The following is a 113495-nucleotide window of genomic DNA, read 5'->3' on the forward strand; positions in this document are numbered from 1 at the left end:
TCTTAAAGAAGGCTATCTCGGCAAAGCCGGGAATGCTCTCGAAGCTGCTTTGAAAGATTCATATAAACAATATCAGCTTCACCAGTAAAAGCCACCACAGGTGGCTTTTTTCTTTCCTTCTTTAAAACCAAAATGCATCCCGGAAGGCGGAGCCTGAGGAAGCTTACCATATGGGAGGTTCGACTAAGATCGCCACGTCATGTGGCAACGTCGAACGACCCTGCATCCTGCAGGGCCGGAAAGCGAAATCATCCCCTGAAGGACTTTCCTCTCAACCTAAGTATCTCGAAATCAAGTCTTCAAGTAATTGGAGCTTTTCTGTAATAAAAAAAGGATATTTACCAGAACAAAAAATAATCCATAAAGAGGAAAAATGTAGTAATCTAATAGTAAGATATAGTAAAGAGAAAGGGGATAAAGATGTATAAAGGACCCATTTGGCGCAAGATCTCAAGAGCCGCAAGCCTGATTATGAACAACCAGAAAGAAATTTATTTCATACTGGTTACCCTCGGCATTATCGGTTCAATAGCTTATGGAGCATTCTTCTATTATGAAATCTCAGCCAGTGCCTACGCAGAAAGCCCAAAAACCTTTATCGATTACCTCATCCGACCTTCCCTCCTGGCCCTTTTTGTAGTTGCTATTTTAATTATGTTTACCGTTTTCTTTGCCCGAGTCTTATCCTTATCCGCTTTGAAGAGTTTAACCGTATTTAAGTTAGGTGTAGAATTTGGGGAATGGGAAGAAAAAGAACGAGCAATCGCCAGTAACTTCCGTTTCACTTCTTCTGTCTTAAAAAACCATGAAGATACGCTCATCAAGTTAGTCAGGGAAAAGAGAACGGCCCTTCCAGATATTGTTGAGTATTTGGTGGCTGAATTTAACAAATTGATTAAAGCGACCAAGAATGACATTAAGATGGAAATTGATATCGTCTCTTACTCTCAGTTGGAGAATTTTGAACAGAATGTCTATGAAGAAATTGTCTCTGATCCCTACAGCACGACAAGGTATTACAACTCCGTTTTTGGGCCATACAACCTTTTACTCGGTGTAGTTGAAAGACCGACCGAAGAAGATACGGTTATTGTGAGAATGAGAAAAGAGAGTGCATTCGTGATGGATGAATATGACCGTGAAACACTGGAGAGTCTGCTTGCGTATGCTGTTAACTTGAAAGAAACCTTAGAACTAAGAAAAACAGCATACCTAAAAGGTGTAATGAATCCAAGCGGGGCCGAGGTTCCTGCTGGGCCCTGGGTATTGACGAATTCCAACTCACTCCCGGAGAAATTAACAAGCTCTGTTAGTAAAGATCACTCCATGCCTGAGGAACATTACGCCTCTCCTGAGTTCGATGATTATGAGAAGACGCCGATGTCCATTATGGATCTTTACCACAAAAGAAACTGCTGAATTCAATATATTTCCTATTTAAAAGAGACCAGTGGCAGGCACTGGTCTCTTCTTTTTAACTCACTTTAACTTGTTCCAACTCTGGAATCCGCTCAGCAATCTCTTTCCCAATTTCAAAAGAAGCGGTTGCCGCAGGTGAGGGGGCATTACACACATGAACAGAACGCTTACCCGTAATGATATGAAAATCATCGACGAGACGTCCATCCTTCAACATGGCCTGAGCCCGGACGCCAGCATCTGTTGGAATTACATCTTCTTCTTGAATATCCGGTACCAGGCGTTGAAGGCTCTTCACAAAACTCTCTTTATGAAAAGAGCGCACCATTTCCTTCATGCCTTCTTTCATATTGAGTCTTGCCATTTTCCAAAACCCAGGGAATGATAAAACATCCAACGCATCTTTCCAGTGAAAATCGGTCTTACGATACCCTTCACGCTTAAAGCTTAGTACAGCGTTTGGTCCTGCATGGATGCCACCGTCCATCATCTTCGTCAAATGAACGCCGAGAAAAGGGAAAGCAGGATTCGGAATCGGATAAATCAGACCTTTTACCAAATGGCTCTTCTCCTCGGTTAATTTAAAATATTCTCCTCTGAACGGGACAATCTGCAGATCCGTATGAATTCCAGCCATCCGGACAAGCCGGTCGCTGTGAAGACCTGCGCAGTTTATGAGATAGCGCGATTTCAGTGTGCGCTCGCTCGTTTCTATCGTAACCTCGCTGGTCCCCTCGTCAATTGTCTCGACGGCGGATCCAAATGAAAACTCGACACCGGCCTGCCTGAGCAATTCTGCGATTTTTACACTGACCTTCTTATAATTCACAATGCCTGTTGAAGGAACGCGGAGTCCTTCAATCCCATTGGCGTACGGTTCAATTTCCTGCAATTCCTTACGCCCAATCCTCGTTACATTTAATCCATTTTCCTGAACGCGATCGTACAGGGCTTCTAAACGAGGAATTTCCTCTTGTTCGGTTGCAACCAGCACTTTTCCGCACACTTCATGAGGAACGTCATGAGTCTCACAGAATTCTACCATTGAGTTCCTGCCTTGCATGGCCATCCGCGCTTTTAAGCTGCCAGGCTTGTAATAGACACCTGAGTGGATGACGCCACTATTTCTTCCAGTCTGATGGGCAGAAAGTTCCTGTTCCTTTTCAACAACCATAATGGATGCGCCGGGGTTCTTCTGAATGATGGCGAAGGCTGTGGACAGACCCACAATCCCCCCGCCGATAATCACATAATCATACATTCTTCCGCCTCCTACTACTGTACAAAATGTCCTCGCTGACGAAGTAATTCTCTATGCAAATCAGGATTTTTTTCAAACCCTGCCCTGCCGTGAAGCCAGAAGCGATTATTCAGCATGACTAAATCCCCTACTGGAAGTTCCAGTTCAATGACTCCTTTTGAGTTTTCCATAGACTGAGACAGTTCTTTCAGATACTGAGCCTGAGCAATCGTTTCCGGGAACACAAACTGATCTATAAAACAAATGCATGGGCGATTATTCCATTCATAGAATGGTTTCCGCTGTACATCTTCTGATACGTTTTTACTGGCCGGAGCTTTGTAGGTAAAAGGATAGGAAGCAAGTGGTTGATTGTAAAAATAATCAAACTCTTCCCATTCATCAAGGTGGAGCAATCGGGAGCTTCCACCAACTGCATTTTCTTCTTCCATCTTCATCATGAGCAGCCAGTCCGTCGGCTCATCCACATAGGTTCCATCCGTATGAAGCGTAAAGCGACGGTATGCCTGACGAAGATATGAATCACTGTCATCCGTATGCTTCACAGAGAAGCGTGCGTAGTATTTTTTTGACATGGCATCAAAGTTTGGAATGCCCGCGAGGTGCGATAAGGCCGTGGAGAATTTCACATAATCCTGAGCCTCCTCCGTGCGCCCTTGAAGTCCCACTGTAAATCCTCCGGAATTTCGGTCATGAAGAATCGTTCGGATTGTGTCTCCAAAGTCCTCATCCACTAAGTTCAGTAGTATATTTGCTGTGATAAACCGCTGGTAAGGAATATACTCCAACTGCTCATCACTAATCTCTTGAACCTCTTTCAAAAACTGGTCAATCACCTGTGCTTCAAATTCTATATGATATAACCGATTATGCTTTGGATGCGGATTTATAGAATATCCTTGTCCTGTTATTGACGGAAGACTCTCTTTCTTCATTTCTACTGCACACATGTTTATTTCCCTCCATAATAGTTGTAGTGGTACATCTTTATGGGCCCATAAAAATCAAAAAAAGCCAGTCCTCTTCCGATTAAGGAAGAAAACTGGCTTTAAACTGCGAGTTAATCTCTGGCGTTGTAGAGATTAGACAGTTTTAACAGTTACGTTATCTGCTTATTGTACTACCGTTGCAGCCGGACAATGAAAGGGGCTTCCTTTCTATGGGACTGCTTTCTAATTTCTATCCTATCGATGTTTTAATATTCTGTCAATAGAGAAAGATAAACTGGTGAGTAGCGGGGTTATCTCAGGCAAAAGAGAAAACCTGCTGCGCTTCATAACCCTCTCATCTGTTATCATTAAACTAGTAAAATTAATGTCTCAGGAGGAAACAATGGAACTTACTGATCAATTAGGCCGTGAAATCATAAACCGATTATCTAAATATATCAATGTACCCATTAATTTAATGAACCCCCAGGGAAAAATAGTCGCCAGTACTGATCCTGCCCGTGTCGGTCAAAGTCATGGCGGGGCGATAGCGGTTATCGAAACTACTGAACCACAGTTTATTACGGACGAGGAAGTGACTCATTATGCTAACGTAAAACCGGGTGCGAATCTTCCTATTTTTCACCGTGACAAGCTCGCAGGTGTAGTTGGTTTAACGGGACCTCCCGATCAGGTGACACAGGCAGCTGGAATGACACAAGGTTCTGTTGAAATTGCCTTAGAACAAATTTACATACAAAGACAGGCTTTTTATCAGGAAAGGCAATGGAACCATTGGCTCCAGCAGCTGCTGAACGAAGAGATGGATCGTGATGAACTGATAAGAGAAGCCTCCTATACGTTAAGAATAGATGTGAATCGAACATGGCAGGTAGTGGTCTTTCAAGCGGAGGAACCTTTTGAATTAGCCGAATCCCTGAAGGCTATGTTTCATCATAAAGAATATCTATTTATTCTTCCCTATCAGGATAACATGGTGATTGTAACTATCCTTTTTCCTGAAGCCTCCATCCTTTATCCGGATAATATCCACTTAAGCATCGGAGTGGGCGAGCCTGGTTTTTCAATAGATGGAATAAGACAGTCTTATAAACAAGCCTGTGAAGCCATGGAACTAAGTGATAGAAAGGGTGAACCTATATACAGTCGTGATCTGCAAATGGAGAGACTTCTGCATAATGTAGATCCACGTACTTTTCTTGAGGTGACGAAAGTTTATCAAAACCGCCTGCAGCATTTGGAACAGATTTACCACACCACCCTTACACATTTTTTCAATCAGGATATGAAAATGAACCGGACAGCTGAAGTTCTTCATATTCACCGCAATACCCTGATCTACCGTCTGGATCAATTAACAAGAAAAGTAGGGCTGGATCCCAGGCACTTTAAAGATGCAATTATATTACAAACGATACTCTTACATAATTGATTTGTGCATTTGCATAAGAATACGCTTTCATTTTTCTGAATGTTTGTGTAAATCATCAATTGTTTTCTGCCCTGAATTTCGTTTCAATAGAAACAGGCTTATGAATAGGAGGTAGCTAGTATGAAAGTAGTCTTCGCCCCTGATTCTTTTAAAGGAAGTCTGACTTCCGTACAAGTATCGGAAATAATGAAACAAGCTTTTCTCGCCGTTAATCCTGAAACAGAAACCATTCTGAAACCTATGGCTGATGGCGGAGAAGGAACGCTCGACGCTTTGTCCAAAGCCTCGGATCCTCAAAAAGTGAGCCTGACATGCACAGGTCCTCTTGGTGAAAAGGTGGAAAGCTCCTACATCGAATTTGAGGATCAGCGAGCTGTCATTGAAGGAGCTGCTATTGCGGGATTGCCCCTTGTCCCCGAGGAAAAGAGAAATCCTGATTACACCACTACTTATGGGATCGGGGAAGCAATCCTCCATGCATTGAACCGCGGACACCGGGAGCTAATGATCGCCATTGGAGGAAGTTCCACTAATGATGGAGGACTCGGGATGCTCCAAGCTCTCGGAATGAAGACGTTTAACAACCAGGGCAAGGAAACTGGAGGATTTGGAAAAGATCTTTTCCATATTAAAAGCATTGATTTTTCATCAATCGATGCCCGGTTAAAAAACACAACCATCAGGGTTGCCTCTGATGTTGATAATCCTCTTACAGGTCCTAAAGGCGCGAGCCATATCTACGGACCTCAGAAAGGTGCCTCTGAAAAACAGGTCACAGATTATGACCAGGCTTTGGCTAAATACGGAACGCTTGTAGAAAAAGCAAGTGGTAGAGCGGTTATGAATTCTCCTGGAGCCGGAGCTGCAGGCGGACTGGGCTTTGCTTTTTTATCCATTGGAGCCTCACTGGAATCGGGAGCCAGACTCATCTCAGAAGCTATTCATCTGCCGGAAGAGATCCAAGGAGCTGACCTCGTTGTAACCGGTGAAGGACAAAGTGATAAACAGACGATGTACGGAAAAGCTCCAGGTTATGTGGCAGAAGTGGCCAAGCAGTATAATAAACCTGCCCTTCTCCTATCAGGGAGTTTAGATGGAGATTACGAGGAGTTAAATCAAGTTTTTACAGGATGCTTTTCAGTCGTTCCAGGCCCTAGAGATCTAACAGAATGTATGGACCATGCGGAAGAGTACTTGTACAAAGCAACAATACAACTCGCACGTCTTGTCTCGGAATTCAAAAAATAAAAGGAGTGTACAGTTCGTATGGATGGAATCGGATTAATTCTAATTATTATTGCAGGTGTCTTATTTGTAATTGCGGCTACGGCCAAGTTCAACCTTCACCCTTTCCTCTCGCTATTAATTGCGGCTTTCGCCATTGGGATTTCGTCAGGGATGCCGCTCCCCGATGTAGTTGAAGCTGTGAATGGCGGCTTTGGCGGTTTGATGGGCGGTATAGGGTTAGTCATTGTATTCGGTACAATCATCGGAGTGATATTGGAAAAATCCGGTGCCGCGCTTCGAATGGCTGAAGTTGTACTTCGTATCGTGGGCGAAAAGCGTCCTCAGCTGGCTATGAGTGCCATTGGCAGTATCGTAAGTATCCCCGTCTTCTGTGATTCTGGATACGTTATATTATCTTCATTAAAGAAAGCGCTTGCAAATAAAACCAAGGTAACCGTTGCCTCTATGGCAATTGCCTTATCCACTGGTCTATTCGCTACACATACCCTGGTCCCGCCGACTCCCGGACCGATTGCTGCAGCCGGGAACATCGGAGCGGAAAACTATTTAGGTACCGTCATCCTGTTCGGAATTATTGTTGCCATCCCTGCCATTCTTGCTGGTTACCTTTGGGCAGTTAAAGCAGGAACAAAAATCCACATCGAATCGGATGAAGACGAATCTATGTACAATTACGATGAAGTAGTGAGCAGTTTTGGTGACATGCCTTCTGCTATAAAATCCTTCGCGCCTATCCTTGTACCGATTCTACTGATCGGATTCAGTTCCGTAATTACCTTCGCAGGCTGGACAGGAAGTATTTTCTCCTTCTTCTTATTCTTAGGATCCCCTGTTGTAGCCTTGCTTGTCGGAGTGCTGTTCGCTTTTGCCCTGCTGCCGAAATTTGATGAAGAAACTTTAACGGAATGGATTGGCGTGGGCATTAAAGAAGCCGCTCCTATTCTATTAATAACAGGCGCAGGTGGAGCGTTCGGATCCGTTATCAGCTCGACAAGTATAGCGGATTTAATTAAGGGTATAGCAGGTAACGATTTGGCTGTCGGTGCTCTATTTATCTTTATACCTTTTGTAATTGCAGCAGCCTTAAAGAGTGCGCAGGGCTCCTCTACAGCAGCTATCGTAATCACCTCTACTTTAATTGCTCCATTACTCACTCAACTGGGTATTGAAGGGGCTGTACCGCTTGCTCTTGTAGTCATGTCCGTGGGAGCGGGGGCGATGGTCGTATCTCACGTCAACGATAGTTATTTCTGGGTTGTTAAAGAATTTAGTGGAATGTCGATAACACAGGCTTATAAAGCTCAGACGATGGGTACGCTTATTCAGGGCGGCACTGCAATTGTAGTTACTTCTATCCTCTGGTTTTTACTAGTATAAATTAAAAGTAAGCTGACTGATCAGTCAGCTTACTTTTTTTAATAGAATTAATTTGCACCTCGAAAATGCTAAATATAATAGAATTCATATGGTTTAATAGCATGATTACTTACCATTAATTTTCTACAAATTCGTACTATAATTGTCAACGTACTTTCCACTATAATAGTCTTTTTATACCACAATCTATTATTTTCAGAAAATAAAGATAGTTAAAAATACTCTGTATATTATTACCTCCATTTCCTATAATTGGTTATATTACGCCTAGGAGGTATTTTATGAAGAAAAAACACGTGATACCAGTAGCTGTGCTATCCTCTGCTTTATTGATGGGGACCGTTTCACCAGCGCAAACACTCGCTGTAAGTCCAAATGCCAATACAGAGGTTGTCCAGAAGAAAGTACATAGTGAAGGTAAAGGAAAGCCTTTCTTCGTCAAACAGATGCAGTCAGAAAAACAAAAATCAGCAGATGGAAAAAATGCGAAAGAATTTTTAAATAAAAATAAAGCGAAGTTCAAAATGGATAAACCTGAAGAGAGTCTGGAATCCACTAAAGTCACAAAAGATGAGCTCGGTATGACTCACGTCAAACTTCAGCAGAAGAAAAACAATATTCCTGTCGAAGGGAACGAGGTTACCGTGCATTACAGCAGTGATAATCGCGTTCAATCGGTTAGTGGACAATTCAACGAAGCGATCGAAAAAGAAGGGCTTCCTTCCAAAGCTTCCCTATCAGCCTCAGAAAGTATAAAACTCGCTAAAAAAGCCGTTGAGGCTCCGGACCAGCTGGTAGAATCACCCGATTCAGAGCTCGTTTATTACTCGTTTCAAGGTGAAAATCATTTAGCTTACAAAGTAAATGTGAATTTCCTCGGTGACAGTCCAGGGAACTGGTCTGTTTATGTCGATGCGAATTCCGGTGAAGTGATCGATCAATACAACAAAATTATGCACGCACAGGATTATAAATCCTCCAAAGGATCTGGAATTGGCGTGTTAGGGGATCAGCTTCAGCTTCACATCACACATAAAAACGATAAATCCGTTCGACCGGGAACAAACTTTTACCTGTTTGATAATTCCCATGAGGATCTTGAAGGGATTTACACCTATGATATGAAAAATCAATGGGGAGAGAGTGATCTCCAATTCCCTGGAGTTCTATTCAGCTCACCAAATGCATCATTTAAAGATTCTTATGATCGTCCTGCTGTGGATGCACACTATAATTCTGAAGAAGTTTACGACTATTACCTGGAAGAACATGATCGTAACTCTATTGATGGAGAAGGTATGGCTATCAAATCTTCGGTTCATTTTGGAGAGGATTATAACAATGCCTTCTGGAACGGGGAGCAGATGACCTACGGAGACGGCGATGGCGAATTCTTTGTACCTCTATCCGCCGGTCTGGACGTAGCTGCGCACGAAATGACCCACGGGGTTACCACTTACTCCGCTGGCTTGAAATATCGCTTCCAATCCGGAGCACTTAATGAAGCCTTCTCGGATATCTTCGGAGCTCTTGTAGATGAAGAGGACTGGGAAATCGGGGAAGACATTATGGCAGAAGATGCTAGAGAATCAGGCCGCACCTCCCTTCGCAGTCTGAGCAACCCTAGTAAGTATGCGGTGGGTTCCAAATATACGGAATATGGCGATGGAAACGGGAAGTATCCATCCCACATGGACGAGTACTATGATCTTCCAAAAGATTTGGATAATGGCGGTGTTCATATTAACTCTTCCATTATCAACCACGCAGCCTATCTCACAGGAGAACAGATTGGCAAGGATAAACTAGGGCAAATCTATTACCGTGCACTGACGGTTTATTTGACTCCAGACTCTGACTTCAGTCATGCGAGAGAATCCTTGATTCAATCTGCTGTTGATCTGTACGGCGAAAACAGTGCAGAAGCTCAGGCCACCGAAGATGGGTTGAATCAGGTAGGAATTACCGAATAGAAATGGAATGAAAAATGAAGAAAGGCAGAGGTTTATAGAACCTCTGCCTTCTTTTTGTGCATCAAGCTTATGAAGTTGTCACCTTACGTTTCTCTCGAATTACAGCATTGATCGCTTTACGATTTCTCCAGACAAACTTCCCTGCTTCTTCCCGCTTCAGCACAAGCTCGCCTTCGTCGCAATAATCGATACCCCGGCCGTGCGCCGTAATCAGACCATCACGATAAACCATCAGTGTCCAGTCTCCGCTCCGTTCCTTGTCCGAAAACACTAGATAGTGCTTGGCACCCTTCTCATCATACTGCGCGAAATCACAAAAAGACGACAACAACTCTTCAATATCCCGTTTAGTTTTAATAGTCATCTTACTCCATCCCTTATTTTTCGTTTCTTCTATTATATCATATGACATTTTCATTTCACTTCTATCTACAAAACACTTTAATAAGCTACAGAATTAGACGAAAATTATCTAAGGTCATAATCCCGTAGTTTAAAAGTATTCCCCTGTCTGCACCTTCTACATTTACTTTAATCATATAGCTTAAAACACCTAATCTATTAAGATGAATTCAGCATAAAGGGCCAGTATAAAAGTTTAACGTTTATGATCTATAATTACCGGATAATGTTTATTATTATATCAATATATTGAATGTACAGGAGGGTAAAATGAAACAGCAAGTTCTGGGATCAATCTGTCTGGCTTTAGCCGCTAGTATATGGGGCGGGATGTTTGTAGCCAGCAAATATGTGTTGGAATTCATCCCTCCATTTACATTGATGTGTATCCGGTATTCGATTGGCTCTCTCTTACTTTTTTCTATTATGAAAGTAAGGAAAAAAACTTCTGCTTCCAAAACAAAAAGGGATTGGATGTTGCTGATTTGGATTGGTTTCATTGGCTATTTAGTCACGATATCATTCCAATTCATAGGTGTGGAACTATCTAATGCTCATACCGGGGCGTTAATCACAGCTACCACCCCCGTATTCATTGTAGTTTTTGCCAGAATTATTTTAAAAGAAGAAATTACTTATCGGAAGGCAGCCTCTCTTGTCCTCGCCTCAGTTGGAGTGTTTACTGTAATTGAATGGAACACTCAAATGAATAGTTACCTCCTAGGCAGCTTTATTCTTTTCATGGCAGCGGTCTGTTGGGCTTTACTATCTATTTATGTAAAGAAAGCGTCTTCTAAATTTACATCTTTGGAGATCACAGCGAATGGCATCCTTATAGGATTGATGATGACCATACCTTTTATGATAGGAGAGCTTCAATATAACTCTTTCTCTATTCCTAATTTGAACGTTATTTTCGGTATAATCTATTTGGGAATCGTATCAACGGCTGGAGGTTTTTATTTCTGGAACAAAGGAATGGAACTGATGGAAGCCGGCGTCGGATCTTTATTTTATTTTTTTCAGCCTCTTACCGGCGCTTTATTAGGCTGGCTATTATTGGATGAATCTTTGTCGGCGCAATTCTTTATAGGCTTCTTTCTAATTATGTGCGGGATTTTTATTGTTACCTGGAAGCCTAAACGAAAGCGTACCCTGACTTCTTCTCAATATATGAACAAAGTGAGATAGTGAAATGGAAAGATATAAGAAAGAGAGTCCTCTATTAATCTGTTAGATAATGGAGGACTCTCTTTTGAAATCAAATAAGATGTATATAGATAACGAAATACAAAAAATCCCCCCACCTCTAGAGGCAGGGGATTTACATAAATCTATTAGGATGACTTCACCCAATAAGCTGCTTCATTTTCAGATGGAGAAGGCGGGAACTGATCGCCTTCATTCAAGCTAATTTCAGTATTGTCACTGGATTTATTGTTTCCATTTACAAGTTTGTCTACTTTATAGTTACCGGATTCTGGTGCTTTTTCACCTGTTTTATACTGTTTGTTTGCCATGATAATATCCCTCCGTTATAATAATAATTCAAAATTAAATAAAGTTCCCAGCTTTATTTGATCAGTGGCTGCAGCTCTTAGTTATTCCTAGAACCATTACCTGAGCTGCGGCCGCCTTTTTGTCCGATTTCTTCATAAAATTCCTGATCATGTTCTTCAGCGGTTGTTTCTCCGCCTTTCTTACCTATTTCTTCAAAGTGTTCCTGATTATACTCTTCGCTGGTGGTCTCTCCGCCTTTTTGACCGATATCTTCAAAGTGCTTTTGGCTGTACTCCTGGCTTGTTTTTTCGCCGCCTTTTTGACCAATATTCTCAAAATGCTCTTGATCATATTTACGGCTTGTCTTCTCTCCGCCCTTACGACCAGCTTTTTCTCGACTCATCGTTTGGTTTTGATTTTGATTATGGTTCTTAGCCATTTAGTTTCGCCTCCTTTGAATAAGATATAAATCCTTACCACCAATCACATGGAACTTAAACCCAAATATTTACTTGTAATATTTTCTTAATATAGTAAATTGAGTTTAAATTTTTTTCCTTACTAATGTTTCTTCTTTTAATTGTTGCTTCAACCTTTAGACGTTTCACTCATGATGTTTCAGCTATTTCATCGGATCCCTGTTTTCCTATATCTCCTACACTTACTACACCACTAATGGTATCTTGATCCACAACCAGCAAGCGGCGAATCTGATGATTTTGCATTAAACGAGCAGCTTCAGCTATTTCCATGTCTGAAGAACCTGTAATGATTTTTTCGGTCATAATATCAGAAACTTTTACATTATCAGGCGACCCTTTAGCAAGGCCTTTTACTACGATATCGCGGTCAGTAACGACGCCTGCATATTTCCCATTTTCGACAATAGGTACAAACCCAACATCTTCTTCTCTCATACATTTTGCCACTTCTGACAAGTTATCGGAGGCTTCGCAGGTCATAAGATTCGTATTCATATACTCTTTTACTGCTGTCATCATTCATCCACCCTCTCTAGTTAATTTTGATTACATTTGTTCATTTTACTTTTAATGGTAATTCTAAACGATGTTCGTTACATTTCCTCCATTTGTCTTACGAGGCAATGGAGACATTATTACTTTAGTCAGATTTTAATCTTATATAGAAAAATATGGTTTACTTCTTTATTTAAAAGGAAAAGTATTACATTATACAAAAATAATGAAAGGAGAGTCAGAAGATGACCACCGCACTAGGATATGGTTTCTTATTCACCTTTGTTGCTATCGTTCGTTTCTTCTTATGTAACAGCCAAACTAGAAATCGGTAAAGCTGTAAATTCCGGTGAATAAAAAACAATGCTTCCACCCTTATTTGCGGAAGCATTGCCCTTTTATTTCTCCCATATAACTTCATCCACTTGCTCCCCTAAATGCCGGCCAGGCTTATCCTTAATCCCGAGAAGGCGGTGCCCAGCTTCCAGACTGAGTAAAGGAAGTTCCCCTTTCTCCTCTTCCATCACATATACACTCGAAGACTTTTGCAGCGTAGCCGAAATCATCCCCTCTTCCGTCTGACATTCAACCCTTAGAAACGGGCGCTTTTCGACCTTCACGCGTCCAAGAGGTAGTTCCCGGTCCTCTTTTCCAGATAAGACCAGACTTTCTCCAGGGTTCAGTTCATGTAAATAAGAGGTTTTTCCCTCTTGATATAAGTATTGATGGAATGCGCCGCAGTTAATTCGAAAAGGACGCGGTGGATAACCGTCCGACTCGCGGTTCTCGGAAAGCACCTTCACGTACCCGTGTCCTGTATTGCCTATATAAAGCCCGTCCTCGGGATTAAGAACGTCGATAAAATCCAGACATACCCTCATGCCTTCACCAATTTCCTCAACCTTCGTTACTTCTATATATTCGTTTTTGCTCGTCATCGATTGATTGGACCTCCTTTTTCTTAATAAATCAAGTATATCAGACCCTATGCCCGTCTCGAATATAGAATATTCGAATAAATAGTTGTCCTCTGGGGTACGGATGTGTCATGGTTAAAAAAAACAGTAGAGGTGATTGGATGACAACGTTGTTGGAACAAGCTCAAACCATGCAGACTGATTTAACCCAGTGGCGCCAGTATTTACATCAAAACCCGGAGACAGGGTATGAAGAATATAATACATCACGATTTGTGCAGGAAAAACTGAGAGAATTCGGTTATGACCCTTCCGTGATCGCAAAAACCGGGGTCGTCGCGTTGCTCGACTCCGGGAACCCTGGACCCACAGTTGGGTTAAGAGCCGACATGGATGCTCTTCCCATCCAGGATGAAAAAACGGCAAGTTATGCTTCAAATACGCCAGGCAAAGCCCATTTATGCGGACATGATGGGCACACCACCATGCTGCTCGGGGCAGCGAAGCTATTAAAAAATAATCCCCCTGTACAAGGCAGGATTAAGCTTGTATTTCAGCCGGCGGAAGAAGCGCTCTTTGGCGCTCGAACGATGATTGAGGATGGCGTTCTTGAAAATCCTGAGATCGACGTTATGGCTGGTCTGCACGTTAATCCGGATTATCCTGTTGGGCAAGTAACCTGCGCTCAAAAAGAAGCCTGTGCAGCCGCTGATTTCTTTGACCTTGAGGTTATTGGAAAAGGCGGTCACGCGGCCCAGCCTCACAAAGCAGCAGATCCGATCAGTGTAGCTGCCGAAGTCATCAGTTCCCTGCAGCAGGTTGTCAGCCGCCAGGTGAATCCTTTGTCTCCCACAGTACTTACCGTCGGCCAGATTCACGGCGGTTCTGCGAACAATGCGATCGCCCCAAGAGTTTCGATAGGCGGCACCGTCCGAACTCTGGACCCAGAAGTGCGCGACTCCATCGAAGCGAAAATGGAAAGCATCATTAAAGGAATTACCCAGGGCTTCGGAATGGATTATCGTTTCCACTACCAATATTTTTATCCGCCGCTTGTGAATGATGAAGATCTGCTCCCTTCAGTGGAACAGGCCGTAAACGATGTATTCGGTCCTGAAAGGTTCTCTGTTATTCCACCTTCAATGGGCGGAGAAGACTTTTCCTTTTATGCCGAAAAGATTCCCGCGATTTTTTTCCGGCTTGGAGTTAGGAATGAAGAGAAAGAAGCCGTTTATCCTCTTCATCATCCGCAGTTTGATCTTGATGAGGACGCACTTCCTTATGGGTCTGCGACTTTGACACAGTGGGCGCTTTCGATGACGAAAGATTTAAAGAGATATAAATAATCATGAGGAAAAGCTTGTAGAGATGAGTTCTCTGCAAGCTTTTCTATTTTGTTAGGGTAGCACCGGGGTTCGTGTTTAGGGGACTTGCTTTTGATTGGGCCATGTGCTACCTCGATTGGGTCGTGCTCTTCCTCAATTGGGTGAAGGAGGGTATCGAGTTGAAAGGTTTTCCGCTTGCAGAGAGACGAAGATCTTCAAATATATGAAATGAAGTTTTGGGTAGGAAGGCAAGAAAATAATCCAAAGCAAGTTCACCGCGGTACCCCGCCCACCTTTTATGGATCGAATGTTTTATATCTCTTCTTTAAATATAAATCTATCTCTATTAAATCCATCTATCCTCTGTTTGGCATCAAAAAAGCGCACCCTCGTGGATGCGCTTTTCGCTCATTAAAATTCTTCATACTCTGCCGGATCCTGGTCATTCAGTCGACCGTCCGGGCGGGTTAACTCTGCAATCATTCCCATCTCTTCATCACTGAGTGAGAAATCGAATATGGACAGATTCTCCAGCTGGCGCTCAGGGGAAGCGGATTTGGGAATCGGGATCGCTCCCAGCTGATGGTGCCAGCGTAAGACAACCTGCGAGGTTGTCTTCTGATGCGCGTCTGCTATTTTCTGCAGCGTTTCATTATGAATAATCTCACTTGCTTTGGCGAGTGGACTCCAGGATTCTGTTTTAATTTCATGTTCATCGTTAAAGATCCGCTGCTCTTCCTGATTGAAAAATGGATGCAGTTCGACTTGGTTGATGCTCGGTTTCACGCCCGTCTCATTTTCCAGGCGTTCCAAATGTTCAGGCAGGAAGTTGCATACGCCGATAGAACGAACCAGTCCCCACTTTTTCGCATCAATTAATGCTTGCCAGGCCTCTACGTAGTTATCCTGTTTAGGATTAGGCCAGTGGATCAAATACAGATCGTAGTAATCCAGATCAGCCCGGTACAGAGACTCCTGAATTGCTGTAACAGCTTTATCATAGGTCTGGTAACGACCTGGAAGCTTAGAGGTGATCATCAGCTCTTCCCTCGGAATGGAACTGCGGCGGATGGCTTCCCCAACGGTTCCTTCATTCTCATAGTTATAAGCGGTATCAATTAGTCGATACCCGGTATCAATGGCACTTGTGATGGCTTGAACACCAGCATTTCCGTTCAATGCGTAAGTTCCAAAGCCTATCGCTGGTAAGGTCAAACCGTCATGAAGTGTAATGTTTGGAATACTCATAATCGACTCCTTCCTTAAGATGTTCTCAGCGTACCATTTCAATGAATAATTTTCCAAATATTCGATCTTATTTTGATCTTTGATAAGCGATAATGTAAATATCTTTGAAACAAGGTTCTCGTTTATACCTAATACTGTTAAAATGATGGGATAGAAGGAAAGTAGGTGACTCCAATGAAAGAGACAGAAATTCAGGTTTTGAAGATTATTGAGAAGAATGCAAATTTAGGCGTAGCTAAAATCGCCAAGATGATGGGAAAAAGTGAACAGGAAATCCAGCAAGTCATTGATGATCTCGAAGACAAAAAAGCGATTCTTGGCTATTCCACTTTAATTGACTGGGCTAAGGTCGTAGAGCATGAGGAAGTCACAGCTATGGTGGATGTGAAAGTGACACCGGCTCGCGGGGTCGGTTTTGATAAAGTGGCCGAGCGTATTTATCGTTTTCCTGAGGTGAAAGCGGTGTATTTAATGTCCGGGGCTTATGATTTATCCGTTACGGTTAATGGAAAGACAATGATGGATATCGGTAAGTTCATTTCCGAGAAGCTCTCGGCACTTGATTCCGTACTATCCACCACTACTCATTTCGTCCTGAAAAGATACAAACACGACGGCTTTATTCTGGAAGACGATGATGAAGATGATAAAAGAATCGTGGTATCTCCATGAGTAAAAAGTCGTTCGTTTCAAAGCATGTGGAGGATCTGAAACCGTCGGGGATTCGCCGTTTTTTTGATGTTGCCGCTCAAATGGAGGATGTCATTTCCCTGGGAGTCGGCGAGCCGGACTTCGTGACCCCGTGGAATTTTATCGAGCAAAGCTTCCATTCGCTTGAGCAAGGGTACACATCATATACGGAAAATGCAGGGATGATCGAACTGCGGAAAGAAATCAGCACATACCTAAATGGGAATTTCCAGTTGGACTATGATCCTGCCGAACAAGTAATTGTTACGGTAGGGGCAAGTCAAGCCATTGATCTTGCTTTGAGGGCGGTGGTCGAGCCTAGTGATGAAGTCATCGTTGTCGAACCAAGCTTTGTGGCTTATGTTCCTACCGTCAGTCTTGCTGGAGGGACGCCTGTCACAATCCAGGCAGAAGCAGATAATGAATTTAAACTCACCGCAGAAGCTATTGAAGAAGCGGTTACCCCAAGAACAAAAGCGATCATGCTCTGCAACCCGAACAATCCAACCGGCACCTTTTTAACGAAAGAGGAACTGGAACCGATTGCTGAGGTAATTGAGAAGCACGATTTAGTAGCGCTGTCAGATGAAATATACGCGGAACTCACGTATGACGCTTCCTATACGAGTTTCCCTTCGCTTGCCGGCATGAAAGAGCGGACCATTCTGATCAGCGGCTTTTCAAAAGCATTCGCCATGACTGGCTGGCGCCTCGGTTATGCAGCAGGTCCACCTGATTTAATTGCGGCCATGGTAAAGATTCATCAATATACCATGATGTGCGCACCGACAATGGCTCAGCACGCGGCACTGGAAGCGATGAAAAACGGACGCCCGAGCGTGCGGGATATGTTTGAAAGCTACAAGCAGCGACGAAACTTTATCGTAACGAGTTTAAATGAAATGGGACTCGACTGTCCGAACCCAGGCGGCGCTTTCTATGCTTTTCCTTCCATTAAAGCCACCGGATTATCCTCCGCAGAATTCGCCGAGCAATTGCTTCACGAAGAACAGGTTGCTGTCGTTCCTGGGGATGTATTCGGTGAAAGTGGAGAAGGCTATATCCGCTGCTCCTATGCCACTTCCCTGAAACAGCTGGATAAGGCAATGGACCGCATGAAACGATTCGTGGAAAGCCGAACCCCTAAAACCGTAAGTTAAGTCAGACATAATTAACGATGACAAAAACCACCTCCCCGTCTCTTAGGGAGGTGGTTTTGTTTTAGTTCGCTGGATCTTCCGGGTTTACTGGTGGATCTTCTGGATCTTCAGGAGGATTCTCTGGATCTTCCGGCTCTTCAGGTTCCGGGACATCATCGTAATTCTCCTTAGTTACACGTTTCGCACCTACGTATTTCGGTCCCCAGAAGCTGCTCGTCACTAAGTTTGTCACGGTGACTCCTTTTGATACTGTCACATGAACGATTTGATTATTGCCGACATAAATCGTCGGATTTATATAATTCGCTTCCAGGAAGACAATATCTCCGGGCTGCAAGTCTTCCCGAGCCACATCCTCTCCTATTTCCATTTGGTCGTATCCATCGTCTGGAAGCTCAATACCTTCTGCTTCCATAAATACATATTGAACAAATTCAGCCGCTCCGAATCCCTCTGGCGTTGTACCGCCTGCTTGATAAGGAGATTCACCTATGTATTTCGTTGCTTCTGATACGACCGGGTCTTCTTCCGGGATTCGTAAATTCTCGAAGCGTTTAACTCCGGTAAATTTCTTCTGCCAATAGGAAGAACTCAACGAAGCAATGCTGATGCCGTAGGTTCTCGAAGCGTGAATGATTTTCCCGTTTCCTACATAAATCCCATTATGCGAAATTCCTTCCCGGTATGTATTACTGAAAAATACAACATCCCCTACTTGAATATCTTCAAGAGCGACATCCTGTCCTACTTCCCACTGCCGATCCGTAGACCGGGGAAGATATAAACCTTTCGCATCTTCATAGACACGTCTCGTAAAAGCGGAGCAGTCAAATCCTTCTGTCGTTTCGCCGCCGAATAAATAGGGAATACCGAGATAAGGCAGGGCCGCAGCTACATAATCATTTTCAAGTGCGATGTCTTTTGGATAGATTAATTCATAGTTGACGCGGTCTTCATACGTTTCCCCTTTATAAGTGAAGGTTCTCGTATTTTCCCCTTCTTCCAGAGGCTGGTCCAGATGAATGACAGCTGTTTCTTCATTGTTAAAAGTGGCAGAGATCTGATAGGCACTGATCGCCACCGCTTCTTCAAGCTCAAGGAACAAATCACCATATCCAAATTCGGTGTTATAGGATAGCAAGGCGAAATCACCACGGATCATAGGCTCATTCGGCTCAAACGTAGTTGCAGAGGTACCTGAAATCAGTCCATGTGAATATAAGACACGAAGGTAGTCCGTATACCAGGCCTGGTTATTTACATCTTCAAAAGGTAAAGCATTCCCTTCCTGCATTTCCAGGTTGTATCCCTCTACGATAATTTTGGATAACTCTGCCCGGGTAATATCCTCATTGGTTCCAAATAAACCATCGCCGTTTCCTACAATAATTCCTGCATTGTATAAAGCGTTGACTGCTCCTGAATACCATTCTCCCTGCTTCACATCCGTAAACGGAGCAGGAGGAGCATTTTCTGTGTCTAAGTTTAATAGCCGGGTAATCATAAGGGCCGCTTCCGCACGGGTGATTTCGGATCGATATTTAAATTCTCCATCCGAATAGCCCTGAACTATTTCTTTATCTGCGAGCGCATGAATCGGTTCATAATAAATCGTGCCTTCATCAACATCAGAAAACTGTTTGGATCCTGCATCCACTGTATGAAGCGGGATAAGAAGAGCAATGGGCAAAACAATCGAGGCGATCGCCCGTTTTACATATGTACGTCTGGTCATAAGAATCTCATTCCTCCTAAGTTTATTGAAACGTCGATATTTGTCTCTAAAAGCTATATCGACTCGAATTGTAAAGTCTTCAATAAACGGAGGTTAATTTTATGAAAATCATGGAATGAAGGTACAATTACCTAGTCTAATAGATTGAAAAAAATGACTGTCCCGATCGAGACAGTCTCCAAGATTCCTTACCAGTATTGATGCTCCCTTCCTCTGCTCAGCACTCACTCATAAAATTTCTTCCTACCTTATGCTTGATCTTTTTCCTGTACCTTTTCACCGTCGATACACTGACCGATCGATCCGCCGATATCTCTTCGACTGTATAACCTTGCAGCGTTAAATGAAGAATTTCACTCTCGAGGCAGCTCAGTCGACTGCAGTAAAATACATCATAATAGTGATTAAATTCGGAAGTCGGATCAGGAAAGTATCCATTCTCTTTCGGATACAAAATCGAGATTCGGTTCAAGTAGTGCTGCTCTTTTTGAAGAATAGTTCGAAAGTGGTAATGTAACTGCCAGGCGAAATAAGTAGAAAATTTAGAGAGTGAAGCGTCGTAGCGCTGAATGCACTGGTCATAAACAAAGTAAGCATCCTGTATGTAATCCTCATAGGGCAGGGGCATACCTAACTGATGCAGTACATGATGCACGAGGGGATGGTAATCTTCAAATGGACAATGGAAATGGTTCATCGTTTCTCTTTTCTATTGAATATTCAATCAAGTAATACGCGCTTCCTTATTATTACCTATAATGGATAAAAATGATAGACTGATTTTGTAAATTTTAGTCCTTTTACACTATAAATATTTTAATCTCCCGTAATTATTTAACAGGTACCTCTTGCCAATTCAGAAAATTGTGGTAAGATATGGACTAACATAACAGAGACCTAATAGGCGTCATATTTTTTTAAGCAAAAACGAAAGCGCTTTCGCAATTGTATCCACTTACGTTTCGCTTATTTTTTTGCTCGTTAACGAAACCGGTTTCTGTTACCTGTCGATGGTTGGTGGGAGTTTGCCCACTTCATCATATATAATCCTTAGAGGAGGAATACATGTTGAAAAAATGGTTGTTCATTTGTATGTTGCTGGTGATGGTGTTTGCTTCAGCAGCTTCCCCTGTTTTAGCCAAGTCAAAGAAAGGAGCTGCGAATGAATGGAGTGAGCAGGAGATCTTTTCAGGCTTGGAAAAAAGCTTAAAAAATCCTAATGCTGCATTATCGAAAGGGGAATTCGCTTCCCTGGTGAATCGAGTGTTTGGTTACGAAGACAACGAGGCTGACTATTGGGAAATTGTCTTTGAGGACGAAGCTTCCAAAAATTCAGTGATTAAACAAGAAGATGCTGTCGAGATGATGACCTATCTCATGCCCGAAGAAGAAAAGTTAACCTCCAATGAACTAAGCGTGAAAGCTGAAAAGCCCCTCAAAGTTTCCAAAGCGATGGAGATTTTTGATACGCTGATCGAGCAGACATACACCGAACCGGGTACATATGAGGATGAAACAATTGAAGGTACAGCGGTGATCAGTGCAAAGGATGTTACCCTGAAAAACACAACGATCACCGGTGATCTATACATTACCCAGGGGACTAAAGAAGGCTGGACGAAGTTAGAAAACGTCACGGTAGAAGGAACAACTTACGTGCACAAGCAGGTGCAGAATCACGTACGTCTAATCGATTCCGATGTGAATCAAGTAAAAATCTACGAACCCGGTCAAAAAGAAACGGATTGGTCGCTCGTATGGTCCGATGAGTTTATGACAGCCGAGATTGATGACTCCAAATGGACCTACGACATCGGCAACTGGATCGTCGATGAAAATGGTGAAGGAATCGCTCAGGGCTGGGGTAACAACGAGCAGGAATATTACACCGATTCTCCTGAGAATTCGTATATTGAGGACGGAAAACTGGTTATTAAAGCTCAAAAAGAAGAAGAGCCGATTACCGATCAATTTGGTTCATACGATTATACTTCTGCCAAGCTGAAAACGAAGGGATTATTCAGCAAGAAGTACGGTAAATTCGAAGCCCGAATGAAACTTCCGGAAGGCCAAGGGTTCTGGCCTGCCTTTTGGATGATGCCGGAAGACAGTGTCTATGGGGAATGGGCTGCCTCAGGGGAAATTGACATTATGGAAGCAGCCGGAAGAGACACGAGCAGTATTGGTGGAACGATTCATTATGGTTCACAAAACCCAAATAATACGTACCGCGGCACGGAATATCATTTTCCAGAAGGAACCGATTACACGGACTATCACACCTACTCTGTGGAATGGGAGCCGGGAGAAATCCGCTGGTATGTAGACGGAGAACTCTATCAGACACTGAATAACTGGTTCAGTAAAGGGGAAGACGAAGCCGCAAACTATACCTACCCTGCACCTTTTGACCAGGAATTCTATCTTATTATGAATCTCGCTGTTGGCGGATGGTACGGCGGAAATGCAGATGAAACGACGCCTTTCCCGGGTATCATGGAAGTGGACTACGTCCGTGTCTATGAATTAACCGGACGCGATTATAAAGAACCTGTGAAACCTGAAATCGAGGATGAAGAGCTTCCTGAAGACGCTAAACAGCCACTGGAAGACGGAAACCTCATTTATGATAACCAATACACTAAAGAATTCAATCGAGTAGACGATGGAAACGACTCCTACGAGCCAGTGTATTGGAACTTCCTTCAGCTTCCAGATTTTGAAGGCGCTGGTTCCATCTCAACAGCTGACGTCGATGGAGAGACGTTTGCCAAAACCGAAATTAGTAATCCTGGAAACGCCTTGTGGTCGCTTCAGCTGATCCAAAATGCAGCGATCGTTGAAGGGCATACGTATAAGGTCAGTTTTGATGCTAAATCCAATACGTCCAGAAACATGATGACCAAAGTTTCAGGCGGTGCGGAAAGAGGATATGCCAACTACTCCGGCGAGCAGTCGATCGCCCTGTCGGATCAGGTACAATCGTTTGAGTACACCTTCACCCTTAACCAGGACACGGATCTTGCAGCCAGACTCGAATTCAATATGGGCGCAAATGGAACAGCCCCTGTCTGGATTGGAAATGTCCGCATGGAAGATATCACGGGAACAGAAGAAACAAGTGATCAAAAGACTCCTCTTCCAGATGGAAACCATGTGTACAATGGAACATTTGACCAGGGAGATCAGTCCCGCATGATTTATTGGAACGTGAATACCTCAGATGATGCGGTCGCAGAAGCAAGCGTTGACTCCGAAACACGCGAACTGCACCTGGATATTTCGGAAGGCGGAGACTCCCCTGAAGCTGTCCAGCTGAGTCAAACAGGACTTCAATTTCTGAAAGGAAATACGTACGCTCTTACGTTTGAAGGACGTGCTGAGGAAAATCAATCCATTGAAGTGGCTTTCCTGAGTAAAGACGGCACGGTTCGTTATGCAGAGCAGGATGTTCAGTTAACGAAAGATATGAATACGCACGAAGTTACGTTTGAAATGCCGCAGGATATCACGGATCGTGAAGGACAGCTTGTTTTTAATACAGGCGGAAAGTCAGCCAGTATATACTTGGACAACGTCGTCCTGCTTCAAACATCCAGTTTTATTGATTACAGTAACGTAGACCTTTATCCTTTGACCAATGGAGACTTTACAGCTGGACTGGACGAGTGGTCTACTTATATTCACTTTGATGCCGGCGCTGAAATTACAGCTGACAATGGAGAACTTCAGGCTCATATTACCAATCCAGGTAATGAAATGTGGAGTGTACTCCTAGAACAGCCAGGACTTAAGCTTTCCAAAGGTGTTACGTACGAACTATCCTTTGACGCACGTTCCACTGTGGAAAGAGACATCGAACTTACGATAGAGAATGCTTCTTACCAGAGGTATTTCAGTGAAAAGATAGCACTTGGCACAGAGACTCAAACCTTCGACTATGAATGGAACATGACCGCGGACGACACGGTTTCCCTGAAGTTTTTAATGGGACAATTTGCTGAGGCTCATGACGTTTATATCGACAATGTCGTTTTACAAGTAAAGAATGCAAGTGAATACGAATAATCCATGATGAAAAAGGAAGCTGATGAAGCAGCTTCCTTTTTCAAACTTTAAGGTTTTTATGTTGGTTTTTCAGTCTTGCAATAAATACGGCTCGATATTATAATACATATATGCCAACAATCGAAAGCGCTTTCGATACGGGAGGAGATGGAATAAAACCATGGTAACTATATACGATATCGCTAAAAAAACAGGATACTCAGTTACAACCGTATCCAAAGCACTTAACAACTATGCGGATGTCAGTCAGAAAGCAAGAAAAACCATTTTAGATGCGGTGGAAGAGATGGGGTATTTACCTAATTCTCATGCCCGCACCCTGACGACAAAAAAATCATGGACAATCGGTGTTATTTTCATCGAATCATTAGGGATTGGGATGAAGCATCCTTTTTTCAGTTCCGTTATTGAAAGCTTCCGCAAAAATGTAGAAATACTCGGCTATGATCTGCTATTTGCTTCCCGCATGATCAATAACCAGAAGAAAAGTTACCTCGAGCAGTTCAAATACCGCGGAGTCGACGGAGTAGTAATCGTCAGCTCGTTATTTAACGATAAGCAGGTTAAGGAACTCATGGAATCGACTATTCCTACGGTGGTCATTGATTTACATAGCAGCGAATCCGCTGTCGTGAAATCAGATAACTTCGACGGAAGCTATAAGGCTGTTGATTACCTGTATTCCCTGGGGCACCGTAACATGGCTCATATCGCAGGACACGCCACCACGTTTGCTGGACAGGAAAGACTGAATGGTTTCTTAACGTCGACGAAATCATTAGGACTCGATGTACCAGATGAATATATCGTAAACGGAGATTACTTTTCCCGGGAGGGTGGCTATGAAGCTATGAAAAAACTTCTGGCCCTTCCCCATCTCCCTACCGCTGTCTATGCAGCTGGTGATGAATTAGCGATTGGAGCTATGCAGGCTATCAAAGATGCTGGTTACAGCGTTCCGGAGGATTTTTCTATTATCGGGTTTGATGATATTGATATCGCCCAGTTCGTGAATCCGCCTTTGACGACCATCCGGCAGAATACGGATGTACTCGGTAAAGAAGCTGCGGAATTACTACTCCAGCAAATCAACAGCCGTCAGAAAGTGAACGACAGTATTGTCGTACCGGTTGAGCTCGTCATTCGTGACAGCTGTAAAGCTCTCGTCCAGACAGAAAGCTCTCCATCCTAATATAAGCTGTATCCTTCAAGGTTCGTCCTGGAGGATACAGTTTTTTTGTGCGCCGACCAAACTATGAGTAAAGGATAGGGACTACAATGACGACTATGGTGTTCCACAGTCCATGAGCAATCATAGGTGCGGTTAATCGCTTCGTATATAAATAAAGAATCGTATAAGCTGTACTAGGTACAAGAAGATCCACCCATTCTACTAAATCTGCAGGTAAATGACCGGCTGCAAAGAACAAAATGGAGAAAGCAGAAGCTATAAGCAGTACAATTTTAGAGTCTTTAAAAATGCCTGCTAGCGCGCCAATAAAAAATCCACGGTTGTATAACTCTTCAACAATCCCTCCACCTAAGATACCCAAAGGTAAATACCACAAAATATTCACCCAATTAGAATCAATCATCATGAGAACCTCAGAGATATCTTCACGGGAAGCCCCGCCTGTATGGGGAATGATCCAAATAAATTGCACTATGGCCCATCCAATCGCTGCAGCTGCCCCCAGCAGACTATCCTTTTTCCAATTCTCAGTGGTTACGCCTATGCTTCTAAAGTTCATCTTTAGAGATCGTAACCCAATGTACAATAAAGGGATGACAGTGACGGCTTGCAACAATCCAACAAGAGTTAAACCTGCACCCTTATATCCACCAAACGTCCCCATTTGAAAAGGAATTTGCGTGATGATAAACAGAATGAATCCACCTATAATGATTGAAAACCAAATGGCCAGACTCTTAATCATACTTGCCACCCCATTTCAATAAGTATGTTACGTACAGAAAGTGGCTCCCTCCTAATGTTGAAGTGAAACGTGATTTTCCAATTGCTCTCCCCATTTAAATTCTCGTCATTCAATGGACTTATTAACCTTATTTATATCTTCAGGAACCGTCTTTATATACGTATATAGTAGAAAACCGTTTCAATTTTCAGTGATAATAAAAAGAAAAAGACTGCTAGGAATTTTTCCCGGCAGCCTTTTTAACTTAAATCTCGAAAAAGTTATTATGAACCGTCTGCTGATACCAGTAATAGCTCTCTTTCTTCGTTCTTTCAAACGTACGGTAGTTGACATGAACAGCTCCAAATCGCTTACTGTACCCTTCCGCCCACTCGAAGTTATCGAGCAGCGACCAAAGGATATACCCCTTAATCGGAACTCCAGATTTCATAGCACGATGCAGAGCGGTTAAGTGTTTTTTCAAATAATCAATACGCGGCTGATCGTCGACAATACCGTTCTCTACTTCATGATTATAGCAGGCTCCATTCTCCGTAATATAAATTGGAACCTCGCCGTATTGCTGGTGAATATAGGTTAATAGTTTATAGAATCCTTCCGAATAGACGGGCCAGCCAATATCGGTCTTATCGTAATCCACCCAGATCGGTTCCGATTCAAACAATCCGCTGCCTTCTTTATAGCGCGCAATACTGCCCGAATAATAGTTGATTCCCATAAAATCAATCGGCTGAGATATCGTTTCCATATCGCCTTCTTCAACTTTTAGATGCGCATTGTTATCGGCAAAAATGGATTGAAGAAGCTCAGGGTAACTCCCTTTGAACACAGGGTCCATAAACCATTCGACCTTCCACTGCATCTCGCGGCGGCAGGCTTCATGATCCTCTTCAGCCGAGCTGAACGGCTCCAGCCAGTCCGCGTTCGGTGCATAGCCGATTTCCCCGTCAGGAACCATCTCACGAAAAGCTTCGACCGCTTTTCCGTGCGCCAGCAATAAATGATGAGAGACATCAACAGCTGCCTGAAGATCCTGCTTACCCGGGGCATGGACGCCTATGTAATTGGATAGGAAAGAAGCACACCACGGTTCGTTAATGGTAATCCAGTTCTTTACCTGGTCTCCAAACGCTTCGTACATAGCCTTTGCATACTCCTGGAACGCTTCAACCGTATCGCGGTTTTCCCAGCCGCCCTGATCCTGCAGCGACTGTGGTAAATCCCAGTGATACAACGTGATCATGGGTTCGATTCCATTCTCAAGAAGCGAGTCAATTAAACGCTGGTAATAAGCGACTCCCTCAGGATTCACCTCTCCCTTACCATGGGGAATGACACGCGGCCAGGAAATAGAAAAGCGATACACGTCCACGCCAAGATCCTTTAACAGCTGTACATCTTCTTCATACTTGTGGTAGCTGTCACACGCATAGTCCCCGTTGTCTCCATTTTTCACGTTTCCCGGGGTATGCGAAAAGGTATCCCAGATCGAAGGAGTCCGGCCGCCTATATTGGCCGCTCCTTCAATTTGGTAAGCTGCTGTTGCCGCTCCCCATTTCATCGATTTAGGAAATTCGATTGTTGTCATGTTCCGTACCTCCGAATAGCTTTATAGTTAAGTCGTATGTTCCTGTGATTTTTTACTTCACAGAACCTTCTGTAATACTAGAGATAAATAGTTTATTAAACATTAGGAAAATGATGATAAGTGGTACCGTTGCCCAGAACACACCGGACAGCACCATGCCAAAGTCCATATTATACGATTCATTTAAGGAAGCAAGCGCTACCTGAAGTGTATAAGACTCAGGGCTTCTTAATACGGTGAACTGCCACAGGAACTCGCCCCATACTAACGTGAAGACGATAATCCCAAGCGTTGCAAACGCCGGTTTAATAATCGGCAGTACGATACTGCGGTAAATTCTAAAGTTCGAACACCCATCCAGTTTAGCGGCTTCAATTAATTCATCCGGCACCGACTGGCTTACATATTGCCTCATTAAGAAGATTCCGAGCGGATTAAGCAGGTAAACGATACCCGCTCCAAATAATGTATCCAGCCATCCTAGTTGAGAAACCAGATAATACTGTGGAATTAATCCGAGTTGAGGCGGAATAACCATCGTAAGCAAAATGGATACAAATAAAACGTTTTTCCCTGGAAAATGAAACTTGGCAAATGCAAATCCTGCAAGTGAACTAATCAACAACACGAGCAGTGTCGTAATAGTACAGAGCAGGAACGTATTCCACATGGCCTGGAAGAACGGGATCTGATCCAGTACATTTTGAAAGTTTTCCACCAGCTTCGTTCCGGGAATCATTGCGGGTGGAATAGAGTTATACGCTTCACTTGGCCTTGTCGCCATGACAAACATCCAGTAAAACGGAAATAAAGATAAGAGAGATGCTAAGATCAGCACGGCATATATCGGAACCGATTTCATAGAGAATTTTTGCTTATTAGCCTTTGGCATGTTTAGCCCTCACTTTCTTACGTCGTTTAGATCCTGATGTTAACCAAGTGTTGATGGATGCAATAATCACAATAATGATAAGCAGTAAGACTGCCGTTGCAGATGCTGTACCAAAGGAATTGAGGTTAAAGGCATCACGGTATAAATACATAACGACCGTCATCGCTTCATCACGGTTAAATGCTGAACCACCAAGGAAAACAGTAGGTTCTGCGAAGAGTTGAAGTGCTCCAACCGTAGACATAAAGACGGTTAACACGATGAATGGTTTCAATAGAGGAATCGTAATATGGAAGAACTGCTGCACGCCGTTCGCCCCATCAATCTTAGCCGCTTCATATAAATCCTTAGGAATACTTTGGAGACCGGCAAGATAAATAATGGTGTTATATCCTACCCATCGCCAGAACACCATTAAGGAAATGGCAATCTTCGCTCCCCATTCTGAAGTTTTCCAGTTAATCGGATCTACACCAAACCAGCCGATTACATAGTTCGCAAGGGCCGACTCGTTGTTACTGAAAAAGACCCCAAATACTAATGCGACTGCTACCATCGACGTAATATATGGCATAAAAATGGTCACGCGGAAGAAATTTGTAAACTTAATGACCGCTAAATTTAAAAAGTAAGCGAGTATAATACCAACGATTAATTGCGGAGCGGTACCCATAACTCCGATAATAAGTGTGTTATAAAGCGATTTCCAAAATAAGGGGTCCTGAAGCACCAATGTAAAGTTCTGCATCCCGACATATTCCATCTCGCCAAACCCGCTCCACTTTTGAAAAGCAAGATAGATACTGAATATAGCGGGGTACAAACCGATAATGCCGAAAATGATAAAGAAAGGAGCTACATACAAATAGCCGGACAACATATCTTTTTTACTTTCTGACAGCTTTCTTTTTTTCGGTTCAGCCTTGTCCTTAGCCTTAGCCCTTGTTAATTCCACCCAGACTACCTCCTATTAATAAAGGGCCAGATCATAAGCAGCATCCAGCCCTTTGATTTTCAAAAATTATCGTTTCATAATGTCTTTGATTCTAGTAACAGCTGCTTCCCATTCTTCTTCTGGGTTCGCGCCTTCACTTACGTTTTGAAGAGCTGTCAGAATTTCGTTGTTCACCGTTACATAGTTTGGTCCTTTATAAGTAGCGGTAACTTTTTGAGCTGCTTCCGCGAATACTTCTGCTGTATTTTGACCGCCAAAGTACTCGTCCGAATTCTGAGTAAACTCTTCCATTTCATACGTAGCTGGAGTGGATGGGAATAATCCGCTTTCTACAAATGACTTCAATTGGTTTTCAGGATTAACTAACCATTTAGAGAATTTATAAACTTCTTCCGCATGTTCAGTTTCTTTTGGAATGGAGATGTAAGATCCACCCCAGTTTCCTGCAAACTGTTCTGGAAGCGTTGTTACGCGCCATTCGCCCTCAGCTTCAGGTGCGTTTTCTGTCATGTAGCCTTTCAACCAGGCTGGTGCCATCTCTACAGCGAATTCACCTTTGTTTAAAGCAGTGGCCCATTCCGGCGTCCACATTTCATAAGCTCCTACATATCCCTGTTCGTTTAACTCAACGGCAAAATCATAAGCATCTTTTACTTTGTTATCCTCATTTTCAATAAGCAGATCACCTTCGCGGTTGAAGTAGCTTACTTCAAGAGCATCCATGTTCGCACGGAACGCCATTTCCATACTATCGACCATTGGCTTTCCGGTAGTTTCTTTTACTGTTGCTGCTGCCTCTTTAAAGGCTTCCGGACTGGAAATTTGCTCTTTTACTTCTGCAGGATCTGTTGGAAGACCTGCATTCTCAAATACGCCTGTGTGATAATACATCGCTTTCGGTCCGATATCTGTTGGAAGTCCGAATAGGAAATCTCCTGATTCGTTCTCCGCTACTTTCCATTTCCAATCTAAATATTTATCCTGGAGATCACCTGCTCCCAGGTCATATAAATTCGTAAAACGCTCCTGTGCTTCACGGAAGCGGTCCAGCTGATCGACTTCAATCATCGTTAAGTCTGGTGCGCCTGTTCCAGAAGAAATGGCTGTGAATAGGCTATTGTGATGATCGCCAAGTTCAGACTTACGGATTTTAATTTTAACGTTCGGGTTTTCTTTCTCATATTCTTTAGCCAGGGACTCGTAATTCGTGGCTCCAAACACCCAGAAATCCAGTTCTACTTTTTCCCCGCTATTTCCGTCACCTTCACCTGAAGCGTTCCCCTCATCATTACTGCACGCAAACAAAATTAAACTTAAACCTAGAAGCAGACCAACTAGCAAACTCTTCTTAAACTTCACTGCGTTTCCCCCTTAAATAGTAAGTAATGAATACCTGAAGAAATCTACTCTCTCACAACAATTACGAAACCGGTTTCCGTTCTGCTTAAAAAAAGAGAAAACCTTATTAAAACTGTTTCGAAACCGGTTTCCGGTTGGTGTAAAAAAAATAGCCCTTCGTTTAACTTACTTTGATTATAAGACGTAATGTATCCGTTTTCAAGGGTTTTTTACAAAAAAAGAAACCGCTTTCGACTTTGCAGCTTCGGGAGAAGGGTTTTAACCACCCATTCTGTTCATTAATTTGACTGTTTTTATCATAAGATGTTTGTACCTTGGGCGTCTTTTAGGTGAATGCATCTGCCGCATCCTAAAAAAACAGCCTCCGTAGAGACTGTTTTGTACTTAAGAACTATATTCTTTTATCATTTCCTGTACGTTTTCTACTTCTTTATCCGGCACTTGAAGATAATAGATGCCATCGATTTTTGTACCGCTTCCTGTCATCTGGTACGTGGTCATATTTTCGCGGGCACTTCGATAATTCATCAACATATTCTGCATCGTACTGAAGTCCATATTCGTCGTCACATTGTCACCAAGAACATCCATAATGTCCCCGATTTTATTCACGGATCCGACACTTGCGCCTTTATCGATAATTCCCTGAATGACTTTACGCTGGCGTTCGTTTCGCCCAAAATCACCATTCGGATCCTGGTACCTCATGCGCACGTATCCCATCGTCTTCTCGCCATTCATCTCGATATTACCCTTTTCATATTCATATCCTTTTTCATAATAACCGGTATCGGTCCAGCTCAGTTCATTATCTACGGTTATTCCACCTACTGCATCGACCATTTCTGATAAACCTTCCATGTTCATCTTCACATAATAATCGAGTTCGAAGTCCAGAAAGTTCTCGACGGTATTTACCGCCATATCGGTCCCTCCAAACGCGTATGCATGGTTAATCTTATCAAGGTTGCCGGCCTGCGGATCATCGCCGACCATTTCGGTCCTCGTATCACGAGGGATACTAATGAGCTGACTTCGGTTGTTCTCGGGATCGACAGACAACACCATCAGGGCATCCGAACGACCACGGTCCCCGCTTCTCTCATCCACTCCCATCAAGAGGATATTCAGCGGTTCTTTTTCTTTCATTTTCTTCGTGGTGACTTCCGTATCAATAGCTGTTACTTGTTCTTGCATTTTTTTATCAACTGTATTTTTTGCACCACTATAGATGGTATAGGCGTACACGCCCCCGCCAATCAATAGGAATGCCAGTAAAAGGAGCGGGATTTTCCACCATTTCCCCTTTTTTAACCTAGAAGAACGAGACATTTATTCTTCACTCCAGATTCTATCTAAATTTCACACTATTTCCATTATATCTATCAACCTGCCATTCTACAAGATTATTTAAGATATTACAAAAAGTAGTATAAAGGAAACGAATATAGGAACGGTGCACACAAAAAACCCCATCCCTCTACAGACTAGTAGACGCTCGCCTATATAGGAATGGGATCCGGCTTGTTAGGAATGGTCACTCAAAGTACTTAAGAATTTCACCAACATAATTAAAATCTCCGTAACACGCATTTAATTCTGCTTCTTCGGGTGTGCGGCAGGTGTAATGGCCGGAATCTTTTAAGCTCGTAAACATTTTCTGAGAATAACGGATGGCCAGCTTCTTCGTGTAAGCTCCTCCATTATCTTTTACATAATCAATAAAACCATTACCGAAGTTATAGGATTGCAAAGCCAATTTCACATCATCATTGGCCTGTTTTAGAACTTCAGAAAAATAGTAAACACCCTGTTTAATGGACTTTGAGGGTTCGTCAATACACCCGGTTTCACCGCACAAGGACTCAGAAGCCTGCATCGGGTCCTCTCCCCTACCTTGAGACTCCTGCATCATCAGGGCCATAATCAAATTGGAGTAATCCTCCACCTCATAAGACGCAGCGTGTTTTTCAATTTGTTCTTCGTATTGCTGTACACTCTCTGAAACGTCAGGGGTTTCTGCAATCGGGAATTGCTCGCCGTCATAACTGATTTTGATAATGTCTTCTTCGGTCTCTTCTGCGTTTCCTTCAGGCATTTCAGTGGTATCTTTCGTAGAGGTTTGATCAGTAGAACGAGATGTAATAAGAAGCAGGGACAGAATTAAAATAAAGCTGGAGCAGGCCATTAAAATAAAAAAGGTTTGTCGTTTCATATGATAAAACGCCTCCTATTCATCTATTACCCCAAAAAATGAAAAATTATCCATTTTTAATAGTGGCAGCCTATCTTGTATCTTTATCACCATAGAACGCTTGAGGCTATAGATAGCGAGCATATACCTTGAAGTTGAGATATCCCCGACTTATGATGTGGAAGTAGACCAAAAGGAAAGGGAGTGGAAACATGAAATTTGAACATCTATTCTCAGATATACATCTAAAAAACGTGTCCTTAACCAATCGCTTCGTTGTGGCACCTATGACGCGGATCAGCGCTTTCGATAACGGTCATGCGAATGAAAAGATGAGACGTTATTATGAAAGGTTCGCTAAAGGCGGCTTCAGCACGATTATCACAGAAGGCATTTATACGGATGAAAAATACAGTCAGGGCTATTACAATCAACCAGGGCTTGCGAATGTTGAACAGATGAAGACCTGGGAACCTGTAGTGGAAACCGTGCATCAAGAAGGCGCTCACTTAATCGCCCAGCTTATGCATGCTGGTGGACAAAGTCAGGGTAATGCCTATACGGATGAGACGATTGCTCCTTCAGAAAACGCACCGAAAGGCGAACAACTTGGTTTTTACGGTGGTTCTGGTCCTTTCCCGACCCCAAAGAAAATGACGGAAGAAGATATTCAACAAGTGAAAGAATCTTTTGTTCAAAGCGCACAGAGAGCCAAGAGCGCAGGCTTCGATGGCGTAGAGCTTCACGGCGCGAACGGATACCTGCTTGATCAATTCTTAACCGATTATCTGAACGATCGAGATGATCAGTATGGCGGTTCTGTTGAAAATCGTCTCCGCTTGTTCATAGAAGTCATTCAAGATGTCCGTGAAGCTGTGGGTGAAGAATTTATAGTAGGAATTCGCATGTCTCAAATAAAAGTATCAGACCCTGAACATAAATGGACCGATGGCGAGGATGAAGCTGAGTATATTTTTTCAACCCTCGGAAACAGCTCTCTCGACTATATCCACGTGACAGATGGGGATGGTTCCGCTCCTTCATTCGGAACGGACAGCCGTACGTTAGCTCAGGCAGCGAAAGACTTTAGTGGACTTCCTGTCATCGCGAACGGTAAACTGGGCGACCCTGTAAAAGCGGAGAAAGTACTGGAAGGCAAACAGGCCGATCTAGTCTCGCTAGGTACCAGTGCACTTGCCAACCCGGATCTTCCGAATAAAATTCAGCTTGGGCAGGACTTAAATGAATTCGATTTCGAATCTACACTATTGCCTCAGGCTGACATCAAGGATCATGAATTACAAGTGGAACTCGTTAAATAACCAATGAAAAAAGCTGTTCTCCTTTTCGAAAAGGAGAGCAGCTTTTTTGTACCATTTACTAATCTATTTTCAGTGCAGTTGATTGATTTTTCATAAGAAACTTATTGAAGTATAGGGCCGAATTGTTGAAGACTCAGTTTCGAGATACTTGATGAGATTAAGGTCCTGCGGGGGACGATTTCGCTTTCCGCGGGCATGTGCTGAGCCTCCTCGAGCTAACGCTCTCCGGGGTCTCACCGATCATGTTCATCCCGCAGGAGTCTTCATCGTCCCCCTCCGGACCTTGCCCATTCAGAAGCTCGAAACCACTTCATACATTACCTACGTGTTGAGACATTAGAAAATATGGTTATACACCTATTTTTAGGTATAATGAATCCCAATAGCTTGTCATAAAACCATTTAATGTAAATTAAGGAGAAAATCTTTCCTCTTCTGTAAAGGTTCGTTCACAAAATTATAGTTGGGTTGGTGGGGAAATAGCGAGACTCCCATGGGAGAAGGGACTAGGTGAGATCCCACAGGGAGTGAAACGAGCGAGGAAGCTCACCGTTCCCCCATAGGAAAGCGAGTTATTTCCCCACCAGCCCTTATCCATCTAACGTAACGGACCCATTTATCTCGAAACTGAGTCTTCAACAAATGGGAGCTTATGTTCAAGATGGAAATGGGGATTAACATAGTCTATTGATTAAATACTATTTACTATATAAGTATAATTTTTCCTAAATGCGTTTTTATACTTCGCTTTCTGGGTAATAAAAGTGGAGGAATTAGTAAACAGGGGTGATCATCATGGGAATATCATCAATGAAATTAGGTTTGATTGCACCTCCAGGATACCCTAAAGAACTAGGGGAGAAACTGGAGCAAGAATTGCCTGAATGGCTCAGCTATTACGTAGATGACGAATATAACTGGGAAGTAGAATATGTTATCAATCCTCTTACAGGAGTAACTGAAGATTCTATAGAAGTATTAAATGCAACTATGGATAAAAAAGAGGAAGAGAACTGGGACTTTTCCGTATGCATCACCGACCTTCCTTTATTCAATAATGAAAGACTAATCGTTGCTGAAGGTAATGAGGAAGGACATGTTGCCCTTATCAGTCTGCCTAGTCTGGGTTCGACCCCAATGGTTAAGCGCGTCCGAGAATCAATCTTACAGTTAGTCAACGAAATGTATTACGGAAGCTCGGAAGAAGAACGGGAAGAGGCAGAGGAAAGAATCCAGTCTAAAGACCGGGAAGACCATCACGAGTTGCGTAATAAAAACTCTACAAGTCTCGTCGGGAAGCGTGCATTCGAACGACTTTCTCCTATTCGACGCGAAACCCCAGACGAAAAGGAATCAAACGTCGATGTCCGCTTTCTGGTGAACTCCCAGGGCAGCGGAGCCTTACGTTTAATAACCGGAATGGTGCGGGCTAACCGGCCGTGGGCGATGTTTCCAGCCTTTATGAAAGTCATTGTCATCGCCTTTACCACAGGAGCCTACGCCCTCGTTTTCCCTACCCTATGGCAGCTAGCCAACAATTACGATGTCTGGCGGATGTTCATGCTGTCAATCGTCTCGATCCTGGCCATGGTCGGATGGGTAGTTGTCGCGCACAATTTATGGGAAAAACCCAATAAGGAACGTGCGGATATCATCCGTAAGTTCTACAATACCGCAACGCTTCTGACGCTTTTTATCACCGTTAGTTTATATTACACGCTTTTATTTGTCTTGTTTTCCATCGCTGTCATCATGATTATTCCGATTGGTATGCTTGATTCACAGTTGTCAGGCTCAGTCGGGTACAGTCATTATTTTTATATAGCATGGACGGCAACGAGCATTTCAACTATTATTGGTGCGCTGGGATCGGTACTGGAAAATGAAGAGGTCGTCCTGTCTTCTACTTATGGGTACCGCCAACGCCAGCGTTATAAACAGATTAAACAAGCAGAGGAAGAAAAGCAGGAAGCTGAACAAGAGAAAAAAGAAGCTGCTGAAGAAAAGAAAGAAGCGGCTCAGGAGAAAAAGAACGCCCAAAAGGTCAGCTGATCAAGTCCGTGCGCGTGGTCTATTTTCTACCAATTGCACAATATAACCTTCTAAAAAAACGGGGACTGGTTCTATAAAGAACCAGTCCCCGTTTTTATCTGCAGACGTATGAAGTAATCAAGCACTTACTCCATAGGTAAGAATAAGAAAGCTGCTCAGCCAAACCACAATGCCTATTTGAGTTACCACATACATAACCCGTTCGAAAGACGACAATCCTCTTTCCTTCTTTGTTTTTTTCAGCTGGCGAACATAAAAGAGTGAACATAAAAGCAGAACAGCTATCGAAATTTCATAAGCGTTCTCTAAGAAACCTATCATGTCACTCTCCTCCTTGTAGCCGTTTTGAACAAAACATATTGTAAACAATGTAACATACTACGTCTAAAAAAAGGAATAATTTGGATTAAATCCTTACTATCTATTCTCCCTTTTCAGCAAAACGCTGAATTCGCTCACCAATTTGGTCGCGAACTCTTTGGAAAACGGCCCATTTTTCTTCTTCCGTTCCTTCTGCTTTAGCTGGATCATCAAATCCCCAGTGGTAGCGCTCGACATGCGGTGGAGTCATTGGACATTTATCATTGGCATCCCCGCACAGCGTAATTGCGTAGGCTGCGTTGTTCAGGGTATCAGGATCAATAATATCGGAAGTTTGATCCGAAATATCAATATCCACTTCGCTCATCGCTTTTACCGCGTTTGGGTTGAGTCCATGAGCTTCAATTCCGGCAGAACGGACGTCGTACTTATCCCCTAGATATTCTTTTCCAAATCCTTCAGCCATCTGGCTGCGGCAGGAGTTTCCTGTACATAGAAAGTAAACAACTGGTTTTTCAGACATCATAAATTTCTCCTTTTTGTTTCGTTTATCCAAAATAGACCTTTTTTATTAAATAAATAATTAGATGATTAAAAGCCATACATATAATCCGACTAGTGTAATAAATAAGGTAGGAACGGTTAGTACAATCCCAACTTTAAAGTAATATCCCCATGAAATACGGAAGCCTTTCATAGAGAGCACATGAAGCCAAAGTAACGTAGCAAGCGACCCAATCGGCGTAATCTTCGGTCCAAGATCAGAGCCAATCACATTGGCGTAAATGAGGGCTTCCCTCATGGTCCCTGTCGTGGCCGTATCAGAAATAGCCAGAGCATCAATCATCACGGTCGGCATGTTATTCATTACGGATGAGAGAATCGCGGCAATGAATCCCATCGATATGGTTCCTACAAATAACCCCTGGTCTGCTGCCGCCTGAATGACACTGGCTAACATATCGGTTAATCCAACATTCCGCAGTCCATAAACGACGACATACATCCCTAACGAGAAGAACACAATCGCCCATGGAGCGCCTTTAACAACTTCTCCCGTCTTCACAGCGGCACTTCTTTGAGCCATGATTAGAAAGAATATAGCTACAATTCCAGCAATGATGGAAACCGGAATTCCGAGCGGCTCACTTGCGAAGTAACCGACTAAAAGTACGGCTAAGACTGCCCAGGACATACGGAACATTTTGTGGTCCTGGATCGCTTCATTCGGCTTCTTCAGCTGGGATAAATCATAGCTCTCCGGAATACTTTTTCTGAAGAATACAAATAACACAAGAATACTCGCCACTAATGAAAATAGATTGGGAACGATCATTCTAGATGCGTATTCAATAAAACCGATATCAAAGAAATCGGCAGAAACAATGTTTACCAGATTACTGACTATCAAAGGCAATGAAGTCGTATCCGCGATAAATCCACTCGCCATAATAAACGGCAGAATCATAGCCTCCTTGAAATTTAAATTCCGAACCATGGCGAGCACGATTGGGGTTAAGATTAAGGCTGCCCCATCATTTGCGAATAAAGCGGCTACAACAGCGCCGAGCAGCGTGACGTAAATAAACATCCGTCTGCCATCGCCTTTAGCCACGCGAGCCATATGTAGAGCGGCCCATTCAAAAAAGCCGATTTCATCAAGAATTAAGGAAATAATGATAATCGCGACAAAGGCGAGTGTCGCGTTCCAGACGATATCGGTGACGGCGAGTACATCATTAAAATCCACAACGCCAAAGAGTAAGGCTAAGACGGCGCCGGCACAGGCCGACCAGCCGATCCCCAGATTCTTAGGCTGCCAAATAACGAAAACTAATGTAAGTAAAAAAATGATGGTTGCTACAATTGCTAAATTCAAAAGAATCCCCCTGCTACTTGCATTGGATGCGTAAACCGGCTTCGTCCAATGCTGCTAACTTTTCTTTCTGATCCGGTATTTGTTCTAATAATTGCTGTATGATTGGATAGGTTTCATGCTGATCATTTAAGGAATAGAAAATCCACTGACCTTTCCGCTTTTCTTTTACAAGTCCAGCGTCTCTTAATTTTCTAAGATGCTGACTTACAGAAGGCTGGCTCATCTCTAATACTTCAACAAATTCACAAACACAGCACTCCCCATCCTTTAGGAGGCCCACAATGGTTAATCGGCTTTTATCTCCTAAAAGCTTCAGCGTTTTAGCTGCATCTTCGATCTGTATGATGGTTTGTTCCATAACATCACCTCGGAAATCAGTATATAAGTATATGCTTATATTTGCAACAAGAAATTCATTTCATGATTCTCACCATATAGGAATACCATAGGTACAATAACAGATGTTTTACCTTGGAATAGGAGGATTCATATGATCCAAGTAGCCGGACAACCTTTTCAATCAAGTAACTACTGGAATACGGATGAAGTGGGAAAGGTCATCATCGAAGCGATGCAGGAGGCTCAGGACCTATACTCTTTTTCTTCAGAAAGGGAACTTTCCTTTGTAATCAAAGCCAGAAAAAACATCATTCAAAGCGCAACGCAAATGGATCAGGGAGAATCATCCTTTGCCACCTTTAAGAGATCCCGCTGCAATCCGGAATATTGGAATCTGACAGAAGCGGGCGGGTTCCTATTGAAGCCTCAAGTGACCCCATCAGATGCGATTTTCGATATTTTTAAAAATAGTGATCTCTATAAATTCGAATGCGCAACTGCGTGCGTCATCAACTTTTACCATGGTATCCTGCTGACAATAGGCAGTCTCTCCTTTAACAACCTCTTTCCGAGACTCTATTTATACAGCTGGTACACGGATGAGGACCTCGGGCTATATTCTTTTTATGCCGATCATTATGTTCCGGGAGATGTAGTCTATTTTAATAATCCGGACTTTGCCGCTGAAACTCCCTGGTTAAGAGGGATTAATGCAATTGCCATGGGAAATGGCCGTTTTTTTGGACATGGATTCGGTATAAGAACCGCTAATCAGATGATTGAAGCGCTGAACAAAAAAAGAAAGCCGGATAGTCAGCAATCTGCCTATCTGGCAAGCTTAATTACACGACCTTCTTTCAATCAATTAGCTCATTTCTCTGGCGGTGGTCGCGCTAAAATGGCTTCCATCATCGTCCACCATAACAAAAACTCTATCTCATATATTAGCTATCTATTTGAGCTGAGTTATAAACTGAAGCATTGAAAAGCGTGGAGTGTGTGGTCGTGATACCTACCCATTTTTAACATAGACGGGCTCAACTTTGGGTTAGGCGAGTACTATATAATGACGATCACACAACAAAGAAAGGAAGTTTTCAAATGGATAACTTAAATTCTCCTTATGCTATGGCTGCTAATATGAATGCGCCTTATATGGGGGCAAACGTAAATGCACCGTATATGGATGCAAACGTAAATGCGCCCTACATGATGGCCCCGCAGATGTCCTGTGCTCCTGTACAACACTGCCCTCCACAGAAAGACAACTTTATATTAATTCTTGTGTTGTTTATATTATTAATCATTGTTGGCTGCAGCATTAGTTGGTAATGGTCTATTGTTTTCCGACAGAAAGAAGTACCTCTTTAAAGCATCCGGATCGTGATAAGGCTGCATACCGATCAGGTAAATAGAAATTTTTATTCCTAAATAGAATGAAACAAAATGAAACCAGCACCTTTCTTCTTTAGGTGCTGGTTTATGATTTAGGAAAACTGGGCGATTATAAAGGAAATATAACTCTGTTTACATAGACTAGGATCAAATGCCGCTTCTATCTTTTATACATTTATCTTTACTATGAAAACCGAGATACAATTTAAGCCATCTATCTTATAATCAGGAATCCAAGTTATATTTTTCATAATAATAACGCTGATTCTTTTTCCAATCATTCAATGTAGTTTTAAACACTTGTTCACCTTGCTGATCATAAACTCTTACGATATTTTGATTGCTCGTAATGGCATACTCCTTTTGCTGATCAGCGGTTGTGGAAGTCTTTTCTGCTTCACTCTCAGAGGAGACCGTTGCTTCTGTACCATTCTCCTGTTTATTTTCCGTTGTTTCAGATTGAGATTGGTCTTTTGAAGCTTTCTTTTGGAAGTTCGAGATCTCGATCTCTTCTCTTGCTGATAATGTTTCCAGTTGCTTAAACTGAGTCATAAACGTTAGAGCCAGTCCCAGAAGTACAAATGGTATAATGGATTTTATAGTTTTAGACATTAACAATCCCTCTCTTTCTATCTAATCTTTTCCTTGATATTCTTTAACCTGCCAAGCACCAGCGCGCCGTGGATCGGAGCCGCCGTATACGCTGTTCTCTTCTTGATCCACCACTAACGCCTGGACTCCTCCATAGTACGTGGGGGATACTTCCAGGTGAACATCATAATCTCGTTCCTCTAATTCTTCCTTCACTTCATTATCTATATCTTTTTCTACATAGACATCGTCATCTTCTATATAAAACCTGGGCGAAGCAATGGCGTCCTGAAGAGGTTCCCCAAACATCACATGTTTGGTAAGAACTTCAGTGAGCATCATTGGGATTCTTTCTCCTCCTGGTGAACCGATACCTATTTTTCTTTCTCCATTTGTCATAATGGTCGGGCTGGTAAAACTCCTTGGTCTTTTTCCAGCTTCCATTCCGTTTATGGAAGAGTCATCAGGACTGAAGTTCTTAAGCTGATCGTTTAAAAAGAACCCGCCGACTTCTTCACCTGAACCAAAATATGCGCTTAACGTATTCGTTACCGAAACCATGTTGCCGTCTGCGTCTACGACTACATAATGGGTGGTGCTGACGTGATCTTCTTCTGCCACTGTGTCACTAGTTTCATAGTCGTCGGATAATTCATCCATATCCACAGAAGAAACGAGGTCTTCTACATAATCATATTCGGTTAGTTCCTCGTATGATTGATCAGTGTACAAAGGGTCTCCGATATTCTCCACACGATCGTCGTACGTCCGTTTGGATATTTCACCAATCATATGGATGTAATCCGCTTGACTGCCTTCCGCCTCTTTTAGATCAACCATTTCGCTTGCTTTTAAGGATTGAATTAACGTTACGCCTGACAATGGCGGCGGAGCGGAATAGATATCATAACCTGCAAATTCACCCTTTACGGGAGCACTCTTCATAACGGTGTAATTGCTCAAGTCTGATTTGGTTAATTCCTTTACGTCGTCCGCGAGTTTATCAGCAATATCACCGGAGTAAAAAGCGCCTGAACCTTCTGATTGAATGCTTCTTAAAGTTTTGGCCAATTCTTTTTGTTTTAATGTTTCGTTTGGTTGAATAGGCTCTCCACCAGGAAAGAAATGATCTAATTTCTTAACAGGCATACGATGTGCATTATCCTCCAAGCGTTGTGTAAGATGCTCATCCACTTTAAACCCATCTTCCGCAAGTAAAATGGAGGGCTCTAAAAGTTTTTCCATGTCCATGGAACCAAAATCAGAATGAGCGGCCTCTAGACCCTTTACGAGGCCTGGAACTCCAAATTTATTAGAAGGGTTTGCACCTGAAATGGGTGCTGTTTCTCTGTATTGGTAAATCACAGGTTCCTTCTCTTCGTCCGCAGGGTGAATCAGCATGGCTCCCCCTCCTCCGATGCCTGATCCATATGGTTCAACGACACCAAGAGCATAGGAGACAGCAACGGCTGCATCGACAGCGTTGCCCCCTTTTTCGAGGACTTCCATGCCTGCTTTAACTGCCAGAGGATGGGATGAACTTACTCCGTATGCCTCCGTAGTACCGGTAGCTGGAGAAGATTGGATCCCATAGCCAGGAGCCTTTTCCATTCCCTGGTTACTGATAAAATAAGTCACAGCGGCTGCGGTCACTATGGTCATCATGATAAGAATGGAAAGGATTTTTTTATTCATCCTCTTCTAACTCTCCTTCTTCTAAAATGGAAGAGTGGTCAACTTCGATCACCAGTTTTCCATTTTCTACTGTAAAGTTCGATTCAGGCTCTCCTCGTTTTAACTGAGTAAAGATTTTCTTTTGATTGTATTTGTTATTGGTCACGGCAGGACGCGATTCCCGAATCCGCATAGGTAAGATTTCGAACCTTCCCGTTCCATCTTCCATCAAATCGTAGTTAACTAAAGCACTATCTCTCGTACGGGACCAGCCTTGATCAAAGATAAAGTTTCCAAGACTGTAGAAAATCACTGAATTATCGTACACTTCGACGGGAGATAATACGTGAGGGTGGTGACCTATGATGACATCTGCCCCGGCACCCACGATCGCCTTTGCCATTTCCTGCTGCCTGGGGTGAGGCTTGTTATCGTACTCCGCTCCCCAGTGAATGTTGACGACCACCATATCCGCTTTCTCTTTCGCCTCTCTTACAAGAGGAAGAAAAGCCTCAGGATCTGCAGCTGCAATTCCTGGATTATATTCCAGAGCTCTAAACCCTGATACATAGACATCAGAAAAGCCAAGTGTCGCTATTTTTAATCCATTGGTCTCCTTGTAGTCAATTTGCTGAGCAGCTTCCAGATTTTCACCGGCCCCAACAAAATCAAGCTCTTTATCTTCAAAGGTTTGAACCGTGTCAAGGAGCCCTTCAGGTCCAAAGTCCATAGCGTGGTTGTTAGCTAGATTCACATTTGAAAAGTTTGCATCTTTTAATGCTTCTACAGCACTTGGATCTGCACTCAAATGAATTGATTTATCGAGCTTGTCATAACTTTTCCCCTGCAGCGTCACAGGATTTTCGAAATTACCCGTTACATAATCTGCAGACTCGAAATAGGGAGCCACTTTTTCGAACAGATAATCGGTCCCTTTTCTCTCGGTAACTTCTTTTACATTCCGCCCAAACATCATATCGCCTACAAAAGCCGCACTGAAGTAAGAGTTTTCTTTTTCTTCAGCTTCTGGAGCGGGCTGTTTATATAAAAGTTCGAAACCTACAATGAATACAAATAAAATAATAATTCCAATAATGACGTGTTTATTGGTAGACTTTTTATGCTTCTTAATTTTCTGTAAAAATTTCTCTTGGTATGATAATTTCATCGACATACGACATCCATCCTATATGAGATAATAAACCGTCATAATTAAAAAGGTTACTCCACTTAGAAGCAGCGTACTGCCCGTGGTAATAATCAGTCCCTGTTTCTGCATCGTATTGGCAATTAAGCCGGGAACAATTACACCGATCCCTCGGAATTCTAATATTTCAAATGGAGCCATGGGGTAAAAGTAGTCGAACAGCAATTTGAGCACTATCCCTGTACTCAGCATGGCCGCGAACTTTCTCCGCCCGTAAAGAATCATAAATTTAGAAACGCCATACGTCACAATTAAATACGTCAGAAAACTAATAAATAATACAACGGCTATAAATATGGGCTGGTCAAATACGAGGGCTAAATATCCTGGCACTACTAATCCTGCCGGCATGACCCCGGTCTTCTCTGCAAAAATCAAACTTAAAATAACACCTAACACAAGGGATATATATAAATCGGAACCGAACATATGCTTTTTTCCTCCTAGCTGACAATCGGTTGATGTTTATGTTCATGAAACTTTTCTATTAACGGTTCTGCAGCTCCGTGGATATTGCCAACTCCGTACATTACACGGTCTTCTAACATTTCCGACAGAACTTCCATAATCTGATCAGTCGTATAACCTTCCAGATTCAGAAGGTGATCTACTTCAATTTTTCCTTCATTAACATCGGTAACTATTGGTTCTGTGGTTTCTCCTATCAACACGAGGGTATCGGTAGGGATATAAGGTAATACATCTTTGGAGAATTGCTCGGTGCGCTCTACTCTATCATCCCGGCAGTTCATAATAATGATAGGATTTTCAGAGGGGTAACCAAGAAATTCTACCCGTTTCCAGATATTAATAGTAGAAACGGCATCATTAGCCGCAAAGCCATTCACAAAATAAGCTGGCTTCTCAGGACTGCCAAGAGGGAGTATACGCATCGCCCCTGGATCAGGTTGAGCCTTTAACATCCCGCGGAATGCCGTATCTTCATCAATCCCAATGGCTTCTGCCACGGCTAATGATAAGGAAGCATTTTCAGGAAAAACCATATATTCAAACTTTTTTAAATACGAATCTGAAATTTTATTATTATCCGCTACGATGACCTTTGTATTCCTCTCCTCGGCAATTTCCTTATAGTAATTTACATAAGGACTCTCGGATACAATCAAGTGACCATTATATGGAATAGTAGATGTGAAAGCTTCCGCAACTTCATCAAGTGTAGGACCCATTACGTCCATGTGGTCTTCTAAAACATTTACAATAACTCCGATATTGGCTTGAAGCATTTTTTCCTGAAATACCACCTGATAATCAGGATTTACGGCCATACACTCACTAACCAATGCTTGCGCGCCTTTATCAGCCGCTTCTTTCACGACTAATCTTTGTTCACGGATATTAGGACCTTCCCGTCTGCGTTTAATAGGCTTTTCTTCATCGGTATCCCAAAAGATCATTCTTGCTGACGTTCCTGTAGTCTTGCCTATTGTTTTGTAGCCTGCTTCTTTCACGATACCGGTTATTAATCGAGTCACTGTTGATTTCCCCCGAATACCGTTGATGTTTACCCGTATAGGCAGGGCATTGACGTTCTTTTTATGCTGATGCCACTCATACGCACCGATAATTAGAACCGTGACCAACACAATAGGTATTAATAACATGTGTTTTCACTTCCTCTATCTTCATTAGTCTGTAACCCTAAGTAAGTTTAAGTTATATAATTTTAATTCACAACAGCTAGGGATAAAATTAATATTTTTATAGTAAAAATCCATACTAATACTCAAAGACACTAACTTTTTAACTTACAACATAAGGAATATGGTTTATTTATTAATCCAATTTATAAATGTAGAGGAAATAAATGTTATTAACCGTACACAGATTGTAATAAATCAGTAAAGTAAGTAAATCTTCCGAATATTATATGAGAATATTGAACTATAAAATTTGATAATCGTTAGAGGTGCGACTATGTAACTAAAAGCAGCAAGTATCATGTTAAAGAATCCAAGTCTTCTACTCTTTCTAAATAGATCCCTCTTCCTTTTATCCACTGTAAATAAGGGAAGATGCTTTCCCTGATATATAAAAAGAGATAAATAATTAAAATACCCCCAATTAAGGACATATGTCCTTTCGAAAGCTTATAAATTCCTCTTTAATAGATGCAGAAGAGGAGGATGAACAATGAAAGGAGCCATATTTGCCCTGCTTGGAGGACTCTGCATTACGATGCAGGGCATCTTTAACGCAAGGGTGAGTGAAGCAATAGGCGGATGGCATACAACATCGATGGTTCATGTCATTGCCTTCACGATCGCCATTATTATTTATTTAAATGTACGGGATGGAAAAGGAAAAAGCTTCAGGCAGGTACCCTGGCTTTATTTAGTGGGAGGATCGTTTGGGGTGATTGTTGTGTTTTCAGAATTAACAGCGATTCACAGAATCGGTCCAGCGCCTGCTATTGCTCTATTGCTCGTATCGCAAATCGGGACGGCCTTTATCATTGAGTCGCAAGGTTGGTTCGGCGAAAGAAAAGTCCCCATCACACGCAGACAGAGTATTGGCCTGACCATGATGCTCATCGGTGTCATCCTTTTTCAATTGTAAATCGAAGGAGAGGTTTAACGTGAAAGAAAGACCGTATTCATCACTCGACTCCTACATCCAACAGTACAAGCTTGAAGATTTATTTCCTGCATCCTTCCGGCAGCATATGAAGGTCGCTCCCTTTGAAAAGGGCGAAACTTTATTTTCTGACGGGGATGAGCTTGAAGAATTATATTTTCTCGTCGAAGGAAAAATTAAAATTTTTACGCTGACACCGGAAGGGAAGTCACTGATCAACCGCTTTAAACGGCCGCTTGCTGTAATTGGGGATGTCGAATATGTTAAAGGCAGCCCGGTTCTCAATTCAGTGGAAGCCGTTACCGAAGGGGTCATGATTTCAGCCCCCTTTTCGCATTTAAATGAGCTTGAAAAGGAGCATCCAAGCTTTATCCGGTTTCTGCTGGATACGGTAGCCCATAAGTTTTATACCGAATCCCATACCACAAGTATGCACATGCTTTATCCCGTGGAAGTACGCCTGGCGAGCTATTTATTATCCATTTCTTCGGTTGGTGAAGGAACGGTTTTTCATCAGGAAATGCGAACGTCCAATTTAATCGAACTCGCCGAGTGGATCGGCACCAGCTACCGTCACTTGAACCGGGTTTTGAAGAAAATGGCTTCTGAAGATGTCGTCGAGAAAACCAATGGATCGGTTACGATTAAAGATCTGGAAAAGCTTCGAACCCTCGCGAAAGGAAATATCTATGAATAAGGAGGTGCTCTCATGGTTGGAGCGTCACTCGCCATTATTTCCGGGATTTTAATTAGTCTGCAAAATATATTTAATGCCAGAGTCAGTGAAAAAACAGGACCATGGGCTACTACTACACTTGTGCTCGGCTTAGGTCTCCTTTGCTCCCTGCCTGTCTTTTACTCGGTCGAACAAAGAAGTCTATTTGCGTTTGGTGATGTTAATCCTATCTTCTTATTTGGTGGTGTATTTGGTGTCGGAATCGTTTTCTTCTTAATGAGGGGCGTTTCCTTGATCGGACCGGCCTATGCCATCTCGATTGCACTGATTTCACAGATTATAATCGCTTTTACAATCAATACAGCGGGCTGGTTCGGGTTCGAATCTTCTTCCATCTCATGGCAGAAGCTGATCGGCATTACGCTTTTGATCGGCGGGGTTCTCGTTTATAAATTAGAAAAGAGGACGGAATGAAGGGTGCTCATGAACAGCCTGGACCATTAGAAAAGCTGAAGATGATCAGGATCACCTTCAGCTTTTCTAATGGCTACTTCTCATCATTCAGTTCCATTTTAAAAACAATGGCATAGTCCTCATTCTTAACGGATGGAGGCAATGTCTTCAAATCCTCCGTCCCCCGGCCGGATAATTGACCCTGACTCGATCCTATTACATAAGCCCAGTAGATGGTTTCTCCCTTATTGAGCGTAACCCGTTCTTCCGGATGTTCAAATAGGAACGCTTTTAGGTCTTTGGGCTGCTCCGCTTGTCCCGCTACATATCCATCAGGTCCTCCGATCGTTAAATCATTCATGGCCTCCCCCATCCGAACTTGAAAAGAATGGAGAGCCTTCTTATATTTAGTATTCTCTTCAGCAGTAGACTGGGTGGTGATGTCATTGATCAGCTCCCCATTTTCGTAAACTTCAATGGTACTGATCAGGGCTTCTCCCTCTGGTACCTTTCCATCCACCGTGAAGAAAGTTTGATAATCAATACCGATCTGATTAACAAGCATTTTCTCGCGTTTGGAAAGCTTCGCCGGCTTTACCACCAGGGAAGATGAAGAAGCCTTTTGTCCATCGTTCCCTTCCTGCGCCTGCCCCGTTTCGTTTCCACCTTCATTTGTACACCCGGCAAGCAGTAGCGTCAATCCAATCAGAATCACAAATCTCTTCATTTCTTTAACCCCCATTCTCGTTTCTAACAAAAATAGATGATAACGTTCGTTCTTTATGATCATCTTCTGTACATACGCTTACGATTCTATTTACCGATAAGTTTCAAGCTATTGCTTATCGTACATACACATCATTTTCAAAGATTTGAGATTTAATAGGTGAAATAGGGGGTATATTCTTTTCGTTGCAAAGTTTTCACTAGTTCGAACTTTACCTTTTATAAGAAGACCTGCCCTAATATTTTACAAACGGGAAGTTTGACGTTCTCATAGCTTCTATGTAAAATGGCGTCATAAACAAATTTTGCACGTGTGCAATTTTTATAAAAAAACACAACATTGAGAGGTGAATAACTATGCTAGAAGCCTTTAAAGAACTCCATCCCACTATGCAAGCTTTTGTTGGTACGTTATTTACCTGGGGGATGACAGCTCTCGGCGCCGCTTTAGTCTTTTTTGTCAAAGGGACGAACCAGAAATTCCTTGATAGCATGCTTGCGTTTGCCGGCGGGGTTATGATCGCAGCCAGTTATTGGTCTCTTCTTGCTCCAGCGATTGAAATGTCATCTGAAAGTCCAGGGCCAGCCTGGATTCCAGCTGCTGTTGGTTTCTTATTAGGAGGCGTACTGCTGATGTTTGTCGATCGCATGCTTCCATCGATTGACACCGATCGTTACTTGCACGATATTAAAGATGATAAGGCTAAGAATCGAACAGCTCTGCTCTTTTTGTCTATGACCCTTCACAATATTCCAGAAGGACTGGCTGTCGGTGTAGCTTTTGGAGCTCTTGCTTCCCATATGACAGAATCGACGCTTGCGGGAGCTTTAGCACTCGCGCTCGGAATCGGCATTCAGAATTTCCCGGAAGGTACAGCCGTATCCATGCCGCTTCACCGTGATGGGATGGGGAAAAAGAAAAGCTTTTTGTTTGGTCAATTCTCAGGGATGGTTGAACCCATTGCAGCCGTCGTCGGTGCATCAGCCGTGATTGTCATTGAGCCTATCCTTCCTTACGCACTCAGCTTCGCCGCTGGTGCCATGATTTTTGTGGTGGCGAAGGAAATCATTCCTGGGTCCCATGAAAAAGGCAATGTCAATCTCGCGTCCATGAGCCTTATGCTCGGGTTCACGGTCATGATGACGCTCGATGTCGCGCTTGGCTAAATGAACACGAATCAAAACTGTCCAGAGTGATCGCACTCTGGACAGTTTTTTATCTCGGCTAAATCTCCACCATACCGACCATTCACTCTCATTGTTTAATGAACACGAACATGACAAGTATAAACCGGTTATAGTGCTTTTCTCTTTAAATAATAAATCTATAAGCGGGACAGGTCTTTCATTTACAAATATAACTTACTTTCCACTTACCGAATCTCTTTGAAAGCCACCTTTTGCTTCATAAAGGTATTTATCAGGTACTGCTTCTTCAATCAGTGGGAACAATTCTCTTTCTTCCAGTCGTATATGCTCATCCAGTAATTCGCCTAATTCATGAACTTTATCATAGGAGGTATGTTGACTTTCTCGAAGATGACGAATTAGACACCTGATTTGTGCATGTTGATAGAGCATCTGTTTGACCAAATCTTCATTAGGTTGTTCAGCATATTCAAGATAAACCGGTAGTAGAATATCCTCCTCATCCCTAAAGTGATTCTGGCCATCTTCTTTCCAAAAATCAATCATTTCCCTTATTAATTGCTTATAGTTCTTTTCGCTTTTTTCTGTCCCAGCTTTTTTCATTTCAAGAGCCTTCACTAAAGCGTGATGGTGGTGGTGGGAGAGTGGGATTAAAGCTTCATGTCTCTTCATGTCCATCCTCCTTTCGATAACACCTTCAAGACCACTAGGCAAGGGGAAGTTTCCCTAACTAGACGCATTATCAGCCATGAAATGCTAACTATTCCAAATAATAAAGAGTGAATACCATAGCTTGAAAGCGAGTCGTTCCCTGAAGCCCCTTTCTCCACCCAATATCTCGAAATTGAGTCTTCAACAATCCGGTCCGATTGTTAATAAGCCTCTTTTGAGCAAGCCACAACACTTGTTTACAGATTAATTGGCTATAGATATAAATAAATCTACCTATTTTGCATTTTCATCTGGCTGATGAAGACCAAAAATATTTCCTTCGCTATCCAGGAAGTATCCCTGCCAGGCCATTCCTGGCAGGGCATATTTCGGCATCGCGACCTGGCCATCATAATTTAAAATCTTAGATTCCACAGCATCGAAATCTTCCACCCCTATGGTACAGGCATAGCCATTCAGAGCCTGATTTAATTCAGGAGGAGCGCTTTGACGCTGCATTAAAGCTCCATTGATCCCAAGCTCCTTGTCATCGCCGGTCACAACTCCAAAATAAGGCATCCCGGCATACTCACTCCAATCTTCAAATGTCCATCCGAATACTTCACCATAAAAACTCTTCGCCCGTTCCATATCATCTACATGAATTTCAAAATGAACAACTCTTCCCATAAAGACCTCCTGTTGATATGTTTTTTAAACCTTTCCAATCGATCATTCAAGTATGTATATTCTATTTCTAGTTTGATACTCCTTCTTTATTCGTAAGTATCCTCCAAAGTATCTATTACTCTGAGTTCCCACTCATGATTCCAGAGCAATCTACTCCTTACTTATCACCATGTTTCCCGGACTTTATATTCGCTTTTATTTCCTCTAACAGTTGAGTCTGCTGGTCCTGCTTCTCCAATACCTTATTCGTTAACTTTTGGAGAGTATTTGTAATCGACCATAGAGAGAGGATGAGAACCAATATAATTAACAAACCGTTCATTCGTTTCACTCCTTTATGTATCATACACGTTATTCTTTTGATGCCAGATCGAGAAACAGATGGGGAGTCTTAGTCATCTTCTTGTTTCGTTATACCATTTAACGGCAAACCATACTGCAAGCAGTTGCGAGATAAACCCGGCTAACCATCCTATCGCAAGTGAATAGTTCACATAATCACTAAAACCTATGCCTCCTGAAATTAAGATAGATCCTAAAAGTATAAAAATAATGGTTAGTCTTTGATATTTGTTCATCTGCCTCTCCCCCATAAATAAACTTTTGCTAATTTATAAGCGGTTTTAAAGTGTACAGGTGTCTTTTTCTCGTTTAAAGTCATATAGACTTAATCATTTTAACTTTTGTCCAAACATTGAAAAAACGGAACCCCCATTATCGAAAGTCCCGCTTTTCAATGGATCAATTGATGAATAATAAAGCGATGGAGATCGGAATGAAACTCCAAAGAAAAATGATCACGCAGAATCCCATAATATCTTTCACTTTTAACCCGGCAATTGCAAGCAGAGGCAGAGCCCAAAATGGCTGAATCATGTTCGTCCATGAATCTCCCCATGCAACAGCCATCGCTGTTTTGGCGGTACTGACATCAAGATCCATCGCAGCCGGAACCATGATTGGTGCTTGGACAGCCCATTGCCCTCCGCCGGAAGGAACAAAGAAGTTAACAATTCCCGCACTAATAAAAGCAAACAAAGGAAATGTGAATTCCGTAGATATACTTACAAACCAGGAAGACATTTGCTCAGATAATCCAGAAGCCACCATCATTCCCATAATCCCCGCATAGAAAGGAAACTGAATGATGATACCACCTGCGTTTTTTACCGCTTCGTTAACACTGTTCAAAAAATTCCGAGGGGTTTTATGAAAAAGAATCCCTAGGAACAGGAATAGAAAGTTGACGATATTGATATTTAAATCGAGACCATTCTGTACGAAAAAGTAAATAACAAACGATAGCCCTAATAACCCTATAGCGATAGAAACGATGGCGCTGTTTTCTAAACGTTCGGCAGGCGTCATCTGCTCAGCAGTTGCTGCAAGCTCTTCTTCCGCCCGATCTTCATGTAACAGTTCTAGGTTATTTTTGCTCAAATCACCACTGGTCTTTAACAGCCATAAATTTAGAATTGGCAGGAACAATAATAGAATAAATACGATAAATAAGTTCATACCGCTAAAAAGAGTCTCTGTAATCGGGACCGAACCAATCGTGTCCGAAAGAAAATGATCTTCCGTTGCAATCGTAAGAGGGATGGAACCAGACAATCCTCCGTGCCACAGTAAAAATCCACTGTAGGCACTGGCCATTAATAATCGATAATCTACGCTTGGTACACGTCTGGCTACGTGAATCGCCAGTAAAGCTCCCACGACTAAACCGAATCCATAATTAACTAAACACGCTACCGCTGCAGTAAAAGAAACTAACAAGATAGCCTGGCCTGGCGTTTTAGCAAGCGTACTCAATCTCTCTAGCCCACTTTTAACAAGCGGGGTGTTGGCTAATATGTATCCTGTTACAACAATTAAAGACATCTGCATGGCAAAAGCTAATAAATCCCAAAACCCGTCTCCCCAGAATTGAACCATTTGAACGGGAGAACTTTCTGTAAAACCAATCCCAAGACCAAACACCACGAGTGTTAATATGACCGCAAACAGGAACGCATCCGGTAGATACCGCTGAACCAGTCGATCAAAAAACAAAGTCATTCCTCTAAGCAGCTTCATCACCCCTCCATTTTGTAAACGTTTTCAAAATGATCTAACATGTTCTAGTCTCTCTGAAATGAATGGAAAATTCAAGGGAGATTAAAGAAATTATATCCCGTCCAATTAAACTGCTATGTAAAATACTCTTTAACAGGTAACCCTTAAATTCATAAAAAATTCCTAATTTAAACTCTGACCCTCTACGAAAAAAGTTGAACCTTTTCCCATCATTTTTTCGTATAATCAAGGAAAGGAGGAGATAGTGATGTTCAAGAAATTTTTAGCAAGTGTAGGTGTAGGAGCCGCTAAGGTAGACACTCAGTTGGAAAAAGCACAGTTTGTACCAGGTGAAGACGTACACGGGAAAGTCGTCATCAAAGGTGGAGATGTAGAACAATCCATCGACTCCATCCACATTTTCCTCATGACAGAAGCTCTCCGTGAATCGGGTGATAAGAAGATTAAAGAAAAAGTGGCGATTCAAAAGTACCCAATCGCCCATCAGGAGACCATCAAGGAAGGGGAAACGAAAGAAATCCCATTTACGATTCAGCTTCCGTACCATACCCCTGCTTCCCTCGGAAGACTGCCGCTTTGGTTTGAAACCGGCCTTGATATTCCGATGGCTCTGGATCCAGAAGACCGCGACCCGATTAAGGTTTCTCCTCACCCTTACATTGAAAAAGTGCTGGACGCCATAGAGAACAGACTCGGTTTCCGGCTTAGAGAAGTGGAAATGGAGTACTCCAAACACTTGGGTTATGTGCAGGAATTCGAATTCGCCCCGGTCGGAGAATACCGTTCTTACTTAGATGAACTGGAAGCGATTTTCTTTTTAAAAGAAAACCATCTCGATGTGATGCTTGAAGTGGACCGACGTGCTCGAGGTCTTGGCGGGTTATTTGCAGAAGCCCTGGAAATGGATGAAAGCCGGACAAAAGTCACGCTGACGAGTCAGGAACTAAATGGCTCGTTGGATAGTGTGGCACGCAAGCTGCAGCAAACCATTGATCAATTTAAACAATGAGAATACACGTCCTGGGGGCTCTCTGGACGTGTTATTATGAATCAAATTGAGCGTTAAGCTTATGGTATCCATTCACAGGCACCCTATTGCTTCTACCTATGTGGTAAGAAGAGGGGGCGCAGTGGTATCCCATTTTCCCATGCAAAAAAAGGAGCGGCTGCGCTCCTTTTTTACGTCTTCGCTTCTGCTTTTAAAGCTTCTTCCTCTACCCTATCCATAAATTCGTGGACAACCTTTTGATTGTTCTTCTTACTTCCCAGCTTCATAAGCGCCCTGCCGACAAAGTTCACTCCCTGGTTCTTCCCTTCATAAATAAAGCGGGTCCTGTTCTCCTCCATTTTTTCCAGCGTAAAAGAGAAAGTAATCTCGAACGCCTTCGCCAAGGTAAAGCTGAGTTGTTTATATTTTTTGTCATCCGTATCTTCATAACCCACTGTTTCCACAATATAGGTTTCTACTCGTTTACCCTCCTGATACTTTTGACGATACTGAGATCCTACTCCACCCTCTTCTATGTGCACCGGTTCGTTCTCAATTACTTTCGGCATAATGAGCGGCATGTTCTCTTCCTGAAACAAGGTCCATACGGTTTCAATATTCGCGTCAATGATGCGCTCCTCTTTCCATTCCATTATTCATCCGACTCCTTTCCAGACTCGATAAACTCATTAATATCTTCTATCTTCGCACGCAATTCTTCAATCTCAGCCTCAATATTTTTCCTTTTATCCAGCAATAACTTTTCCAGATTGTTAAAGGATTGATCATTCATAACGGTCTTCATTTCCTGAATGCTCAAGCCGAAGCCACGCAGCTTCCCCAACAATAATGCGAGCAGGTAGGATCCGTCGTCGTAGTATCGGTATTGGTTGGATGGATCGGTAAAGACAGGTTCTAAAAGCTCGACTTCGGCATAGTAACGTAATGTTTCTTTGCTTAATCCTGTTAAAGCTGAAAACTCGCTGACTTTATACATGAGGACGCCTCCTCTTCTCTTTTAGCTTAAACTATGGGGTACACCACACAGTCAACAGAAATTTCGTTTTGTGAATGGAAACCGTCGTGATTCTAAGCAAACTAATACGCTATCCCATAGTTATCGGCTATACCAACCTTCCAATTATGAAATAAAGGGCATCGCCGGTTTATAGATTGACGTAGTGGTAAAGGATTTTAATGAAGGAAGAATGCAGGAACAGAAGAGGGATACTCCGTTTTTTAACGCGGATGGTGTGGCCTAATGACAAGGATCCCTTCCCTTTGAGGCGCTTAAGAAAGGACCAACCCTCCTGCATTATCTCCATTCGTAATTATTCTAAAATGAGGCTTATTTTTTTGCAGTGAGGTAAAGCTCGGCAAATTCATGAGGAATGGTTAGGAAAGGATCTTTCTCTACCTCCTGCTGCATTTTGTTCAGTCCTTTCTCATATGCTTCGTCACTGATTAACGTGAGTACGGAAATATCCCGGTTTACTGCATACGGAAGATAGTCCGCCACCGCGACCTCCTCACGGCGATAGTCCACGTGCAACTGCACTTCAAGACCTGCTTTCGTAAGGGCTTCATAAATCACCTCATGATGCCAGAATCTTTGTACATCCTCTTCATAAGCTTCAGGAAAATAGTGATATACCCACCATTTTGGCATGGTGTGAATAGCAATATTATGCATCTTATACAGTCCATTGACACGTAGAACACGGGTGATCTCATCTATAGCTTTTTCTTTTTCCATATAATGATGGAACGAATAATTATTCATTATGTAGTCAAATTGGGCTGACTCAAATGGCATATTTTCAGCATAACCATGAACCAACTGAATGGATTCAAGCTTTTCTTTCGCTCTTTCAAGCATGGCTTCCGACGCATCCAATCCAGTCCACCGAACGTGTGAATCATGGAATAACGGAACTTGCTTAGCAAGGTAAAGACCTGTTCCGCATGATAAATCGAGTACTTCGAAATTCTCTTTCTTATGTTCCTTCATATAAGCCATTAAGGTCGTGTCCTTCTCTAATTCATCAATTCGATAACGGTTGTGATCATAATGATCAGCAATACGAGAAAAATCGGTTTCTTTCATACATAAATCTCCTCTCTCTTTTCATAACCTGGCCCCATTACCAGAGTGGCTCCTCATCATCGGATAATTCCATAATGAACGGCTGTATGCACACCACAAGGACTCCCGTTCCTATTAAGAAAAATAAAAAGAACGGGGAAGAGTTATCGAACAAGATGGCTATCAACATGACGAGAGGAATAAGAAGAATACTTAGGCTGCTTTTCTTTCTGCAGGCAGCCGTCAGGTATTGCTTCTTGCCACAGTAAGGACAAGTCATGCCTGTAGCTAAGGTAAGGGATTTTTTTATCGTTTCGATCCATCTCCATTCTTCTTTACAGTTTTTGCATACAGGCATCTATCTCATTCCTCCACTCTTTACATTTGGATATTAACAAATTCTACAAACAATTTATTGGGAATTTTATGTACCTTTATCAAAACTGGCAGCTTCCGTTTCCTCCAGCCATTGATCTACCGCTTTGACCGGAAAGTAGTATTCATAGCCAATCTGTATGTAGGGAATCTGGCTCTTCGTGACGTTTCCATCCTTTTGCGGCAGGATCTTTTCTAATTGTTCCTGCTTAATACCTAAGTATTCTTGTAATTCCAGGTGGGTCATTAATTGATCTTTCACCTGTGGCTTCACTTGTACCTGTTCCACCGCAGGCTCGGCGCGATTGCTTTCTTTTAACGCATCGGCGATCATCCAGGATCCTGCTAAAATACATATTCCTAAAAAAATTTGAGCTAGACTGCCCGCCATTTGTTTCATGATATCCTCCATTCAACTATCTATTTATCCAGTATAAAAACGGCTTTTATTGATCGATTTGTTCCGACTCCTTCCAATTAAGGATTCTCGGTATTTCTATCCTTCCAGGCCTGCCTGGTCAGTTTCATATTGATAGAGTCTATCCCTTCTCCTTCAAATTCAAGATCATCTTGATCTATACTATATTCCACAAACCCTAGCCTTTCATAAACTTTTCTGGCGCGAGGATTAAATTCAAAAACACTAAGGGTCAACTCATGCAGGTCCGTATGCTGAAATACGTAATCAATGATAAGCCCTGTCGCTTCTGTCCCTAAACCGCGGTCCCTTCCCCCTGGACCGATCAGCGTCCTGAAATTCATGCTGTGGCTTCCTTCATCGTACAGATTAATCACTGATTCCCCTACCAGCACTCCCTGACTCCGGTCTACGATAGCGAGATCCAGACGATCAGGCTGCTCATTTCTTGTCGAATACCATTCCTTCAGCTTTTCTTTATTTATAGGGGAAGTGCTTCCTGTCAGTTTTTGAACTTCCGGGTCGTTAATACATTCTTCTATATAGGGAAGGTCTCCCTTTTGAAAAGGTCTCAGAATAACCTTTTCTCCTATAATACGAGGTTTTTTACTGAAATCTATCATCCGGCATACTCCTTTTCATTCGAATCACTCTTCCCTCAACTTCCCTACCTATTTCCTCCATCCCGAGCTTTCGGTAAAAGCCAAGGGCAGAAGTATTTTCCGGTGCTACCCTTAAATGATACTCGTTTACAAGATGTTTTTTGAAAAACTGAACCGCATAATGGTCTAATTCTTTTCCTTTACCCAATCCGCGCTTCTCAGGTATCAAGTAAAATAAATGGACGTAGCCTATCAGTCTTCCTTCATATGCAGTAATAGACAACTCTAACTGACCGATATAATGACCATCTTCTTTTACTAAAACGAAGCCTTCGGGGAAAGCAGTGATTTTAGATTGTATCCAGCGGAGATAATCTTCCTCTTCTCCAAAATTTGATAAATCGCCAAAGCTTGCTTTGAATGAATCTTTTCGAAACTCTATGATCATTTCCTTATGCCTGCTTATATTTATTTCTTCGAACTGCAAAGCTCAATCACTCCGTTCTTTCAAGCTCAGCCTCTCTTCTCCTCTTTATCCCTATTCTCTTTTTCAAACCAAAAATCCTTGTTACAGATGTCTGACAGGCCAGTTAATTTGGCTCATTCTTTGATTAAGTCTCCCGATATCTGCTTGGCTTAAAATAAATAAAGGGACGTTCCTTCCTACCAGAAAACATAGTCTTCCACTCTTTCTTCTTCATTGGCGTTACTTCAATATTTACGCCTTCATCTTTTAATTTTTGGATGCTCCTATTAAAAGTTTTAGACATTGCTCTATTCACTCCCTTTTGAGTGGCATCATGATATGGTTTTATTCATTTTTCCTCTTTATCTATAAAAAAAGTGACCTACACGATGTATAGGTCACTCAATACAAAAAAGACCTCTACCTCGACGGTAAGGTCTTGCTAACAGCACTCACTGCCAACAAAGCCGAGAGTGAGTCCCACTCTGGATTGACGACTTTGCTGTAAAAGCTACTCCCCTTATTAGGAAACTATTCAATTACACTACTAACATAAACGGAAATGACCGGATAGTCAATGGATAAAACAGGATAATGTTTTTATTCTTCTAACTTTGACTTGATGGTCATATCGATAGAAAGACCAATGGAACATCCAGACAATGAGCGAGCCCTTCTTGAATTACAAATAACTCTGTTAATCCTCAGTGTTGAATATTTCAGATAAGCTAAAGTTTGTTGAAGACTTGATTTCGAGACTTTTGTAAGAATTTGGTCCTGCGGGAGAAGGATCTAGGCGAGACCCCACAGGGAGTGACAGCGACCGAGGAGGCTCCTAGTAAAAGGAGGATCGACTAAAGTCGCCACGTCCTGTGGCAACGTCGATCGACCCTACATCGTGTAGGGCCGCAGGAAATTGTTCAAATGTGGAATCACCCCGAAAGACACGACCAGCATAAGCCGATCATCAAAAGGATGGCGGTTTTTCAATCCGTTGATGATCGGCTTATGTCTCGAGTGTCTGGGTGATGGAACAAGACGAGTTGTTTCCGCAGCCATCCCTCCTCTATAATAAGTAACGGACCAAAGATATCTCGAAACTGAGTCTTCAACTGTCCTTTAGTGTGATCACTGTTTTAAATAAAATACGCTCTTAGTTTAGATGCTAAATCTAAATACTCTTCATGTTTTTCAAGATTAGACGCCATTCCTTTGACCACTGCTACACGCGGAGAAGGGCGTTCCAATTCAAGAACGAGGACTTCAGCAGTATCTTTAATACCCTGATCTACTTCTGACACCGTGACTTCTTTTAACTCCCGGATCACTTCATCCAGTTGTGAGAGATTGAAGTCATCAGGAGTCATCTGCTCGATGATTTCCTCCGTGATAACGGGAGTATCCTTATTTTCCATAATCCCCTTCATCATGTAATCCACCTTCGAGACAATAGAGTCCGCTACTTCTAGAAAGTTAAACTCCACGTTATCCACGATGATTAAATCAATATAATTACTGACTAAGCTCTGAGTAATTAAGCTTCCTTCCCAGGCATAAGCCTCCGCCTCTTTTCCATAGAGGGAAATCAAATGATTTTTATAAAACAAATACGAATGGTAGCGCATCTTTTTAATAAGCTGCTCGATATTTTCATTAAAAGGAATAACTTGTTCACGGATTTGCATAATAATAAATTCCCTGTGATTCGCCACTTCCTCGATTGTAATTTTCAGCTGTTGGGCAAACTTTTCTCGTGGTTCAAGAGGCTCGGAAGAAACTTCATTAACCCTCCGCTGCATTCTTCTCCAGTAATGCTCAAACAATTCATATAACAACTCATCTTTAGACTTGAAATGAAGATAAAAAGCACCTTTGGAAATATTGCATTCTTTAGCAATTTCCTGCACGGAAGTAGAACTGAAACCTTTTCTTGCAAATAGCTTGATCGCTTGCTCTATAATATTCTTTTTCTTTGGATCCATATTGATCGTAACCCTTTCTTTACATTCAGAGTTTGATTCTTGACTTATGACCAGTCGGTCATGTATATTTTAGAACAGGTTGACTAAGCGGTCAAATTGAAAGGAGAGGAACAAATGAAGCAGATTATAAATTTTTCCATGAACAACAAATTCGCTGTCTGGTTAATTACAATCATTATAACAGCAGCGGGCTTGTATTCGGGATTGAACATGAAACTGGAAACCATTCCAGACATTGATCCACCAATTGTTACCGTAACCACTACGTATCCGGGAGCAACTCCGGAAGAGGTGGCAGATGAAATTTCAGAACCGCTGGAGCAGCAGGTAGAAAATCTGAACGGGGTCAAGACCGTCAGTTCATCTTCCTTCCAGAATGCTTCAAGTTTACAGCTTGAATACAGCTACAGTAAAGATTTAGATGAAGCTGAGGACGAACTGCAGGAAGCAGTGGATTCCTTCACGCTTCCCGAATCCGCTCAGGAACCCGAAGTATCCCGGGTGAACTTCAATGCATTTCCCGTTATCAGTATGAGCGTGCTTAACGAAAATGGTAGTTTAGAAGATTTAACGGCCACCGTTAACGATACCATCGTTCCAGAGCTTGAGGGATTGGAAGGAGTTGCTGATGTTCAAGTTTCCGGTCAGCAGGTCCAGGAAGTTCAAATGAACTTTGATGAAGAAGCCCTACAGGAAAACGGGCTGGATCAGGAAACCGTGACCAATTATATTCAGGGCGCCGATGTTGCTTTCCCATTAGGCTTATACACGTTCGATGACACGAAAAAATCGGTCGTTATGGATGGAAACGTTACGAATCTGGAAGACTTGAAGAATCTTGAAATCCCGCTTACCCCTTCCCAGAATGGACAGGGAGCCGGTCAGCAAGGTTCAGGCCAATCAGCTCCAGAGAGTATCCCTACGGTTCCACTCTCCGAAGTGGCCAATCTTGAGATTGTAGCCCAGACGGATTCCATTTCCAGAACAAATGGAGAAGAGTCCATCTCGATACAGATTGTTAAATCTCAGGAAGCGAACACGGTTGACGTGGTTAACCTAGTGAAAGATCAAGCTTCCGAGTTTGAAGAAGACATCAATGGAATAGAATTCGTTTACTCCTTTGATCAGGGTGAACCGATTGAAGAATCCGTCAGCACGATGTTAAATAAAGCCCTCTTTGGAGGATTATTTGCAGTAGCTGTTATTCTATTGTTCTTAAGAAACTTCCGAACTACGATTATCTCAGTTATCTCCATTCCACTATCTCTGTTTATCGCTCTTATTGTATTAAACCAAATGGGCATTACGTTAAACATTATGACCCTTGGGGCGATGACGGTAGCTATAGGGAGAGTGGTCGATGACTCCATTGTAGTTGTCGAGAATATTTACCGGCGAATGTCGCTGACTGATGAGAAACTGGAAGGTAAAGACCTGATACGATCCGCTACGAAGGAAATGTTTATGCCGATCCTTTCATCTACGATCGTAACGATTGCCGTCTTCCTGCCATTAGGATTAGTTGAAGGCGTCGTCGGCCAAATCTTTCTTCCCTTTGCCTTAACGGTTGTATTTGCCTTGCTTGCCTCCCTGGTGGTTGCGATCACCATTGTGCCAATGCTGTCTCACAGTCTATTAAATAAAAAGCAGGCCGTTAAGAGTCATAAAGAAGGTCCTGGAAGAATGGCCAAAGGCTATAAGAAAGTTCTAAACAGTGTATTAAATCACAAAATCATTACTTCCCTGGCCGCTGTCGCGATCCTTGCTGGAAGTATTGCCTTAATTCCACTGGTAGGGGTAAGCTTCCTCCCTTCTGAAGAAGAGAAAATGGTCATGCCAACGTACAGTCCGGCCCCTGGCCAGACCGTTGAAGATGTGGAAGGGATTGCGGAAGATGCCTATCAATATTTCGCTGACCGTCAAGACGTCGAAAACATTCAATATTCCGTAGGCGGGGAAAAACCAATGAACCCTGGTGCCTCTAATCAGGCAGCATTTTTCGTAGAGTACAACGAAGATACGGAGAACTTTTCTGATGAGAAACAGCAGGTTATGGATGATCTAAAGGAAATGACCGATCGTGGAGACTGGAGTAACCAGGACTTCTCTTCTACCGGTTCCAGCAGTGACATTCAAGTACAGGTATTCGGGGATTCTACCGAGGAAATCAAACCTTATGTAGAAGAAGTGACGCAGATTCTAAACGACCAGGAAGACCTGTCAGACGCCGAATCAAGCCTGTCTGAGTCCTATGAAGAGTACACGCTGGTAGCGAATCCTAGTGAACTGAGCAGTCTCGGACTCACAGCAGGTCAGGTTGGTCAGACACTGAGTCCGAACCGCGAACGTCCGGAAGTTACCACCGTGCAGCAGGACGGCGAAGAACTACAGGTATATCTTGAAATTGAGAACGACAGCTATGAAAGCATTGATGAATTGACGAATGAAGAAATTCAGACGCCGCTAGGCCAGACTGTGCAGGTCGATGATATTGCAGAAGTGGAAGAAGGCACTACAGAAGATACGATCAGCCGACAAGGCGGTCAGGTCTATGCGAGTGTAAGCGCGACATCTTCTTCTGATGACATTGGCTCGATCTCTGCCGACGTGCAGGAAGAGATTGATAACATTGACTACCCTGCCTCCGTTGATATTTCTATTGGAGGCGTGACCGAGGATATTAATGAATCCTTCAGTCAGCTGGGTCTTGCCATGATCGCAGCGATTGCCATCGTGTATTTGGTACTCGTGATCTTCTTTGGCGGAGCTTTGGCACCATTTTCGATTCTATTTGCCCTGCCATTTACAATTATCGGCGCAGTACTCGGGCTGCTGATCGGCGGCGAAACGTTGAGTATCTCAGCGATGATTGGTGGACTTATGCTGATCGGAATTGTCGTTACAAACGGAATCGTATTAATCGATCGGGTCATCCAGCGTGAGAAAGAAGGATTTACAACTCGTGAAGCGCTTCTTGATGCGGGAACGACCCGATTACGTCCGATCCTTATGACTGCCCTTGCGACCATCGGTGCGTTACTGCCGCTTGCTTTAGGATTAGAAGGCGGATCAATTATTAGTAAAGGTCTCGGATTAACGGTTATCGGCGGGCTCGCAAGTTCGACGCTGCTGACCCTGTTAATTGTACCTGTAGTGTATGAACTGCTTTCTAAAATCGGCAGAAAGAAACGAACGAAAGTAGAAAGCAAAACGGAAAAGACCTCTCCTTCTTTTGACCGTGACAGCATTTATAAGGATGAACTGGCTGCCACAGATCATAAGAATAGAGCATCTCAAAGCCATATCTTAAGCAATGCTGAAGATATTTTTATCCAAAAAGGATACACATCTGCCAGCATGGCCGAAGTAGCTCAGAAGAATGAAATGAAAGAACAAGAACTGAACGGTTACTATACGACCAAGTTTAGTTTACTTTCCGGCTTGATTGACCATAGTCAGAAAGATCTGGATCAGGAGTTTGCAAAGATCAATACGGACGACAAGCTGACACCGTCTGAAAAGATCTATTACCAGATTGAGGCCCGTATTAGACGAGGTCTGTGGTTACGTAAAATGGTCCATCAACCTGCTGATGCTGAGGCTGTAAATATGGCCCTTGCGACATTCAGCGATAAATCCTTGATTGATCATCAACAATTGCTGGTCGCTAGTGTCTATGATCAAGCGGATAAATCCTATTCAATGGATGCAGCCGTTATGCTGAATGGTTTGACCAAGGAATATGTAAAACAATTCATGGTGATGGAGTCAAATGTTGACTCCTCTCACGTTACTTCATTCTTAATGGAGTGTCTGGATGGGTATATGACTCAGTTGAACCAGAGCAGCCAGGCTCCGATTCTGACCTGGGCTAATATGAGTCCAACAGATGAAGACAACCAGAATTACAATTTGACAAGGTTAAGCATTAAGCAGCTAAGAGAAATGGTCCCTCACCTTAATCTCAGTGAAGAGAATCAGCATAAGCTTCTCTCTACTCTGGATTCTGTAGAAGAAGAGGTTAATACCACCTCTCCAAATAAAAAAGCCATTAAATGGATGCTTAGTTATCTGACGACGATAAATAGTCCGGTTATTCGGGGCTACGTGGACCAGATGCTGGGTGATACCAGAAGTAAATAAGAAGTTTGTGAGTTTAGATTATTTTATGAAATCCACCCCTGATCGATCCGGGGTGGATTTTTTCATTTTCACTGGAAGCACAGTTTATGCCTAAGGATGCAGTATGATATCAGGGATCTCTGCTAAATCATCAATCACATCATCCGCCTCTGCGCCATTCCATTGATTGTTCCTTATCCAAATTCCTCTCATCCCAACTTCCTGAGCTGCTTTCACGTCTTTTTCTGGGTGATCACCTATAAACACACAATCTTCCGGTGATATCTTAAGCCTCTCTGCTGCTCTCCTAAAAATGATGGGATCAGGTTTTTTAATCCCTTCCCAATCCGATATAAGAATGGTATCTATATATCGATCTATTTCCAACGCTCTGATGTTATCCATTTGAAACTGCCCTTTTCCATTGGTAATCATTCCAATGAGGAAATGGTTTTGCTTTAGTTCATCTAATGTTTCTAAGAGATCAGGAAATGGCACACAACTGTCCTTAAAGAAGCTTAAGTAATCTTCGAGTAACTCTTGAACAGAAATCCCTTCAATTTCAAATTCTTTCATTAGTTGTTCAAATACCTCATCTTTCCACACATATCCGTGATCATCCAGTTCAATAAATCTCCGTATGTACTCTTCTTTAGGAACATGTCCCAGCCACTTTTCCAATCGCTCGTGCTGTTTGGATATAAAGATCTTCAATGACTCATCCCGGTTCAATAACGTTCCATCTAAATCAAAAATAATAGCCCTAATCATGATAATTGCCTCCTATGAAACATTACCTTCATTTCACTTCCACCATGTAATACCCATTACCGGCTGTAACCTAAGAACAATTCGAATATGGCATAATTATAAATGAAGAAAAGAATTAAACCTATGACACTCGCAACGATTTGCTTGTACCTTCTGCCTTCCCTCCCTTTAAACCAATAGATCAGAGCAAATATGATAATCACAAACCCGGGAATTAAATAGAGCCACATCATCGTATCTACTAACACCGAGTTCTTTTCCCAATAGGCTGCGGACTCTAAGGCATAGTTGGATTTAATTCTTTCCCTGAGAATCACAAAAATCAGTGTAAGAATCAGGAAATAAGCGTAACTTGCATATGTGATGAAGTTCGGAAATACCGCCGCCATATATAAGGAATAAAAAACGACCACCATCAATGGAAGTAAAACAAAGTATTCAAGCATAGCTGTCTTCCTCTCCTTTCAAAGCTTAGGATCGGATCACGTTACATCTTTCAATTGTAATTGCGTTATCGTTCCCTGATGAAAATACAACTGCCATCTGTTATCTATGAACTTCCAAATAGAACTCCTCAGGGTATGTCTATTCCTCGTTTGATCTTCAATAAAGTAAGTGGCGAGCACAACACCTTCAGCTAACCTTTCAATCTTATAGTTATATAAGTTCATCTGCGATAATACGACTCCAAGTTCCAGACATTCTTTCTTATCATAGATGATGCCTGAACTGCCGATCTCCCAGAAATCATCTGCCAATATCTTATCGAGTTCTTCAGGAGATTCTCTTACCTTAAGATTTAAGTGCGCTTCCTCCAGTTCTCTTATTTGATTAATCAAATAATTAGTCATAAATGATCCCCTTCGTTTCTTGTTCTATGAACTATACAACACGATCATTACGTTCAATTTTCGATAAACATAGAATAAAACCCTTCTTCTCCGCTGCCAAAAAAACCCACCTCAGGTCATCCAGATTATGGATGACCTGAGGTGGCGGATTTTTCCATTACTCCTTTTATGCCTCTCTTGTGCTAGGCATGACTAATACTTTCAGGCAGGCAATCAATCCAATGATTAGAAACACCCACTCGTATCCGGCGAATTTTAACACTCCACCAAAAACGGCAGGACCTATAATCGCCCCGATGTTTAATAGAATGACGCTTACACTGAAGCCTTTCTCAGGTGTATCAGGAAATACTTTGGCACTCCAGATTGGCAGGTAAGCAGCATAAAGCATAAACGTGCTTCCGAATAGCAGTCCTGACATTCCGACAAACAACCAGGATTGCGAGATGAACAGAACCACCATACTGATCGAGTAGAGTAGAATCGTAACGGCGAAGCAGATTTTATGACCTAATTTGTTAATTAAATCGCCAGCCCATAAGCCTGCAATTCCTCCAAGACCCGTAATTAAGAAAAAGATGGCGTTCGAATTATCCACGAAGAAATTTTCCTTCACAAAGTCAGCGGCATACGTCCAATAAGTCGATTCCGTAATCCCAAACAATAAGGACGCTACATACAGCGGTCTCGCGTTTTTCGTGAGAAAGGATCGCTTGTTAATTTTAACTCCTTTTCCACCGCCTTTATCATGATTGGAGGATGGAATGGAACGAAAAGCCCATATAAAAATCAAGAAGCCTATGACACTTCCTGTGATCCAAATGATTCTCCACTGTCCATCCAGGAACAGATAGCTTGTGGAGATTACGATTAACCCCAGAGTCGAACCGGTACTAATTACCGCAAGCGACCGCTCCTGGACCGTTTTCTTAACGTGCTGATTCACGTTCTCAGAAAAAGAAGACCATGTTAAACCGGGACTCAAGCCGGCCACCACACACCCCACTGTAAAAATAAGTGGATTTGAAGTGAGGGAAGCCATTAATAAACCTGTTGATGCAGCAAAGATCCCGATAAGAATAACCGGGCGCGAACCAAATTTAGAAACTACCATTAATACGGCCACCACCCCTGCTAAAAAGGAAACGAAAGACAGGCTTGAGATGACTCCCAAAGTAGAAGCGGACACACCAAAAGCCTGCTTAAATTCGGGCACTAATAAACCATAGCCATACCGGAACCATCCGAAGATAACGGATAAAGCAAGTAACCCTATGATAGATATCGCAGGAATTTCGATCTCCATTTTCCTCACAATTCTCTCCTCCTCCCTGAAAGAAAATGACTAATATGGAGACCGTTACCCTTAGCAAAACCACCCGAAACTTTTCTTATATATTATTTAGATATATTAATTCACCAAAACACTAGATCACCCCTAGTAAAAACACCATTAATAGAGGTACTAGTTAGATCTATAAGGATAAACAGGTTATATTAGAATACTAAAAACTTACGATACTATTTGCACCGTTACAAGTATTCCACCGGTCTTACTACGCAGTTCTTTTTAAAAACGTACTAATCTACCACAACGAGTCCAATGTTATAGTTATGAGAGAAGAGAACTATACGTGAGTGAGACTCACTGCAGCCTGGCACAGGAGGTAAATCATGAAACATTTTACGTATTGCTTTATCCTGCTTCTCATAGTAGCTGGTTGTTATCCAGGCGCTAATGAAGGTGGACTTCTATCAAGGAGCCAAGTATTAAAACTGAACCCGGACGCTGATTTAATAGAGTTGGAAGATGGCGAAGTTTATACTCATGGAGCTGAATGGGTAAAAGAAAAAGGATATCAAAAAGGGAAAAGATTAGGCGAAGTAAGAAAAGGAATGGCCACGAAAGCACCCATGGGGGCCGATATCTTTGCGACTGAAGAGAAATCGCCTGTCATCATAGTAGAATATAACGGATTATCGAAGAAGTACGTAATAGCCACGGGAGAATAAAAGGTTTTTTAGGAAGTGCAAAGAAAAGAGGGGTTCACGATGACAGAAGTTCAAACCAATACGATACAAACAAAAGATGCCCGCACACTCGCCTACTGCGAGTTTGGAGATCTCTCTGGCTATCCGATCTTCTATGCTCACGGAGGACCCGGATCAAGGATAGAAGCCCTCTCCCTGGACAGTACAGCAAAGAAATTCGGATTCCGGATCATTGCGATGGATCGTCCTGGAATGGGGGGTTCGACGATTAAAGAAAATCGAGCACTGCTTGATTACCCGGAAGATATCAGAGAGCTTGCGGATACTCTTGGAATTGATACATTCGGTGCGATGGGTACCTCCAGTGGAGGAGCCCACACGACTGTCTGCAGCTACTCATTAGCAGACCGTTTAACCTTTAACTTTGCTTTTGCAGGATACACGAATTTCGCTGAAATGCCCGGGGCTGCTGAGAGACTGGAAGCACCTGCAGACCGATTGTCTATCAAATTGGCTGAGAAATCCCCTCTACTTTTCCGCTTGTTATTTAAAGGGATGGGGATCGCCATGAAGATGTTCCCAAAACTGACCATCAACAGTCTCTTGAAGACGGTCAGTGCAACGGACAAAAAAATTGCGCAAGATCCGCATTTTCAAGAACGCTTTATAGCTGAACAGAAAGAGGCTTTCAGACAGGGCGGAAAGGGTGTTGCGATCGACGCGGCTGTCCACTATGTGGATTGGGGTGTGAAGCTTAAAAATATCTCGGGGAGAATCCATATTTTTCATGGAACAGAAGACAGATTGGTGCCTTTTTCTTACGGAGAACATCTTGCGGATCATATTCCGAATGCTGTATTTCACCCCCTTGAAGGACAAGGTCATTTATTTTTATTTGAAAAGGACTATCAGGAAATGATCTTTAAAATGGCTGAAATGGAAATGAAAAATTCAAGATAAACACTTCTGTTCCTGACTCCTGCAGAGCTGATATTAAAAAAGTAATGATTACAATAAAATTACACATTTATTACACACAATCCCCAAATTTTCACCACACTCCCTGTGCCATAATGAAGTTGTTGGACGCGATCCAATACATACTAAATAGCATTGGAGTTTTCGATCTTTATGAAAAAAATATCACTCAGCTTGGCACTCATGACCGCCCTTCTTGTACTAGGTGCTTGTACCGATACAAGCAAGGAAGACGAGACGGCAGAAGACAGCCAAACGACAGAGGAGAGCAGTCCCACCGCTACGAGCGATTCTTCTGACGCTTCCGGTGCAGAGGATGAAGAAAGCAGCGTTACGCTTGAGACAATGGATGATTTTTATGTAGGAGATTCCCAGGATACTCAGTCTCTGATTCATTCGTTCATCCCTTATGAATCGAACAGTACACCAGTTATCATGGTGCCTGGTCTTGGACTAGGGGCTGACATTTATGAAAGTACCCCCGACTCTCGTAATGGTTGGGCATATGATTTTGCACAAGCCGGTTATCCGGTCTATACCGTAGATACGTCAGACCTTGCTAGTGCCGGTCTTTCTGAATCTGAGGCAAGTTCCCCGATGTCCAAATGGGATTCTCAGTCAATTTGGAAGCGCTGGGGCTTAGGCTCCGCTCCAAATGAACCTTACGAAGACGGACAGTTTCCGTCAGAAGCCTTTGACCAATTCTACGCGGGGATTCCTATGCAAGTAACTGCTGGGGGCGGCTCAAGTTCAACTGGCGGCAGCGGAAATGCGCGTGGAGGCCAGGACAGCGATGCAGATACCCAGCGCGGACAAGGGCAAGGACAAGCCGGAGGCGGAACTGAATCCGGTGGAAAAGCTGGCGGAGGAGGCGCTTCTCGAGTCAGTCAGCAAGAGGTAGATAACATGATTTCTTTATTAGAGGATAAAGGTCCAGCCATATTGATGGTACATTCTATGGGAGGCGAAATTGGCTATGAAGTGACTCGTCAGCGTCCAGACTTAGTGAAAGGGATCATCGCCATCGAACCTGTAGGGTCTCCAACAGACGAGCAGGAAATAAAAGAAACGTTCGCGGAGATTCCATACCTTGGCGTTTACGGAGATTACCTTGAATCACGCAACCAGGTAAGTCGCCTGGAAGCTGTACAAGCAACCGTTAACATGGTAAATGAAAACGGCGGCACAGGCGAAGTGATCCAGCTAACAGAAGAAGGGATTAACGGAAACTCGCACTTAATGATGATCGACAAAAACAACCACGAGATTTCCTCGCAAATCATTAATTGGTTAGATACGGTAGAAACAGAATCATGAAACGATTCACTCACAGGTGTTCTTCATCTGTGGGTTTTATTTATCCAAAAGTGTACGCGCCATACTCCCTGTTTACAGATCAAGATCAGCCAGTCACAAAAGGTTTCCGGCGGTAAAATCACTTCCTTTAGAATCTCTCTAATCCCCCCGGACTAACTCTTAACTCTTCTACGTGCCCGAAACTCTGTTCCAAAATAGACGCAGGCAACTAGAAATAATAGATTGGAAAGCATTAAAACAATTCCATTCCAATTGCCGTCAAAAAACGTAACGTTTACCAGGGTCATTCCATGCATTAGAAAAACAACCATAAACAAGATCACATAGGTTTTCAAAAAAATCACCTCCCTAAAAGTCATCGTTCACTATTCAGAAACATTACTGCTCTTCCTTCTCCTTTTCGCCATCCTTATGATCTAACCTCTTTATTTCCAGCTCTATCTTTTTCTCTTCAATTTCCAGTTCTTTCTTTTTAAGGTCATTATCTATTTTTTTGCCATATCCATAATAGATAAGAGAAAAACCAACGATGATCGTAATGTAGAAGAAAAAATCCAATTGCTCCGCCCCCTCATTTCATAGCTTTTATAACCTTGCTCATTCACTTACGATCTTTCCATTCTTTCTTTACGATTAGATTCCACAATGGTTGCAAAAAGAACAAAGTATTCAAAAATAAATTCATTATATAGACGTGTTTCCATTTCTTTTAAATCCAAGTTTACCAAGTTCAGAATATATTTTGAACAATATGTGAACAAGAAAACGCTTGCATTTTACAAACAGGATTACTTTGTGAAAATATTCACAAAACCTATTGATTCAATAACCAGAATGTTGCACAATAAACATGTGATATATTTCACAATCATTCACAGATACCATTTAGGAGGAATTCATATGACTAGAGAACGAGTAAACCGAGTGGCACTTATTGGAGCAGGATCCGTAGGAAGCAGCTATGCATTTGCTATGCTGAACCAATCCGTTACGGAAGAATTCGTCATCATCGATTTGAATGAAGATAAAGCAATGGGAGATGCCATGGACTTAAACCACGGTAAGGTCTTCGCTCCAAATCCAACAAAAACTTGGTACGGTCAGTATGAAGACTGTAAAGATGCTGACATTGTTTGCATCTGTGCAGGGGCGAACCAGAAACCTGGAGAAACTCGATTGGATCTTGTGAAAAAGAACCTGACTATTTTTAAAGGCATCGTCGATGATGTCATGGCGAGCGGCTTCAACGGAATCTTCTTAGTTGCTACGAACCCAGTGGATATTTTAACTTATGCGACTTGGAAATTCAGTGGACTTCCGAAAGAACGCGTCATCGGAAGTGGAACGATACTGGATTCCGGCCGATTCCGTTTTCTATTAGGAGAATATTTTGATGTAGCTCCTTCTAACGTTCACGCCAATATCATTGGAGAGCATGGAGATACCGAGCTTCCAGTATGGAGCCATGCTTCTATCGGCGGGGTACCCGTATTTGAATTAATGGAACGTCATCACGAATATGACATGGAAGACCTTGATGAGATTTTCACTAATGTACGTGATGCAGCTTACCATATCATCGAGAAGAAAGGCGCAACGTATTACGGGATTGCCATGGGACTGACTCGTATTTCAAAAGCTATTCTAAATAATGAAAACAGTATTCTAACTGTAAGTGCTCATTTAAACGGAGAGTACAATGCTGAAGACGTTTATATTGGAGTACCAGCCGTAGTAAACCGCACTGGCATTCGAAATGTTGTAGAAGTCAGCTTGAATGAAAAAGAACAACAGCAGTTCGACCATAGTGTGAACGTCCTTAAAGATATCCTGGGCGCCAACTTTGAAAACCAGCCAACAACCTAGATTATTCTCAAGAAAAGAGTTGATCGTCCATGTGGTTACAGCAGTATGATCCGTTTGGAAATGTATTTGTGAGTGCGCTGATCGCAGCTATCCCCATCTTTTTCTTCTTTTTAGCACTGACACGCTTTAGAATGAAGGGGATCTTAGCTGCTTTCCTCACACTTGCATTAAGTATTCTCGTATCCATTGTATTCTTTGACATGCCCATTACAAAAGCTGTTTCAGCCTCCCTGCACGGCGTAGCTAATGGACTGTGGCCGATCGGTTACATTGTCATCATGGCGGTCTGGCTGTATAAGATCGCCGTTCGCACAGGGAAATTTAAGGTGATTCGTTCCAGCATTGCAAACATCTCTCAGGACCAGCGTCTTCAGCTGCTTTTAATTGGATTCAGCTTTAATGCGTTCCTCGAAGGTGCTGCCGGATTCGGCGTACCGATTGCTATTAGTGCCGCTCTTCTTGTAGAGCTTGGATTCCGCCCGTTGAAAGCAGCGGCTTTGTGCCTGATCGCAAACGCTGCTTCCGGCGCATTTGGCGCGATCGGAATTCCTGTCATTGTAGGCGCTCAGATGGGAAATTTGGAAACAATGGAGCTTTCCAGAACACTCGCCTACATTCTTCCGATGATTTCCTTCGCTATTCCATTTTTACTCGTGTTCATTCTGAGCGGAGTAAAAGGAATAAAAGAAACCTTGCCTGCCCTGCTGGTCGTCAGCGTGATTTATACGGGGGCTCAGATTTTCACCATTCTCTTCCTCGGACCTGAGCTTGCGAACATTCTCGCTGCATTATTAAGTATGGCCGGACTGGCTTTATTTCTTAGAAAATGGCAGCCGAAAACCATTCACCGTGAGGAGAACGCACCGGATATTCAACAGGGCGAGTCCTACAGCGTTAAAGAAATCATTAAAGCTTGGTCCCCTTTCTATATCCTTACAGCTACCATTACCGTCTGGAGCCTGCCTTCCTTTAAAGCTTTATTCAGCGAGGATGGGCTTTTAGAAAAAACTACGGCCTTTATTCCTGTTCCTTTTCTCCATCAGGAAATCCTAAAAGCACCGCCAATTGCACCTGACACGGTCGCTTTAGATGCCCTTTTTAAATTAGACTTGATATCTGCGACAGGGACTGCGATTTTAGTGGCTGTTCTCCTTACTGGATTATTCAGTTCAGCAATCACCCTGCCCCAGGGGATGAACTCTTTAAAAATAACCATCCAGGATTTATGGATACCCGTATTGACCATTTGTTTTGTCATGGGCTTCGCGAACTTATCCAACTTCGCTGGGTTGAGTTCAGCCATTGGGCTGGCTTTAGCGAAAACCGGCGCCCTATTTCCTCTCTTCAGTCCTATTCTCGGCTGGCTCGGTGTGTTCATAACGGGGTCTGTGGTCAGTAATAACGCGTTATTCGGCCACTTACAGGTGGTCACGGGGAATCAAATCATGGCAAATCCGGCACTGTTACTTGCTGCTAATACGGCCGGCGGGGTTATGGCCAAACTGATTTCCCCTCAGTCCATCGCTATTGCAACAGCGGCGGTAAAACAAACAGGCCAGGAATCTACGTTGTTTAAAATGACACTGAAGTACAGCCTGGGGTTATTAATGGTTGTATGTATGATGACCTTCTTACTATCTCTAATAGGAATGTAATCAATTCTTTTCACCACCCGTTTTTTGACGGGTGGTGTTGTCTAGAGTCGATTAGGATTCTTCGTCAGCTTTTGTATGCATCCGATCACCGTACCGTTTACGAAGTTCTTTAATGATTTTATCCGCATCAGTTTCGTTAACGTTTTCCAAATAAATCTCTTCCTCCTCTCCGCTTTCCTTCCGAATGGTAAGCACATCCCCAATCTGCTGGACCCGCTTCACTTCTTCATCGTCTACCCGCCATCTTGGATCAGCAATACCGCGACGGATATCGATGGCCTGTTCTTCAAAACGAATGTAATCCCGCTCCGGCATTTTCAAGTAATGGATCATCTGCCACATACTGATCACGGTTAACACTCCAACTAGATACACCATGAATTCCTCCACGCGGCCATTACGGAACAAAATAAAAAATAGAACGACTACCTGCCCTAACCAATTGAACAAAGCTCCCCTGGCTTTCTTTTTCCAAATGGACGTGTTGCTGTATTGGATGTTCCATTCACTGATAAGGATCACCTCTCCTAAACCTTTCTCTCTGATTTATTATACGTATAATAGGAATAGACTGTTTCAAATTTTCACGGATTCCCCCGACTTTTCAGTAGACTCCCCACTTCACCCAAGTATCCAACCCCATTTTCATTAGTAAGTTTTTCAAAAAAAGAGCGAATCCCTTTATTAAGATTCGCCCCTTACCTATTTAATAAGCACCCTCTGAGTAGGTTAATTCATAACTGTGCGTGTAAATCTCGAAAATGTTCCCAAAAGGATCTTCTACATAAACCATTTTAAATGGCTTTTCACCAGGATAATATTCACGGATCGGCATGCGCTGCTTTCCTCCATGCTGCTTTATTTTTTCAACCATTCCTTCAATATCCGGATCCTGAATACAGAAATGGAAGATACCCGTTTTCCAGTATTCAAAGTTATTTTCCGGCTGCTCGTTTTCCGGAAATTCAAATAGTTCGATACCGATCCGGTCTCCGGTTGATAAATGGGCTATTCTAAATTCTTCCCAATCATTGCCAAAGACATCACGGCACATTTGTCCAATCGGCGTATCATCATTCTTCACCTCTGAAGGTTCCATAATGACATACCAGCCAAATACGTCTGTATAAAACTGAACCGCCTCATCCAGATTAGGTACGGATAATCCTATATGAGAAAATGCTCTTGGATAAGTGTGCATACGATCGTTCCCTTCATTTCTTTTTTTGTACAACATCCATTATAATTTTTAGTAATAGAGGATGTAAGTATGCACTTTTTAGTGAGACACTTACTCAAAAGTAAGGAAGGGCGGTATAGAAAATGGATGCTCCAATGGATAAGGACGGTAAATTGAAATGTTCGATTGAATATACATTGAAAAAAATAGGAGGCAAGTGGAAAACTGTTATTTTGTGGCACCTGAATGTAGATGGAACGCTTCGTTACAATGCCTTAAGAAGATTACTTCCCGGTGTTTCGCATAAAGTCTTAAGTCAGCAGCTTAAAGAGCTGGAAGAGGACGGCTTCATTCATCGAAAACAATATAATAGCATTCCTCCCAAAGTAGAGTACTCCATTACAGAATTCGGTAAGACGCTGATGCCGATTCTTGAAGAGATGCACGTATGGGGGACGGAGTATGGAGATTTAAAGTAATGAGATCTACTTTACCACTATCACCTCTAAGTATTGAGCACAAAAGCACCGGATTCGATACCTTATATTTGAATCCAGTGTTTTTCCTTTTAGATTATAAAATAAGATGGTTTGAGACATACGAAGGAAGGCTAAATAATTCGAGGAATCAAATTAGGTTTTGGTTTGGAAAGGAGGAATACTGTGCGAAAGCTTGTCTATATAGTTCTACTATTGCTATTAGCGGCCTGTCAGCCTGGGGAAACAGATAAACCTACTTCTAGTTCTGATTCAGGTTCCGCTTCTAAAGAAACTCAAGACGAAAGTAAAGAGGTATTAGAGGAAAGGCCGAGCGTCACCTTTACATATGAAGGGGAAGAAATTGAAACAAATGATATACGCAGTTGTTTTGCCCCTGACTGTTCGAAGAATTCTGCCACCATCGATGAGATGAACCATAAGGAAATGACAGAGGGTTTGGAACCTATGCAGGTAAAAGATGGTAAGTCGATCCAGGTGCACATTGATGGTAAACAGCCATCTCAGACTCATTTGTCAAGGTATTATGATACAACGATTGAAGGGGGAAGACTAGAAGGCAATGAAATAACGATCCATAGCGCTAGTAAAGACAAACGTAAAGAGAGTTTTTATGTAAGGTTGGATTGGTATAATAAAAATCGCGAATTCCTTGGTTCAATTTCCAAAGCTTTTAAAGTGAATGTGGAAGGCATCTCCTCTGAAAAAAATGGATGAACAGGATCCCAATGGTTGATGATTGGGATCTTTTTATGATCAACCTACCCCTTTTCTACAGAAATGATTCGGCCTCCCCATCACTTATCCATTTTATTCTCTAACCTCAAATAATCTCTTGTTTTATGTAAGTCGACCTCATGCTTATCAGCAAACTCTGTTAAATAATCAAAAGCTGTGGAAGGATAGAGTTCCATTAATCGAATTTTCTTTCCGTTCTTAACATTGATCATAACAGCCTTTAGAACCCACATCTTCCGGACAAACGTGATTTGAGATATATCCTCAGGCGCCAGCTTTCTTACATTTATGGTCTTTTTAAAGAATAGGAGTCGGTATAACAACTGTTCGTGACCTACTTCGAATTTAAATCGAAACCCACTGAATACCACAATAATTAATAAAGTAATGGTGAATGAGGGTATGGAAAACCCAAAAATATCAATCAATATATTCCAAATCAGAATAATACCAAAGGTACCGAACATTGATAAACGTTCTGCTCTAACATCAAATTTCATACATTTCTCCTACGATAATTACTTCTATTCACTGGCACCTTACCTTTCGTTACACAATAATGGTTGATCCCCTTCATCGGTTACACGGACTCGCCGAAAGTCATTGTCGAAGTGAATTATTTCCTGGGAAATTTTCACGACTTTTGCAGAAAGGAAATTTATTTGAATGATGGCTTCTCTCTATGGGCCCTTCCAATATGTACGACCCAGGTCACCAGAGGTAATAAGGGAATGAGATAAAACACTAACGTAGTCTGAAATAAAAAACCAACGATGAAAGGTACACTGGCACTGATGGCTAAACCAAAAGAGAGACTTACTTTAACAAATAATAATCCTAAAGAAATACTACTTATACTAATCATGGCTAAGGCAAGCAGAACTAAGACCGTACCCACTCTCTCCCCACCTTTCTAAACTCAAACCTCATTTTAATACAGGCGTTTCGTGTAACTTTCCTTCAAATTTCTCCCGACCGATTCTTCTGTAACCCCCTGCATATTAGCATGAGCGGCCATCATTTTTGCAGCAGATGGAAGGTGCTCTGTTTCCGGCCAGTGCTCCGGATCCCATAGATTCGAACGCTTAAAGGCTTTCGCACAATGGAGAAAGCACTCTTTCACTTCTACTCCTATTCCCAGCAATGGTGTTTTTCCTTGAACAGTCATCTTCTCAAGGTGTTCCGGGTCTCTTGTGATATAAGCTGTTCCATTAACTCGTAAAGTTTCACCGGTTCCAGGGATCATGAAAAGCAAACCTACGGATGGCTGCAATAATATATTTTGTATCGAATCCATACGTCTATTGCCTTTTCTTTCAGGGATAATCAGCCTTGCGGAATCCAAAACGTGGACAAAGCCCGGCTGATCGCCACGAGGAGAAGCGTCGCATTCACCAAATTGATTCACGGTTGAAAGAACTAAAAACGGAGAATGATTAATATATTCCACACAGTTTTGATCAAGGTAAGTAATCACTTTATTCTTAGCTAATTCACCTGGTTCGCCTGCAACTTCCCGCAGTTCAGCTATCGAGTGGATAAGGTGTTTGAAAGGAGGCTCACTTTTCAAAACATTCACTCCCATGAAATTCGTAATTTAATAGATTCTGCTCACAAGCGTAAGTCTTATGAAGTAACGGAAGCATTCACGAAAGCTAGCATCGCAAGAATGGAGTACCAGCCGATCGATCCTGCACTAATGGAAAGGACCATCACCGAGCCAATTGAAAGGAAACTTTTTGGCTGGCGTCTTCTCTTTATAAAAACATAACCGGAGAACACGAGACTGAAGAGTAAGAATGTGCCAAAAAATAAAAGCCAGAAACCGTTTAGCTTTATGGAATTCCAAAACAGCGTGCTCGCAATAAAAAAGACATTAACAGCGGCGGCCAGAAGTAAGAGAAAAGCTCTCATTCAATCCTTCCTTTCTTTTAAGACCCATAAGTTATAGGTTTGTCTTCATTAACGCTCTACCTAACCTTTTTAACAAGGGAAACGAAGCGAAGGTTACGATAAGATATGTTTCATCCTATTGATTTTATTTTAACATTATTAACCAGTAGAAGCATAAACTTATTGACCATGGTGCACCACTTAAAAAAGCCCGAATATCACTTAGGAATTCGGGCTCTGTTCATATTGACAAACTTCCTGATGATCGGAAGTACACTAATCCGCATCGTTATATCGCGAATGAAGATTCTCCACCGAGTGTCCGGGAGAAAGTAATGAGCAAACCTTCTTCCAGAAGCCTGCGTTGTCATAACTTGCGGTTTTAAGTCATCTTCATATTGATCCAACGCCTGATTTACATCGTTATTTTCCTGTAAAGAGCGCGCCAGTACATACGCCCCTGTCATAGCAAGAGACGCTCCCTGGCCCGCCATCAGAGAAACCGCCTGACAGGAATCCCCCACAAGGACAACTCGATCCTTGCTCCAGTGAGGCATAACCACCTGGGAGACCTCGTCAAAATAAAAATCCGCTGCTTCCCCTGCTTTATCGAGCAATTCCGGAACTACCCACCCCATATGGTTGAAATGATGATCCAGTTCTTTTTTAGCTTCTTCTCTGGATAGGTGCCCTTCTTTTTTTGAGGACTTGTATAAAAAGAAAGTAGCCGAACGGTCTCCTCTGATCGGATAGACGGAAGCCTGGAGGCCAGGGGATGATAGGGAATAAAAAGCGTTGTCTAACTGCTTATTCATGCTGGAATTATCTATAATGTATGCAGCTGTATAATACCCCATATGCTTGATATAGTTCTCGTGATCACCAAATACTAAAGAACGCACGCGGGACCGGACTCCATCAGCTCCCACCACTAAATCTGCAGTATCCCGGCTGCCATCGGATAACGTTATATACACTTGATCGTTGTCCTCGTGGATATAATCAATCGTCAATCCAAATTTAAAATCTACACGATCCTTAACTAAATTATACAAAACCTGTTCCAAATCTCCTCTCAGAAAGTTAAAATGGCGACCATTAAATAAATGTCTAAGAGAAGGGTAAGGAAGTTTGAACTTATACGTGCCATCCTCTTTTAGAAACTTCAAACCGGAAATTGGATAATGGATGCGGCTAAGCTGATCCAGGATTCCCATTTTCTCTGCTACATCATATCCGGGTCCAAAAAAGTCCAGCATGTATCCTTCCGTTCTTAATTCTGGTGCTTTTTCTATAACCTGCACTTCATTTCCATTTTTGTTGAGCCAATAAGCCAGAGTCAATCCGGCCATACCTCCGCCCACGATTATTACTTTCACCCCTCAGGCCTCCTTTCTAATGAGGACTATTCTCCTTTACTTCACCGGTATCCATATTTCTGAATAATAGTCCTCGCTATAAGGATCTCCCTCAGAATAGACCTCCAGATCCGGCGTTCCGGCATGTTCATACCCGCTGGATGGAAACCATTCAGAATAGATCTGCTTCCAAACCTTTTGAATGGACAAAGGCATGGGACCGTGTACTTCGAATACCGCCCATTTAGAAGCAGGCAGCTCAAGTTGTGAAAAACGCTCAGGAACCTCTCCTTTGTGAGCGGCTGCAATCCAATAGTCAATTAGTTCAGCCTGAACATCACTTTTATCCACGCATACACCGAGAAGTCCCCGAATATCTCCATCATTTAAGATAGTTAACTCTCCAGATGTTCCATCTCCATTTACCTTCTCCCAAAGTTCGGGAATAACCCGCTGATTTTCTCCGTTTTCGCAGGATAGTTCCCACTTCACTCCCGCTACTTGAATAGGACCTTTTTCTACCATGTGGTATAACATCGGTTCTGCTCCTTTCACATTTACCTGAATCACCAGGCGGTTATAGGATTGCATCTTTCCCGTAAAGCATTTCGCTTCTCTAGGAGTGATCCCATGTTGGTTTTTGAATGCTTTCGAGAAAGACTCAGGAGTGTCATATCCATACTTTAAGGCGATATCGATCACTTTACCATTGGTTTTGGAAAGTTCATGAGCGGCAAGCGTTAACCTTCTTTTCCTGAGATACTCGGCCACTGGTATTTCAGTCAACAGTGTAAACATACGTTGAAAATGAAAGACGGACGTATCAGCCTGGCTTGCGATTTCTTCTATCGAAATGTCTTCAAGCAGATGGTTTTCCATATAATCAATCGACCGCTGCATGGCCTCCACTAATGTCATATGAATCACTCCCTGTATCTATAATAACCTTGCCAGGTGGGGAAATCCTGTTCATTTCTGCTTGATTGGAACAGGTTTTAAGACGTTTTTCTTTTATTATATCATCACCTTAAGTTTGCAGCCTTTGTTTAAGACAGTATAGAAAAAGGCAAGCAGCGTCACTGCTTGCCTTTTTCTATACATTATTTTTTCCGGATTCCAATCGTCCGTCCAGCCTGTTTGATATACTCCTCATTATCCTGAGCCTGATAAATACCGCGGATGGCGGCAGCTACAGATTCCGGGAATGGAGCACCTCGGCCCTCTGTTTGATTAATACCCATCAGCATTTCCTCAAAGGTCGCCACAAGTTCGCCCGACTCATTTTTCATTGTGAAAAACATATGCATGCGCTTTGAATCGTAATCCAGTATCTTCGCCGTTATTTCAAAGGCCGCCTTTTCCTTCACTTCCTGAAGATAGCACGTATGAGTTTCCAGTGTAAAAATGGTGTAATTCCACTGTTTACGTGCTGCTGGATCAAGACCAATGTGTTTAATAAAAGCGTCAGTGGCCAGGCTGAAAGCGCGGCTATATTCCGCATCATTCATATGCCCGTTATAATCGACCCAATCTGCAGGAACGGATTTTGTATAACGAAAGGATGGTTTCATGTTTGAGCGCTCCTTTATGAGTAAGTTTTCTCTGTCTCTTTCGGCCAATATTCCTGGACGAGGTCATAAAGACGAACAAAAATTTTATTTCGGCTGCCCCATCGCAAAAAATATATTCCAATGAGAAAGTACAAATTAAGAGTATCTGCATGCCTTCCCTGGCATAAATTCCGGTCAAGATCATCATAATAATAAAGAACCTGACCTGCACGAATTAACGTGCAATTGGTTCATCTTTTTTGCTGGGAAAGAGCCTTGCGCTCTGCCCTTTTTTAAATGCAGTGCCGGGATATGTAAGGGAAGGTCCTGAAACAGGTAAAGTGTGGGAAAGGAAGGGTTGCTAATGTTAGGTCGATTCATTATTTTATCAGGTGTAATCAGTATGTTTCTGTCGAGTTTTTCCCCAGTGGCCTCAAGTGTCGATTATTACCCTTTACAGACTGAATTCCCTAACCATATGCTTTATCAGGGACAAATCCAGGATAAAATAATAGCTCTAACCTTTGACGATGGACCAGACCAGCAGTACACACCTGAGATATTGGATATATTGCACAAACATCAGGTGAAAGCTACGTTTTTCTTAATGGGATCACGTGTAGCCAAGCACCCTGATGTAACGAGACGTATAGTGGACGATGGACACGCTATTGGGAATCATACGTACTGGCATCCGAATCTGGCTGAAGCAGACGTTCATCAAATGGAATGGGAAATAAATCAGACCAATAACCAAATATATCAAGCTACGGGACAAACCACCCAATGGTTTAGAGCCCCCTATGGTGCTTTAGACGAGCAGCAGGTACTGAGCCTCGGATTTTTAGGATATAAGGGAATCGGCTGGTCTATTGATACGGAAGACTGGAAGGGACCGGGCGACAAAGCCATTACTCGGCAAGTTATTCAAAATGTCCATCCCGGTGCGATTATTCTGATGCATAATGCGGGCCACTGGACGCAGGATTTAACTGGCACGGCAGAAGCTCTTGATGAGCTTATTCCCCTATTAAAAAGACATGGGTACCAATTCGTTACGGTTCCGCAAATGTGGCAGCTCAATCATCACGGTCAAATTGCTTCTCAGCGTGCAAAAGAAAAATCATGAAATAGGAAGCCTGTTAAATGTGCTTTATCCCATGTAAATATCTTTAAATTCCTTAATGGTTGCCGTTTCTTTGTTCAGTGTGTCTTTCATTTTCGTGCCGCATTTTTCACTGCAAAGTGCAAACATTGCGTCAGATCCATCCTTTTTAGCTTCAGAATCTGTGGTCGTTACAATCATAGGAACACTGGTATTACGAGTCTCTAACCATAATTGAGTTATGGTTCCTTCCTGATCTGAATAATCTACACCTTCAGCAAATTTAACACTTAACCCAAACACCGGATCATTTTCTTTAATTTTTTTCATGCACCAGGAACATCTCAACATTCGATCACGTCCTTACCTATAATAGATTTTTGGTCCAGAAGATAACGCAGCCGTAGATGGCATGAATTTCAGACACTTTCTCTATCATTATAAACAAACCATTGAGAGACACAACCAATCATCGCTTCTATGAACTAGCCGACCATAAAAAACCTTGATCAGCCGAATGATCAAGGTAGAAATATTCCCATTAATAAGTGCCAGTTAAAATACTCTCTATATCATTCAAACTTGACATCAACGTTATTATGGGAAAAATCATAACCATTAGTACAGCGAACAGGACGATTCTCTTATGTTTTCCCCGGTTGAACTCCTTGATGATCAAAAGGGGAATGGCAAAGATCGATGCGAAGAATAAGAGGTAATCCTGTTTCAGCTGATATACCCTTTCTACCAGCATATCGATGTGCCACTGTTTATCCTCGGATGGATGAAAGTTGATTTTCTCTCCTTTTATCCCCAATAAATTATGAGACTGCACGAGCACGGCTTCTTCTTTTTTCTCAATGATTTCATATCCGAGTGGTGAATAGCTTATTTCATAGGCCATAATGTAGGACAAAACAAAAGCTATGATGATAAATAAAATGTTGAGGAGAAACCCTCTAATTTTACTTAGTGTCTCTTCACTCATCCTCCCTCACCACGCTTCGCGGAATGTTACACTCTGATACTTTGATGATATCTAACCACTCCTAACGTTTAATAGTTTTTCATGTGCTTCAGCAGCCCTCGAATGTCTTTCCACCCATACACCACTTCATCCAGCGTTTTACCCGACACTTCAATCTCCTTAGTATTGATTTTCTCCGCTCCTAATTTTTCATAGAAGACCCGCGATTCGTTATCCGCCAGCACGAGGACCAGCATAGATTGAATATTCATCTTGTTCAATTCTTGAATAATGGGCTTTATCAATTGTTTCCCGAGACCTTTTCTCTGATGCTCTTTCACTACATACAAGGCATATAGTTCACCTTCATAATCCGGATAGTTTCCCGATCTTTCCTGCCCGCCGTTTGAGAAGCCTATTATGTCACCTTCATTATCTTCAGCTACATAAACTGCCTGTTCCTTGATCAATCTCTTCCATTTCTGCGTTCTATTTTCATAGGTCATACTTGATAAATAATCATCTGGAACGATATGTTCATAGGTGCTGAGCCAGGTATCGACCTGAACTATTGCCACGCTCTCTGCATCCTTTACAGCTGCTCTTCTTATCTTCATCCGTCACACCCTTTATTCACAAGTTCAAAGCAGGTTTTTATTACTTTTTCAAAAATATGTAACGTAAACGCATGGTAGAATTACGCCCTGGTCTGGTGCCTATTCGCCTCCCCACGGATAAGGTGGTCTAACGTAAGAGCAAGAAGCCCGCTTACTTCTTATACAGCAGCTTTAACTTTTCACACACCACTGGTATTTTATAATGGAAATCTTTATGGATCTCTTCAAGCTCATTTCGGAAAAAGGATTCATGAACCTCGCGCCAATACCTTAATGTACGGTCCCCTTCCCCTTCCATAAACGCATGCTCTTCTGTAACTTCATCAAATGGTACAATCTTTACGGAAGTCGTTTCCATAATCGCAACGGCTTCACCATCGCCATCCAGAATAATATTGTGAAGACCACTGTTTGGTAAGTCTTCATTTTCCCATTCGTAGATGGTGTAGTTCGATGAGGTAGCGGTCTTTCTCCCTTCCAGCACCAGCTCTGCCAGTTGATCGGCCATTTCTTTTGAATCACCAAAAGCCCAGGCTTCATAATGGTCTGGTGCATGTGGATTTATTTTACGATAATCTTTCCAGAGTTGTATGATAGAATCTTTAGCCATCACAATAGTCCTCCTCCTATTTACATTAGTTTCCCCTATAAACGAATGCTCTTTATTTTTTTAGTGATTAATTCGACAAGAAAGTCATACCCTTCTTCCCCAAAATGAAGACCATCATCTTTAATGCCTTGCAATTTAAACGGATAATCCTCCAAAGAAATCAATTGATGAAAGAAGTCTACGAAATGACAACCTGTGTCTCCCGCTACTTCTGCGGCTGCGGAAGCGTATTGATCTAAAACTCTATTGGTTCTTGCCTTTTGAATCTTTTCATCTACAGGTGCCGGCGAGATTAGAATGGTTTTCTCAGGACTGATTCGCGCCACCATTTCATAGAGATTCTTCTGGTAGAGATCAAGAGGGATGTTTTTATGAAAAGCAGCGTCATTCGCACCAAAAAAGATGGTTACTCCATCTGGTTTATGGCTCATCACATCCCGTTCCATTCTCTCCAGCCCGCCTACTGTGTTATCACCTGATACACCTGCATTGATGAATTCATACTGATTCAACTGCTTAGCGAGTTTCGTTGTAAGCATAGGTTCTTCAAAACCTTCTTTCCTCGCAGTCAGACTATCTCCAAAACACACGAATGTTTTCATAGAATTCTCCTTTCTCACGGGATTATAGACGGGGGCATGATTCCTCAGATCTTATTTACACGGTTTGCATGAACATTCCGTTTCTTTCACGATGGTGCCTGAATAACGATCATGCGGCATAAGGGTGCCTGCTTCTAATTGAAAGCCTTTCCTGTCCTTTAAATAGTCTAAACTGCTTATGAAGTCACGGTAAGCCATACGCTTCACGATCTGTCTGGAGGATGGCCTTCCTCCCTCTTCCGTTTCCAGTGTTAATCCTAAAGCCTGGTATCCAACGGTCGAGCCGCAAATTCTCAGCTGAGTGTACTCCAGAGACCACATAACCACAGTTGGTGTAATTAACGCGTGAACTGCTTCATTTTTCACTTTCTTCCGAAGCAGCTTTTCCACACCAAAGGCTACAGCTGTAGAAATAGCCAGGTCTATAGCAAACGCAGCCCCTCTCTTCTTTGTCACCGATTTCATATCTTGTTCCTCCTCGAATCCTAGTAGATACCATGTACTAACGATTTCACCCCTTGAAAAGTTTCATAATAACTTTCTTCCCCCAAAATATGCCACCTCAGGTCATCCATTTTATGGATGACCTGAGGTGGCATATTTTGGATTCCGTCTGTTTTGTGCTGCAGCTAAGGAGGTATATGGCTAAAAAAGGAGGGATTTGTATGTATATAGCAGGTACGATCGTAATGTCTATTGCTCTCACAGCCGGCCTTGTTATCGGTTTTTTCTACCCTGCCTGGAAGGAGCAGAAAGGAGAGCCTATGTCAGAGAATCAGATTCTTGGAATTCGAGGTTTGGGAATAGGGCTTCCACTTGCAGCTTTTGTCATTCTTCAATTCGTATTGAGAATATAGCCTGACCGTAGTTTGGCCTCGACTTAGAGGTGTGGAGTTTCCTCTTGAATCTCTTTTTTGTTTCAAGCGTCCAACTTGTTCTTTACTACCAGCATTCAGGTGAACCATCTCTTTTTAAAGCGATACAGGTAACCCACCTGCAACCCATCTTTAACCGTCACGATAGCGGTACAGCGAACTTCTTTCTCTCTCACGTAAACGATATACATATCGGCAATATCCGCTTCGCTATTGTATCTATGTTAGGATGACTGCATCTTGATGTTCCCCCTAAGTCCGGCTTTTTCCTGATTGACTAAAGCCCCGCGTACTTCCAAAAACGTCCATACGAAAACCAGCGTATCCACCAGAATTAAATAATGTTGTCGAATGATAACCTTCTCTACTTCATACGTATCATTCATTAATATGCTGCTGGAACCACTGGTCCGTTTTGTCGGTGTACTCCTCCACATAGTGTTTCAGACTATGTTGTCCGTCCTCATATTCCACATATTCATAATCGGCATTTTCTCGCGAGAGCTTGCTGCTTAATTCTCTTGCCTGCTCGACCGGCACTTTCCAATCATCTTCTCCATGCATGATCAGAAGGGGCACATCGAGCTGGTCCGGCCAATACACGGCGGAACGTTTTTCAAAAGCTTCTCTATTTTCCTCTGGATCTCCAACGAGTTCGTCTAACATTCCCCGCACGACAACTCTCTCCTCATAAAAGTTAAATAGATCCGTAATCCCTCCTACGACGGCAGCCGCTTTCATATCTACTCCATCTTTTATAGCGAGATAGGTCATCATTCCTCCTCTGGATAATCCAAGCATTACCTTATTCTCTACATCAACATTTGGGAGTTCTTCCGCTGCCTGAACGAGATTCAGCACATCATTCACATCCGCTCCTCCAAACTCTTCCTTGCCTTCCCCGCCATCATTTCCGCGATATTGGGAAGCTAGCACTACGTACCCTTTGTTCGCCCATAAAGATAAGTAAGTAGCAAGTATCTTCTCATCAATCTTTCCATATTCCTGATTCCCGTAACGGTTAAAGATCAATAGAGGAAGATCTTTTTCTATCTCTTTGGGTCTGACCATAACCCCCTTTACTTCAAGTCCATCACTTCTATAGGTAATTTTATAGGTTTCTGTAGTTTTAGAAAGCTCCGTTTCTGGCACCTCGATTTTTTCTTTACTTAGAATACGATCATGGCTGTCTGCTTCACAGCCGACGAGCAGTAAGATAAATACGATCAACAGCAGCTTCTTCATTCTACTCCCCCTCTTTTAACTGAATCCTTCTATATAGATACGAAACCATTCAAAGAACGTTTCAACTATTCCGGACTGCCTTTAAACCATTCATTCAATAAATATTTATCGTTTTTCAATAAAAAGTTGTTGTAAATTATATATAGGTATCTTATACTGATTTACAGAAATTCCATACATATTCTTACATAAGGGGAAATTTTTTATGAATGTAAACTGGTTTTACAAGCTTGGCTCCATTCTATGTATCATTCTTTTTTATTTCGTCTCACTGATCGGTTTATTTGCGATAGCAAGTCATATCGGTTACCTGTACTTTCCAAACAGCGCTTTTACGAATTCTTTAGGCTCCTTTGACCCTATTTACTCATATTTAGTGTTGAATTTTGAAAAACAGCCGGAACTTTATGAGAAAACGTCTTTTCTTCAATTATCTTTTTTGAGTGAATTAACTACGATCCTTTTTGCTGCTGTCTTTCTCTGGTTAATGCATAAGTTTTTAAAAACCATTGTTCAGGAAGGTCTATTCACTTATAAAAACGTATCCATTCTTACAAAGCTCGGCCTTACAATCGGCATTTTAGGTACAGGGTTTACCTATACAAGTGAATTGCTTACCTCAAAAGCCGTAGATGAATTAGAAATAACGAATGCCTCTGTCCATTATTCCAGCTGGTTTTTCATAGATACCCTTATTGGAGGCATCCTCCTGATCATTATTGCGAGTGCTTTAAAGACGGCCGTTCATGCCGTGGAAGAAAACAAACAAACCATTTAAGGCGGTTTAATATGATTCGAATCAAGCTAGATGTAGTCATGGCCCAAAGGAAAATCTCACTTAACAGATTATCTGAATTAGTAGGGATTACGCCTGCCAATCTATCCATCTTAAAAAATGAAAAAGGGAAAGCCGTCCGATTTTCCACCCTGGACGCTTTGTGTAAGGCACTGGACTGTCAGCCGGGGGACCTAATGGAATATAGAGAAGCAGATAACGAAGGAGGATTATAAATGTGGGCGATCTGTTCTAGAGAATGTATCGATTTATTTAAAGGATTCAAAGCTGTGCTGATCATCAGCATACTTATAGGCATGTCTTTTGCCTCTACAAAACTAGGTTCAGCTTTTCCAGGCCAGGCAGCTGGCATCTCTCAGAAGGACGCTCTGGTTTTAACCTTTACACTGTTTGGCATTCTATTTGTATTTGCGTTATCTCATAGTGTTCTTAAGCGGAATGGAAAGAATACGCCCTATTAGTCCCCGTTCCATCAGAGAAAGAAATACCAGCAGTTGTCTACGCTTTGAGTCAGGAAGGAATCGACATCTACTCTGTTCATGTAGAAGAACCATCCTTACAGGAAATCTTTTTAAAACAGTAAATCGACTTCTTCTTATGATAGAAAATGAAATAAATCGTTGAACTTTCTTTAGTAAGGAGGCTATAAAAATGATATGGCCTAGAATGAATCGAAAAAAAGAATTTTTTAATTATATCGATACACATAAACACGATGTTTATCAGATTAGCCTCCTGTTAGTTGGAGATCCATCCGCCGCTGAAAGAATCTCCATGGAAGCTTTTCATTACGTTTACGATCAAATGGATAACCCCCGAAGTACTCATCGGCTGTACGGGAAAATTGTGCATCTTGCTATGGATTATTTAAATGAGGGGCTGATGGAAGAAAACAGCCAATACAACGGGAAGAATACCAGCTCCCGCTCCCATACACTTCTCGAAGAATCACTGCTTTGCTTATCTCTTAGAGAACGGGCCGCCATCGTTTTGAAGTACACTTGCTCGCTGCCAGCAGATGATGTGCAGGAAATTCTAACGATTGAATAGTTAGAACGAGTAGATTTTCCTCAATGAATATAGCCCATTCAAACCCAAAAGGCGGTTATTTAATTAAATAACCGCCTTTTAGTTAAGTCTGAACTAAGACTCAACTTAAAACTCCCGCACCTGCCTTAACGAATAAGCTCATAAACTTTCGGAGATAGGTCTTCTAAATTATGATCTTTCACTTTAGAAAAGTGAATCCAATACTTTACTTCCACGGAATAATCCTCAGTCAGGTCTTTTGTAAGATGAATCTTTTTTGCATTTTCCCCCATTACTTTTACACCTTTTACCTCTGGATCATCTGTTACCACTAACGTTAAGATAGGAGAGTCCGGATCATCATTGATCATATAGGGAGCACTCCCACTAAACTCTCCCCCAGTTTCCCATTCAATGGAATCAGATGTATATTTTAGAACGGCAAAGTTTATCCCTTCCGCTGCCGTGTGCGTAAACACATAAATATAGTCGCCTTTGATTTCATAATCCACGATCTTATCTGCTTTCAAGAAGTCATTTTGCTCCATTATATTCGAAATCTGTTGTTCCAATGGTACATCATTTGATTTCGCAGCCATATCATCAGCACTATCTTCCGTTTCCGAATTCTTATCCTTTTCATTATGATCATTTGAGGCAGCCACAGGATTTTCTTTACTTAATTTACTATCCTTCGTATGCGACACACGATCTTCATCGTTGGAACACCCTAGAACAAATAGAAATGCGATCGCTAGTAATCCAAACTTTTGCAAAACAGGCCCCCTCCCATGTTTTCTTATATATTATCCATCTACGAGAAATCAGGTAAAAAATTTCATTTTTTACATTTTTTTCAAACTAACTTTCTAAAAACTTCAGGAAAAGAACCGTTTCTTTGCTTTATTTTCTAAAGCTAATATTTCCCCCTGTTCAGCCCGTCTAAAAAACAGAATTCAGTCCCTAATCAGAGGTCGAGCACATCCAAACCACCTCAAACGTTTATACAAATCCTTCCAGGGAATAGTATTGTACAATAACAAAAGGAGGATTTTACTATGGCTGAAAAAGATCCGAAACATGAAGCAGCAAAGATGAGTGAAGACAAAAAAGATGACATTATGAAAAGCTTCGAATCGTTCAAGGATTATTTAGGAGATCAGGTTAATAAAGGTGAAAAACTGGGCCTTGGTTCAGAAGGTCTTTCTAAAGGGGCTAAACGGGTTGCGGATTACCTTGCCAAGCATGAAGAACCCCGCAACCGCGAAGAGAAAGTCCTCAATGAACTATGGAACGCAGCCAATAAAGAAGAGCGTGAACACATGGCTCACGTACTAGTTAAGCTTGCTGACCAAACCAACTAATAGAGTAAGAAAAAGCCGGCTTCCTATTACAGGATGTCGGCTTTTTCGTGGGTAAAAAGAAAGGCAATTCCTAATATAAAACCTATACTTTCGTCTATATTTTATGACTCATAAAAAAAATTGTAGTATAACGTTTAGATGATCGGTTCTTATGGAATACACATGAGACATCAACTATTATCAACAACTTTATAAATAGGAGGTTATATATGAAATATCTTGGCTTTATTTTAGTTATGCTAGCTGCCATCCTTTGGGGAATAACCGGAGGAATTGCTGATATATTAATGAACAAAGGCTGGAACCCTACTGTCATTTCGTTTTACCGGGGAGCCGTAGGTCTTGTTTGTGTCTTGCTGTGGTTCCTTACTCGTCCCAAACAAAACTGGCCGGCATCTCCCAAAATTTATTTGTGGGCTATTCTTGCAGGACTCGGGGTCGCAGGAAACTTCACCTTGTATTTCCTAAGTATAGAAGCAGCCAGTATTGCCATAGCTGCTACCTTAATGTACACCGCTCCCATCTTTGTCTTATTAGTTTCCTTCATTACGGGAATAGAAAGATCGAGCTGGGTTAAATGGGGATGCATTGTCGGGGTCCTAATCGGAATTGTGTTACTTACCGGGGCCTATAACGCCGGATCTTCTTCCGTTACGCTTCTAGGTGCTGGAGCGGGACTTGGTGCTGGTATTTCATACGCCATTTTCATTTTCGGATTTAAAAATGCTTCCTTGCATGGTAATCCACAGTCCGTATTAACCATCGCATTCTTGACCTTTAGTATCGCTCTATTGCTATTCATTGATCGCAGCCAAGCCGCTTCTGTTTTAACTTCAGGTGATTTAGGATGGTTTATTTTGCTTGGTCTGGTGGGCGCAGGCATATCATTTGTGTTTTATGTGATCGGTGTCAGACGGACGGCTCCCTCCACGGCTTCGATGGTTGCTATGATCGAACCCGTGACGGCTTCCTTATTTGGTGTAGCCATTCTTGGAGATACCCTGACGTTTATTCAGCTAATGGGCATGATTCTTATTCTGGCTACCATCACCTTCTTAAGCGTGAAACAGTCTGGCTGAAGGTTTTAGCCATATAAAAATACAGGCCCGGCATAAGACCGGGCCTGTATTGAATAAGGACCATATGGAGAATAATTAAAAAGAATACAGTCCATTTTTTTGCGGCTTATTTAATACCTTGTCCACTTCCTCAGTATTATAACGGTTAATTTGCGGAGTACGCTCATTATTTTGGGACAAAGTAAAGGTTTCTTCTTTATTATTCCAGGTTACGATGACCTCAAAATTTTCATCTTCTTCAACACCATATTGTGTTGATGGGTTGCTTTTCTGTCTCCAGGTATTGTATTCCTGAAGCCGGATGCTGCTCCCACTTTCGGGAGAGACACCTTCAATGGAAACTTGAACGGATGTGGAGTTTCCTCGCGTTGACGTATGGTTTTTATCTCCTGGGTTCCCTTTATACGTGAGGTTGGAAATTTGAGTTATTTTAAATGTATGATCCCCCTCATGTTGTACCTGTTTTACTTCCAATGTAGCTCCCCAGGTTTCACTCTCTCCGTAAAACACCATAGGAGAATCGAGCTTTACTTCATTATGGGAACACGCGGTTAATACTAGTAGTGAAAAAGAAGTTATGATTACAAATAAAAGCTTACCTTTCATGTTTCCCCTCCTACATTTATTTTCCATAAAACGTTTCAAATTGCATGAGGCCCCTTCACATGAAAACAAATCTGCCGTTTCATGTGAAGGGGCCTTATAAAAAATAGTTCTACTTTGTTATTGTTCATTGAAATAAAGAGTCGTTTCACCTGGTTTCGTTTCCGATAAGATCCTGCCATGACGGATAGAGTATTGGACAACCGCCTGCTTTCTGACCGCTTCGTATTCATCCTCAGCGTCGAGAATAATCAGATTGGCCGGACGCCCAGCCTTAAGACCATATCCTTCTCTCAGATTCAAGATACGGGCACTGTTTTCGGTAATAAAATCCATGCCCTGTTTAATCTGGTCGTAACCCATCAGGTGAGACAGGTGAAGGCCCATGTGAAGAACCTGGAGCATATTTCCCGTTCCAAGTGGATACCATGGATCGAAGATGTCATCATGGCCGAACCCGAGATTGATGCCGGCTTCATTTAATTCTTTCACGCGGGTTAATCCTCTGCGTTTCGGATAGGTGTCAAAGCGTCCCTGCAGGTGAATGTTAACGAGAGGGTTCGCAATGATATGAATTCCGGACATCTTCAACAGACGGAACAGCTTGGACGTATAAGCATCATTATAGGAACCCATGGCCGTCGTGTGACTGGCGGTCACTTTGTCTCCCATGCCTCTTTCTAACGCTTCCGTTGCCACCACTTCTACAAACCTCGATTGTTCATCGTCAATTTCATCACAGTGCACATCAACAAATCGATCGTATTTCTCAGCAAGGTCAAAAGCAATTTTCAATGATTCCACGCCGTACTCCCGCGTAAATTCGAAGTGAGGAATTGCCCCCACTGCATCTGCCCCGAGTTTCAAAGCTTCTTCGAGCAGCTCTTTTCCATTGGGATAAGAAAGAATACCTTCCTGGGGGAACGCGACGAGCTGCAGATCGACATCTTCTTTTACTTCTTCCCTCACTTCGATAAGCGCTCTTAAAGCGGTCAGCTCTGGATCAGTAACATCGACATGGGTACGGACATGCTGGATACCATTTGCAATCTGCATAGAGAGCGCCTGTTTCGCTCTTTCTTTCACATCAGCTTCCGTGAGTTTGTCTTTTCGTTCAGACCAGCGCTGAATCCCCTCAAACAATGTCCCGCTTTTGTTCCACTCCGGATCTCCAGCGGTTAACGTTGTATCCAGATGGATATGCGGTTCGACGAATGGAGGGATAACGAGTGATCCATCTGCATCAATCACGTTCGAATCGCCCTCGTGCGTGGGTTCTTGCGTGATAGCCTGGAACACTCCATCCTCGATCCGTATCGTCCATACCCCTTCTTGATGACGTAGTTTCGCGTTTTGAATAATCATGCCACTTCTCCTTCATTGATCTTATTATCTGCCGGCTGTTCGTGCGCGGTAAGCTTAGAGGTAAGGGTGTAAATAAGCACAGAAGCAATGACGGCATTCACAGGAGCTATTCCCGGCACCCATTGAGCAGCCGCAACACCTGCCGTCCAGGCGATAATTCCGGACCACCTTACCTTTTTAAATGTCTGCTGTTCAAAAGAAGCTGTTCGTTCACGTCTATAGAGGTAATAATCGATTAAAATGATCGCTCCAATTGGCGGAATCGCGGAACCAAGCATGGTCAGCCATCCAACGAAATTGTTATACAGCCACATTGCCGTCAGGGTCCCAATGACCCCGTTGAAAATGACCACTTTGTTTTTACTGATTTTCGTGATGCTTGAGAATCCAAGTCCAGACGCATAGAGTGCATTATCGTTCGTTGTCCAGATGTTTAACCCCAGGACAAGAATGGCCGGAATGATCAGTCCTTGCGTGAACATCACTTCCGATATGTCCGCATTTCCGGTCGCCATCGCTCCAATAGCGCCGAATAAAAACATGAGCGAATTTCCAATGAAGAAAGCGATGACCGTACTTGTGACCGCTGATTTCTTCGTTTTCGAGAAGCGTGTAAAATCAGGCGTCAGCGTACCTGCGCTGATAAAGGAGCCGATACAGATGGTCAGCGCCGCTGCAAGTCCGAGTGATTCAGAAGGATTATGCTGTAACAGCTGTTCGAAACCACCCATACTTTCAGTTGCTTTCACAACAGAGAAACTCCCTAAGATTGTAATCATTGGAACCGCGATAAAGCTGAGCAGCATCAGAGCTTTCATCCCGAAAAACGCAGTCGCCGTCATTAATATTCCGGATCCGGCGATCAGCCAGATCATATCGATACCGGTTACTTTCTGCACGGGCAGTGCGAACATGACCACGCCTACACCGAACCAGCCTACCTGTGTTCCGCCAAGCAGCAGGGAAGCAAGGTAAGAGCCTTTTTCACCAAAAGCATAACGGCTCAGCAAGTGAGTGGACAAACCGGTTTTCGCAGATACATAAGCCAGTGCGCCTGTGTACGCTCCAAGGATAAGGTTCCCGGCTAAGACAACCGCCATGAATTGTACGAAGGTTAACCCTGCACCGAGCGTACCTCCTGACCACATGCTGGCGGAGAAGAACGTAAGTCCCATCATTACCATCAGCATCTTCCAAAATCCTTGTCGCTCAGACTGAGGCACAGCCGTTAATGCGAAATCACCATGTGTCGTTTTCATATTCCATTCCTCCAGTATCTTTTAGTAAGACACCGGTACCGGGAGCGAAAAAGATCGCAGACAAAAAGGCTTCCTGCCGTTTTTGTCCGACAAGAAGCCTTAAGATTCTGCATGAAAAAGGCACGGCACTCTTGGGAAGAGCACGCACGTTTTCCACTGATCTTTCTTTTAACGCTGTCCTTGTCAGCCTCACGGGACTGAATTAAAGGTACCAGTATGTTGTTGATAGTAGTATGACAAACATACGGAATACTTGTCAAATACTGATTTAAAAAACACCAAAAAACCCCACCTCAGGTCATCCATATTATGGATGACCTGAGGTGGGGTTTTTTGGGACAAATGGGGTTCTTGATGACTAAATCAACTTTATCTTTCTTTAATACTTTAAAGTGTGTTTACACCAGGGCGGTGCTGTATTACAATTTGTATTGAACAAGCTTTCTCACGTTTCTAACCAATTTTGTGAGAACATGTAGAAAAAGACCAAGCCGCTCAAGGACTCCACTTGTAAGAGGGGAGTCCTTGAGCCTTGTTAGGTAGATTAATATTTACCTCCGTATAGGTATTTTACTCGATTTGGCTGAGAGGTTATCAGAATTCTTCTCGCCCCTCAAATATGTACAAATCTTAGTCAGTTGATGAAAAATACCTAACAATACACCTAAAATAGCTCCTAGCAATAATGTGTTACCAAACCCTTCCGGAATAATCCCGAGAAAGAATGCAGCGCCTATGCTGATAAGCATATACATCACAACAATCATACCATCTCTCCACCTTATGAATGACAAATTACAATCTACTAATCCAGTATTCTAGATCCACTTGTGAATCGTACAGGGAACATCCATTAACTATTCAAAGACTTTTCTTTTCTGACTTTCCGAATATCAAAGAAGCCTATCATTCCACAGACAGCTGTACCTAATATCAAAATACAAGTAAGAATCCAATTCTCTCCCCAAGTGGAGATCCCGCTGAATAAACATGCCACCGCTACAGCTATGGCTCCATATCTCGCTCGCCATTTATCCAACAGGGAAGCATTCCCGCTTTCCATATGCACTCTTCTCCTTCTATCCAAAAGCTCCCTGGACCTCACTCAGCCCTTATTCATCAGACTCTTGTTCATAGCTTTCGCATATTCTATAGATTTCTCATCCTTTAAGATATCTAAAGGTTTCACACCGTCTCCTAAAATATAGTCAACAAAAGTAAAATTCATGAATTCACAAATATACTTAAATTGCTGAACGAGAGGCAGACCTTTGATTCTCGGTTCATCTCCTCCAACGGCTATTAAGTAAACAGGTTTATTCGTCATGGACGCTTTAAAATTAGGGAAATTATGGTCTCTTGCGGTTTGGGACCACCGGTCAACAAAGGTTTTCATCACACTGGACATCCCGTACCAGTAAATAGGTGTAGCAAAAATCAGTACATCCGCATCCATTACCTTCGAAACAATTTGATCATAATCATCTTCTACCTGATCAAACCCTTTTTCATCATGTCTTTGATCAACAATATGGTTCATCTGGTAATCTTTTAAAAATATTTTGTGGACCGGTAGCTCTCCTATAACGGTATCTGTTAACAATTCTGTGTTTCCGCCCTCGCGCGTTCCTCCATAAAGTACAACAATATTCAATCCAGTCACCTCATCCAAAATTTAATTTAGTATAGTTATCGGTACAAACCCTGCACGATATAGTTTGATCCTATCTTAATAGAAGCAGAACTCATAGCATTTAACACTGACATACCATCAGCATATTCCCATCCGGATCTTTGAAAACAAAAAAGTGATCATGCATCACCTCCGAGACGAGCTCCACATGCTGTTCTTTCAATAATCGGTAAGAGGCGTGAATATCATTCGAGCTGAATTGAACAGCTGGCACGTTCAAGGCAGGCAATTCACCATTATCCCCGCGCCACATTGGCATCTCATCAAACACCAGATCTATTCCATTCATATCCGCTACAAATAAGTGACCAAATTGAATCTCTCCTCCTTCAATACCTAACACACCCTCATACCACTCTTTGGCTTTTTCAATATCTTCAACCGGAATAAATACAGTATTTACATGATGATTAATTGGACGATCAGCCATCGTTACCCTCCCGTTCCTTAATTTCTAAACAGTTACCCGGACGTGCACGCAAGCAGTTTATTGCCTTCCGGATCATAAAAATGACAGCCATACATTTGACCACCAAAATTCTCAATCTCGTCTACCTTTACGTTCTTTTCCTTCAATTTCGTTTGGGTCAACTCAATCTCATCCGTTTCAAAAAGAAAAGGCGAATAAGGTAATGGGGTAATCTCTTTCACTTGCGCCTGTAACAAAATGAGCGATGGGCCATTCATTTTAAATTGCAGAAAGCCCTCCCCTTCAGCTTCTACCTCGAAATCCAGCACATTCTTATACCATTCTTTTGTACTTTCAAAGTTCACCAGGTGAATAAAACAACGATTGATTTTATTTTTCATAAAGTAAACTTCTCCTCTCTACTTTTTTAAGAAAAACTCATAGGTGGAGGATCATATATGTATTACGCGTGGTTGTTTACCTTCGCGACCACTATGATGATGGCTATCTTTTCCAGAGCCCCCCTTATTATTTGAATTTCATGTCAATTATTTCAAAATATTCTGTCAAGAGCAACTTGCCCTTTGTATAAAAAAAGAAGCTTACCTCTGACGGCAAACTTCCCTTGTCACTATGATATTTGCCTGCGTTTAACCGTTCATGATCCTTGTTTCACTAACTTATAATTAGCTGTAAAAGGACTTATGAGCATACCAATTCCAAATATGAAAAGACCGGTCACAATCGTAAAAAAATTATTGTCGAAAGGGGTTAAAAACAATCCGAATACAAGAAACGGAACCACACTTACAAACGTTACGTTAAACCTGGAAGGAAAATCTATTTTATGTTCACACCCGCACTTTCTGCAGGTAATCAATCCATAATGCAGATTTCTCTTTAAAATTTCACTCCATTTAAATGCTGTATCGCAACAATCACAACGAGTCATAGGAAAACACCAACTTCTTTTAATTTTGTTATGAAATGAGCCAGTACGTTTCGATTACCTTATCCGTCTGGCCAACCCACTATCTATCATGGATCACTTTCTAGAAAATCTCCAAGTAATGAGGGAGCTACCCCATTATGTAATACGCGCTGAATTTTTATGTTCCGAACCACGGAAAGCAGGATAATTTCCGTCCTTTATAGTATTAATAAATACAAGGATTTATCTACTCGCAATCCTTGTCGTCCTTCCAATTTTTCTCAACAATTCTAGTTATCTCACAGACTTGAGTGGGAAAATAGTAGGCAGGAACAAATTTAATCCAAGGAGGCATTTAAAATGGCAGAAGTATCTTCCATGAAGCAAGCCGTTGAAGTATTACGAGGTAAGGGACTATCCAATAGGGATATCCTTAGCAACGTAGATAACAGCCATTTCCCGTTTGATGATGAGGAAGTGGTCATGACCTTTATTGATTTGCAGATTGAATGTTCCTCTGATGAAGATTTTAATAAACTAGTGGCTTACTTATATGATTTTGACTTAAACAACTAAGCTGAATCCAGGATAAAAAGGAGACGGGCTCCTTAAGGAAGCCCTTATCCTGAATAATCGCTTTCCTGTTTTATCGTTATCCAGTTATTACAACCCCTCTAATAACTGGATAATTCTACTATCTTAACGTGGTTCTGATATAGAGATCGCATAGAGAAGTAAGTGCACGTCCACACCAGTACATAACAAGCAAGGTAAGCCATATTAAATGCAGCCAGTTCTCCAGTCTGCATGATGCTTAGCGAAAATAAACCAAAAGGGATCGCTAACACGGGGACCATTATTCGGCCAGCTTTGCGCAGAATATCCCCTCTCTTCGTCGTCATTTTAGTTTTATAGTAACCAAACAGCACACCGGCCCCGGCTATAAATTGTAATAAAAAAGGTAAAAATAACCCGATATCTATATTCTCAAAAATCAGCGGGAGAGCTAATGCACCAAATGGTGCGATGACTGAAATAACCGTAACGCCATACCAGTAATCCGGTATAGCAAACTCTTTCTTTTGCCTGCTGGTTTGTTCTTCCTGAAGAATTTCCTGACTCAGTTGTTCAGGGGACATAAAGGAATCAACAATTTGCTCTTCTGTTTTTCCTTCTTCTGCAACCAATTCCATAAGATGATCTCTGATTTCATTAAGATGAGCGCGTCGTTCGTCGGCTGGCAGCGCTCGTAAGTTGTATTCCAACTGAGTTAAATAATCTTCCACGGTATGACTTCTGTTCATGTGTTTCTACTCCCCTCCAGCTTGCAGGTTGTTTAAGAACGAATAAACCGTTAGAAACTCGTTCCATCGATCCTCAGAAATTTCCTTCCCTGCATCGGTTAGATAATAATACTTTCTGCTCCTTCCCTCATGCTCTTCTTTAAAAGAACCAATCCACCCATTCGCACTCATCCGCCGTAAAATAGGATAGATAGAACCGTCTGCTATTGGAAAACTACTGTCCTCTTGTAATTTTTTCGTGATTTGATATCCGTACATCGCGTCATTTTTTAAAAGTAAAAGAATCGCTAGTTCGAAGGTGCCTTTTCTTAATTGCGTATGCCATTTGTCATTTTTTGTATCCATAGCTACATAATATATCAGTGCTATATATGTGTCAATGACACATATAAGATACAGAGGCTGATTTTTGCAGGTCAACTCTCCCTTGTTACGTTTGAGGAAGCACTCTAGTCAAAAAAACTCTCCCCTAAAGAAGGAGAGAGTCATGTCATTCAACTATTAAGAAAACTGTCTTCATCCATCACATCCTCTAATTGTAAATAAGCTGAAAACCATCAATTGGTCTTCAGCTCCATTCCCTTAATACTTACTTCATTTTTTTCAATCAAAAGAAATAGAAAGCCCCACAACTTGATCCGAATAAACCATCATCTCACTCATAGATGTCTTTACTTCAGGATTAGCCAAAGGCTGGATGGTAACATCTTTCAAGTGAATGGGAGCAGAAACGTTGTATGCATCCAACTCACCTGAAAGTTCCCCCATCTCTTCATCAAATTGAGCGAGTCCGTATTCCATGAAAGTCCGGTTCGTCTCTTCCGCTTGAAACAAATTAATTGAGCCTTCTATCATGGCGGTTTGAGTATGCAAAAACAGTTTTCCTTCTGCGTTTGTAATGCGATCTTCCGTAATCAATCCTTTGGCGTGTTGATCTTTGAGGTCTGCTAGATGTGTTGTCATAGCTTTTTTATAATCCAGGGCTTGTTTGAAGTTTTTCAACTTTCCCATAAAGTGTTCCTCCTCTAAATGAATAGAATAATCATCTTTCTGAATTCAATAGGATCGTCATCGGCTGTTTCGCCCATTAGGTTAATGATTTCTTAAAAACATAACTGACTTTATCATACTCCAGCTTATCCCTATAAAACCTGTGTGCATCAGAACGCTGTAACCCAGATGATAAAGCCACACTCTCAAAACCATTTTCTTTTCCCCACGTATGTACATAAGAAAGCAGTTTTTCGCCATAACCTCTCGAACGCTCGTTTTGATCTGTAACTAGGTCACAAACCCAGACAAACCTTCCGTAATATAGAGTCGTCATCGGCTTAACCCCCGTGACAGCCACGACCTTCTCACCTTCCATTAAAGCAAACATCCTGTACCGATCGACTTCTCTGGCCTCTAATACTAATTCCAGGTATGTGTTTTCATCTAGATGAGTTCGCAATTGCTTCATAACAGGAAATCCCTGCATGATTTCATCTTTAGTGATAAGCTCTTTTACAGTCACTGTATCCATTTTCAATAATCAGCCTTTCCAAAGTATTTGACCATCTTCCAATGCCTTTTACGAGATTAAATATCCTTCAATGGCTTTCGTTAGTTTGAATGGTTCCGCTTCTACATTAGACGGGATCACAATCTTTAGATCCAGATTTGGGTAAATAGAGGATCTAAAGCTGACTCCGGGATCATACCCCATTATGTGGTATTTGTGTACATGGTTATTTTTCTGGTTCATGTAGATTCCATAACCATAATAGACTTCTCCATTTATCTGAACATGAGGATAGAGTAACTTTCGGGTCGTCTCTTCATTTAAAAGCTGATAATCAAATAATGCCTCCCATAGCTTCATCATGTCCGGAGCTGTTACAAAAACTCCTCCATCAGATCCTCCCTTTTTAGGAAGAGAATAAATATTCGTTCTCCACGTGTTCTCTTTATGGTTATCAATATATCCTGCCGCTGTATTGCTAGGAAGCTGATCTAACGAAAAATACCCCGATTCATCCATATCACACTTATGAAAAACTTCGGATTCTATATATTCTGTAAAACGCCTTCCCGTTTGTTCCTCAATAATCAGCCCTAAAAGGATGTATCCGGCATTGTTATAATGGAATCTTTCTCCAGGGGTGAATTTCATTGGCTCTTCCTGAAATAAAGGTAGAAAATCGTTAAGAGAATGGATTTGGTACACCGGGAAGGTCTGCCACAGGTCTTCATAATCCTTCATGACCTCTTCATCAAAGTAATCAGGTATGCCGGAAGTATGAGTTAACAAATGGTGAATCGTGATTGCTTTATCAAAATGAGGCAAGTGTACACTCAAACAATCAGCCAGACGAGTATTGAAATCCAATAGTCCTTCTTCTACTAATTGACTAATTCCGATAGCCGTAAATAACTTGCAGCCAGAAGCTATCCCGAAACGAGTGCTGGAAGTGTTCAGCCGTTCCTCCGCCCGGTCTGCATACCCAAAGGATAAATCCGATAATATACGCTCACCCTGTTTTACATATACGACTCCTGAGAAGTTCATTTCATCGCTTATGTTCGTGATGAGTTGGTCCAATTCTTTCATATTCTTCTCCCCCGTTAATGTATAAATCAATACCATTTTCAATGTCTGTCTTTGCAAAAGATTTCCCATCAAACTTCATATATACATACTCTCCCTTCACTCCTATAAATTCATCGCTTAGGTCACCGGGTTATGAAACAATTAACATCAGAAATGATTATTGAACAGTAATTATTCATACCATGCCTTTACAGGTCGATCCTCAGGGAAGCCATAAAGTTCTCAATATTCCTTTCTTTCTTCTGTAAAATCAAACCACTGCTTACGGCTATCAGGATGGTTCGCATAGTTAATCACACAGCGAATTTGATCTTCCACACAACTATCCGTCCATACGCCGAGCTGTTTTTCTAATTGGTCAAAAAGTTCAGCAGCGTTCTTATCCTTAATTTCCGCTAATTCATAAATATCCAGCTTAAAAACTAATTTCTCAGCTAACTGAAAGCCAATAGAAGGAACCGTTTGAAATTCAGCTAGCCTTTTAAAGCTGCTGCTCTTGTAAGTGGAATGGTTAACATGCTAGCTAATTGTTCCGTAGTAAAATGATGGATATCGCTTACTTTAACTTTAGATTTCCTAAGGAGTGACTTTTCCTCTTTTGTTAGTGGTAACTTAGTCGTTGCCCCCAAACAACTCTCCCCCTTTACTATTCAAAAAGTAATAGTTTCCTTTTTACACATACAACGACGTAAGCTTCAGCATTCCTTTAATCTATTTGTTCTAGAAACAAAGGATCGTATAGGAACCCATACTTCTTCCACAGCTTCAGGGTCATTAGGATGATAGTCTTCCGTGAGACGCTCAAAGTGCTCCCGATCATCCAATTCGTAGGACGAAGATGGCAGCCACTCTTCAAATATGTATTGTAAAGTCCGGTTGAAACCACTTGCCGGCCCGTGATGAAAGAACATGGCATACAACCCTCCCCTGAATAAATAAGTTTCCATATCTGCTGCTTCTTCATCCTCATGCTGAGAGACCTCAACAGCCGCCCACTTCACAAAAGTAGTGGAAGCATTAAATTGCTCAGGATCAAAAGGCTGATCGAAAACTTTTACATTGTACAACAGATCATCCACACGATCGGGAATGGAATGACGGTGTGGCATAAAACTTTTCCAAAGCTTTTGTGAGAAATCCTCTTCTAAAGACATCCGCATAGATTTTCCTATCAGTTTCTTTTCCTCTACAAGAATAATAGCTGGATTCATCCTACTCTCCTCCGTCATTCATAAAAATCATGCTCATCCTATTCTTCAGTGAATTCGTTAAAGGCTTCACTAGTACTTCTTCCATTTCAGAACCAATAATCCCTTCTACTGATCAACTGTCCATTACTTAGTAACTCGACTTATAAGATTGATCTCTTACCACGACCGTTTCAGGCACAAACTTTATTAATATATTCCGATCATCTAAATCCTGGAACATGGGATCCCATTCTTCCTGATCCGGTCCCACATAACGTTCAAGTAAACGGTGGGCCACTCCTCTGTCAAACGGCTCCACCGTCGCATGACCTCTAAACCCGGCATGCAGAACTTTTCCAGTAACAGGGTCGAAATCTACGATCCCGATGGCACACTCCGGATTTTCTTCAATTCTTTTCGGAAAACTGTCGGACGGTGTTCCAATGATATAAATACATTCATCTTCCCAGTAAAACCAGACGGGAGATTCTCTCGGCCCTTCCTTAGCTACAGTGGAAAGGTGAGCAAATAAAGGTTTTTTTAGAAATTCATCCAGATCAAAGGTTCTATCTCCAGGAATAATGTTCATGTTCGTTCATCCTTTCGATTTTTGTAAATTCACTATGACCTTTACTATATTCCATAACCATTATTTCAAAGTAAATCGACTAACTCAATTGCTATAGACAATAGTTTCCAAGGATGGCTGGAGCCTGTTTCAGACAGCATGTTCCCTTGTATAGTGCTTTATCATCAATCTCGTAATGTAGTACAGGAAATCATAACATTAGAAAACCAAGATAGCATGAAGCAGCCATCTTGGTCTTATGATTCTTAGTACACTGATACTATTCCCTGCTAATACTTTCTCCAGGAGATCTCCCCTTTATCTAATAATTCTCCCCTTGCAAAAGTATGAATATGGGAAATGATTCTCTCAATCGTTTGGGTGCGGTCACTTAGAATACGAACGACAATCCCTCCGTCTTCCATGTCAGAGATTCCGAGTCGTACATCCGGAAATGACTCATACACATTCTCATATAACCGTTCAGCAAGCTCCCGAGTAGCATTAGGGTGGAAGAGTACGAAAGAACCCACATGCGTGTGGCCCTCTAACTGCAGGACGCCTTCCAGCTCCTCATCTGGTTCCAGAAGAAGGTGATCAAATAAGACAAGTTTTCCATTCTGGTAAACTTTCAACTTATTTCTCACCCAGTCGTAGCGGAAGTTCACTCCGTCCTCTGACCAGCCGGGAGTAATGATATCGCTGTAGAAAAAGACGGCATCAGACTCCAATTCAATCGTCGTATTCTGGATAAAGCGGGCTCCTTCATACAAGATCAAAGGATCCAGAAAATATTCTAGAACACTATCAGCCGCCAGTTGAATGTTCGTATGCTGCTCTACTGGTCGCGAAGGAGTTTTATACACCTTAGTGGAAGCTTGACTGGTAACCGCCAACTCCGCTCCTTCTCCCAGTGTAATAGTTGACTCATATGTATCCCCATCGACGTATCCACCACCAACGTGGATCAGGTAGACAGACAGGGAATCATCATCAAGACGAACGGGTCGCGTAAACTTAAAGGCTCCTTCATAATAACCATGAATCTTCGTTCTCGCATGGCGCTTCTTCGCCTCAAGACTTAGAAGGCCTGTTTCCCTCATGATTTTAATCCTGTAAGAAAGGCATTAGATTTGATCCACTCAATCACTTCATCCAAACCGTCCTGAGTCTTTAAATTTGTAAAAACAAACGGTTTTTCTCCTCTCGCTTTGATGGTATCTTCCCGCATCACATCCAAATCTGCTCCGACATAAGGAGCAAGATCGGTCTTATTAACCACAAATAAATCCGATTTAATCATCCCCTGTCCATTTTTCCTCGGAATTTTCTCTCCCTGGGCCACATCAATAATATAGATGGAGAAATCCACTAGTTCTGGACTGAAGGTAGCGGCTAAGTTATCGCCTCCACTTTCCACAAAGATCAAATCGAGATCATTGTGCCGCTCCTTCAATTCATCAATAGCTGAGAAATTCATCGAAGCGTCTTCCCGGATTGCCGTATGAGGACAACCACCTGTTTCGACCCCAATTACGCGATCGTCCTCTAACACTCCATTTTTCAAAAGAAACATCGCATCTTCTTTTGTGTAAATATCGTTAGTAATGACCGCCATACTCAGTTCATCTTTAAGCTCCCTGGTAATTCTCTCCACTAGCATCGTTTTCCCAGCCCCGACAGGGCCACCCACTCCAATACAAATCGGTTCCATCTATTCCACTCCTCTAGTTTGATAAGATTTCAATTAAGACATGAACAGGCGGACATTTAACCGCTCATGGTGCATCTGTGCGATTTCAAGACCCGGACTTCCCGCTCCTAAATCATCAGGGCAAAGCCCCATAATAGACTCAACTGCTACTATCACATAAGGCTGCAGGTCGAGCAGGATCTTCTGCCCGGCTGTCTGCCCGATCGGAATTCCACGGACCGCATTTTGCACAAGCGAAGACAGGTTCGTGAATAAAAACGTCTCCAGTGCTGATTCTTTAGGGATCCCCAGCGAATGATAAACAGCCGCGAGGACAACAGCAGGATGACCATATGCTTGCTTTTTCTTAATCCAGGACAAGTATTCACTCAAATCAGGCGATGGATATAATTCCATGCACAGTTTGGCCAGACGTTCACCCATTTTCCGATTTCCTTCTCTCGTTTCCCGTGCCACACAAGTAGCGAACAACACGTGATCGATGTCCAAAAGACCTTCAGGACTGTCTCTTTCCATACTTTCATACGCCAAACGGCAGGCAAGTCCATCGTTGAAAACTAACTGCTTTTTTAAAAAAACGAGCAGCGCTTGCTTAAAACTCTCCGTTCCCGTCACCACATCCTCTTGAATATACGTTTCAAATCCAAATGAATGAGAAAAGGCCCCCGAGGGAAACTGTGAATCACTAAGCTGCAAGAGAGGCATTAGTCCATTAGTCATGATGATGTCCAATGTAACGGAATGGCTGCGGCACCTTTCTATTTTCTCGCTTATGCGGCACGCCTAAGTCCAGCAGCAATTCCTCAATCAAATAATCGTATTGAACGATCATATCCTCCCCTACAAACTGAGCAGGTAAATGCCGGTTTCCGAGCTGATGCGCGGTATCCCCCATTTGCTGCATGGTGGTTGGACTGATGACTAATACATCATCTTTTTTCACTGAAATGACGACCATATTTTTTTCATCCATATATAATACGTCTCCATCGGACAGTTCTTCATTTTTAGACAATCTGACCCCGATTTCATTTCCATGGTCTGTTTTCATACGCTGAATTCTTTTGACCAGCTGCTCGCTGTCCAGGTACACGTATTCAATATGGGGAGCCCGCTTTTCCAGAGTAGCTACGTTACCAACTACATTTTCAATAATCATTTTCCTCACCTCAAAATAAGAAATATCGTTGTGCTAATGGTACGGTTTCGGCAGGTTCACAATCGATTACCTGTCCATCTACTTTCACCACATAGGTTTGTGGGTCGACTTCGATCTTTGGTGTGCCTCCATTATGGATCATCGATCGTTTTGTTAGGTTTCGCACACCGGAAATCGGACGCACTTGCTTTTTTAATCCCAGTTTATCATGCAGCTCATTCTCATAAGCTTTGTTTGATATAAACGTGATCGATGTACGGTCTTTCGCTTGGCCGTGAGAACCGAACATTTCCCGGTAAAAAACAGGCTGGGGTGTAGGGATGCTGGCATTCGGATCGCCCATCAAGCTGTGAGCGATGATCCCGCCTTTAATGATGAGCTCTGGTTTTACACCAAAAAATTTCGGGTCCCATAGGACGAGATCAGCCAGTTTCCCACCTTCCACGGATCCAACATAATCGGATATGCCGTGGGTAATCGCCGGATTAATGGTGTATTTAGCAATATATCGTTTGGCCCTGAAGTTGTCCTTCGTTTCGTGATCTCCTTCTAATGAGCCCCGTTGTTTTTTCATTTTATCGGCCGTCTGCCACGTACGAATAATGACTTCCCCCACACGACCCATGGCCTGTGAATCAGACGAGATCATACTGAATACTCCGAGATCATGGAGGATGTCTTCAGCTGCAATCGTTTCTTTACGAATACGCGAATCGGCAAAAGCGATATCTTCCGGCACACTTGGATCCAGATGGTGACAAACCATCAGCATATCCAGGTGCTCTTCAAGCGTATTCACTGTATATGGCCTCGTTGGATTCGTGGAAGAAGGAAGGATATTTGGATAACTCGCCGCTTCAATAATATCTGGAGCGTGCCCTCCCCCTGCGCCTTCCGTGTGATACGTATGAATCACACGGTCGTTAATGGCTTCAAGCGTATGCTCAACAAATCCGCCTTCATTCAACGTATCGGTATGTATCGCGACTTGAACATCGAATCGATCTGCCACCCGTAAACACGTATCTATTGATGAAGCAGTCGTTCCCCAGTCTTCATGAAGCTTCAAGCCTACAGCCCCGGCTTCCACTTGTTCTTCAATGGCTTTTTCACTGGACGTATTCCCTTTTCCTAAAAACCCTAGATTCATCGGATATTCATCTGCTGCTTCAAGCATTCGATGGATATTCCATGGACCCGGGGTACAAGTCGTTGCTTTCGTTCCAGTCGCCGGGCCGGTGCCTCCTCCGATCATCGTTGTGATTCCGGAAGACAGGGCCGTTTCAATTTGCTGCGGTGATACAAAATGAATATGAGCATCAATACCGCCTGCTGTAACGATCATCCCTTCAGCAGCTACGACTTCCGTAGATGCTCCAATGATGATATCGACGTTATCCATTAATAAAGGATTACCTGCTTTTCCAATGGTGGAAATCCAACCTTCTTTTACACCGATATCAGCTTTAATAATGCCGGAGTGATCCAGAATGAGCGCATTTGTTATCACAAGATCTACAGCCTCTTCGCTTTCAGCCAAAGGATGCTGCCCCATACCGTCGCGGATCACTTTACCGCCGCCAAACTTTACTTCATCTCCATACGTCGTATAATCCTTTTCCACTTCAATGAATAAGTCCGTATCCGCTAAGCGGACTGCATCTCCAGTCGTCGGACCGAACATATCAGCATATTGCTTTCGTGACATCTCAAAACTCATAGCTCGACCCTCCCGTTCAGCTGATTATTCAAACCATAGATCTTCCTTTCACCGGAAAACGCTACAAGCTCTATCTCTTTTTCATCACCTGGTTCAAAACGGACAGCTGTCCCCGCTGGAATGTTTAAGTGCCTGCCTTTTGCCTGTTCCCGGTCAAATTGCAGGTAGGGATTCACTTCAAAAAAATGAAAGTGGGATCCAATTTGGACTGGACGATCTCCTCGATTTAATACGTTCACTTTAACGGTTTCTTTCCCTTCATTACATAAGATCGGATCTTTCCGTAACACAAATTCTCCTGGTACCATCCTTCAGCCTCCTTATCATCGAATAGGGTCATGAATCGTCACGAGCTTTACGCCATCTGGAAAAGTTGCTTCCACTTGAATATCAGGAAGCATTTCCGGAATCCCTTCCAGGACATCTTCTTGCTCAAGAATGGTTGCGCCAAACTGCATTAATTCCGCAACGGACTTCCCATCCCTTGCTCCTTCCACCACTTCGTAAGTAATGATAGCCACCGCTTCAGGATAATTAAGCTGCAATCCCCTTTCCTGACGTCTTCTTGCCAGGTCAGCAGCCGTGACCACCATGAGCTTTTCCATCTCTCTCGATGTTAATTTCACACAGTCACCTCCCCTCTTTCCACCGAATGTGTTCTTACGGCTGGCCGTCTTCACCTTTCATATATTCCACTACAGGTCGAAAGGCAATATACAACCCTGCAATGATCAACCAGCTAAACGATAAATACGTCCATCCTTTGAAAAATTCCAGGCTGTAGTTATACCCTGTGATGAACATGATCCCCGGAAAAGCGACAATAAATAATGCCGTCAATCCGAACGCCCACCTTCTGCATAGTTTCGCGTCTTTATCTAGCTGATGCTCGTTTTCCTTCATAAACGACTTCCTCCTCTGTTGTTTCGTCGTCATGTTCATCATCATCAAAGCTTCTGAACTTATCTTGCAGGGAGTCAAAATCAAACTCCTGATTCGCTATTAAAGCATGTCCAATCGAAATCGTTCCACTAACAATGAAGACGGTAATGTTCCCGAAAAACATCGATTGAAGTTCTCCCAGTGTACTCACACTAATTTCTCCATAAAGAAGGTTAGCTGACGTCAGCCAAGCCGTGACCCCGGTGATGAGGCCTGCGGATGCTCCGTAGAACGTTCCAGCGTTGGTAGCCTTTTTCCAGAGAAGCCCCAGCGTGACAGGGATTACGGCTCCACTCACGAATATTCCCATGGCCATATAAACCCAGCCTAAACCAATTCCGACTTTAAACAGCAAGATGGAAAGGACACCCATCATTAAACCGAATCCTAACGTTACACGGCGGGACACATACAAAAGACGTCCACTGCTCGCTTTAGGATTAATCGACTTCCGGTAAATATCGGTCACAATAATATTCGTGATCGCTGTTAGTTCAGCAGCTCCCGTAGACATAACAGCCATAAATAACATAGCTAGAAACAAGATCGAACCAACGCCGCCCAGCAAGTGGGCAGCCATTTCCGGTGCCACAGAGTCAGGGCTTCCAACCGTGATCCCAAGACCGGCCGCACTTACTCCAAGAAAAGTTGCAATTGCAAATGGAATCGAAAACCATGAAATTCCACCATATATGTATGCTCGTGATGCTGCGCTGTCTTTACTGGCAATGGCCCGCTGCCAATATGCCTGGTCAACGAATACCGCACCAAAGTTTCCTATGATGTTAATCATTCCAAAGAACAGACCGGGTACAGAAGCCATTGTAAGCATGGAATTGGAAGACGGCATATTTTTCAGCCCTTCATAGATAGGATCAATTCCAAATTTGACATAAACGACGGTTGCAAAAATAGCCAGGATCGTAAAAATCATGACGGTATTGAAGTAATCAGCAATGAAAGAGGCTTTCAGTCCACCAATCATGGTGTAAATCGTGAAGGTGAGCGGAATCAGAAAAGCGGCTACGTAAATGTTCATCCCCGTGAGAGAATTCAGGGCAATCGCTCCACCAAGAACGACCATCGACGTTACGAGGATATTCGTCATTAAAGCAAATCCCATAATTAAACGGTGGTTTTTCTTATCGAAGCGCTGTCCAATAAACTCCAGGAACGTGTGAGCGTTAGGTGCCCGCTTTTTCAAGTGAATCGCCACAATTGCAAACAGCAGCACCTGAATACAAGCACCTGCAGCATACCAATAAGGACCACTGATCCCGTATTGATACCCTGTCGAAGACGACATCATTAATGTCGCTGCCCAGGTCCATGCCGCAATAATAGAAGCACTCGCTAATCCAACCCCTACACTTCTTCCTGCCGTACTGAATTGCTCGGCAGTCATCGCTTGTTTCCTTCTTCGCTGCAGCACAAACGTTATAAGAGTAAAGAACAATCCAAAAACCAACAACAGAACATAGCCAACATAAGATGGTAACAATAGGCACCCTCCAAATATTTGTAATATGCAGAATAATATATCATATTCTGACAATTAATCAACATTAAATGTAAGGAAACCTGACATGCAGAGAATTTAGTAAGCGTTACCAATTCTGAACCTCTGCTATTTTGCTACTTAATAGAAAAATAAAGAAAATAATGTATGAATACCACCTTTATGTTATAATTCCTCACATGAACACAGACAACCTATCTTTAAAGAGACTCACGCATCTCTTAAAAATCTATTTCGGTTTAAGGAGATAAAATGGACACACACATCACAAAACAACCTAAGGGATTAAAAGAAACCAAACCTATCCTGATCATTTTCTTTTTATTCCTATTCACAATCGCGACCGTGATCCTTGCGATAGGAATGGGGCCCGTTTCTGTCCCCGCAGCCACGACGTCAAAAATTCTTCTGAGTAAGCTTCCCTATCTCTCCAATCTGGTGGAAAGTGGCTGGACACAGTTGGATGAGAACATTATATGGGGTTTGCGGCTTCCAAGAGTTTTACTGGGCTTAATTGTCGGAGCTTCCTTATCAGTTACCGGAGTGACCTTGCAGGCTCTGGTGCGAAATCATTTGGCTGATCCATTTATTCTCGGAGTATCTTCAGGAGCGTCCGCAACAGCTACATTAGGTATGTTATTCGGCACGTTCTCCTTCCTTGGTACGTATTCACTGTCCATCAGCGCCTTTTTAGGAGCAGCGTTTGTCATCATAGTCGTTTATGCTCTCTCAAGAGTGAACGGGAAGATTAATATGACGCAATTGTTATTATCAGGAGTGGCTATCGGCCTGATTATGGAATCGATCACAAAGCTGATCACATTAAGCGCCCCGAATGCATTAGGTTTACATAACGCTACATTCTGGATGGCCGGCAGCCTGGCCGGAGCTAAATGGGAGTATTTAACGCTTCCGCTGCTTGCCATGATCATATGCATGACCATTTTATTAATCAATTATCGTGCCCTTAACGCACTATTGGCTGGAGATGAAGCAGCCGGGGCTCTAGGGTTTAATGTGAATATCCTGCAAACGATGCTTGTATTAATTGCATCACTGTTGGCCGGCGTGACGATTGCCGTAAGCGGTTCGATCGGGTTTGTCGGGTTAATGGTTCCTCACATCACCCGGCTGCTGGTAGGATCCGACCATAAAAAAGTACTGCCCGTAAGCGCCTTTTTAGGAGGAATATTAGTCGTATGGACCGATGTGGCTGCCCGATTAATCATTGCCCCCGAAGAATTGCCGATCGGGGTCTTAACAGCCATCATTGGAGGTCCATTTTTCATTTGGCTATTAAAAAGAAATGCCAGAAAATAAAAGGGGAGAAAATTATGAATCTACATGTAGAGAATCTCAGTTTCTCTTATAACGAGCACACGATCCTAAACGATATTTCGATGAAGGTGGCCAGCGGAGAATTTGTTGGAATCATTGGACCAAATGGCTGCGGCAAATCTACCTTATTAAAAAACTTATATCGTTCCCTGACTCCAGACACAGGTTCTATTTATTTAGATCATAAAGGCTATAAAGATTTAAAAGTTAAGGAATTAGCGAGGAAACTAGGTGTCATCGGACAGGACAACACACTCCCTTTCGACTTTGCTGTCAATGACATCGTGGCCATGGGAAGAAGCCCCCACAAAAAGCTTTTTCAAGGCGACACCAAAGAAGATATGGAAATTATCCAAAATGCTCTTGAAAAAGTGGATATGCACACAATGGCGGACAAGAATTACTTATATCTCTCCGGCGGGGAAAAACAGCGTGTCCTACTGGCAAGAGTCTTGTCCCAGCAGACCGACTTTCTCATATTAGATGAACCTACCAACCATCTGGACATTCATCACCAACTGAGAATATTTGATGTAATTAAGGGATTGGGGGCAACGGTACTTTCCGCTATTCACGACCTCAACATCGCGGCCCTGTATTGTGACCGAATTTACGTAATGAAGAATGGATCCATTTATAAGTCAGGCACTCCAGAAGAGATCTTAACGACTGATCTTATTCAGGAAGTATTCACTATTAAAACCGATGTAAGAATCCATCCGGTAACCAAAAAAGTAATGATTACATACTTACCAGAAAGCATCCTCAATAAAGGAGAGAATAACATTGAAGAAGATTAAATGGTGGATATGGTTTTTCGTCGGGCTCATAAGTTTAGGTCTAGCAGGATGTGAATCCTCAAGCGGTAAAGCTCAGACCGACGATACCTCTAAATCAGGAAAGACACTCCAAATTGACAACTACGAAAGAGAGCTATCCATCTCTGAAAAGCCGAACAAGGTATTAACGCTTGGCCCCAATACGACCGAACTATTTATAGCCTTAGGCCTTGACGACTACGTTATCGGAAACAGCCTGGACAATCACAGCCGAGGAGCTTTACCAAAATATGAAGAAGCCTATAAACAAATCCCGGAATTAACGTATGGATCTGCTACGAGAGAAGCGGTATTAACGAGTGGCGCCGACTTCATATATGGAATAGAATGGGAGTTCGGCAAAGAAGCTCTCAACCTTGAAGAATTGAAAGACTATGGTATGACCACTTATGTAAATCAAGCTGAAACATTAGATGAAATGTACAAGGAAATTCTGGATATAGGGAAAATTTTTGAAGTAGAAGACCGAGCAGAAGATTTCGTGGCAGACCAAAAAAATAGAATTGCATCTATAAAAGAACAAGTTCAAGAGCAGAAATCTGTGGATGTACTCGTTTACGATAGCGGCGGTGAGGGAGTTTTCACGGCTGGAGGTACCAACTTTGAAACATTACTGATTGAATCAGCCGGCGGCAGGAATATTTTCGACGATATATCGGACAAGCAATGGGCAACCGTTAGTTATGAAGAGGTCGTAGCCAGAGACCCAGACGTCATTTTGATTCACGATTATGACGCACCTTCAGTTGAGCGGAAAATAGAAGATATTAAGAATCATCCTGTTCTATCTAAGCTTGAGAGTGTACAAAAGGAAAATTTTATTACTATTTCATTAGAAAGTGTTCTACCCGGCAACCGAATGGCTTACTCCGTTGAAACTCTAGCAGAAGGTTTCTATTCTGATTTGGTAGGTGAATAAGTCAGCCGTTATCTCTACGGAATATTATTCTACGTCTAACACCGATTTCTTTAAAATAATATATAACTTAAATTAAAAGGTACGGGTGAGATAATTCTCCCGTATCTTTTATTGAACATAAGGTTCTGTTATACTTCCTTGTTGATTTTAAGATAAAACTTCCGTTTGTTGAAGACTTGATTTCGAGAGACACTTAGGTTGATAGGACAGTCCTACGGGGGATAATTTCGCTTTCCGGCCCTGCACGACGCAGGTAAGCGAGTTGTTTCTGAAGCCATCCTTCCTCTATATTAAGTAACGGACCCAAGGTATCTCGAAACTGAGACCCGGCCCTATTGCGTAATAAGCCTTTTATGAAAAATCAATACTAAACTATAACAGAGCCAAACTTAAAAATATTGGCATATTATTCACCAATAATCGAAAAGACCCTGCACACCTAACCTCTTACAATAAAGATAAGAGGTGATCAAATGTATAAAAACATATGGTTCAACAAGAACATCAGATACTACTTATTAGCCGGCGGAATCTCCCGACTGGGAGACAATCTTTCCGGTATGGCATTTTTGTTCCTTGCATACGACTTAACAAAGTCCAGCTTATATACAACCATTATGGCGATCGCAGAAACCGCGCCTTATCTTTTGTTTGGCTTGATTGGAGGAGTGATAGCGGACTGGCTCCCAAAGAAAAAACTACTAATCTATCTGGATCTGGTGCGAGTCCCTATCGTCCTGTCCATCGTTGGCTTATATTACTTTGAAGCCCTATCGTATGTTTTTCTACTAATCGTGAGCTTCCTGATCCAAAGTATCGGCTGCTTTTTCAATCCAGCACACCGATCCGTCTTACCTTCCATAACAAGGGAGAAGGAACGGACCAGCGCCAACAGTCTGAACGATACGTTGACCCGGGGCGTTACGGTCCTGACGCCGGTTTTAACCGTCTGGTTGCTGCATTCCTTTGGAGCGGTGCACTTGTTTACAATCGATGCCCTTACCTACGGACTTAGCGCAATCCTGATCGCACGCCTACAATGGAAGG

133 protein-coding genes and 1 pseudogene (2 of these 134 cut by a window edge) are annotated in these 113495 nt (G+C 42.4%); 43 read left to right on the plus strand and 91 right to left on the minus strand.

Annotated features, from left to right (window positions below):
* A protein-coding gene (locus tag LCM11_RS07080; RefSeq protein ID WP_014644424.1) for a DUF3870 domain-containing protein crosses the window boundary here: on the plus strand, positions 1–88 show its end. 218 nt of this gene lie to the left of the window's left edge; 88 of the gene's 306 nt are visible here — the last part of the coding sequence; its start codon lies beyond the left edge, outside the window; it ends in the stop codon at positions 86–88.
* 332 nt (positions 89–420) lie between these two features.
* Positions 421–1419, plus strand: a complete 999-nt coding sequence (locus tag LCM11_RS07085; RefSeq protein ID WP_224893549.1) for a hypothetical protein — start codon at positions 421–423, stop codon at positions 1417–1419.
* A 55-nt stretch (positions 1420–1474) separates the two neighbouring features.
* Here LCM11_RS07085 and lhgO read toward each other — a convergent pair whose 3' ends face one another.
* Positions 1475–2680: an L-2-hydroxyglutarate oxidase gene (gene lhgO, locus LCM11_RS07090; RefSeq protein ID WP_224893550.1), complete on the minus strand. Its 1206-nt coding sequence runs from the start codon at positions 2678–2680 to the stop codon at positions 1475–1477.
* A gap of 14 nt (positions 2681–2694) precedes the next feature.
* The gene (glaH, locus tag LCM11_RS07095; RefSeq protein WP_224893551.1) at positions 2695–3630 is read right to left on the minus strand and encodes a glutarate dioxygenase GlaH; all 936 of its coding nucleotides are present in this window, start codon (positions 3628–3630) and stop codon (positions 2695–2697) included.
* Between the two features lie 382 nt (positions 3631–4012).
* Between glaH and LCM11_RS07100 the strand changes: the two genes are divergently transcribed.
* From LCM11_RS07100 to LCM11_RS07115, 4 genes are all read left to right on the plus strand, one after another.
* On the plus strand, positions 4013–5062 hold the full coding sequence (locus LCM11_RS07100) for a CdaR family transcriptional regulator (RefSeq protein WP_224893552.1): 1050 nt from the start codon (positions 4013–4015) through the stop codon (positions 5060–5062).
* 120 nt (positions 5063–5182) lie between these two features.
* On the plus strand, positions 5183–6310 hold the full coding sequence (locus LCM11_RS07105; protein WP_224893553.1) for a glycerate kinase: 1128 nt from the start codon (positions 5183–5185) through the stop codon (positions 6308–6310).
* 18 nt (positions 6311–6328) lie between these two features.
* The gene (locus LCM11_RS07110; protein ID WP_224893554.1) at positions 6329–7687 is read left to right on the plus strand and encodes a GntP family permease; all 1359 of its coding nucleotides are present in this window, start codon (positions 6329–6331) and stop codon (positions 7685–7687) included.
* 281 nt (positions 7688–7968) lie between these two features.
* Positions 7969–9660 (plus strand): M4 family metallopeptidase, encoded by a 1692-nt coding sequence (locus tag LCM11_RS07115; RefSeq protein WP_224893555.1) that lies wholly within the window; start codon positions 7969–7971, stop codon positions 9658–9660.
* A 67-nt stretch (positions 9661–9727) separates the two neighbouring features.
* On the opposite strand, the gene LCM11_RS07120 is transcribed toward LCM11_RS07115, so the two are convergent.
* Entirely contained in the window at positions 9728–10024 is a 297-nt protein-coding gene (locus LCM11_RS07120) for a hypothetical protein (protein ID WP_224893556.1), read from the minus strand.
* A gap of 308 nt (positions 10025–10332) precedes the next feature.
* Between LCM11_RS07120 and LCM11_RS07125 the strand changes: the two genes are divergently transcribed.
* Positions 10333–11253: a DMT family transporter gene (locus LCM11_RS07125; protein ID WP_224893557.1), complete on the plus strand. Its 921-nt coding sequence runs from the start codon at positions 10333–10335 to the stop codon at positions 11251–11253.
* Positions 11254–11399: 146 nt separating this feature from the next.
* On the opposite strand, the gene LCM11_RS07130 is transcribed toward LCM11_RS07125, so the two are convergent.
* The 5 genes from LCM11_RS07130 to LCM11_RS07150 all read right to left on the minus strand — a co-directional run bounded on the left by LCM11_RS07130 (position 11400) and on the right by LCM11_RS07150 (position 13477).
* Positions 11400–11582 carry a YjzC family protein gene (locus LCM11_RS07130; RefSeq protein WP_224893558.1) on the minus strand — a complete coding sequence of 61 codons (183 nt, stop codon included), beginning with the start codon at positions 11580–11582 and terminating at the stop codon, positions 11400–11402.
* Positions 11583–11659: 77 nt separating this feature from the next.
* The gene (locus LCM11_RS07135; protein WP_224893559.1) at positions 11660–12001 is read right to left on the minus strand and encodes a KGG domain-containing protein; all 342 of its coding nucleotides are present in this window, start codon (positions 11999–12001) and stop codon (positions 11660–11662) included.
* Positions 12002–12170: 169 nt separating this feature from the next.
* Positions 12171–12560, minus strand: coding sequence for a CBS domain-containing protein (locus LCM11_RS07140; protein ID WP_224893560.1), 390 nt, complete (start codon positions 12558–12560; stop codon positions 12171–12173).
* A gap of 217 nt (positions 12561–12777) precedes the next feature.
* The gene (locus LCM11_RS07145; protein WP_224893561.1) at positions 12778–12960 is read right to left on the minus strand and encodes a hypothetical protein; all 183 of its coding nucleotides are present in this window, start codon (positions 12958–12960) and stop codon (positions 12778–12780) included.
* Positions 12938–13477, minus strand: coding sequence for a 3-dehydroquinate synthase II (locus LCM11_RS07150; RefSeq protein ID WP_263622404.1), 540 nt, complete (start codon positions 13475–13477; stop codon positions 12938–12940). The genes LCM11_RS07145 and LCM11_RS07150 overlap by 23 nt, the downstream gene beginning before the upstream one ends.
* Positions 13478–13617: 140 nt before the next feature.
* Here LCM11_RS07150 and LCM11_RS07155 point away from each other — a divergent pair, with 140 nt between their 5' ends.
* A complete protein-coding gene (locus tag LCM11_RS07155; protein WP_224893562.1) occupies positions 13618–14802 on the plus strand; it encodes a M20 metallopeptidase family protein in 1185 nt (394 codons plus the stop codon).
* A gap of 390 nt (positions 14803–15192) precedes the next feature.
* On the opposite strand, the gene LCM11_RS07160 is transcribed toward LCM11_RS07155, so the two are convergent.
* Positions 15193–16029, minus strand: coding sequence for an aldo/keto reductase (locus tag LCM11_RS07160; RefSeq protein WP_263622406.1), 837 nt, complete (start codon positions 16027–16029; stop codon positions 15193–15195).
* A gap of 174 nt (positions 16030–16203) precedes the next feature.
* Here LCM11_RS07160 and LCM11_RS07165 point away from each other — a divergent pair, with 174 nt between their 5' ends.
* Both LCM11_RS07165 and LCM11_RS07170 read left to right on the plus strand, forming a co-directional pair.
* Positions 16204–16701: an Lrp/AsnC family transcriptional regulator gene (locus LCM11_RS07165; protein ID WP_224893563.1), complete on the plus strand. Its 498-nt coding sequence runs from the start codon at positions 16204–16206 to the stop codon at positions 16699–16701.
* A complete protein-coding gene (locus tag LCM11_RS07170; RefSeq protein ID WP_224893564.1) occupies positions 16698–17879 on the plus strand; it encodes an aminotransferase in 1182 nt (393 codons plus the stop codon). The genes LCM11_RS07165 and LCM11_RS07170 overlap by 4 nt, the downstream gene beginning before the upstream one ends.
* A 61-nt stretch (positions 17880–17940) precedes the next feature.
* Here LCM11_RS07170 and LCM11_RS07175 read toward each other — a convergent pair whose 3' ends face one another.
* Both LCM11_RS07175 and LCM11_RS07180 read right to left on the minus strand, forming a co-directional pair.
* Complete coding sequence (locus LCM11_RS07175) at positions 17941–19614, minus strand: NlpC/P60 family protein (protein WP_224893565.1); 1674 nt, start codon at positions 19612–19614, stop codon at positions 17941–17943.
* Positions 19615–19831: 217 nt separating this feature from the next.
* Positions 19832–20311 (minus strand): sigma-70 family RNA polymerase sigma factor, encoded by a 480-nt coding sequence (locus LCM11_RS07180; RefSeq protein WP_224893566.1) that lies wholly within the window; start codon positions 20309–20311, stop codon positions 19832–19834.
* A gap of 368 nt (positions 20312–20679) precedes the next feature.
* On the opposite strand from LCM11_RS07180, the gene LCM11_RS07185 reads away from it, so the two are divergent.
* Together LCM11_RS07185 and LCM11_RS07190 are read left to right on the plus strand one after the other, a co-directional pair.
* Positions 20680–23682, plus strand: a complete 3003-nt coding sequence (locus tag LCM11_RS07185; protein WP_224893567.1) for a carbohydrate binding domain-containing protein — start codon at positions 20680–20682, stop codon at positions 23680–23682.
* A 160-nt stretch (positions 23683–23842) separates the two neighbouring features.
* The gene (locus LCM11_RS07190; protein WP_224893568.1) at positions 23843–24874 is read left to right on the plus strand and encodes a LacI family DNA-binding transcriptional regulator; all 1032 of its coding nucleotides are present in this window, start codon (positions 23843–23845) and stop codon (positions 24872–24874) included.
* Positions 24875–24935: 61 nt separating this feature from the next.
* Here the strand turns inward: LCM11_RS07190 and LCM11_RS07195 are convergent, their stop codons facing one another.
* From LCM11_RS07195 to LCM11_RS07225, 7 genes are all read right to left on the minus strand, one after another.
* Entirely contained in the window at positions 24936–25619 is a 684-nt protein-coding gene (locus LCM11_RS07195; protein WP_224893569.1) for a CPBP family intramembrane glutamic endopeptidase, read from the minus strand.
* Positions 25620–25863: 244 nt separating this feature from the next.
* Complete coding sequence (locus LCM11_RS07200; RefSeq protein ID WP_224893570.1) at positions 25864–27207, minus strand: GH1 family beta-glucosidase; 1344 nt, start codon at positions 27205–27207, stop codon at positions 25864–25866.
* Between the two features lie 52 nt (positions 27208–27259).
* A complete protein-coding gene (locus LCM11_RS07205; RefSeq protein WP_224893571.1) occupies positions 27260–28099 on the minus strand; it encodes a carbohydrate ABC transporter permease in 840 nt (279 codons plus the stop codon).
* Positions 28086–29054, minus strand: a complete 969-nt coding sequence (locus tag LCM11_RS07210) for a carbohydrate ABC transporter permease (protein WP_224893572.1) — start codon at positions 29052–29054, stop codon at positions 28086–28088. The genes LCM11_RS07205 and LCM11_RS07210 overlap by 14 nt, the downstream gene beginning before the upstream one ends.
* Positions 29055–29120: 66 nt before the next feature.
* Positions 29121–30413 (minus strand): ABC transporter substrate-binding protein, encoded by a 1293-nt coding sequence (locus tag LCM11_RS07215; protein WP_224893573.1) that lies wholly within the window; start codon positions 30411–30413, stop codon positions 29121–29123.
* A gap of 384 nt (positions 30414–30797) precedes the next feature.
* Positions 30798–31745 carry an LCP family protein gene (locus LCM11_RS07220; RefSeq protein WP_224893574.1) on the minus strand — a complete coding sequence of 316 codons (948 nt, stop codon included), beginning with the start codon at positions 31743–31745 and terminating at the stop codon, positions 30798–30800.
* A 205-nt stretch (positions 31746–31950) separates the two neighbouring features.
* Positions 31951–32628 carry a lysozyme family protein gene (locus LCM11_RS07225; RefSeq protein ID WP_224893575.1) on the minus strand — a complete coding sequence of 226 codons (678 nt, stop codon included), beginning with the start codon at positions 32626–32628 and terminating at the stop codon, positions 31951–31953.
* A 191-nt stretch (positions 32629–32819) separates the two neighbouring features.
* On the opposite strand from LCM11_RS07225, the gene LCM11_RS07230 reads away from it, so the two are divergent.
* Positions 32820–33929, plus strand: a complete 1110-nt coding sequence (locus LCM11_RS07230; protein WP_224893576.1) for an NADH:flavin oxidoreductase — start codon at positions 32820–32822, stop codon at positions 33927–33929.
* Positions 33930–34724: 795 nt separating this feature from the next.
* Positions 34725–35981 carry a hypothetical protein gene (locus LCM11_RS07235; protein WP_224893577.1) on the plus strand — a complete coding sequence of 419 codons (1257 nt, stop codon included), beginning with the start codon at positions 34725–34727 and terminating at the stop codon, positions 35979–35981.
* 117 nt (positions 35982–36098) lie between these two features.
* Here LCM11_RS07235 and LCM11_RS07240 read toward each other — a convergent pair whose 3' ends face one another.
* The 4 genes from LCM11_RS07240 to LCM11_RS07255 all read right to left on the minus strand — a co-directional run bounded on the left by LCM11_RS07240 (position 36099) and on the right by LCM11_RS07255 (position 38539).
* Positions 36099–36302, minus strand: a complete 204-nt coding sequence (locus LCM11_RS07240) for a hypothetical protein (RefSeq protein WP_224893578.1) — start codon at positions 36300–36302, stop codon at positions 36099–36101.
* A gap of 100 nt (positions 36303–36402) precedes the next feature.
* Positions 36403–36825 (minus strand): arsenate reductase (thioredoxin), encoded by a 423-nt coding sequence (arsC, locus tag LCM11_RS07245; protein WP_224893579.1) that lies wholly within the window; start codon positions 36823–36825, stop codon positions 36403–36405.
* Between the two features lie 60 nt (positions 36826–36885).
* Positions 36886–38181, minus strand: a complete 1296-nt coding sequence (locus tag LCM11_RS07250) for an arsenic transporter (protein ID WP_224893580.1) — start codon at positions 38179–38181, stop codon at positions 36886–36888.
* A gap of 13 nt (positions 38182–38194) precedes the next feature.
* Positions 38195–38539 (minus strand): ArsR/SmtB family transcription factor, encoded by a 345-nt coding sequence (locus tag LCM11_RS07255; RefSeq protein WP_224893581.1) that lies wholly within the window; start codon positions 38537–38539, stop codon positions 38195–38197.
* Positions 38540–38671: 132 nt separating this feature from the next.
* Here LCM11_RS07255 and LCM11_RS07260 point away from each other — a divergent pair, with 132 nt between their 5' ends.
* Together LCM11_RS07260 and LCM11_RS07265 are read left to right on the plus strand one after the other, a co-directional pair.
* Positions 38672–39505: a protein-glutamine gamma-glutamyltransferase gene (locus LCM11_RS07260; protein WP_224893582.1), complete on the plus strand. Its 834-nt coding sequence runs from the start codon at positions 38672–38674 to the stop codon at positions 39503–39505.
* Positions 39506–39621: 116 nt separating this feature from the next.
* A complete protein-coding gene (locus LCM11_RS07265) occupies positions 39622–39852 on the plus strand; it encodes a YjcZ family sporulation protein (protein WP_224893583.1) in 231 nt (76 codons plus the stop codon).
* Between the two features lie 288 nt (positions 39853–40140).
* On the opposite strand, the gene LCM11_RS07270 is transcribed toward LCM11_RS07265, so the two are convergent.
* The 5 genes from LCM11_RS07270 to pgsB are packed head-to-tail and all read right to left on the minus strand — an operon-like array spanning position 40141 to position 45012.
* The gene (locus LCM11_RS07270) at positions 40141–40527 is read right to left on the minus strand and encodes a hypothetical protein (protein ID WP_224893584.1); all 387 of its coding nucleotides are present in this window, start codon (positions 40525–40527) and stop codon (positions 40141–40143) included.
* A gap of 21 nt (positions 40528–40548) precedes the next feature.
* Entirely contained in the window at positions 40549–42201 is a 1653-nt protein-coding gene (ggt, locus tag LCM11_RS07275; protein WP_224893585.1) for a gamma-glutamyltransferase, read from the minus strand.
* Positions 42194–43354: a CapA family protein gene (locus tag LCM11_RS07280; RefSeq protein ID WP_224893586.1), complete on the minus strand. Its 1161-nt coding sequence runs from the start codon at positions 43352–43354 to the stop codon at positions 42194–42196. The genes ggt and LCM11_RS07280 overlap by 8 nt, the downstream gene beginning before the upstream one ends.
* A gap of 12 nt (positions 43355–43366) precedes the next feature.
* A complete protein-coding gene (gene pgsC / locus LCM11_RS07285; protein ID WP_014644462.1) occupies positions 43367–43816 on the minus strand; it encodes a poly-gamma-glutamate biosynthesis protein PgsC in 450 nt (149 codons plus the stop codon).
* Between the two features lie 14 nt (positions 43817–43830).
* Complete coding sequence (pgsB, locus tag LCM11_RS07290; RefSeq protein ID WP_224893587.1) at positions 43831–45012, minus strand: poly-gamma-glutamate synthase PgsB; 1182 nt, start codon at positions 45010–45012, stop codon at positions 43831–43833.
* A gap of 529 nt (positions 45013–45541) precedes the next feature.
* On the opposite strand from pgsB, the gene LCM11_RS07295 reads away from it, so the two are divergent.
* The 3 genes from LCM11_RS07295 to LCM11_RS07305 are packed head-to-tail and all read left to right on the plus strand — an operon-like array spanning position 45542 to position 47135.
* Positions 45542–45967, plus strand: a complete 426-nt coding sequence (locus tag LCM11_RS07295; protein ID WP_224893588.1) for a DMT family transporter — start codon at positions 45542–45544, stop codon at positions 45965–45967.
* Positions 45968–45986: 19 nt separating this feature from the next.
* Positions 45987–46682, plus strand: a complete 696-nt coding sequence (locus tag LCM11_RS07300; RefSeq protein WP_224893589.1) for a Crp/Fnr family transcriptional regulator — start codon at positions 45987–45989, stop codon at positions 46680–46682.
* A 12-nt stretch (positions 46683–46694) separates the two neighbouring features.
* Positions 46695–47135, plus strand: a complete 441-nt coding sequence (locus LCM11_RS07305; protein WP_224893590.1) for a DMT family transporter — start codon at positions 46695–46697, stop codon at positions 47133–47135.
* Positions 47136–47208: 73 nt separating this feature from the next.
* On the opposite strand, the gene LCM11_RS07310 is transcribed toward LCM11_RS07305, so the two are convergent.
* Positions 47209–47841, minus strand: coding sequence for a membrane lipoprotein lipid attachment site-containing protein (locus LCM11_RS07310; protein WP_224893591.1), 633 nt, complete (start codon positions 47839–47841; stop codon positions 47209–47211).
* Positions 47842–48197: 356 nt separating this feature from the next.
* Here LCM11_RS07310 and LCM11_RS07315 point away from each other — a divergent pair, with 356 nt between their 5' ends.
* A complete protein-coding gene (locus LCM11_RS07315) occupies positions 48198–49007 on the plus strand; it encodes a ZIP family metal transporter (protein ID WP_224893592.1) in 810 nt (269 codons plus the stop codon).
* Between the two features lie 195 nt (positions 49008–49202).
* Here LCM11_RS07315 and LCM11_RS07320 read toward each other — a convergent pair whose 3' ends face one another.
* The 5 genes from LCM11_RS07320 to LCM11_RS07340 form a co-directional block, all read right to left on the minus strand.
* On the minus strand, positions 49203–49661 hold the full coding sequence (locus LCM11_RS07320; protein WP_224893593.1) for a hemerythrin domain-containing protein: 459 nt from the start codon (positions 49659–49661) through the stop codon (positions 49203–49205).
* 273 nt (positions 49662–49934) lie between these two features.
* A complete protein-coding gene (locus tag LCM11_RS07325) occupies positions 49935–50330 on the minus strand; it encodes a VOC family protein (protein ID WP_224893594.1) in 396 nt (131 codons plus the stop codon).
* Between the two features lie 157 nt (positions 50331–50487).
* Positions 50488–50652: a hypothetical protein gene (locus LCM11_RS07330; RefSeq protein WP_224893595.1), complete on the minus strand. Its 165-nt coding sequence runs from the start codon at positions 50650–50652 to the stop codon at positions 50488–50490.
* Between the two features lie 73 nt (positions 50653–50725).
* Complete coding sequence (locus tag LCM11_RS07335) at positions 50726–50908, minus strand: hypothetical protein (protein WP_224893596.1); 183 nt, start codon at positions 50906–50908, stop codon at positions 50726–50728.
* 163 nt (positions 50909–51071) lie between these two features.
* A complete protein-coding gene (locus LCM11_RS07340) occupies positions 51072–52409 on the minus strand; it encodes a short-chain fatty acid transporter (RefSeq protein ID WP_224893597.1) in 1338 nt (445 codons plus the stop codon).
* A gap of 247 nt (positions 52410–52656) precedes the next feature.
* Between LCM11_RS07340 and LCM11_RS07345 the strand changes: the two genes are divergently transcribed.
* Positions 52657–53418, plus strand: a complete 762-nt coding sequence (locus tag LCM11_RS07345; RefSeq protein WP_224893598.1) for a sporulation protein — start codon at positions 52657–52659, stop codon at positions 53416–53418.
* A 170-nt stretch (positions 53419–53588) separates the two neighbouring features.
* Here LCM11_RS07345 and LCM11_RS07350 read toward each other — a convergent pair whose 3' ends face one another.
* The 8 genes from LCM11_RS07350 to LCM11_RS07390 form a co-directional block, all read right to left on the minus strand.
* On the minus strand, positions 53589–54050 hold the full coding sequence (locus tag LCM11_RS07350; RefSeq protein ID WP_224893599.1) for an SRPBCC family protein: 462 nt from the start codon (positions 54048–54050) through the stop codon (positions 53589–53591).
* Positions 54050–54394 (minus strand): MerR family transcriptional regulator, encoded by a 345-nt coding sequence (locus LCM11_RS07355; RefSeq protein ID WP_224893600.1) that lies wholly within the window; start codon positions 54392–54394, stop codon positions 54050–54052. Before LCM11_RS07355 ends, LCM11_RS07350 begins: the two co-directional genes overlap by 1 nt.
* A gap of 351 nt (positions 54395–54745) precedes the next feature.
* The gene (locus tag LCM11_RS07360) at positions 54746–55504 is read right to left on the minus strand and encodes a class I SAM-dependent methyltransferase (protein ID WP_224893601.1); all 759 of its coding nucleotides are present in this window, start codon (positions 55502–55504) and stop codon (positions 54746–54748) included.
* Between the two features lie 37 nt (positions 55505–55541).
* Positions 55542–55841: a TIGR04104 family putative zinc finger protein gene (locus tag LCM11_RS07365; protein WP_224893602.1), complete on the minus strand. Its 300-nt coding sequence runs from the start codon at positions 55839–55841 to the stop codon at positions 55542–55544.
* Between the two features lie 66 nt (positions 55842–55907).
* Positions 55908–56258: a helix-turn-helix domain-containing protein gene (locus tag LCM11_RS07370; protein WP_224893603.1), complete on the minus strand. Its 351-nt coding sequence runs from the start codon at positions 56256–56258 to the stop codon at positions 55908–55910.
* 77 nt (positions 56259–56335) lie between these two features.
* A complete protein-coding gene (locus tag LCM11_RS07375; RefSeq protein ID WP_224893604.1) occupies positions 56336–56899 on the minus strand; it encodes a GNAT family N-acetyltransferase in 564 nt (187 codons plus the stop codon).
* Positions 56883–57326 carry a GNAT family N-acetyltransferase gene (locus LCM11_RS07380; RefSeq protein WP_224893605.1) on the minus strand — a complete coding sequence of 148 codons (444 nt, stop codon included), beginning with the start codon at positions 57324–57326 and terminating at the stop codon, positions 56883–56885. Before LCM11_RS07380 ends, LCM11_RS07375 begins: the two co-directional genes overlap by 17 nt.
* Positions 57327–58480: 1154 nt before the next feature.
* A complete protein-coding gene (locus tag LCM11_RS07390; protein ID WP_224893606.1) occupies positions 58481–59326 on the minus strand; it encodes a TetR/AcrR family transcriptional regulator in 846 nt (281 codons plus the stop codon).
* A 114-nt stretch (positions 59327–59440) separates the two neighbouring features.
* Here LCM11_RS07390 and LCM11_RS07395 point away from each other — a divergent pair.
* Positions 59441–62521 (plus strand): annotated as a pseudogene (locus tag LCM11_RS07395) (efflux RND transporter permease subunit); the annotation flags it as partial.
* 1038 nt (positions 62522–63559) lie between these two features.
* Here the strand turns inward: LCM11_RS07395 and LCM11_RS07400 are convergent.
* The 4 genes from LCM11_RS07400 to LCM11_RS07415 form a co-directional block, all read right to left on the minus strand.
* A complete protein-coding gene (locus LCM11_RS07400) occupies positions 63560–64219 on the minus strand; it encodes an HAD family hydrolase (RefSeq protein WP_224893607.1) in 660 nt (219 codons plus the stop codon).
* A gap of 56 nt (positions 64220–64275) precedes the next feature.
* Entirely contained in the window at positions 64276–64665 is a 390-nt protein-coding gene (locus LCM11_RS07405) for a hypothetical protein (protein ID WP_224893608.1), read from the minus strand.
* Between the two features lie 36 nt (positions 64666–64701).
* Positions 64702–65070 (minus strand): DUF4440 domain-containing protein, encoded by a 369-nt coding sequence (locus tag LCM11_RS07410; RefSeq protein ID WP_224893609.1) that lies wholly within the window; start codon positions 65068–65070, stop codon positions 64702–64704.
* A 166-nt stretch (positions 65071–65236) separates the two neighbouring features.
* Positions 65237–66376, minus strand: coding sequence for an MFS transporter (locus LCM11_RS07415; RefSeq protein ID WP_224893829.1), 1140 nt, complete (start codon positions 66374–66376; stop codon positions 65237–65239).
* A gap of 368 nt (positions 66377–66744) precedes the next feature.
* Here LCM11_RS07415 and LCM11_RS07420 point away from each other — a divergent pair, with 368 nt between their 5' ends.
* From LCM11_RS07420 to LCM11_RS07430, 3 genes are all read left to right on the plus strand, one after another.
* A complete protein-coding gene (locus tag LCM11_RS07420) occupies positions 66745–67083 on the plus strand; it encodes a hypothetical protein (RefSeq protein ID WP_224893610.1) in 339 nt (112 codons plus the stop codon).
* 39 nt (positions 67084–67122) lie between these two features.
* Positions 67123–68022 carry an alpha/beta fold hydrolase gene (locus tag LCM11_RS07425; protein WP_224893611.1) on the plus strand — a complete coding sequence of 300 codons (900 nt, stop codon included), beginning with the start codon at positions 67123–67125 and terminating at the stop codon, positions 68020–68022.
* 171 nt (positions 68023–68193) lie between these two features.
* Complete coding sequence (locus LCM11_RS07430; RefSeq protein ID WP_224893612.1) at positions 68194–69357, plus strand: hypothetical protein; 1164 nt, start codon at positions 68194–68196, stop codon at positions 69355–69357.
* 152 nt (positions 69358–69509) lie between these two features.
* Here LCM11_RS07430 and LCM11_RS07435 read toward each other — a convergent pair whose 3' ends face one another.
* Together LCM11_RS07435 and LCM11_RS07440 are read right to left on the minus strand one after the other, a co-directional pair.
* Positions 69510–69692 carry a hypothetical protein gene (locus LCM11_RS07435; RefSeq protein WP_224893613.1) on the minus strand — a complete coding sequence of 61 codons (183 nt, stop codon included), beginning with the start codon at positions 69690–69692 and terminating at the stop codon, positions 69510–69512.
* A 43-nt stretch (positions 69693–69735) separates the two neighbouring features.
* Positions 69736–69915, minus strand: a complete 180-nt coding sequence (locus LCM11_RS07440; protein ID WP_224893614.1) for a hypothetical protein — start codon at positions 69913–69915, stop codon at positions 69736–69738.
* Positions 69916–70257: 342 nt separating this feature from the next.
* On the opposite strand from LCM11_RS07440, the gene LCM11_RS07445 reads away from it, so the two are divergent.
* Positions 70258–71223 (plus strand): L-lactate dehydrogenase, encoded by a 966-nt coding sequence (locus LCM11_RS07445; RefSeq protein ID WP_224893615.1) that lies wholly within the window; start codon positions 70258–70260, stop codon positions 71221–71223.
* A gap of 29 nt (positions 71224–71252) precedes the next feature.
* Complete coding sequence (locus LCM11_RS07450) at positions 71253–72878, plus strand: L-lactate permease (protein WP_224893616.1); 1626 nt, start codon at positions 71253–71255, stop codon at positions 72876–72878.
* Between the two features lie 51 nt (positions 72879–72929).
* On the opposite strand, the gene LCM11_RS07455 is transcribed toward LCM11_RS07450, so the two are convergent.
* Both LCM11_RS07455 and LCM11_RS07460 read right to left on the minus strand, forming a co-directional pair.
* On the minus strand, positions 72930–73400 hold the full coding sequence (locus LCM11_RS07455; protein ID WP_224893617.1) for a hypothetical protein: 471 nt from the start codon (positions 73398–73400) through the stop codon (positions 72930–72932).
* Between the two features lie 184 nt (positions 73401–73584).
* Positions 73585–74079 (minus strand): lactoylglutathione lyase family protein, encoded by a 495-nt coding sequence (locus LCM11_RS07460; protein WP_224893618.1) that lies wholly within the window; start codon positions 74077–74079, stop codon positions 73585–73587.
* A gap of 122 nt (positions 74080–74201) precedes the next feature.
* Here LCM11_RS07460 and LCM11_RS07465 point away from each other — a divergent pair, with 122 nt between their 5' ends.
* Positions 74202–74537 carry a winged helix-turn-helix transcriptional regulator gene (locus tag LCM11_RS07465; RefSeq protein ID WP_224893619.1) on the plus strand — a complete coding sequence of 112 codons (336 nt, stop codon included), beginning with the start codon at positions 74202–74204 and terminating at the stop codon, positions 74535–74537.
* 183 nt (positions 74538–74720) lie between these two features.
* Positions 74721–75272, plus strand: coding sequence for a hypothetical protein (locus LCM11_RS07470; protein WP_224893620.1), 552 nt, complete (start codon positions 74721–74723; stop codon positions 75270–75272).
* Between the two features lie 80 nt (positions 75273–75352).
* On the opposite strand, the gene LCM11_RS07475 is transcribed toward LCM11_RS07470, so the two are convergent.
* The 7 genes from LCM11_RS07475 to LCM11_RS07505 all read right to left on the minus strand — a co-directional run bounded on the left by LCM11_RS07475 (position 75353) and on the right by LCM11_RS07505 (position 80115).
* Positions 75353–75793: a hypothetical protein gene (locus tag LCM11_RS07475; RefSeq protein ID WP_224893621.1), complete on the minus strand. Its 441-nt coding sequence runs from the start codon at positions 75791–75793 to the stop codon at positions 75353–75355.
* Between the two features lie 158 nt (positions 75794–75951).
* The gene (locus LCM11_RS07480; protein ID WP_224893622.1) at positions 75952–76191 is read right to left on the minus strand and encodes a hypothetical protein; all 240 of its coding nucleotides are present in this window, start codon (positions 76189–76191) and stop codon (positions 75952–75954) included.
* Between the two features lie 33 nt (positions 76192–76224).
* Positions 76225–76863: a pyridoxamine 5'-phosphate oxidase family protein gene (locus LCM11_RS07485; protein ID WP_224893623.1), complete on the minus strand. Its 639-nt coding sequence runs from the start codon at positions 76861–76863 to the stop codon at positions 76225–76227.
* A 56-nt stretch (positions 76864–76919) separates the two neighbouring features.
* The gene (locus tag LCM11_RS07490; RefSeq protein WP_224893624.1) at positions 76920–77207 is read right to left on the minus strand and encodes a hypothetical protein; all 288 of its coding nucleotides are present in this window, start codon (positions 77205–77207) and stop codon (positions 76920–76922) included.
* Positions 77208–77404: 197 nt separating this feature from the next.
* Positions 77405–78565 (minus strand): FAD-dependent oxidoreductase, encoded by a 1161-nt coding sequence (locus tag LCM11_RS07495; protein WP_224893625.1) that lies wholly within the window; start codon positions 78563–78565, stop codon positions 77405–77407.
* A 36-nt stretch (positions 78566–78601) separates the two neighbouring features.
* The gene (locus tag LCM11_RS07500) at positions 78602–79462 is read right to left on the minus strand and encodes an AraC family transcriptional regulator (RefSeq protein WP_224893626.1); all 861 of its coding nucleotides are present in this window, start codon (positions 79460–79462) and stop codon (positions 78602–78604) included.
* A 182-nt stretch (positions 79463–79644) separates the two neighbouring features.
* Complete coding sequence (locus LCM11_RS07505) at positions 79645–80115, minus strand: thioesterase family protein (protein WP_224893627.1); 471 nt, start codon at positions 80113–80115, stop codon at positions 79645–79647.
* Between the two features lie 343 nt (positions 80116–80458).
* Here LCM11_RS07505 and LCM11_RS07510 point away from each other — a divergent pair, with 343 nt between their 5' ends.
* Positions 80459–81223: a polysaccharide deacetylase family protein gene (locus tag LCM11_RS07510; RefSeq protein WP_224893628.1), complete on the plus strand. Its 765-nt coding sequence runs from the start codon at positions 80459–80461 to the stop codon at positions 81221–81223.
* A 24-nt stretch (positions 81224–81247) separates the two neighbouring features.
* Here LCM11_RS07510 and LCM11_RS07515 read toward each other — a convergent pair whose 3' ends face one another.
* The 6 genes from LCM11_RS07515 to LCM11_RS07540 form a co-directional block, all read right to left on the minus strand.
* On the minus strand, positions 81248–81529 hold the full coding sequence (locus LCM11_RS07515) for a hypothetical protein (RefSeq protein WP_224893629.1): 282 nt from the start codon (positions 81527–81529) through the stop codon (positions 81248–81250).
* Positions 81530–81740: 211 nt separating this feature from the next.
* Positions 81741–82187, minus strand: a complete 447-nt coding sequence (locus tag LCM11_RS07520) for a hypothetical protein (RefSeq protein ID WP_224893630.1) — start codon at positions 82185–82187, stop codon at positions 81741–81743.
* Between the two features lie 68 nt (positions 82188–82255).
* Positions 82256–82783, minus strand: a complete 528-nt coding sequence (locus LCM11_RS07525; RefSeq protein ID WP_224893631.1) for a GNAT family N-acetyltransferase — start codon at positions 82781–82783, stop codon at positions 82256–82258.
* A gap of 151 nt (positions 82784–82934) precedes the next feature.
* Positions 82935–83393 carry an ASCH domain-containing protein gene (locus tag LCM11_RS07530; protein WP_224893632.1) on the minus strand — a complete coding sequence of 153 codons (459 nt, stop codon included), beginning with the start codon at positions 83391–83393 and terminating at the stop codon, positions 82935–82937.
* 35 nt (positions 83394–83428) lie between these two features.
* On the minus strand, positions 83429–83995 hold the full coding sequence (locus tag LCM11_RS07535; RefSeq protein WP_224893633.1) for an SGNH/GDSL hydrolase family protein: 567 nt from the start codon (positions 83993–83995) through the stop codon (positions 83429–83431).
* A 51-nt stretch (positions 83996–84046) separates the two neighbouring features.
* Positions 84047–84460 carry an RDD family protein gene (locus LCM11_RS07540; protein WP_224893634.1) on the minus strand — a complete coding sequence of 138 codons (414 nt, stop codon included), beginning with the start codon at positions 84458–84460 and terminating at the stop codon, positions 84047–84049.
* Between the two features lie 200 nt (positions 84461–84660).
* Between LCM11_RS07540 and LCM11_RS07545 the strand changes: the two genes are divergently transcribed.
* The gene (locus tag LCM11_RS07545; RefSeq protein WP_224893635.1) at positions 84661–84852 is read left to right on the plus strand and encodes a hypothetical protein; all 192 of its coding nucleotides are present in this window, start codon (positions 84661–84663) and stop codon (positions 84850–84852) included.
* 44 nt (positions 84853–84896) lie between these two features.
* Entirely contained in the window at positions 84897–85103 is a 207-nt protein-coding gene (locus LCM11_RS07550; protein ID WP_224893636.1) for a hypothetical protein, read from the plus strand.
* Here the strand turns inward: LCM11_RS07550 and LCM11_RS07555 are convergent.
* Both LCM11_RS07555 and LCM11_RS07560 read right to left on the minus strand, forming a co-directional pair.
* Positions 85095–85256, minus strand: a complete 162-nt coding sequence (locus LCM11_RS07555) for a hypothetical protein (RefSeq protein WP_224893637.1) — start codon at positions 85254–85256, stop codon at positions 85095–85097. The two genes, LCM11_RS07550 and LCM11_RS07555, sit on opposite strands and share 9 nt — an antisense overlap.
* On the minus strand, positions 85249–86115 hold the full coding sequence (locus LCM11_RS07560; protein ID WP_224893638.1) for an alpha/beta hydrolase family protein: 867 nt from the start codon (positions 86113–86115) through the stop codon (positions 85249–85251). Before LCM11_RS07560 ends, LCM11_RS07555 begins: the two co-directional genes overlap by 8 nt.
* A gap of 205 nt (positions 86116–86320) precedes the next feature.
* On the opposite strand from LCM11_RS07560, the gene LCM11_RS07565 reads away from it, so the two are divergent.
* From LCM11_RS07565 to LCM11_RS07580, 4 genes are all read left to right on the plus strand, one after another.
* Positions 86321–86893, plus strand: coding sequence for a DUF2975 domain-containing protein (locus LCM11_RS07565; protein WP_224893639.1), 573 nt, complete (start codon positions 86321–86323; stop codon positions 86891–86893).
* An 11-nt stretch (positions 86894–86904) separates the two neighbouring features.
* Complete coding sequence (locus LCM11_RS07570; protein ID WP_224893640.1) at positions 86905–87126, plus strand: helix-turn-helix domain-containing protein; 222 nt, start codon at positions 86905–86907, stop codon at positions 87124–87126.
* Entirely contained in the window at positions 87127–87372 is a 246-nt protein-coding gene (locus LCM11_RS07575) for a hypothetical protein (RefSeq protein WP_224893641.1), read from the plus strand.
* 190 nt (positions 87373–87562) lie between these two features.
* Positions 87563–87961 (plus strand): hypothetical protein, encoded by a 399-nt coding sequence (locus LCM11_RS07580; RefSeq protein ID WP_224893642.1) that lies wholly within the window; start codon positions 87563–87565, stop codon positions 87959–87961.
* 125 nt (positions 87962–88086) lie between these two features.
* Here LCM11_RS07580 and LCM11_RS07585 read toward each other — a convergent pair whose 3' ends face one another.
* Positions 88087–88716, minus strand: a complete 630-nt coding sequence (locus LCM11_RS07585; protein ID WP_224893643.1) for a hypothetical protein — start codon at positions 88714–88716, stop codon at positions 88087–88089.
* 282 nt (positions 88717–88998) lie between these two features.
* Here LCM11_RS07585 and LCM11_RS07590 point away from each other — a divergent pair, with 282 nt between their 5' ends.
* Together LCM11_RS07590 and LCM11_RS07595 are read left to right on the plus strand one after the other, a co-directional pair.
* Entirely contained in the window at positions 88999–89304 is a 306-nt protein-coding gene (locus tag LCM11_RS07590; RefSeq protein WP_224893644.1) for a DUF3243 domain-containing protein, read from the plus strand.
* A 209-nt stretch (positions 89305–89513) separates the two neighbouring features.
* Entirely contained in the window at positions 89514–90383 is an 870-nt protein-coding gene (locus tag LCM11_RS07595; RefSeq protein ID WP_224893645.1) for a DMT family transporter, read from the plus strand.
* A 75-nt stretch (positions 90384–90458) separates the two neighbouring features.
* Here LCM11_RS07595 and LCM11_RS07600 read toward each other — a convergent pair whose 3' ends face one another.
* From LCM11_RS07600 to LCM11_RS07635, 8 genes are all read right to left on the minus strand, one after another.
* Positions 90459–90989 (minus strand): hypothetical protein, encoded by a 531-nt coding sequence (locus tag LCM11_RS07600; RefSeq protein WP_224893646.1) that lies wholly within the window; start codon positions 90987–90989, stop codon positions 90459–90461.
* 117 nt (positions 90990–91106) lie between these two features.
* A complete protein-coding gene (gene codA / locus LCM11_RS07605) occupies positions 91107–92351 on the minus strand; it encodes a cytosine deaminase (RefSeq protein ID WP_224893647.1) in 1245 nt (414 codons plus the stop codon).
* The gene (gene codB / locus LCM11_RS07610) at positions 92348–93610 is read right to left on the minus strand and encodes a cytosine permease (protein ID WP_224893648.1); all 1263 of its coding nucleotides are present in this window, start codon (positions 93608–93610) and stop codon (positions 92348–92350) included. Before codB ends, codA begins: the two co-directional genes overlap by 4 nt.
* Positions 93611–94161: 551 nt before the next feature.
* Positions 94162–94377 carry a hypothetical protein gene (locus LCM11_RS07615; RefSeq protein WP_224893649.1) on the minus strand — a complete coding sequence of 72 codons (216 nt, stop codon included), beginning with the start codon at positions 94375–94377 and terminating at the stop codon, positions 94162–94164.
* An 86-nt stretch (positions 94378–94463) separates the two neighbouring features.
* Positions 94464–94673, minus strand: a complete 210-nt coding sequence (locus LCM11_RS07620) for a hypothetical protein (protein ID WP_224893650.1) — start codon at positions 94671–94673, stop codon at positions 94464–94466.
* A gap of 42 nt (positions 94674–94715) precedes the next feature.
* Positions 94716–95264 (minus strand): flavodoxin family protein, encoded by a 549-nt coding sequence (locus LCM11_RS07625; protein WP_224893651.1) that lies wholly within the window; start codon positions 95262–95264, stop codon positions 94716–94718.
* A 100-nt stretch (positions 95265–95364) separates the two neighbouring features.
* Complete coding sequence (locus LCM11_RS07630) at positions 95365–95733, minus strand: VOC family protein (RefSeq protein WP_224893652.1); 369 nt, start codon at positions 95731–95733, stop codon at positions 95365–95367.
* Positions 95734–95765: 32 nt separating this feature from the next.
* Positions 95766–96113, minus strand: coding sequence for a VOC family protein (locus tag LCM11_RS07635; RefSeq protein WP_224893653.1), 348 nt, complete (start codon positions 96111–96113; stop codon positions 95766–95768).
* 890 nt (positions 96114–97003) lie between these two features.
* Between LCM11_RS07635 and LCM11_RS07640 the strand changes: the two genes are divergently transcribed.
* Positions 97004–97219 (plus strand): hypothetical protein, encoded by a 216-nt coding sequence (locus LCM11_RS07640; RefSeq protein ID WP_224893654.1) that lies wholly within the window; start codon positions 97004–97006, stop codon positions 97217–97219.
* A 98-nt stretch (positions 97220–97317) separates the two neighbouring features.
* On the opposite strand, the gene LCM11_RS07645 is transcribed toward LCM11_RS07640, so the two are convergent.
* The 18 genes from LCM11_RS07645 to LCM11_RS07730 form a co-directional block, all read right to left on the minus strand.
* Positions 97318–97947 carry a DUF1700 domain-containing protein gene (locus tag LCM11_RS07645; RefSeq protein WP_224893655.1) on the minus strand — a complete coding sequence of 210 codons (630 nt, stop codon included), beginning with the start codon at positions 97945–97947 and terminating at the stop codon, positions 97318–97320.
* Between the two features lie 6 nt (positions 97948–97953).
* Positions 97954–98367: a PadR family transcriptional regulator gene (locus tag LCM11_RS07650; protein ID WP_224893656.1), complete on the minus strand. Its 414-nt coding sequence runs from the start codon at positions 98365–98367 to the stop codon at positions 97954–97956.
* Between the two features lie 183 nt (positions 98368–98550).
* Entirely contained in the window at positions 98551–98958 is a 408-nt protein-coding gene (locus LCM11_RS07655; RefSeq protein ID WP_224893657.1) for a hypothetical protein, read from the minus strand.
* Between the two features lie 76 nt (positions 98959–99034).
* Positions 99035–99472, minus strand: coding sequence for a GNAT family N-acetyltransferase (locus LCM11_RS07660; RefSeq protein WP_224893658.1), 438 nt, complete (start codon positions 99470–99472; stop codon positions 99035–99037).
* Between the two features lie 48 nt (positions 99473–99520).
* On the minus strand, positions 99521–100540 hold the full coding sequence (locus tag LCM11_RS07665; protein WP_224893659.1) for a serine hydrolase domain-containing protein: 1020 nt from the start codon (positions 100538–100540) through the stop codon (positions 99521–99523).
* Between the two features lie 222 nt (positions 100541–100762).
* Entirely contained in the window at positions 100763–100990 is a 228-nt protein-coding gene (locus tag LCM11_RS07670) for a helix-hairpin-helix domain-containing protein (RefSeq protein WP_224893830.1), read from the minus strand.
* Between the two features lie 23 nt (positions 100991–101013).
* A complete protein-coding gene (locus LCM11_RS07675; RefSeq protein WP_224893660.1) occupies positions 101014–101169 on the minus strand; it encodes a hypothetical protein in 156 nt (51 codons plus the stop codon).
* A 66-nt stretch (positions 101170–101235) separates the two neighbouring features.
* Entirely contained in the window at positions 101236–101751 is a 516-nt protein-coding gene (locus tag LCM11_RS07680) for a GyrI-like domain-containing protein (RefSeq protein ID WP_224893661.1), read from the minus strand.
* A gap of 127 nt (positions 101752–101878) precedes the next feature.
* Positions 101879–102319 carry a pyridoxamine 5'-phosphate oxidase family protein gene (locus tag LCM11_RS07685; RefSeq protein ID WP_224893662.1) on the minus strand — a complete coding sequence of 147 codons (441 nt, stop codon included), beginning with the start codon at positions 102317–102319 and terminating at the stop codon, positions 101879–101881.
* Positions 102320–102588: 269 nt separating this feature from the next.
* Positions 102589–103401 carry an urease accessory protein UreD gene (locus tag LCM11_RS07690; protein ID WP_224893663.1) on the minus strand — a complete coding sequence of 271 codons (813 nt, stop codon included), beginning with the start codon at positions 103399–103401 and terminating at the stop codon, positions 102589–102591.
* Complete coding sequence (gene ureG / locus LCM11_RS07695; protein WP_224893664.1) at positions 103398–104012, minus strand: urease accessory protein UreG; 615 nt, start codon at positions 104010–104012, stop codon at positions 103398–103400. Before ureG ends, LCM11_RS07690 begins: the two co-directional genes overlap by 4 nt.
* Positions 104013–104045: 33 nt before the next feature.
* A complete protein-coding gene (locus tag LCM11_RS07700; protein WP_224893665.1) occupies positions 104046–104732 on the minus strand; it encodes an urease accessory protein UreF in 687 nt (228 codons plus the stop codon).
* Positions 104725–105171 (minus strand): urease accessory protein UreE, encoded by a 447-nt coding sequence (ureE, locus tag LCM11_RS07705; protein WP_224893666.1) that lies wholly within the window; start codon positions 105169–105171, stop codon positions 104725–104727. Before ureE ends, LCM11_RS07700 begins: the two co-directional genes overlap by 8 nt.
* A 10-nt stretch (positions 105172–105181) precedes the next feature.
* Entirely contained in the window at positions 105182–106891 is a 1710-nt protein-coding gene (gene ureC / locus LCM11_RS07710) for an urease subunit alpha (RefSeq protein WP_224893667.1), read from the minus strand.
* On the minus strand, positions 106888–107199 hold the full coding sequence (locus LCM11_RS07715; protein ID WP_224893668.1) for an urease subunit beta: 312 nt from the start codon (positions 107197–107199) through the stop codon (positions 106888–106890). The genes ureC and LCM11_RS07715 overlap by 4 nt, the downstream gene beginning before the upstream one ends.
* A gap of 15 nt (positions 107200–107214) precedes the next feature.
* Positions 107215–107517: an urease subunit gamma gene (locus LCM11_RS07720; protein WP_224893669.1), complete on the minus strand. Its 303-nt coding sequence runs from the start codon at positions 107515–107517 to the stop codon at positions 107215–107217.
* A gap of 34 nt (positions 107518–107551) precedes the next feature.
* Positions 107552–107794: a hypothetical protein gene (locus LCM11_RS07725; protein ID WP_224893670.1), complete on the minus strand. Its 243-nt coding sequence runs from the start codon at positions 107792–107794 to the stop codon at positions 107552–107554.
* The gene (locus LCM11_RS07730) at positions 107766–109334 is read right to left on the minus strand and encodes a sodium:solute symporter family protein (protein ID WP_224893671.1); all 1569 of its coding nucleotides are present in this window, start codon (positions 109332–109334) and stop codon (positions 107766–107768) included. Before LCM11_RS07730 ends, LCM11_RS07725 begins: the two co-directional genes overlap by 29 nt.
* A gap of 270 nt (positions 109335–109604) precedes the next feature.
* Here LCM11_RS07730 and LCM11_RS07735 point away from each other — a divergent pair, with 270 nt between their 5' ends.
* The 4 genes from LCM11_RS07735 to LCM11_RS07750 form a co-directional block, all read left to right on the plus strand.
* Complete coding sequence (locus LCM11_RS07735) at positions 109605–110672, plus strand: FecCD family ABC transporter permease (RefSeq protein ID WP_224893672.1); 1068 nt, start codon at positions 109605–109607, stop codon at positions 110670–110672.
* A gap of 14 nt (positions 110673–110686) precedes the next feature.
* Positions 110687–111490, plus strand: a complete 804-nt coding sequence (locus tag LCM11_RS07740) for a heme ABC transporter ATP-binding protein (RefSeq protein WP_224893673.1) — start codon at positions 110687–110689, stop codon at positions 111488–111490.
* Positions 111477–112448: an ABC transporter substrate-binding protein gene (locus LCM11_RS07745; protein ID WP_224893674.1), complete on the plus strand. Its 972-nt coding sequence runs from the start codon at positions 111477–111479 to the stop codon at positions 112446–112448. The genes LCM11_RS07740 and LCM11_RS07745 overlap by 14 nt, the downstream gene beginning before the upstream one ends.
* 473 nt (positions 112449–112921) lie before the next feature.
* A protein-coding gene (locus tag LCM11_RS07750) for an MFS transporter (RefSeq protein ID WP_224893675.1) crosses the window boundary here: on the plus strand, positions 112922–113495 show its beginning. Its footprint extends 668 nt past the window's final position; the window shows 574 of its 1242 coding nt (coding positions 1–574); its start codon is at positions 112922–112924; its stop codon lies off the right edge, out of view.

Origin of the sequence: Halobacillus halophilus (genome assembly GCF_020171985.1) — a bacterium.
Taxonomy (GTDB): Bacteria; Bacillota; Bacilli; order Bacillales; family Halobacillaceae; genus Halobacillus; species Halobacillus halophilus_A.

Coding starts and splice junctions, on each gene's coding strand:
- LCM11_RS07450 (WP_224893616.1), top strand. CDS start 71,253: ATGTGGTTACAGCAGTATGATCCGTTTGGAAATGTATTTGTGAGTGCG.
- LCM11_RS07530 (WP_224893632.1), bottom strand. CDS start 83,393: ATGGCTAAAGATTCTATCATACAACTCTGGAAAGATTATCGTAAAATA.
- LCM11_RS07510 (WP_224893628.1), top strand. CDS start 80,459: ATGTTAGGTCGATTCATTATTTTATCAGGTGTAATCAGTATGTTTCTG.
- LCM11_RS07515 (WP_224893629.1), bottom strand. CDS start 81,529: ATGAAAAAAATTAAAGAAAATGATCCGGTGTTTGGGTTAAGTGTTAAA.
- LCM11_RS07405 (WP_224893608.1), bottom strand. CDS start 64,665: ATGCTTGAATACTTTGTTTTACTTCCATTGATGGTGGTCGTTTTTTAT.
- LCM11_RS07280 (WP_224893586.1), bottom strand. CDS start 43,354: ATGTCGATGAAATTATCATACCAAGAGAAATTTTTACAGAAAATTAAG.
- LCM11_RS07165 (WP_224893563.1), top strand. CDS start 16,204: ATGAAAGAGACAGAAATTCAGGTTTTGAAGATTATTGAGAAGAATGCA.
- LCM11_RS07570 (WP_224893640.1), top strand. CDS start 86,905: ATGATTCGAATCAAGCTAGATGTAGTCATGGCCCAAAGGAAAATCTCA.
- LCM11_RS07265 (WP_224893583.1), top strand. CDS start 39,622: ATGGATAACTTAAATTCTCCTTATGCTATGGCTGCTAATATGAATGCG.
- LCM11_RS07565 (WP_224893639.1), top strand. CDS start 86,321: ATGAATGTAAACTGGTTTTACAAGCTTGGCTCCATTCTATGTATCATT.
- LCM11_RS07225 (WP_224893575.1), bottom strand. CDS start 32,628: ATGAAACGACAAACCTTTTTTATTTTAATGGCCTGCTCCAGCTTTATT.
- LCM11_RS07330 (WP_224893595.1), bottom strand. CDS start 50,652: ATGAACGGTTTGTTAATTATATTGGTTCTCATCCTCTCTCTATGGTCG.
- LCM11_RS07115 (WP_224893555.1), top strand. CDS start 7,969: ATGAAGAAAAAACACGTGATACCAGTAGCTGTGCTATCCTCTGCTTTA.
- LCM11_RS07580 (WP_224893642.1), top strand. CDS start 87,563: ATGATATGGCCTAGAATGAATCGAAAAAAAGAATTTTTTAATTATATC.
- LCM11_RS07365 (WP_224893602.1), bottom strand. CDS start 55,841: ATGCCTGTATGCAAAAACTGTAAAGAAGAATGGAGATGGATCGAAACG.
- LCM11_RS07700 (WP_224893665.1), bottom strand. CDS start 104,732: ATGACTAATGGACTAATGCCTCTCTTGCAGCTTAGTGATTCACAGTTT.
- LCM11_RS07140 (WP_224893560.1), bottom strand. CDS start 12,560: ATGACAGCAGTAAAAGAGTATATGAATACGAATCTTATGACCTGCGAA.
- LCM11_RS07465 (WP_224893619.1), top strand. CDS start 74,202: ATGGATGCTCCAATGGATAAGGACGGTAAATTGAAATGTTCGATTGAA.
- ureG (WP_224893664.1), bottom strand. CDS start 104,012: ATGGAACCGATTTGTATTGGAGTGGGTGGCCCTGTCGGGGCTGGGAAA.
- LCM11_RS07545 (WP_224893635.1), top strand. CDS start 84,661: ATGTATATAGCAGGTACGATCGTAATGTCTATTGCTCTCACAGCCGGC.
- LCM11_RS07725 (WP_224893670.1), bottom strand. CDS start 107,794: ATGAAGGAAAACGAGCATCAGCTAGATAAAGACGCGAAACTATGCAGA.
- LCM11_RS07460 (WP_224893618.1), bottom strand. CDS start 74,079: ATGCACACTTATCCAAGAGCATTTTCTCATATAGGATTATCCGTACCT.
- LCM11_RS07490 (WP_224893624.1), bottom strand. CDS start 77,207: ATGAGAGCTTTTCTCTTACTTCTGGCCGCCGCTGTTAATGTCTTTTTT.
- LCM11_RS07740 (WP_224893673.1), top strand. CDS start 110,687: ATGAATCTACATGTAGAGAATCTCAGTTTCTCTTATAACGAGCACACG.
- LCM11_RS07420 (WP_224893610.1), top strand. CDS start 66,745: ATGAAACATTTTACGTATTGCTTTATCCTGCTTCTCATAGTAGCTGGT.
- LCM11_RS07520 (WP_224893630.1), bottom strand. CDS start 82,187: ATGAGTGAAGAGACACTAAGTAAAATTAGAGGGTTTCTCCTCAACATT.
- codB (WP_224893648.1), bottom strand. CDS start 93,610: ATGAAAACGACACATGGTGATTTCGCATTAACGGCTGTGCCTCAGTCT.
- codA (WP_224893647.1), bottom strand. CDS start 92,351: ATGATTATTCAAAACGCGAAACTACGTCATCAAGAAGGGGTATGGACG.
- LCM11_RS07590 (WP_224893644.1), top strand. CDS start 88,999: ATGGCTGAAAAAGATCCGAAACATGAAGCAGCAAAGATGAGTGAAGAC.
- LCM11_RS07195 (WP_224893569.1), bottom strand. CDS start 25,619: ATGATTAAGAGTCTGGCCATTTGGTTTTCAATCATTATAGGTGGATTC.
- LCM11_RS07185 (WP_224893567.1), top strand. CDS start 20,680: ATGTTGAAAAAATGGTTGTTCATTTGTATGTTGCTGGTGATGGTGTTT.
- LCM11_RS07375 (WP_224893604.1), bottom strand. CDS start 56,899: ATGATAGATTTCAGTAAAAAACCTCGTATTATAGGAGAAAAGGTTATT.
- lhgO (WP_224893550.1), bottom strand. CDS start 2,680: ATGTATGATTATGTGATTATCGGCGGGGGGATTGTGGGTCTGTCCACA.
- LCM11_RS07645 (WP_224893655.1), bottom strand. CDS start 97,947: ATGAACAGAAGTCATACCGTGGAAGATTATTTAACTCAGTTGGAATAC.
- LCM11_RS07390 (WP_224893606.1), bottom strand. CDS start 59,326: ATGGATCCAAAGAAAAAGAATATTATAGAGCAAGCGATCAAGCTATTT.
- LCM11_RS07260 (WP_224893582.1), top strand. CDS start 38,672: ATGATCCAAGTAGCCGGACAACCTTTTCAATCAAGTAACTACTGGAAT.
- LCM11_RS07680 (WP_224893661.1), bottom strand. CDS start 101,751: ATGAATCCAGCTATTATTCTTGTAGAGGAAAAGAAACTGATAGGAAAA.
- LCM11_RS07430 (WP_224893612.1), top strand. CDS start 68,194: ATGAAAAAAATATCACTCAGCTTGGCACTCATGACCGCCCTTCTTGTA.
- LCM11_RS07220 (WP_224893574.1), bottom strand. CDS start 31,745: ATGTCTCGTTCTTCTAGGTTAAAAAAGGGGAAATGGTGGAAAATCCCG.
- LCM11_RS07255 (WP_224893581.1), bottom strand. CDS start 38,539: ATGGAACAAACCATCATACAGATCGAAGATGCAGCTAAAACGCTGAAG.
- LCM11_RS07525 (WP_224893631.1), bottom strand. CDS start 82,783: ATGAAGATAAGAAGAGCAGCTGTAAAGGATGCAGAGAGCGTGGCAATA.
- LCM11_RS07180 (WP_224893566.1), bottom strand. CDS start 20,311: ATGAACCATTTCCATTGTCCATTTGAAGATTACCATCCCCTCGTGCAT.
- LCM11_RS07685 (WP_224893662.1), bottom strand. CDS start 102,319: ATGAACATTATTCCTGGAGATAGAACCTTTGATCTGGATGAATTTCTA.
- LCM11_RS07135 (WP_224893559.1), bottom strand. CDS start 12,001: ATGGCTAAGAACCATAATCAAAATCAAAACCAAACGATGAGTCGAGAA.
- LCM11_RS07085 (WP_224893549.1), top strand. CDS start 421: ATGTATAAAGGACCCATTTGGCGCAAGATCTCAAGAGCCGCAAGCCTG.
- LCM11_RS07155 (WP_224893562.1), top strand. CDS start 13,618: ATGACAACGTTGTTGGAACAAGCTCAAACCATGCAGACTGATTTAACC.
- LCM11_RS07415 (WP_224893829.1), bottom strand. CDS start 66,376: ATGGAGATCGAAATTCCTGCGATATCTATCATAGGGTTACTTGCTTTA.
- LCM11_RS07240 (WP_224893578.1), bottom strand. CDS start 36,302: ATGATAGGTTTCTTAGAGAACGCTTATGAAATTTCGATAGCTGTTCTG.
- LCM11_RS07100 (WP_224893552.1), top strand. CDS start 4,013: ATGGAACTTACTGATCAATTAGGCCGTGAAATCATAAACCGATTATCT.
- LCM11_RS07660 (WP_224893658.1), bottom strand. CDS start 99,472: ATGGATACAGTGACTGTAAAAGAGCTTATCACTAAAGATGAAATCATG.
- LCM11_RS07540 (WP_224893634.1), bottom strand. CDS start 84,460: ATGAAATCGGTGACAAAGAAGAGAGGGGCTGCGTTTGCTATAGACCTG.
- LCM11_RS07305 (WP_224893590.1), top strand. CDS start 46,695: ATGGTTGGAGCGTCACTCGCCATTATTTCCGGGATTTTAATTAGTCTG.
- LCM11_RS07575 (WP_224893641.1), top strand. CDS start 87,127: ATGTGGGCGATCTGTTCTAGAGAATGTATCGATTTATTTAAAGGATTC.
- LCM11_RS07665 (WP_224893659.1), bottom strand. CDS start 100,540: ATGAAAGAATTGGACCAACTCATCACGAACATAAGCGATGAAATGAAC.
- LCM11_RS07475 (WP_224893621.1), bottom strand. CDS start 75,793: ATGAAATTTGATGTTAGAGCAGAACGTTTATCAATGTTCGGTACCTTT.
- LCM11_RS07110 (WP_224893554.1), top strand. CDS start 6,329: ATGGATGGAATCGGATTAATTCTAATTATTATTGCAGGTGTCTTATTT.
- LCM11_RS07315 (WP_224893592.1), top strand. CDS start 48,198: ATGCTAGAAGCCTTTAAAGAACTCCATCCCACTATGCAAGCTTTTGTT.
- LCM11_RS07150 (WP_263622404.1), bottom strand. CDS start 13,477: ATGACGAGCAAAAACGAATATATAGAAGTAACGAAGGTTGAGGAAATT.
- LCM11_RS07360 (WP_224893601.1), bottom strand. CDS start 55,504: ATGAAAGAAACCGATTTTTCTCGTATTGCTGATCATTATGATCACAAC.
- LCM11_RS07690 (WP_224893663.1), bottom strand. CDS start 103,401: ATGAGGGAAACAGGCCTTCTAAGTCTTGAGGCGAAGAAGCGCCATGCG.
- LCM11_RS07350 (WP_224893599.1), bottom strand. CDS start 54,050: ATGGAATGGAAAGAGGAGCGCATCATTGACGCGAATATTGAAACCGTA.
- LCM11_RS07655 (WP_224893657.1), bottom strand. CDS start 98,958: ATGGGAAAGTTGAAAAACTTCAAACAAGCCCTGGATTATAAAAAAGCT.
- LCM11_RS07620 (WP_224893650.1), bottom strand. CDS start 94,673: ATGGAAAGCGGGAATGCTTCCCTGTTGGATAAATGGCGAGCGAGATAT.
- LCM11_RS07600 (WP_224893646.1), bottom strand. CDS start 90,989: ATGAAAGGTAAGCTTTTATTTGTAATCATAACTTCTTTTTCACTACTA.
- LCM11_RS07735 (WP_224893672.1), top strand. CDS start 109,605: ATGGACACACACATCACAAAACAACCTAAGGGATTAAAAGAAACCAAA.
- LCM11_RS07355 (WP_224893600.1), bottom strand. CDS start 54,394: ATGTATAAAGTCAGCGAGTTTTCAGCTTTAACAGGATTAAGCAAAGAA.
- LCM11_RS07615 (WP_224893649.1), bottom strand. CDS start 94,377: ATGATTGTTGTGATGTATATGCTTATCAGCATAGGCGCTGCATTCTTT.
- LCM11_RS07335 (WP_224893596.1), bottom strand. CDS start 50,908: ATGAACAAATATCAAAGACTAACCATTATTTTTATACTTTTAGGATCT.
- LCM11_RS07715 (WP_224893668.1), bottom strand. CDS start 107,199: ATGGTACCAGGAGAATTTGTGTTACGGAAAGATCCGATCTTATGTAAT.
- LCM11_RS07425 (WP_224893611.1), top strand. CDS start 67,123: ATGACAGAAGTTCAAACCAATACGATACAAACAAAAGATGCCCGCACA.
- pgsB (WP_224893587.1), bottom strand. CDS start 45,012: ATGTTATTAATACCTATTGTGTTGGTCACGGTTCTAATTATCGGTGCG.
- LCM11_RS07635 (WP_224893653.1), bottom strand. CDS start 96,113: ATGAAAAATAAAATCAATCGTTGTTTTATTCACCTGGTGAACTTTGAA.
- LCM11_RS07200 (WP_224893570.1), bottom strand. CDS start 27,207: ATGACAACAATCGAATTTCCTAAATCGATGAAATGGGGAGCGGCAACA.
- LCM11_RS07410 (WP_224893609.1), bottom strand. CDS start 65,070: ATGACTAATTATTTGATTAATCAAATAAGAGAACTGGAGGAAGCGCAC.
- LCM11_RS07555 (WP_224893637.1), bottom strand. CDS start 85,256: ATGAATGATACGTATGAAGTAGAGAAGGTTATCATTCGACAACATTAT.
- LCM11_RS07340 (WP_224893597.1), bottom strand. CDS start 52,409: ATGAAGCTGCTTAGAGGAATGACTTTGTTTTTTGATCGACTGGTTCAG.
- LCM11_RS07370 (WP_224893603.1), bottom strand. CDS start 56,258: ATGAAACAAATGGCGGGCAGTCTAGCTCAAATTTTTTTAGGAATATGT.
- LCM11_RS07630 (WP_224893652.1), bottom strand. CDS start 95,733: ATGGCTGATCGTCCAATTAATCATCATGTAAATACTGTATTTATTCCG.
- LCM11_RS07535 (WP_224893633.1), bottom strand. CDS start 83,995: ATGAAAACATTCGTGTGTTTTGGAGATAGTCTGACTGCGAGGAAAGAA.
- ggt (WP_224893585.1), bottom strand. CDS start 42,201: ATGAATAAAAAAATCCTTTCCATTCTTATCATGATGACCATAGTGACC.
- LCM11_RS07270 (WP_224893584.1), bottom strand. CDS start 40,527: ATGTCTAAAACTATAAAATCCATTATACCATTTGTACTTCTGGGACTG.
- LCM11_RS07160 (WP_263622406.1), bottom strand. CDS start 16,029: ATGAGTATTCCAAACATTACACTTCATGACGGTTTGACCTTACCAGCG.
- LCM11_RS07380 (WP_224893605.1), bottom strand. CDS start 57,326: ATGATCATAGAGTTTCGAAAAGATTCATTCAAAGCAAGCTTTGGCGAT.
- LCM11_RS07500 (WP_224893626.1), bottom strand. CDS start 79,462: ATGACATTAGTGGAGGCCATGCAGCGGTCGATTGATTATATGGAAAAC.
- ureC (WP_224893667.1), bottom strand. CDS start 106,891: ATGAGTTTTGAGATGTCACGAAAGCAATATGCTGATATGTTCGGTCCG.
- LCM11_RS07595 (WP_224893645.1), top strand. CDS start 89,514: ATGAAATATCTTGGCTTTATTTTAGTTATGCTAGCTGCCATCCTTTGG.
- LCM11_RS07120 (WP_224893556.1), bottom strand. CDS start 10,024: ATGACTATTAAAACTAAACGGGATATTGAAGAGTTGTTGTCGTCTTTT.
- LCM11_RS07205 (WP_224893571.1), bottom strand. CDS start 28,099: ATGCCAAAGGCTAATAAGCAAAAATTCTCTATGAAATCGGTTCCGATA.
- LCM11_RS07190 (WP_224893568.1), top strand. CDS start 23,843: ATGGTAACTATATACGATATCGCTAAAAAAACAGGATACTCAGTTACA.
- LCM11_RS07345 (WP_224893598.1), top strand. CDS start 52,657: ATGTTCAAGAAATTTTTAGCAAGTGTAGGTGTAGGAGCCGCTAAGGTA.
- glaH (WP_224893551.1), bottom strand. CDS start 3,630: ATGTGTGCAGTAGAAATGAAGAAAGAGAGTCTTCCGTCAATAACAGGA.
- LCM11_RS07130 (WP_224893558.1), bottom strand. CDS start 11,582: ATGGCAAACAAACAGTATAAAACAGGTGAAAAAGCACCAGAATCCGGT.
- LCM11_RS07505 (WP_224893627.1), bottom strand. CDS start 80,115: ATGAAACCATCCTTTCGTTATACAAAATCCGTTCCTGCAGATTGGGTC.
- LCM11_RS07310 (WP_224893591.1), bottom strand. CDS start 47,841: ATGAAGAGATTTGTGATTCTGATTGGATTGACGCTACTGCTTGCCGGG.
- LCM11_RS07125 (WP_224893557.1), top strand. CDS start 10,333: ATGAAACAGCAAGTTCTGGGATCAATCTGTCTGGCTTTAGCCGCTAGT.
- LCM11_RS07560 (WP_224893638.1), bottom strand. CDS start 86,115: ATGAAGAAGCTGCTGTTGATCGTATTTATCTTACTGCTCGTCGGCTGT.
- ureE (WP_224893666.1), bottom strand. CDS start 105,171: ATGATTATTGAAAATGTAGTTGGTAACGTAGCTACTCTGGAAAAGCGG.
- LCM11_RS07175 (WP_224893565.1), bottom strand. CDS start 19,614: ATGACCAGACGTACATATGTAAAACGGGCGATCGCCTCGATTGTTTTG.
- LCM11_RS07230 (WP_224893576.1), top strand. CDS start 32,820: ATGAAATTTGAACATCTATTCTCAGATATACATCTAAAAAACGTGTCC.
- LCM11_RS07295 (WP_224893588.1), top strand. CDS start 45,542: ATGAAAGGAGCCATATTTGCCCTGCTTGGAGGACTCTGCATTACGATG.
- LCM11_RS07400 (WP_224893607.1), bottom strand. CDS start 64,219: ATGATTAGGGCTATTATTTTTGATTTAGATGGAACGTTATTGAACCGG.
- pgsC (WP_014644462.1), bottom strand. CDS start 43,816: ATGTTCGGTTCCGATTTATATATATCCCTTGTGTTAGGTGTTATTTTA.
- LCM11_RS07145 (WP_224893561.1), bottom strand. CDS start 12,960: ATGAAGTTATATGGGAGAAATAAAAGGGCAATGCTTCCGCAAATAAGG.
- LCM11_RS07105 (WP_224893553.1), top strand. CDS start 5,183: ATGAAAGTAGTCTTCGCCCCTGATTCTTTTAAAGGAAGTCTGACTTCC.
- LCM11_RS07325 (WP_224893594.1), bottom strand. CDS start 50,330: ATGGGAAGAGTTGTTCATTTTGAAATTCATGTAGATGATATGGAACGG.
- LCM11_RS07170 (WP_224893564.1), top strand. CDS start 16,698: ATGAGTAAAAAGTCGTTCGTTTCAAAGCATGTGGAGGATCTGAAACCG.
- arsC (WP_224893579.1), bottom strand. CDS start 36,825: ATGTCTGAAAAACCAGTTGTTTACTTTCTATGTACAGGAAACTCCTGC.
- LCM11_RS07445 (WP_224893615.1), top strand. CDS start 70,258: ATGACTAGAGAACGAGTAAACCGAGTGGCACTTATTGGAGCAGGATCC.
- LCM11_RS07235 (WP_224893577.1), top strand. CDS start 34,725: ATGGGAATATCATCAATGAAATTAGGTTTGATTGCACCTCCAGGATAC.
- LCM11_RS07640 (WP_224893654.1), top strand. CDS start 97,004: ATGGCAGAAGTATCTTCCATGAAGCAAGCCGTTGAAGTATTACGAGGT.
- LCM11_RS07320 (WP_224893593.1), bottom strand. CDS start 49,661: ATGAAGAGACATGAAGCTTTAATCCCACTCTCCCACCACCACCATCAC.